The sequence below is a fragment of the Bryocella elongata genome, from assembly GCF_900108185.1.
GTDB classification, from domain to species: Bacteria; Acidobacteriota; Terriglobia; order Terriglobales; family Acidobacteriaceae; genus Granulicella; species Granulicella elongata.
In genome coordinates this window covers 1-115,343 of the sequence record NZ_FNVA01000003.1, presented here as the reverse complement: position 1 = coordinate 115,343, position 115,343 = coordinate 1, and the positions used below count along the sequence as shown (strand labels likewise).

General features: G+C 62.7%; 92 protein-coding genes and 2 tRNA genes (1 of these 94 running past the window's edge). 39 read left to right on the top strand and 55 right to left on the bottom strand.

Features of this window, described 5'->3' with window-relative positions; translation table 11 throughout:
* Positions 1-40 (bottom strand) — tRNA-Ser (locus tag C4S68_RS09790) (it extends 50 nt beyond the left edge of the window).
* A 257-nt stretch (positions 41-297) separates the two neighbouring features.
* Between C4S68_RS09790 and C4S68_RS09785 the strand changes: the two genes are divergently transcribed.
* The gene (locus tag C4S68_RS09785) at positions 298-1,518 is read left to right on the top strand and encodes a PQQ-dependent sugar dehydrogenase (protein ID WP_103932891.1); all 1,221 of its coding nucleotides are present in this window, start codon (positions 298-300) and stop codon (positions 1,516-1,518) included.
* 80 nt (positions 1,519-1,598) lie between these two features.
* On the opposite strand, the gene C4S68_RS09780 is transcribed toward C4S68_RS09785, so the two are convergent.
* The gene (locus tag C4S68_RS09780) at positions 1,599-7,775 is read right to left on the bottom strand and encodes an MG2 domain-containing protein (protein WP_103932890.1); all 6,177 of its coding nucleotides are present in this window, start codon (positions 7,773-7,775) and stop codon (positions 1,599-1,601) included.
* A 208-nt stretch (positions 7,776-7,983) separates the two neighbouring features.
* Between C4S68_RS09780 and C4S68_RS09775 the strand changes: the two genes are divergently transcribed.
* Positions 7,984-9,255, top strand: a complete 1,272-nt coding sequence (locus tag C4S68_RS09775) for an ABC transporter permease (RefSeq protein ID WP_103932889.1) — start codon at positions 7,984-7,986, stop codon at positions 9,253-9,255.
* A 164-nt stretch (positions 9,256-9,419) separates the two neighbouring features.
* The gene (locus C4S68_RS09770) at positions 9,420-10,697 is read left to right on the top strand and encodes an aminotransferase class V-fold PLP-dependent enzyme (protein WP_103932888.1); all 1,278 of its coding nucleotides are present in this window, start codon (positions 9,420-9,422) and stop codon (positions 10,695-10,697) included.
* 140 nt (positions 10,698-10,837) lie between these two features.
* Here C4S68_RS09770 and rplI read toward each other — a convergent pair whose 3' ends face one another.
* From rplI to C4S68_RS09700, 14 genes are all read right to left on the bottom strand, one after another.
* Positions 10,838-11,365, bottom strand: a complete 528-nt coding sequence (gene rplI / locus C4S68_RS09765) for a 50S ribosomal protein L9 (RefSeq protein WP_103932887.1) — start codon at positions 11,363-11,365, stop codon at positions 10,838-10,840.
* A gap of 78 nt (positions 11,366-11,443) precedes the next feature.
* On the bottom strand, positions 11,444-11,839 hold the full coding sequence (rpsR, locus tag C4S68_RS09760; RefSeq protein ID WP_103932886.1) for a 30S ribosomal protein S18: 396 nt from the start codon (positions 11,837-11,839) through the stop codon (positions 11,444-11,446).
* Between the two features lie 217 nt (positions 11,840-12,056).
* A complete protein-coding gene (gene rpsF / locus C4S68_RS09755) occupies positions 12,057-12,521 on the bottom strand; it encodes a 30S ribosomal protein S6 (RefSeq protein ID WP_103932885.1) in 465 nt (154 codons plus the stop codon).
* Between the two features lie 140 nt (positions 12,522-12,661).
* The gene (gene pth / locus C4S68_RS09750; protein WP_103932884.1) at positions 12,662-13,255 is read right to left on the bottom strand and encodes an aminoacyl-tRNA hydrolase; all 594 of its coding nucleotides are present in this window, start codon (positions 13,253-13,255) and stop codon (positions 12,662-12,664) included.
* Positions 13,256-13,370: 115 nt separating this feature from the next.
* Complete coding sequence (locus C4S68_RS09745; protein ID WP_103932883.1) at positions 13,371-14,045, bottom strand: 50S ribosomal protein L25; 675 nt, start codon at positions 14,043-14,045, stop codon at positions 13,371-13,373.
* 180 nt (positions 14,046-14,225) lie between these two features.
* Positions 14,226-15,323, bottom strand: coding sequence for a ribose-phosphate diphosphokinase (locus tag C4S68_RS09740; protein ID WP_103932882.1), 1,098 nt, complete (start codon positions 15,321-15,323; stop codon positions 14,226-14,228).
* A 336-nt stretch (positions 15,324-15,659) separates the two neighbouring features.
* Positions 15,660-15,733: transfer RNA gene (locus C4S68_RS09735), tRNA-Gln, on the bottom strand.
* 33 nt (positions 15,734-15,766) lie between these two features.
* The gene (locus C4S68_RS09730; protein WP_103932881.1) at positions 15,767-16,861 is read right to left on the bottom strand and encodes a 4-(cytidine 5'-diphospho)-2-C-methyl-D-erythritol kinase; all 1,095 of its coding nucleotides are present in this window, start codon (positions 16,859-16,861) and stop codon (positions 15,767-15,769) included.
* 32 nt (positions 16,862-16,893) lie between these two features.
* Positions 16,894-17,349, bottom strand: coding sequence for a VOC family protein (locus C4S68_RS09725; RefSeq protein ID WP_103932880.1), 456 nt, complete (start codon positions 17,347-17,349; stop codon positions 16,894-16,896).
* A 61-nt stretch (positions 17,350-17,410) separates the two neighbouring features.
* A complete protein-coding gene (locus C4S68_RS09720) occupies positions 17,411-19,333 on the bottom strand; it encodes an HAD-IIIC family phosphatase (protein ID WP_160115078.1) in 1,923 nt (640 codons plus the stop codon).
* A gap of 299 nt (positions 19,334-19,632) precedes the next feature.
* On the bottom strand, positions 19,633-21,300 hold the full coding sequence (locus C4S68_RS09715) for a S10 family peptidase (RefSeq protein ID WP_103932878.1): 1,668 nt from the start codon (positions 21,298-21,300) through the stop codon (positions 19,633-19,635).
* Between the two features lie 95 nt (positions 21,301-21,395).
* The gene (locus C4S68_RS09710) at positions 21,396-23,801 is read right to left on the bottom strand and encodes a prolyl oligopeptidase family serine peptidase (protein ID WP_235011490.1); all 2,406 of its coding nucleotides are present in this window, start codon (positions 23,799-23,801) and stop codon (positions 21,396-21,398) included.
* An 84-nt stretch (positions 23,802-23,885) separates the two neighbouring features.
* Positions 23,886-24,887: an energy transducer TonB gene (locus C4S68_RS09705; RefSeq protein WP_103932877.1), complete on the bottom strand. Its 1,002-nt coding sequence runs from the start codon at positions 24,885-24,887 to the stop codon at positions 23,886-23,888.
* A complete protein-coding gene (locus C4S68_RS09700) occupies positions 24,884-25,462 on the bottom strand; it encodes an RNA polymerase sigma factor (RefSeq protein ID WP_103932876.1) in 579 nt (192 codons plus the stop codon). The genes C4S68_RS09705 and C4S68_RS09700 overlap by 4 nt, the downstream gene beginning before the upstream one ends.
* A 282-nt stretch (positions 25,463-25,744) precedes the next feature.
* Here C4S68_RS09700 and glgA point away from each other — a divergent pair, with 282 nt between their 5' ends.
* Together glgA and C4S68_RS09690 are read left to right on the top strand one after the other, a co-directional pair.
* On the top strand, positions 25,745-27,283 hold the full coding sequence (gene glgA / locus C4S68_RS09695) for a glycogen synthase (protein ID WP_146072098.1): 1,539 nt from the start codon (positions 25,745-25,747) through the stop codon (positions 27,281-27,283).
* 136 nt (positions 27,284-27,419) lie between these two features.
* Positions 27,420-28,415 carry a transaldolase gene (locus C4S68_RS09690; protein ID WP_103932874.1) on the top strand — a complete coding sequence of 332 codons (996 nt, stop codon included), beginning with the start codon at positions 27,420-27,422 and terminating at the stop codon, positions 28,413-28,415.
* 84 nt (positions 28,416-28,499) lie between these two features.
* Here the strand turns inward: C4S68_RS09690 and C4S68_RS09685 are convergent, their stop codons facing one another.
* Positions 28,500-29,687, bottom strand: a complete 1,188-nt coding sequence (locus C4S68_RS09685; protein WP_103932873.1) for a hypothetical protein — start codon at positions 29,685-29,687, stop codon at positions 28,500-28,502.
* A gap of 202 nt (positions 29,688-29,889) precedes the next feature.
* On the opposite strand from C4S68_RS09685, the gene C4S68_RS09680 reads away from it, so the two are divergent.
* Positions 29,890-31,275, top strand: coding sequence for a hypothetical protein (locus tag C4S68_RS09680; protein WP_146072097.1), 1,386 nt, complete (start codon positions 29,890-29,892; stop codon positions 31,273-31,275).
* A 26-nt stretch (positions 31,276-31,301) separates the two neighbouring features.
* Positions 31,302-32,231 carry a glycosyltransferase gene (locus C4S68_RS09675; RefSeq protein WP_103932871.1) on the top strand — a complete coding sequence of 310 codons (930 nt, stop codon included), beginning with the start codon at positions 31,302-31,304 and terminating at the stop codon, positions 32,229-32,231.
* A 3-nt stretch (positions 32,232-32,234) separates the two neighbouring features.
* On the opposite strand, the gene C4S68_RS09670 is transcribed toward C4S68_RS09675, so the two are convergent.
* The 6 genes from C4S68_RS09670 to hslV form a co-directional block, all read right to left on the bottom strand.
* Positions 32,235-33,968 (bottom strand): hypothetical protein, encoded by a 1,734-nt coding sequence (locus C4S68_RS09670; protein ID WP_146072096.1) that lies wholly within the window; start codon positions 33,966-33,968, stop codon positions 32,235-32,237.
* Positions 33,969-34,011: 43 nt separating this feature from the next.
* Complete coding sequence (locus C4S68_RS09665; RefSeq protein WP_235011489.1) at positions 34,012-34,809, bottom strand: TetR/AcrR family transcriptional regulator; 798 nt, start codon at positions 34,807-34,809, stop codon at positions 34,012-34,014.
* Between the two features lie 183 nt (positions 34,810-34,992).
* Entirely contained in the window at positions 34,993-35,373 is a 381-nt protein-coding gene (locus tag C4S68_RS09660; protein ID WP_103932869.1) for a hypothetical protein, read from the bottom strand.
* 186 nt (positions 35,374-35,559) lie between these two features.
* A complete protein-coding gene (gene hslU / locus C4S68_RS09655) occupies positions 35,560-37,125 on the bottom strand; it encodes an ATP-dependent protease ATPase subunit HslU (RefSeq protein WP_103932868.1) in 1,566 nt (521 codons plus the stop codon).
* Positions 37,125-37,583 (bottom strand): hypothetical protein, encoded by a 459-nt coding sequence (locus C4S68_RS09650; protein ID WP_103932867.1) that lies wholly within the window; start codon positions 37,581-37,583, stop codon positions 37,125-37,127. The genes hslU and C4S68_RS09650 overlap by 1 nt, the downstream gene beginning before the upstream one ends.
* A gap of 195 nt (positions 37,584-37,778) precedes the next feature.
* On the bottom strand, positions 37,779-38,432 hold the full coding sequence (hslV, locus tag C4S68_RS09645) for an ATP-dependent protease subunit HslV (protein WP_103932866.1): 654 nt from the start codon (positions 38,430-38,432) through the stop codon (positions 37,779-37,781).
* Positions 38,433-38,544: 112 nt separating this feature from the next.
* On the opposite strand from hslV, the gene C4S68_RS09640 reads away from it, so the two are divergent.
* Together C4S68_RS09640 and C4S68_RS09635 are read left to right on the top strand one after the other, a co-directional pair.
* Positions 38,545-39,027, top strand: a complete 483-nt coding sequence (locus C4S68_RS09640; RefSeq protein ID WP_103932865.1) for a DUF3592 domain-containing protein — start codon at positions 38,545-38,547, stop codon at positions 39,025-39,027.
* A 930-nt stretch (positions 39,028-39,957) separates the two neighbouring features.
* Complete coding sequence (locus tag C4S68_RS09635; protein ID WP_103932864.1) at positions 39,958-47,037, top strand: choice-of-anchor D domain-containing protein; 7,080 nt, start codon at positions 39,958-39,960, stop codon at positions 47,035-47,037.
* A gap of 27 nt (positions 47,038-47,064) precedes the next feature.
* Here C4S68_RS09635 and C4S68_RS09630 read toward each other — a convergent pair whose 3' ends face one another.
* Positions 47,065-48,291 (bottom strand): BaiN/RdsA family NAD(P)/FAD-dependent oxidoreductase, encoded by a 1,227-nt coding sequence (locus C4S68_RS09630; protein WP_103932863.1) that lies wholly within the window; start codon positions 48,289-48,291, stop codon positions 47,065-47,067.
* 77 nt (positions 48,292-48,368) lie between these two features.
* Here C4S68_RS09630 and C4S68_RS09625 point away from each other — a divergent pair, with 77 nt between their 5' ends.
* Both C4S68_RS09625 and C4S68_RS09620 read left to right on the top strand, forming a co-directional pair.
* Positions 48,369-48,701 (top strand): CsbD family protein, encoded by a 333-nt coding sequence (locus C4S68_RS09625; protein ID WP_103932862.1) that lies wholly within the window; start codon positions 48,369-48,371, stop codon positions 48,699-48,701.
* Between the two features lie 62 nt (positions 48,702-48,763).
* Complete coding sequence (locus C4S68_RS09620; protein ID WP_103932861.1) at positions 48,764-50,053, top strand: class I SAM-dependent rRNA methyltransferase; 1,290 nt, start codon at positions 48,764-48,766, stop codon at positions 50,051-50,053.
* 6 nt (positions 50,054-50,059) lie between these two features.
* On the opposite strand, the gene C4S68_RS09615 is transcribed toward C4S68_RS09620, so the two are convergent.
* The 3 genes from C4S68_RS09615 to C4S68_RS09605 form a co-directional block, all read right to left on the bottom strand.
* Positions 50,060-51,172: an alpha/beta hydrolase family protein gene (locus C4S68_RS09615; RefSeq protein WP_146072095.1), complete on the bottom strand. Its 1,113-nt coding sequence runs from the start codon at positions 51,170-51,172 to the stop codon at positions 50,060-50,062.
* 137 nt (positions 51,173-51,309) lie between these two features.
* Positions 51,310-54,147 (bottom strand): M16 family metallopeptidase, encoded by a 2,838-nt coding sequence (locus tag C4S68_RS09610; protein ID WP_235011488.1) that lies wholly within the window; start codon positions 54,145-54,147, stop codon positions 51,310-51,312.
* A gap of 150 nt (positions 54,148-54,297) precedes the next feature.
* Entirely contained in the window at positions 54,298-54,966 is a 669-nt protein-coding gene (locus C4S68_RS09605) for a YceH family protein (RefSeq protein ID WP_103932858.1), read from the bottom strand.
* A gap of 65 nt (positions 54,967-55,031) precedes the next feature.
* Between C4S68_RS09605 and C4S68_RS23600 the strand changes: the two genes are divergently transcribed.
* From C4S68_RS23600 to C4S68_RS09565, 4 genes are all read left to right on the top strand, one after another.
* Positions 55,032-57,533: a tRNA uridine-5-carboxymethylaminomethyl modification enzyme MnmG/GidA gene (locus C4S68_RS23600; RefSeq protein WP_235011487.1), complete on the top strand. Its 2,502-nt coding sequence runs from the start codon at positions 55,032-55,034 to the stop codon at positions 57,531-57,533.
* 7 nt (positions 57,534-57,540) lie between these two features.
* A complete protein-coding gene (locus tag C4S68_RS09580; protein ID WP_103932857.1) occupies positions 57,541-57,918 on the top strand; it encodes a hypothetical protein in 378 nt (125 codons plus the stop codon).
* Positions 57,919-57,958: 40 nt separating this feature from the next.
* Positions 57,959-58,933, top strand: coding sequence for a VWA domain-containing protein (locus C4S68_RS09575; protein WP_103932856.1), 975 nt, complete (start codon positions 57,959-57,961; stop codon positions 58,931-58,933).
* A 248-nt stretch (positions 58,934-59,181) separates the two neighbouring features.
* The gene (locus C4S68_RS09565; protein WP_103932855.1) at positions 59,182-60,153 is read left to right on the top strand and encodes an SPFH domain-containing protein; all 972 of its coding nucleotides are present in this window, start codon (positions 59,182-59,184) and stop codon (positions 60,151-60,153) included.
* Positions 60,154-60,167: 14 nt separating this feature from the next.
* On the opposite strand, the gene C4S68_RS09560 is transcribed toward C4S68_RS09565, so the two are convergent.
* From C4S68_RS09560 to C4S68_RS09530, 7 genes are read right to left on the bottom strand one after another with little or no spacing between them, the layout of a single operon-like run.
* Positions 60,168-61,376 (bottom strand): glycosyltransferase, encoded by a 1,209-nt coding sequence (locus C4S68_RS09560; RefSeq protein WP_235011486.1) that lies wholly within the window; start codon positions 61,374-61,376, stop codon positions 60,168-60,170.
* On the bottom strand, positions 61,373-62,755 hold the full coding sequence (locus C4S68_RS09555; RefSeq protein WP_103932854.1) for a TIGR03013 family XrtA/PEP-CTERM system glycosyltransferase: 1,383 nt from the start codon (positions 62,753-62,755) through the stop codon (positions 61,373-61,375). Before C4S68_RS09555 ends, C4S68_RS09560 begins: the two co-directional genes overlap by 4 nt.
* A gap of 18 nt (positions 62,756-62,773) precedes the next feature.
* Positions 62,774-63,787: a CpsD/CapB family tyrosine-protein kinase gene (locus C4S68_RS09550; RefSeq protein ID WP_103932853.1), complete on the bottom strand. Its 1,014-nt coding sequence runs from the start codon at positions 63,785-63,787 to the stop codon at positions 62,774-62,776.
* Positions 63,784-64,716, bottom strand: a complete 933-nt coding sequence (locus tag C4S68_RS09545) for an ExeA family protein (protein WP_103932852.1) — start codon at positions 64,714-64,716, stop codon at positions 63,784-63,786. The genes C4S68_RS09550 and C4S68_RS09545 overlap by 4 nt, the downstream gene beginning before the upstream one ends.
* Positions 64,717-64,718: 2 nt before the next feature.
* Positions 64,719-66,266, bottom strand: coding sequence for a GumC family protein (locus C4S68_RS09540; RefSeq protein ID WP_103932851.1), 1,548 nt, complete (start codon positions 66,264-66,266; stop codon positions 64,719-64,721).
* 27 nt (positions 66,267-66,293) lie between these two features.
* Positions 66,294-67,577 (bottom strand): hypothetical protein, encoded by a 1,284-nt coding sequence (locus C4S68_RS09535; RefSeq protein WP_103932850.1) that lies wholly within the window; start codon positions 67,575-67,577, stop codon positions 66,294-66,296.
* Positions 67,574-68,173, bottom strand: coding sequence for a polysaccharide biosynthesis/export family protein (locus C4S68_RS09530; RefSeq protein ID WP_235011485.1), 600 nt, complete (start codon positions 68,171-68,173; stop codon positions 67,574-67,576). The genes C4S68_RS09535 and C4S68_RS09530 overlap by 4 nt, the downstream gene beginning before the upstream one ends.
* A gap of 263 nt (positions 68,174-68,436) precedes the next feature.
* Here C4S68_RS09530 and C4S68_RS09525 point away from each other — a divergent pair, with 263 nt between their 5' ends.
* From C4S68_RS09525 to C4S68_RS09515, 3 genes are all read left to right on the top strand, one after another.
* Entirely contained in the window at positions 68,437-69,435 is a 999-nt protein-coding gene (locus C4S68_RS09525) for an exosortase/archaeosortase family protein (RefSeq protein ID WP_235011484.1), read from the top strand.
* On the top strand, positions 69,432-70,103 hold the full coding sequence (locus C4S68_RS09520) for an exosortase C-terminal domain/associated protein EpsI (protein ID WP_103932848.1): 672 nt from the start codon (positions 69,432-69,434) through the stop codon (positions 70,101-70,103). The genes C4S68_RS09525 and C4S68_RS09520 overlap by 4 nt, the downstream gene beginning before the upstream one ends.
* 80 nt (positions 70,104-70,183) lie before the next feature.
* A complete protein-coding gene (locus C4S68_RS09515) occupies positions 70,184-72,475 on the top strand; it encodes a tetratricopeptide repeat protein (RefSeq protein ID WP_103932847.1) in 2,292 nt (763 codons plus the stop codon).
* A gap of 144 nt (positions 72,476-72,619) precedes the next feature.
* Here C4S68_RS09515 and C4S68_RS09510 read toward each other — a convergent pair whose 3' ends face one another.
* Positions 72,620-73,231 carry a PEP-CTERM sorting domain-containing protein gene (locus C4S68_RS09510; protein ID WP_103932846.1) on the bottom strand — a complete coding sequence of 204 codons (612 nt, stop codon included), beginning with the start codon at positions 73,229-73,231 and terminating at the stop codon, positions 72,620-72,622.
* 297 nt (positions 73,232-73,528) lie between these two features.
* On the opposite strand from C4S68_RS09510, the gene C4S68_RS09505 reads away from it, so the two are divergent.
* From C4S68_RS09505 to C4S68_RS09495, 3 genes are all read left to right on the top strand, one after another.
* Complete coding sequence (locus C4S68_RS09505; protein WP_103932845.1) at positions 73,529-74,473, top strand: SDR family oxidoreductase; 945 nt, start codon at positions 73,529-73,531, stop codon at positions 74,471-74,473.
* 111 nt (positions 74,474-74,584) lie between these two features.
* Positions 74,585-75,973 (top strand): nucleotide sugar dehydrogenase, encoded by a 1,389-nt coding sequence (locus C4S68_RS09500; RefSeq protein WP_103932844.1) that lies wholly within the window; start codon positions 74,585-74,587, stop codon positions 75,971-75,973.
* A 66-nt stretch (positions 75,974-76,039) separates the two neighbouring features.
* The gene (locus tag C4S68_RS09495) at positions 76,040-76,750 is read left to right on the top strand and encodes a hypothetical protein (RefSeq protein ID WP_103932843.1); all 711 of its coding nucleotides are present in this window, start codon (positions 76,040-76,042) and stop codon (positions 76,748-76,750) included.
* Positions 76,751-76,779: 29 nt separating this feature from the next.
* Here the strand turns inward: C4S68_RS09495 and C4S68_RS09490 are convergent, their stop codons facing one another.
* Positions 76,780-77,181 (bottom strand): DoxX family protein, encoded by a 402-nt coding sequence (locus C4S68_RS09490; RefSeq protein WP_103932842.1) that lies wholly within the window; start codon positions 77,179-77,181, stop codon positions 76,780-76,782.
* Between the two features lie 175 nt (positions 77,182-77,356).
* On the opposite strand from C4S68_RS09490, the gene C4S68_RS09485 reads away from it, so the two are divergent.
* Both C4S68_RS09485 and C4S68_RS09475 read left to right on the top strand, forming a co-directional pair.
* Positions 77,357-78,163 carry an SDR family NAD(P)-dependent oxidoreductase gene (locus C4S68_RS09485; protein WP_103932841.1) on the top strand — a complete coding sequence of 269 codons (807 nt, stop codon included), beginning with the start codon at positions 77,357-77,359 and terminating at the stop codon, positions 78,161-78,163.
* A 935-nt stretch (positions 78,164-79,098) separates the two neighbouring features.
* Positions 79,099-79,956 (top strand): hypothetical protein, encoded by an 858-nt coding sequence (locus C4S68_RS09475; RefSeq protein WP_103932839.1) that lies wholly within the window; start codon positions 79,099-79,101, stop codon positions 79,954-79,956.
* Between the two features lie 27 nt (positions 79,957-79,983).
* On the opposite strand, the gene C4S68_RS09470 is transcribed toward C4S68_RS09475, so the two are convergent.
* Together C4S68_RS09470 and C4S68_RS09465 are read right to left on the bottom strand one after the other, a co-directional pair.
* A complete protein-coding gene (locus C4S68_RS09470) occupies positions 79,984-81,606 on the bottom strand; it encodes a multicopper oxidase family protein (protein ID WP_235011483.1) in 1,623 nt (540 codons plus the stop codon).
* Between the two features lie 116 nt (positions 81,607-81,722).
* Complete coding sequence (locus C4S68_RS09465; RefSeq protein WP_103932838.1) at positions 81,723-83,462, bottom strand: phospholipase C; 1,740 nt, start codon at positions 83,460-83,462, stop codon at positions 81,723-81,725.
* Between the two features lie 210 nt (positions 83,463-83,672).
* On the opposite strand from C4S68_RS09465, the gene C4S68_RS09460 reads away from it, so the two are divergent.
* From C4S68_RS09460 to C4S68_RS09420, 9 genes are all read left to right on the top strand, one after another.
* Positions 83,673-84,329, top strand: coding sequence for a hypothetical protein (locus C4S68_RS09460; protein WP_103932837.1), 657 nt, complete (start codon positions 83,673-83,675; stop codon positions 84,327-84,329).
* Positions 84,316-84,711 (top strand): transcriptional regulator, encoded by a 396-nt coding sequence (locus C4S68_RS09455; RefSeq protein ID WP_103932836.1) that lies wholly within the window; start codon positions 84,316-84,318, stop codon positions 84,709-84,711. The genes C4S68_RS09460 and C4S68_RS09455 overlap by 14 nt, the downstream gene beginning before the upstream one ends.
* Before the next feature lie 84 nt (positions 84,712-84,795).
* Positions 84,796-85,533, top strand: coding sequence for an inner membrane CreD family protein (locus C4S68_RS09450; RefSeq protein ID WP_103932835.1), 738 nt, complete (start codon positions 84,796-84,798; stop codon positions 85,531-85,533).
* Positions 85,534-85,656: 123 nt separating this feature from the next.
* Entirely contained in the window at positions 85,657-86,211 is a 555-nt protein-coding gene (fabZ, locus tag C4S68_RS09445) for a 3-hydroxyacyl-ACP dehydratase FabZ (RefSeq protein WP_103932834.1), read from the top strand.
* A 4-nt stretch (positions 86,212-86,215) separates the two neighbouring features.
* Positions 86,216-87,007, top strand: a complete 792-nt coding sequence (gene lpxA / locus C4S68_RS09440; RefSeq protein ID WP_103932833.1) for an acyl-ACP--UDP-N-acetylglucosamine O-acyltransferase — start codon at positions 86,216-86,218, stop codon at positions 87,005-87,007.
* 15 nt (positions 87,008-87,022) lie between these two features.
* Positions 87,023-87,373 (top strand): type II toxin-antitoxin system RelE/ParE family toxin, encoded by a 351-nt coding sequence (locus tag C4S68_RS09435; protein WP_103932832.1) that lies wholly within the window; start codon positions 87,023-87,025, stop codon positions 87,371-87,373.
* Positions 87,370-87,645 carry a helix-turn-helix domain-containing protein gene (locus C4S68_RS09430; RefSeq protein WP_103932831.1) on the top strand — a complete coding sequence of 92 codons (276 nt, stop codon included), beginning with the start codon at positions 87,370-87,372 and terminating at the stop codon, positions 87,643-87,645. The genes C4S68_RS09435 and C4S68_RS09430 overlap by 4 nt, the downstream gene beginning before the upstream one ends.
* The gene (locus tag C4S68_RS09425; protein WP_103932830.1) at positions 87,642-88,526 is read left to right on the top strand and encodes an LpxI family protein; all 885 of its coding nucleotides are present in this window, start codon (positions 87,642-87,644) and stop codon (positions 88,524-88,526) included. The genes C4S68_RS09430 and C4S68_RS09425 overlap by 4 nt, the downstream gene beginning before the upstream one ends.
* 110 nt (positions 88,527-88,636) lie before the next feature.
* Positions 88,637-89,167 carry a peroxiredoxin gene (locus C4S68_RS09420; RefSeq protein WP_103932829.1) on the top strand — a complete coding sequence of 177 codons (531 nt, stop codon included), beginning with the start codon at positions 88,637-88,639 and terminating at the stop codon, positions 89,165-89,167.
* Between the two features lie 90 nt (positions 89,168-89,257).
* On the opposite strand, the gene C4S68_RS09415 is transcribed toward C4S68_RS09420, so the two are convergent.
* Positions 89,258-90,007 carry a hypothetical protein gene (locus tag C4S68_RS09415; protein WP_200821523.1) on the bottom strand — a complete coding sequence of 250 codons (750 nt, stop codon included), beginning with the start codon at positions 90,005-90,007 and terminating at the stop codon, positions 89,258-89,260.
* Positions 90,008-90,288: 281 nt separating this feature from the next.
* Positions 90,289-92,250, bottom strand: coding sequence for a lytic transglycosylase domain-containing protein (locus C4S68_RS09410; RefSeq protein WP_235011482.1), 1,962 nt, complete (start codon positions 92,248-92,250; stop codon positions 90,289-90,291).
* A gap of 227 nt (positions 92,251-92,477) precedes the next feature.
* Between C4S68_RS09410 and lepA the strand changes: the two genes are divergently transcribed.
* Entirely contained in the window at positions 92,478-94,280 is a 1,803-nt protein-coding gene (gene lepA, locus C4S68_RS09405) for a translation elongation factor 4 (RefSeq protein ID WP_103932828.1), read from the top strand.
* Positions 94,281-94,301: 21 nt separating this feature from the next.
* On the opposite strand, the gene C4S68_RS09400 is transcribed toward lepA, so the two are convergent.
* Both C4S68_RS09400 and C4S68_RS09395 read right to left on the bottom strand, forming a co-directional pair.
* Entirely contained in the window at positions 94,302-95,384 is a 1,083-nt protein-coding gene (locus tag C4S68_RS09400; RefSeq protein ID WP_146072094.1) for a hypothetical protein, read from the bottom strand.
* The gene (locus C4S68_RS09395; RefSeq protein ID WP_146072093.1) at positions 95,374-96,039 is read right to left on the bottom strand and encodes a hypothetical protein; all 666 of its coding nucleotides are present in this window, start codon (positions 96,037-96,039) and stop codon (positions 95,374-95,376) included. The genes C4S68_RS09400 and C4S68_RS09395 overlap by 11 nt, the downstream gene beginning before the upstream one ends.
* A 181-nt stretch (positions 96,040-96,220) precedes the next feature.
* Between C4S68_RS09395 and C4S68_RS09390 the strand changes: the two genes are divergently transcribed.
* Positions 96,221-96,712, top strand: coding sequence for an NUDIX domain-containing protein (locus C4S68_RS09390; RefSeq protein WP_103932825.1), 492 nt, complete (start codon positions 96,221-96,223; stop codon positions 96,710-96,712).
* 271 nt (positions 96,713-96,983) lie between these two features.
* On the opposite strand, the gene C4S68_RS09385 is transcribed toward C4S68_RS09390, so the two are convergent.
* From C4S68_RS09385 to C4S68_RS09375, 3 genes are all read right to left on the bottom strand, one after another.
* Positions 96,984-98,204 carry an acyltransferase family protein gene (locus C4S68_RS09385; protein WP_103932824.1) on the bottom strand — a complete coding sequence of 407 codons (1,221 nt, stop codon included), beginning with the start codon at positions 98,202-98,204 and terminating at the stop codon, positions 96,984-96,986.
* A gap of 207 nt (positions 98,205-98,411) precedes the next feature.
* Positions 98,412-99,209, bottom strand: a complete 798-nt coding sequence (locus C4S68_RS09380) for a hypothetical protein (RefSeq protein ID WP_103932823.1) — start codon at positions 99,207-99,209, stop codon at positions 98,412-98,414.
* Between the two features lie 149 nt (positions 99,210-99,358).
* The gene (locus C4S68_RS09375) at positions 99,359-99,544 is read right to left on the bottom strand and encodes a hypothetical protein (protein WP_103932822.1); all 186 of its coding nucleotides are present in this window, start codon (positions 99,542-99,544) and stop codon (positions 99,359-99,361) included.
* Positions 99,545-99,642: 98 nt separating this feature from the next.
* Here C4S68_RS09375 and C4S68_RS09370 point away from each other — a divergent pair, with 98 nt between their 5' ends.
* Positions 99,643-99,927: a hypothetical protein gene (locus C4S68_RS09370; RefSeq protein WP_200821522.1), complete on the top strand. Its 285-nt coding sequence runs from the start codon at positions 99,643-99,645 to the stop codon at positions 99,925-99,927.
* Positions 99,928-100,194: 267 nt separating this feature from the next.
* Here the strand turns inward: C4S68_RS09370 and C4S68_RS09365 are convergent, their stop codons facing one another.
* Complete coding sequence (locus tag C4S68_RS09365; protein WP_103932821.1) at positions 100,195-100,641, bottom strand: nuclear transport factor 2 family protein; 447 nt, start codon at positions 100,639-100,641, stop codon at positions 100,195-100,197.
* A 234-nt stretch (positions 100,642-100,875) separates the two neighbouring features.
* On the opposite strand from C4S68_RS09365, the gene C4S68_RS09360 reads away from it, so the two are divergent.
* The 3 genes from C4S68_RS09360 to C4S68_RS09350 all read left to right on the top strand — a co-directional run bounded on the left by C4S68_RS09360 (position 100,876) and on the right by C4S68_RS09350 (position 103,237).
* Positions 100,876-101,136, top strand: coding sequence for a hypothetical protein (locus C4S68_RS09360; RefSeq protein ID WP_103932820.1), 261 nt, complete (start codon positions 100,876-100,878; stop codon positions 101,134-101,136).
* 93 nt (positions 101,137-101,229) lie between these two features.
* Positions 101,230-101,706, top strand: a complete 477-nt coding sequence (locus tag C4S68_RS09355; RefSeq protein WP_160115077.1) for a helix-turn-helix domain-containing protein — start codon at positions 101,230-101,232, stop codon at positions 101,704-101,706.
* 238 nt (positions 101,707-101,944) lie between these two features.
* Positions 101,945-103,237, top strand: coding sequence for a serine/threonine-protein kinase (locus tag C4S68_RS09350; RefSeq protein WP_103932818.1), 1,293 nt, complete (start codon positions 101,945-101,947; stop codon positions 103,235-103,237).
* A 318-nt stretch (positions 103,238-103,555) separates the two neighbouring features.
* On the opposite strand, the gene C4S68_RS09345 is transcribed toward C4S68_RS09350, so the two are convergent.
* The 7 genes from C4S68_RS09345 to C4S68_RS09310 all read right to left on the bottom strand — a co-directional run bounded on the left by C4S68_RS09345 (position 103,556) and on the right by C4S68_RS09310 (position 112,700).
* Positions 103,556-104,983: an ArnT family glycosyltransferase gene (locus tag C4S68_RS09345; protein WP_146072092.1), complete on the bottom strand. Its 1,428-nt coding sequence runs from the start codon at positions 104,981-104,983 to the stop codon at positions 103,556-103,558.
* Between the two features lie 161 nt (positions 104,984-105,144).
* Positions 105,145-105,780 (bottom strand): hypothetical protein, encoded by a 636-nt coding sequence (locus C4S68_RS09340; RefSeq protein WP_103932816.1) that lies wholly within the window; start codon positions 105,778-105,780, stop codon positions 105,145-105,147.
* 585 nt (positions 105,781-106,365) lie between these two features.
* Positions 106,366-108,123 (bottom strand): ABC-three component system protein, encoded by a 1,758-nt coding sequence (locus C4S68_RS09330; protein WP_103932814.1) that lies wholly within the window; start codon positions 108,121-108,123, stop codon positions 106,366-106,368.
* Positions 108,120-108,365, bottom strand: a complete 246-nt coding sequence (locus C4S68_RS23950; RefSeq protein ID WP_103932813.1) for an ABC-three component system middle component 6 — start codon at positions 108,363-108,365, stop codon at positions 108,120-108,122. Before C4S68_RS23950 ends, C4S68_RS09330 begins: the two co-directional genes overlap by 4 nt.
* Positions 108,362-109,261 carry an ABC-three component system protein gene (locus tag C4S68_RS09320; protein ID WP_103932812.1) on the bottom strand — a complete coding sequence of 300 codons (900 nt, stop codon included), beginning with the start codon at positions 109,259-109,261 and terminating at the stop codon, positions 108,362-108,364. The genes C4S68_RS23950 and C4S68_RS09320 overlap by 4 nt, the downstream gene beginning before the upstream one ends.
* 48 nt (positions 109,262-109,309) lie before the next feature.
* On the bottom strand, positions 109,310-112,243 hold the full coding sequence (gene gyrA / locus C4S68_RS09315; protein ID WP_103932811.1) for a DNA gyrase subunit A: 2,934 nt from the start codon (positions 112,241-112,243) through the stop codon (positions 109,310-109,312).
* Positions 112,244-112,250: 7 nt separating this feature from the next.
* Complete coding sequence (locus C4S68_RS09310) at positions 112,251-112,700, bottom strand: very short patch repair endonuclease (protein ID WP_103932810.1); 450 nt, start codon at positions 112,698-112,700, stop codon at positions 112,251-112,253.
* A gap of 21 nt (positions 112,701-112,721) precedes the next feature.
* Between C4S68_RS09310 and C4S68_RS09305 the strand changes: the two genes are divergently transcribed.
* Positions 112,722-113,651, top strand: a complete 930-nt coding sequence (locus C4S68_RS09305) for a NaeI family type II restriction endonuclease (RefSeq protein ID WP_103932809.1) — start codon at positions 112,722-112,724, stop codon at positions 113,649-113,651.
* Between the two features lie 2 nt (positions 113,652-113,653).
* On the opposite strand, the gene C4S68_RS09300 is transcribed toward C4S68_RS09305, so the two are convergent.
* Positions 113,654-114,610, bottom strand: coding sequence for a DNA cytosine methyltransferase (locus C4S68_RS09300; RefSeq protein ID WP_103932808.1), 957 nt, complete (start codon positions 114,608-114,610; stop codon positions 113,654-113,656).
* Positions 114,611-114,785: 175 nt separating this feature from the next.
* Positions 114,786-114,989, bottom strand: a complete 204-nt coding sequence (locus C4S68_RS23170; RefSeq protein WP_160115075.1) for a hypothetical protein — start codon at positions 114,987-114,989, stop codon at positions 114,786-114,788.
* Positions 114,990-115,343 lie beyond the last annotated feature (354 nt).

Genomic DNA, 115,343 nt, shown 5'->3' with positions numbered 1-115,343 from the left:
TTTTCAAGACCGCCTGTTTCAACCACTCACACATCCCTCCGCGGGGTGCGCGCTGTTGCTTTGACCATTGTATGACGGCGCTGCCCGGGGCTGGCCTGGGCATGCAGCATGGAGGCATCGAACGACGAGCGCCCCATCGGGCGTCTATCATCAGGTGCCTGCCGTCAAATGCTATAAAGAGTTTGCTCTCCGGCCTGCTTCTGCGCGGATTCGCGGATACTCCGGACATCTCGGAGGCGCGGCGCAGGCGATGCGATCCACACCACACGGCAATCCAAACAAATTGAGGAATACCTGATGAAGCGGTTCATGATGGGTGGGCTCCTGGCACTGGCGGCAATGCAGGCCGGTGCGCAGATCAATGCTGGCGAACAGAAGCCAGAGGCCACGGTTCCGTTCACGATGACGCAGGTCACGACGCTCTCGTTTCCCTGGCGCATCGCCTTCCTGCCCGATGGCAGGATGCTGATTACGCAGAAGGTCGGCGGCCTGTTCCTCGTGACGCAGAAGGGCGACAAGATGCCCGTCGCGAATGCGCCTGCGGTGCTGTACCGCGGGCAGGGCGGCAACCTCGGCGTATTCCTTTCGCCGCACTATGCGAAGGACCACAGTGTCTACCTGACGTACTCCGAACCCGGCGACCCGGGTGGTTCGAGCCTCGCCCTGGCGAAGGCTGAGCTTAAACTCACGCCCGACGCGGCAAGCCTCGAAAACCTGAAGGTCATCTGGCGCGATGGTGAGCGCGGCAACGGTGGACAGTTCGGCGCGCAGGTGGCGTTCTCGCCTGATGGCAAGCTCCTGTACCTCACCGTGGGTGACCGCCAGCGCATGACTCCCGCGCAGGACCCCAACCAGCCGCTCGGCAAGATCCTTCGCCTGACGCTCGATGGCAAGCCCGCGCCCGGCAACCCGATGGCCGGCAAGATCGGCACGCCGACCGTACCCGTGATCGATCCGCCAGCGAACACCGAAGAGGCGAAGACCGCTCCCGTCGTCCGCACGTACACCTTCCCCGGCCCGAATCTCACTCCCTCTGAGACCTGGTCCAGCGGACATCGCACGCCCTACGGTCTTGCCTTCGCTCCGGACGGCCGGCTGTGGGAGGTCGAGCACGGCCCCAAGGGTGGCGACGAACTGAACCTCATCCAGCCGGGCAAGAACTACGGCTGGCCGCTGGTCTCCTACGCCACCAACTATGACGGCGTGCCGATCCCCAGCCCGGATACGCGGGCGGATCTCACCAAGCCGGTCATCTACTGGACGCCCATCATCGCTCCGGGCAACCTGATGTTCTACAAGGGCGCCATGTTCCCGCAGTGGAATGGCTCCGCGTTCATCAGCGGCCTCGCCAGCCAGGCGCTGTTCCGCATCACGTTCGACAAGAAGGGCAATGCGAAGCCCGCAGAACGCTGGGTCGTCGGTCACCGCATCCGCGACGTCGAGGTCGCACCCGACGGTGCGCTCTGGATGCTCGAAGACGCGAAGGTGGGCGCCGTGTATCGCGTGACTCCCAAGTAGCTCCCGCAGCTGGCTGCAGGAATGAGGGCCTCCCGTCCATCAGGACAGGAGGCCCTTCTTCATGTACTCGGGAAATTCTCCTACCATCCCTGCATGCGCGTGGGAGCCACATCCGCTCGTGCATCCGGGTTGTAGTAGTCGTACACGCTGGACGGACCCGTTAGCGCATCGATGCCGAAGCGCAGCCTGAAGGCAAACTTGAGGTTCACTCCGCCCGCGCGAGGGGAAACGTACAGCATCACGCGATCGGGCAGCACTTCGTAGTGGTTCAGCTGCGCTCCGCTCGCGGTCATTGCGGATTCCAGCGACGCGCGGTCGACGTCCGCACCTGGCGGCAGCCCGATCTCTGCCAGCAGCATCCCGTATCCCCGGAAGCCAATGCGCTCTATATGCGTCTTCACCACGACAGCCCTGCCCACCTGCGGATGCCTGCTGCTGTAGTCCACAACGAGGCGCAGGCGCTCGTGATTCGCAATGCCGCTTTGGCCTGCAATCGCTGACCAGGGGCGGTAGAAGTTCGCGACCACCTGCGCCGTTGCGGACCCTCCGCCAGAGGGCATTGCGAGCGCGATCCGATGTGTCCCGGCGCCCAGCTGCGTGCCCAGCGGTATGAAGATCGGCCCACTGTCGGAGTTGCTCGCGGGGAATGGAATCGACTTCGCTGGCTGATCGTCCACGGTCACTGCCAACGTGCCGTCTGTCGCCCCAGCTGCAGGTGTCACTGGCGCCTGCAAGGCAATCTCCGCCAGCACATCCAGCACGCGCGCGGTGGCCTGCGTGGAGTACCAGAGCGACTGCCTGTCCTGCTGGTGATCGAGGAACAGCAGACCGCGCGCAACGAGATCGTCGTTCGCCGTCGCACCCGACGCCACCAGCGCGCGCAGCACCTGCGCCGAGCTCTCCACGCGCCCCGCCCGTCCCCATCCGTAGAAAGGCGTGTTGGTCTCGAGGCTCCAGTACGCTCCGCCGTTCTCACTGAGCGCCATCTCCCGCAGCCGCTGGATCGCTGGTTCACTGCGTGCCGTGTCACCCAGCGCCAACGAGCCAAGCGCATAGTTTGCGAGCGTGTACGGCTCATCGAACTCGTTGACGAAGCCCTGCGTTGCGGTGAGCGCTTTGCGAATGAGCGGCTCGCCGCCCGGGGCGCCGCTGATCATGGCCGCAACGGAGGTCGTCAGCATCGCGTTGCCGCGCTTGTCCAGCGGCTGCTTCTGCCGGTAGGCGTCCAGCGTAAGCCACAGGCCGCTCTTCTCCTGCTGGCTCGCGAGCCATGTCACCGCGTTGCCGATCACCTTGGGATCGACCGCGATGAACTCGCTTGCCTGCTGCAGAAACTCCACGGCGTAGGCTGTCAGCGCAATGTCCGTCGGGGAGCCCTTCGTCCAGTATGCGAAGCCACCCGAGGGCAGCTGGTTCCCCAGAAGGTTCTGGTACGCCTGCTCGAGATACGTCTTCGTCTGCCGCTGCAGCCTCTCGTCAACCGAAGTCCTTGTATCGCTGTGCGGTAGCTTCGCGCTGTACTTCTGCAGCAGCAGGCTGGGCCACGCAATGGACATGATCTGCTCCGCGCAACCATCGGGATAAGCCACCATCGCTGCCATCGCATCGCGCAGATGCGCGCCAAGATTTGGATACACCTTCAGCACGGCATCGGTGCTCCCAGAGATGGTGTCAGGCGGCAACGTAACGTTGAGCGTCGTGGCTCCATTGACGATCGCCGCCGTCGACACGGCACTATCCAGGCCATCGGGATGCACCGTCACCGGCCGGGCGATGCGATCACCCGCATCCGCACCGCCGATCATCGTCGCAGTGAACTCCTGCAGCGCGTTGCTCACCGGGGCCACAGCCGTGAAGCGGAAGACCGGCGAGATCGAGCCCCGTGACGCCACATGGACCGTGCTGCTCGCCGCTCCATCGAGATGGAACCAAGCCGCGGGAGCGATAGTCCCCTCCACGGAGACGTCGTGATCGAGGTAGTTGCGAAGCGTCACCGGCAGCGCGATGCGATCTCCAGTCGTCAACACGGAAGGCGGATCGAACGCTGCGAAGAACGGCTGGAAGGTGGTGAACTCCGCTGTGCCAGAGCCCGTGTTTCCTTCGAGCGCAGAGGCCGCGGCAGCGATCTGCCAAGAAGTGATGTTGTCAGCCACGGGGAACTTCACGGTCGCCGTGCCATCGGCCGCGGTGAGGATCTCAGGCCGCCACAACAGCGTCTCCGGAAAGTATTCTCGCAGCCGTGGTGTCGCGGTCGGCGGCGCAGACTCCGCCGTTGCCCCGGGGATGAGGCGCATCAGCGACTTCACATCCCGCGTCGCGGGCAGACTCGCCAGCGCCTGGACAGTGACCCCCACCGATGCGCTGGAGGTCTCCAGCGTCGCTTGCGCAGCAGTCACCTCGATCATCTGGCTCTCGGTTCCAACCAGAAGCTTCGCATCGATCGTCACGATCTCCTTCATCTTGACGGCGACCTGGTCGTAAACAAGATCGTCGAAGCCGTTCATGTGGAATCGCACCTTGTAAAGGCCCACCGGAAGCGGCCCCAGGAGATACTGCCCCTCGCGGTCGGACTGCGCTTCCATCTCTGCTCTGGTCTTCAGTTCCGTGGCGGTAATGGTCGCGCCCGGAATGGCCGCACCAGAAGGATCGGTGATCAGCCCCGAAACTTCGCCCGAAGGACCCACGTGCACCGTTGCATGCTGCATACGCTGCGGCGCGCCCTGCTGGGCACTTTGTGTCGAACGCACCATCGATGCCGTGGCAGCGATGAAGTCATCGTTTGTGCCGCGCTGTCCATCCGCTCCCGCGCTGTGGAGTTCGACGATGTCGGAGACCGCCGTCACCGGAGTCATCGTCGTCCGCACCTCCGGCTCCGCTCCCGGAGCGGCTGCATGCATCTCGGTGCGGGCCTTGTCCGCATAGAAAATGTGGCTGCGGAAGGTGGCGTAGAGCGGATGCTTCCATGGGTCGCGCAGGTCCGCGGGCTTTACCTGAGAGCCCCTCAATGCCGCCTGCAGCGAGGCATTGTCGCGCGGGAAGGCGTGGCTCGCGGCATAGGTATTCAACGCACGATCCAGGGCCACCTTCAGGTCTGCGGTGTAGTCGGTGTAGGCCGTCCCAAGGACGAACGGCGGGCGTTCCCACGCGTACAGGGGCTTCGTCGCAGGATCTCCCAAGGTCCGCACTTCCACGGCGAAGCGCGTCTGTTCCACCGCAAAGCGATATTGAATCGGCCGCCCCCACGGGTCGAGCCAGCTCTCAAAAGCGACGCCCTCCGCCTGCATTGCCTCGGCCAGATCATGCTGCGTTCGCACATACTCGCCCGTGCGCTGGTGGTACGCGAAGACTGCGTGCTGCAGCTGCCGCAGTCGTGCCTCGAACCAGCGCCACGACGCGAGGTTCACCTCGAAGTCATCCGCAGTGCTGTGCTTCTTGTCCGGCCCATCGCTGATCAGCACAAGGTTCGTCTGGCCGCTGTTCTCCGGCCGCGCAATCAGCGTGTACGGACGGCCCCAGGGGTCGCGCAGCGCGTGCAGGTCGATGCCCTCTGCAGAGAGCACTGCGGCCACCTCCGGCTCCGTGCCGTTGAGCTCGGCATGGCTGCTGATGGCGTGGTTCAAAGCCAGGCGAGCAGGGCTCAACTGGCCATCGATCAGAATCCGGAAGACGCCGGCGAGGTCCTCGGGGGGAACGTCGCTGGCCGCATCGAAGACTATCCGCTCGTTGGAGAGCAGAATCTCTGCCGCGAGCTGCGCGCCCTCCGGCACCGGCTTGGCCGAGTCGAGTTGCTGCAGTGAGGACAGCGTGAAGCCGCCTGCCGCACCGCTGTAGTCCGCGTCCTGCCCAAAGAAGAACGACGTTGCCTCGCGTTCATTGCCTCCAAAGTCGTTGTCGGCCCGGTTGCGTTCCTCGACTGCGCGGTCGACCGCGACCAGTCCAACCACCGTCGGCGCACTCTGGTTGTCGTCGCCATCGGCATCCTGTGGCCCTCGCACGGTAAGCGCAGCCATAGCCTCTGAGCCCGGCTTGTAGGTCTCGGCGGACATCGCGACGCCCACATGCAGCTGGTTGTCACGCGGAAACAGCAGCGCCCGCGACACTTGGGAGCTGCGGGCGTCTTCGCCTCCATAGTTCTCGTCCGGCACAGCAACCTCCGTGCCCACGGCTACCGCGTTGATCAGCACGATGCCGCCGTACCGCGCATCGGAAGGCAAGGTCAGCGTGGCGTGGCCATGCGACAGCGTCACATCGCGCGCCTCCAGCAGCAGAGCCCCACGCTGCGTCTGCCGAATCACCTGCACCGTGAGCGCCAGCGAGGGCTGCGCGGACTCCAGCGTGATCGCGATCGGTTGCCCCGGGCGATAGATCGTCTGCGGCGTCATCACTCGGACTACCGCCCCAGGCGTCCGCAGGCTCTGCTCCACACTTCCGGTCATGCCCTGGCCGTTGCGGGCGCTGACGACCAGCCGCAGAGCTTCGTCTGCACTGAAGTCAGGGCCATCCAGTGAAGCTGGACGCAGCTTCAACAGCTCCTCATAGGTGGGCATCGTGAGCCTTGCCAGCCCGTGGGCATCGGTATGCAGATGTGCCAGGGGCAATGCTCTCGCAGCTTGCTTCGGCCAGGGTTCCTTGTCCGACGTGGCTGGTAGCAGCGCCGCCGTCACATCGCACTCGACAGGCGTGCCGTCGGCAGTTGTTACGCTCACATACTGCTGCTGCGGAAGCCCCGCAGTCTGCGGCGGCGTACCTACATAGACGTTCAACGCCTGGCTCGCAAGACGAAGATCGAACCGGCGTTGCTCGGTGCGGCCCGTCGAAGCATCCGTTACGTACGCCGCGAAGTGCACATCTCTGACGTCATTGCCTGGTACTTGACCTGGTTCGCGCGCCGCGAGCTTCTGGTCGCGGCCCAACGGGATGTGCGCCCGGAAGACTCCGTCCCGGCCCAGGTCGCCTGTGATCTCTCTTCCTGCCTTCACATCGAACTTCTGCTCCACGAAGTTCCACGTCCGGTCGTCCTCCCGCACCACTCGAACGTGGCCGCGCGACACCGGCTTGCCGAAGAGGTAGTTCGCCCGCACCTCAACCTCCGCATTGTTGCCGGGAAGGTAGAACGTCCTGTCCGGTTGCGGCGTGACAACGAAGGTGGGCAGATCGTAGCGGCTCACCCGGACAGTAGCCCTGGCCTCCATCGGGTTACTCGAGCTGCTGCCACCGGGGTCACCCGTCTCCCTCGCCATCAACGTGTACTCGCCCAGGCGCAACCTGGGCGGCACGGCCCAGTCCACCGTGGCGATGCCATACGCTGAGGTCACCGCCGTCGCGCGGTAGACAAGCGTCTCATCGGGATCACGCACGTCCACCTGTACGGTCTTTCCAGCGTCGGCATGGGCGTTGCGGTCCAGCAGAAGCATCCGCGTGTGCACCGCCTGCCCGGGCTGGTACAGAGGCTTGTCCGTTGTCAGGCTGAAGTGCGGGGCGGTCGCTACGTTCAGCGTCTGCGTGGTGCTCAGCCTGAAGTTCCCAAAGCTTCCCTCCACGTCCACATCCACGGAAGCGATATCGGGACCGGCCGGCACCGTCACCGGGACAGAAGCGAAGCCGTCGGCATCGGTCAGCGCCTGGCTCTTGCCGATGCCCTCATCCTTCCTGTCATCCTCCACATACGAGGCAGACAAGCTGACCTCCAGCGCAACCCCGGGCCTCGGCAGATGCGTCAGCGGATGAATCGCCCGCAGCCGCACGATGTACGTCGCCCCGGCCCGCACCACCTTGGGAGCTGCCGCGTGCAGCTCGAACAGCCCCGGTGCGATGCCTCCCACCGACACGATCCCGCTCGCGCGCCCAGCCTCTCGCACCTCGGATTCCGCAATGCTGTAGCGCACCCGGTAGAGCGACAGGTCGCCCCCGTCGATCGAATCGAGGTGATTCGGGGGCATCGCGGGCGGCATCGCCAGCTCGCAGACCGTGGCTTGCCCATGGAGTTCGCATGTGGACGAAGCCTGCGATCGCACGATCCCCAGCGTGTCGAGCAGCTCCGCTTTGATAGTTGCCGCGTGCCCGCCCAAGCCGCCGTGGACAGGCAGCCGAAGCGCGAGGCCGTTGGGAACTGCGGACAGCGACATCCCTCGCTCATCGACCGCAAGCGGACCGCCGTCCATTTGCGCCGCGACGCACGCGAGCGCGCCCAGGCCAAGGGCCACCGCGGACAGGCAGGCCGGAAGCTCGCGGAATGGACGACGAAGGCGCAAACCCATGGTTCCTCAAGGCAAAGCTCGGGGTAGAGGACAAACCGGGACCGCTCCCGCCCGGGAACGTGCGGGGGAGTACCGCCATATTCGCACGATCGGCAGGAACCGCGAATCCATCTGCAGCCGGCGGGCGTCTGAGCAGGGAGGGTAGCAGCCAGCGTCGCTTGGCTGCGATACTGAAACTCTGCCCGGCAGCAGCCGGGAATCCGGATCCATGGCCACCACCACCACCTCCGCCACCAGCTTCGACAACACCCTGCGCAGCGCGCGCACGACGGTCGCCTTTCGTGAGGTCCTCACGCAGGCGTACGAGACCTTCTGCGGGTCGAAGACGCGCTTCCTGCTGACGATGCTGGGCATGGTCATTGGCTCGGCGTCGATCGTGCTGGTCGTGACGGTGGGCCTTACCGGCCGCCAGTTTGCGCTCGACACCCTCAACGGTCTCGGCCCGAACAAGGTCGAGATGCAGTACTCCGGCGGCCAGGTCATGGGCCCCAACAACGTCTCCACGCCGGACTTCATGACCCGCGAGGACATGCAGGCCGTGGACGAGCAGGTTCCCGGTATTGTCGCCTCCTCGCCCATGCTGGAGTACGATGACCGCGTCTCGCTGGGCAGCGGCAAGACCCAGGAGATGGCGATCCTCGGGGTCAGTCCCGAGTACAAGATCGTCCGCAACCTCAAGACGAAGGCGGGACGCTTCTTCGATAGCCAGGACGCCAGCACCCACGCAAACGTGGCGGACATGGTCGCTCCCATGGCGATCGAGCTCTTTGGCAGCTATCAGGCGGCGCTCGGCAAGACGATTACCTGCCGAGGCATCCCCTTCGTCATCGTCGGCGTCTTCGCTGAAAGCACGGACACCTACGGGCAGTCCGAGATCAGTGAGCACACCATCCTCGTGCCCTACGAGGTGGCCCGTTACTTCACCGGCACGGACACTCTCAAGGAGATCTTCTTCTCCATGTCGTCGGCCAACGAGGTGGAACCAGCGGCCAAGCGCATCACGCAGATCATCCACTCCCGCCACTACACCACCAGCGTCTACCGCGCGCAGACCCTCACGGACATCCTGAAGACCGCCGGCAAGATCGCTGACATGCTCGCGCTGGTGCTGTTGCTTGCGTCGGTCATCACCCTGGTGGTGTCGGGCGTCGGCATCATGAACTCCATGCTCGCGAACGTGCAGTCGCGCATCAAGGAGATCGGCATCCGCAAGGCGCTTGGCGCGACCAGCCGCGAGATCCGCATCCAGTTCCTCACGGAGAGCATTCTGCTTTCACTCTCCGGCGGCCTCGTTGGCACCGTCATCGGGCTCGCGATTCCATGGAGCGTCCACTTCTTCACCGACTTCGCGATCCCCATCACCTGGTGGAGCGCTGTCGCCGCGCTCATGACCTCCGTGGTCGTCGGTGTGATCTTCGGCACGCTGCCCGCGAACCGCGCCGCCAAGCTCGATCCCGTGGCCACGCTGAAGTACGAGTAACGCCGGCTCTTTCTGCCGGCGCCGGCGGATCTTCGCAACCCCAGCCAGCGTCACATCCGAATTGCAACCGAAGCATCGTAGACTTTTCCTCAAGCCTCAAGGGAGATCGACGCCGCACCTGCGCGCCCACGCCGTGCGCTCAATCCCTGTCGCCAGGAGCCTGCATGAAGACCCGCCGCGATTTTCTGAAGGTAGCCGCCGCCTCGCTTGCCACAGGCTCCACGCTCGCGCAAAGCGTGCCCGCAGCCCTGCACAGCGCCGACTCCGAGGCGGCCTACTTCGCTTCGCTATACGATGTCGACCGGACTTACATCAACCTAGAGAACGGCTACTGGGGCCTGATGACAATCCCCACGCAGCAGGAGTACCTCTCGAAGATTGCTTTCGTGAATCGCTACAACAGCGTCTTCGCCCGCGGCACCATGCCCGGCATGCCCATCGCTCCCATGCTGGAGCAGGGACGCGTCGCGGTAGCAAAGCTCATCAACGCGGACCCGGCGGAGATTGCCCTCACGCGCTGCGGCACGGAGTCGCTGCAGGATCTCATCACCGGCTACACGCATCTCTCACCCGGCGATGCCGTCATCTTCCACGACCTCGACTACGACGCCATGCAGGACGCGATGACGTTCCTCAAGGAGCGCCGCGGCGTCGAGGTCGTCACCTTCGTCATGCCCGAGCCCGCAACCACGGACGCGATCCTCGCCGCCTATGAGGATGTGCTCAAGCGAACGCCGCACGCGAAGCTGATGCTGGTCACGCATCTATGCCATCGCACCGGCCTGGTGACGCCGGTAAAGGAGATCGTCGGGCTGGCGCGGCGGCATGGCGTGGATTGCATCGTGGACATCGCGCATTCGGTGGCGCAGATGCCCATCGACGTGCGCGAGATGGACCTCGACTTCGTCGGCTTCAGCCTGCACAAGTGGGCTGCTGCGCCGCAAGGCACCGGCGCCATGTTCATTCGCAAGTCGCGGCTCAGCAGCATCGAGCCCTGTAACGGCAACACCGAAGATTCATCGATGGACGTGCGCTCGCGGGTCTTCTCCGGAACGGTGAGCTTCGCCGCCATGCTGACGATCCCTAAAGCAATCGAAGTCCACGAGCAGATCACCGTGGAGCGCAAACGCGCGCGCCTGCAAGGGCTGCGCAACTACTGGGTCGAGCGCGTCCGCGACCTCCCCGGCATAGAGATACTGACGCCGGACGATCCCGCACGCTATGGAGCGACAACATCCTTCCGCACCCGGGGGATGAAATCCATCGAGCAGGCCAACCAGATGCAGCAGACGCTCTTTACGAAGTACCGCGTGCATACGGTTGCCCGAAAGGGCATTACCCGCGGCGCAGCCGTCCGCGTGACGCCCGGCCTCTACAGCACGCACCAGGATCTCGACGCGCTGGTCACCGCCCTGCAGCACGAGCACGCGATGTTCGCGTAAGTCTTGCTCCGAACATAGCAAAACGGCGTCGCAACCGCAGTTGCAACGCCGTCTCTTATCTCCAACAACTAACGCGCGCAGCGCGCTATCTTGCTTCGCAAGCTATCCTGCGAAGCAGGCTAACGCGCCAGCGCTGCAGTTTAGTCGAAGTCCGTATCGAACGGGCCGTCGTAGGTGCTCTTGAAGCCGGTATCCTCGGCTGCCGCCTCGGTCGTGACCTCCGGGGCATCGCTCTTGATGGTCACCTGCACGTGCGCCGACACCTCGCGGTGCAGCTTCACGGACACGTGGAACTCGCCGGTGGTCTTCAGCGGCTGCTCCAGGTGAATGCGGCGACGATCGATCGTGAAGCCCTGCTTCTCCAGCTCGTGCGCGATGTCGGACGAGGTGACCGAGCCGAACAGCTGGCCGCTCTCACCGGTCTTGCGCTCGAACGTCACGACAACGTCGTTGAGCTTGGTCGCGAGCTCCTCAGCTCCGCCCTTTTCGGACGCAGCCTTGCGGATCGCGGCACCCTTCATCTGCTCGATGACGGCCTTGTTTGCAACGGTCGCTTCGATCGCCAGCTTGTAGGGCAGCAGGTAGTTGCGCCCGTAGCCGTTGGCCACCTTCACGACGTCTCCGGCGTGGCCCAGCTTGTTTACATCCTCTTTCAGAATGACTTCCATGACTTGTCTCCAATACTGCGTGGCCGCTCACAGCGGCGCATGCGCCCGGGAACCGCGTCTGCGGCCCGGGCGACGGGGCTAGAACTTCGCGGCGTACGGCAGCAGGGCGATCGACCGAGCCTGCTTGATGGCCCGGGTCAGCTTGCGCTGGAACGGGGCCGAGGTGCCGGTGAGGCGGCGCGGAATGATCTTGCCGCGATCGCTCACAAACTGCTGCAGCAGGCGCACATCGCGGTAGCTGATCGTGTCGATCTTCTCCACCGTGAACTTGCAGACCTTCTTGCGGCGGAAGAACTTACGGCCGCCAGGGCCGCCAGGCCCACCGGGACGGGGAGGACGCGAACCACCGGGACGGGGGCCGCCGGGGCCGCTGGGACGCGGGGATCCACCCTCGGCACGCGGCGCTGCTGCCGCCGCCGGAGTCTCGCCAGCGGTTGCCGCCGGCGCTGCTGCTTGAGTCGTTTCGTCAGCCATGTTGCTGCTCCTTCTTTCGTGGCCAGCTCTCTCGGCTGGCCGGTTCTGCCGCTCACGCTCCGGACCCCCTGGGGCCCGTGGACATTGCACTGCTTCGGTCGATCTGGGCGTCTCAACTTGCTCGGCCCACCCGCGAAGCAGGATTGGAAGCGTCCTGCGGCGTTGGTCTTGATTGCCTCCTCACGTCAGGTCCTTTCGCTGAAGCGAAAGGAGAGCCTTACGCGGTGACGGTCTCTGCCGCAGCGGGGGCCGGAGCCTCAGCTACAGGAGCTGCAACCGGAGCGGCCACAGGCTCAGCAGCAACAGCAGCGGCCTCGGGGCTCACCTGCGGCAGTGCCGAACGCTTTACGTGCGCATCGCGGTGCTTCTTGATCTTGGCAACGCGCTTGTCTTCCTCGTCCGTACGCACGGTGATGAACTTGATCACCTGCTCGGAGACGCGGAGACGACGCTCGATCTCGGAGATCAGCGAGGCCGGAGCTTCGACGATCAGCAGGATGTAGATGCCGTCGTTGAACTTGCGAACGGTGTAAGCGAGACGGCGGCGGCCCATCTTCTCGACGGCCTTGACCGTGCCGCCACCGGTGGTGACGTAACCGGAGAAGGTCTCGATCAGCTTTTCGGTCTCGGCCTCATCGGTGTCCGGCCGAACAATAAACATGATTTCGTAGCTGCGATTCATTGTTGTTCTTTCCGCGGGGTTTTGCCCCGCACCGTTTTGAGCGAACTCACGACGGCTTGGCGTTTTTCTTTGAGTGAGCAGAGTTCAGTGAGGAGTGAGTAGACGTCGTTGCAACCTTGCTGCGGTCTACTCTCTGCTCTCTAATCACTACTCACTTTCTTATTGAACTCACTCATCGCCGCGGTGATCCCTTTGATCATCACGGCCTCGACGGCGCGTACCGCATCGTCGAGCACTACATCCAGCGTGGCCAGCTCTCGCTTCGTCATCGGCGAAAGCAGGTAGTCCTTGCCGCCGGCCTTTACCTCGCGTCCGGTCTCGAGCGGCGGTTTCCCGACCCCGATACGGATGCGCTTCCATTCTTCCGTTCCAAGCACCCCGATGACCGACTTGGCCCCGTTGTGCCCTCCCGCTGAACCTCGCTCGCGTACGCGAATCGAACCCAGCGGAATTGCGAGCTCGTCGTAGAGGACGATCAGGTCCTCGACTTGAAGCTCTAACTCCTTCAACAGCGCGGCGATCGAAAGCCCGCTCAGGTTCATGAAGGTCTCAGGCTTCGCCAGCAGGACGTCTTCCCCTGCCAGCCGTCCCTTGCCCGTCAAGGCCCTGCCTCGCCGATTGCTGACCGTAGCGCCCGCCACCAGAGCGAGCCGGTCGATGGCTAGAAACCCGGCGTTGTGCGGAGTGAACTCGTACTCCGCTCCAGGATTGCCAAGCCCTACGATCAGCTTCATGCTGCCGCTCCGGAAAGGAGCGAGTGAGTAGAGGTCAGTGACGAGTGAGTAGACATTTCGATGCTCATGCTTGCCTTCACTACTCGTTGCTCACTGCTCTCTACTCACTTCGGAACTACTTCTTCTTGTCTGCGGCGGGCTTCTCAGCGTCCTGCTTGCCCTTCTTCGCCACAACCGGCTCAGCCGGAGCAGCCACACCCGCTTCTGCCTCGGCCTCAGCCTTGGAGATCGTGATGTGCGCAACCATCGTGTTTTCGCCGCCGATGAACTTGTAGCTGGCGGTGTGGGGAAGCTCGGAGATGTGGATCGCCTGGCCAACCTCGAGTCCGGTCACGTCGATGTCGATGTGGCTCGGGATGTCGTTCGGGAGGCAGTCGATCTCGACTTCGTGCAGAACCTGGCTCAGGATGCCACCGCCGGTCTTCACGCCAGCCGGGGTACCGACCAGCTGTACGGGAACGCTGACGCGCATCATCTTGTCCATCGCGATGCGCTTGATGTCGATGTGCAGCAGGTGACCCTTGATAGGCTCGTTCTGCCAGTCGACGATCATGCCCTTCGCCGCAGGTGCGCCTTCGATGGAGAGATCGAACAGCGTGTTGTGGCCGGAATCGGAGTGCAGGATCTTGGTGATGACCTTGGGGTCCACCGTGACCGCTACCGAGGGAAGTCCTGCGCCGTAAACGACGGCCGGGATCAGGCCCGACACGCGCACCCGACGTGCATGGTTCTTATTGAAGGTACCGGTGCGCGGGGTTGCAACCACTGCGCTAACTGTCTTGTCTGCCATTGTGCTTTCCTTTCGGGCGCAAAGAGCAGGGATGAGGGAACAGGGATTAGGGATTAGCCAAATCCGCTCGTGCCTCGCTGCTCCTTCACTCCCTTTGCGGCTCACGCCGCTGTGATTGGAACCGATGTCAGGAGGGATGCTCTTGCTAATCCCTAATCCCTGACCCCTAATCCCTTGCCTCTAGTTGAAGAGCGTCGATACCGACGTCTCCAGGTGGATGTTTTCAATGGCGCGGCCCAGCAGGCCGGCGATCGAAAGCACCTTGATCTTTTCAAGCTTCTGCCCGGCGTCGCTCAGAGGGATGGTGTTGGTTACCACCAGCTGCTCGAGGCGGGAGTTCGTAATGCGCTCCACGGCCGGGCCACTCAGCACGGCGTGCGAGGCGCAGGCCAGTACGCGGTCCGCGCCCTGGTCCAGCAATGCCTCGGCGGTCTTCACCAGCGTACCTGCCGTATCGACGATGTCGTCGAGGATGAGGCAGGTCCTGCCCTTTACATCACCGATCACGTTCATCACCTCGGTGACGTTGATGTCTGTCCTGCGCTTGTCGACGATGGCCAGCGGCACTTCCAGCTTCTTGGCGAAGAAGCGCGCACGCTCTACGCCGCCGGCGTCCGGGCTGACCACGGTCAGGTTCGGCAGGTTCATGTCGCGGAAGTAGCTCACCAGCACCGGGCTGGCGAACAGATGATCCACGGGAATATTGAAGAAGCCCTGAATCTGGGCTGCATGCAGGTCGACGAAGAGCGCTCGCTGCGCTCCGGCACTGACCATCAGGTCAGCAACCAGCTTCGACGTGATTGCCACACGGGGCTTGTCTTTGCGGTCCTGGCGGGCATAGCCGTAGTACGGAACCACGGCGGTGATGCGTCCGGCCGAAGCGCGTCGCAGCGCGTCGATCATGATCAGAAGCTCCATCAGGTTCTGATCGACCGGATGGCAGGTGGGCTGGATGACGAAGACATCCACACCGCGCACGTTTTCAAGGAGCTGGAAGTGGGTCTCGCCGTCGGAGAAGCGCACCAGGCGCGTCTCGCCGACGGGTACACCGAGAAACTTCCCGACCTCCTCCGCCAACGGCCTGTTTGCCGATCCGGAGAAGATCTTGAAGCGCTTGTCGTCGACTACCTTCGACACGCGCTTTTTGTCTGCCGCTTTGCCTGCCTGAGCAGGGGCGGCTGCATCCGCAGCCGGCTTCGCCGGGTCAATCCCCGCGCCGTCACTGGTTGCGCTCGTAGAACTCTGGGTTGGAACCGCAGTCGTGTCTTTTTGGCTCACGTTCGAGAAACCCTCCAGGTTGGTTGACCTGTTGTTTACTCAGCTGCTTTGTCTTGCTCTCATGCCGTGTACGCCGTTTTGTGCGCGTACGGCCCTCTTGCTAGAACGCTGGTTCCTTCTTTGGCCTTCGTGCGTGTGTTGCCCGCTACTCCGAAGGCTCAGAAACTCTTCTTTCTTACTTCCTCCGCCATGTCGAGAATTGCTCCCCGCCCGGCGGCATACTGCAAAAAACTTCCCGGCGCATCACGTTGCTTCCGCGCCAAAAATCAAAAGTCCCGAAAACTACATTTCGCGCGGTCCCATGATTGTTGAATGGGCCTGGCGAACGGCTAAGGTTGGTTGGGCGACCAGGATTCGAACCTGGACTGAGTGCGTCAAAGGCACTTGACCTACCGTTAGTCGATCGCCCAGTCTTCCCGGCCTGAACTACAGTGCCGACGAAGCTACTCTGCGAACATCGTGTCGAAGTACGTCTGGCGATCCAGCATCTCCGTAAGGAGCGCCCTGGTGCCCGAATGTTCGACCCGCTGTTGAGCTTCTCGCGCCGCTGCTTGACTGAAGTACAGACCAAACAACGCCGACCCCGAGCCGGAAAGCGCTGCGTACAGCGCCTGGCTCGAGCTGCTTCCCAATAACTCACGCTTGGTTGAACGCAGGAAGGGATGCTGTGAGAAGACGACCTCTTCGAAGTCGTTCTCGATCCCGGTGCGGACAAGCGCGAGAAGTGGGTTCTCGGCCAGACCACCCTCGAACTGCTCGCCCGAAGGCGAAATCCCGAAACCGTGTTCCGGAGAAACTGTTGGGGTGGTACCGGAGGAGTGCGGCGCAGTTCCGTTCGCATTGCCCGCAATTCCATTGCAGGCCCAAACGGCGGCTGACGCGCAGCTCAACTTCGTTATTCTAGCGTTTTCCACACTGGAGGTCAATGAGGGCGCGACCGAGCCCGCACTCGGGTACCGCGCATCCAGGTCGGCGAACGCCTGCTTGGTCGAAACGCCAACCCCCGGCGTGGCGACAACGCACGGCGCAACCCCAAGATCCGGAAGGGGATACACCTCTTCGCCGCGCCCGATCCCAAGTACCGTGCCGCCCAGCAAGAATAGCGGCACATCCGACCCAATCTCCGCCGCCAGCCGCAAACGCTCCGCTCCCGGCAGCGCCACGCCGAGCTCCCGCTCCAACCCCATCAGCGCCGCGACCGCATTCGCCGACCCCGCGCCAAGCCCGCCCTGCACCGGCAGACGCTTGTCGATATCGAGGTGAACCTCGGCGGTCACGCCCATCCGGGTCAGCGCCGCAGACACCATCCGCCAGGCGGTGTTCTTCTCGGCATCGCCGTTTTCGGTGCGAGGCACGCCCCGGTGATTCGCCGTCAGCGTGATCCTCATCTCAGCAGCCTGTCGCGCCGAGACCGTCACGAAGTCGTGCAGCCCGATCGTCTGGTAGATGGTCGAGAGGGCATGAAAGCCGTCCGGCCGCGGTGGACCCACCGCCAGGCCGAGATTGATCTTCGCAAACGATCGAACACGTGTTGCCATGCAGATGCCATTCTAGCGGCGCATGAAGGGGCTCAAGGCTCAACTTCGGTCAGCGGGGTGCAGAGGTCGTCAGGAGCCCGCCGCTCCACCAGCTCCACAGGGGACCGGTCGCGCCCCATCAGCCAGCAGATCCGCCGCCCGTCGAATGCGACCGCATGCTTCGGTTCGGAGATGAGAATCATCTGCGAGGCCTGCAAGTGGGCGATCGTCTCCTCCAGCGGCCCAGAGGTGTAGCAGAGATGATTGAGCCCACCGCCCTTGGCCACGGCATTCGTGAGCACGCTTGCGGGACCGTCGGGCGCGACAAACTCCAGGTACGCCGGATTGCCCGGAATGCGCAGGAACTGCACCCGCGCGGTCTGCAAAGGATCGTGGATCACCGGCGAGGCTATTTCATACCCGAAGCGCTCGATATAGAGCGCCGCGATCGGCTCGATCTCCTTCACCGCATAGCCGACGTGGTGCAGGACCAGGTTGGGCGCAACCATCAAGGCGATCTCCTGGAGCAGGGATGACGTGCGGGAATGACCTGCGGGAACGAAACGAGCGCTAGGCCGGTACGGCCGGTTGTGCCTCGATCGATGCCGTCGAAATCACCCGCATCGGCACATCGTGGGGTGTGAATCGCGCGATCTCGAGCTCCCAGTGCGACTCATCGCTCGCCGGTTCTCCCGTCGCGGCAGTCTGCAATCGCGAAAAGCCCAGCCGCTCGTAGAGCTCGCTGACCATCGCGTTCTTCGCCGTCGGCTTGTACAGGCCGTACACCCGTTCGACGCCCATGCCGCGCAGCTGTTCGACGAGCAGATTCAAGCAGGCCTCTTCCACCCGTCGCCCCAACACGCGGCAGCTCATCAGCCACAGCTGGATCTGCGCCTCGGGTCCCTCGGTGCAGGCGAGCAGTACGGCAATCATGCCGTTGTCACCGAAACGGTCAGCGAGCCGCACCTGGAGGGTGACCATGTGCGGATTGCGCACCGCCGCCGCGACCTCGCACTCGGTCATGCGCTTCGTCGTCAGGTTGAACTGGTTCGTCTTGTTGATCAGCTGCGTCGCACGTGCAAGGCACATGCCATCGATGGGCCCGGCGGTCAGGGTCATATCCAGCGAGTCAAGATAACTATCAAGATCCGTCGCTCCCGAACCCGTCGAGGCGTAGCCACGTTTCAGCCGCTCGCGCTCCGCGTTGGCCTGGTACATCGCAGCCCGCTCACGATCTTCCTCGGTAACACGCAGCCCTTCGAAGTACCCCGCCGCCGCCAGCGTTCCCACGTACTCTGCCGGGTCCTCGCCAATCTCAGGCACCATCACCATGGGCAGCTCGCGGCGGATCAGCGCACGCTCCACCGGGTTGTCGTCGAGAAACACCAGCGCATCGAGTCCAAGGTTCAGCCGCGCTGCGATCTCGCGCAGATTGGCCGCCTTGTCCTCCCAGTTGGCAACAAAGCATGCGATGTCACCCGAGCGCAGCACCATCTCCAGATGCTCCTCGAACGGTTCACGCGCGTTGGCCTCGTCGTTCTTGCTGCACACCGCGAGCACCACGCCGCGCATGGCAAGCTTCTTCACATACCGCTGCAGCTCCACATGCGCTTCGCCCGCGGCGCTGCCTTGTCCCAGCAGGATGCCTTCGAGCCCGTCATCACCGATCACACCGCCCCACAGTGTGTTGTCAAGATCGAGCACGAGGCACTTCGCCGAACGGCCGCGCTCCGCTGCCACAAGCCGCGCCACGTGATCGCCATAGAGCTCCGCAGCGCGAGGGTGCACCTCGTACTTTGCTCGATGCCACAGGGCCGCATCATGCCACTCGCGAAGGCCGTCCACCGCGCACAGACGGTCGATGGCGAGCAGGTCCACACCCTCAGATGCAGCCACCTCGCGGAGCTTCTGATTGACAGCTTCCAGCCGTGTGGCAGGCGAGCACGCCAGCCGCTCCTCGTTGTCTCCCAGCACGGCGGGGAGAACCGGAAGCAACGTCTGCTGAATGACCTGGCAACCGAAGCTTGCTCGCGCCCGCAGCCAGCAGTCTTGCATCAGCTCGATCGCCGCTTCGGGCGAAGCTCCATCGCACGCGACCATGTGCCGAGCGTCGAGCGCCAGCAGCACCACGTCGGGCCGAAAGCGTGCGAGGCCGGAATCTGCGCTCAACAGCTCCTGCCGGTACATGCCGTAGGGCGCTTCGTAGATTTCGATGGCCAGACCGCGCCGAAGTCCTGCAACGCGAATCGCCGCAGGCAGATGGTTGGTGGTCGAAGACCCGAGGATCGCCAGTCGCACTGGCTCCAGCGCCGCCGCCTGGCCCGCCGCAAGCACCTTCGTCAGCGCTCGGTCGAGCTTGCCCAGCTGCGGGAACTCCATCTGCGAAAGTGCCAGAGAGCGCAGCAACCCAATCGCTTCATCCTGGGCAGCGAACCTCGCGTGGCGAAGCTGCTCATCCCAATCGTCTCGCACTGGCAGCCAGGGCAGAGGCATCGTTGCGGGTTGCTCCTTTCCCATTCCGTTCGTGGTCCCAAATCCGTCATCGGTACCGGTGCGTCGGAGGTCAGCAGCTCAAACCCTCTGTCCGGAGATATCTCACTCCAAACTGGCCTCGATTCTACGGCGCGAAGCGTCATCTCGCGGCGTATCGAAAGACAGGCATGGCCACGCCCCCGGAGCCGGACGGCCGAGCTGCAAACCTGTTCCGTCGCCGGAACGCAGCAAGGCCGGGCAATATGCCCGGCCTTGGTGGTGACGCGAATTGTGCTGCCCTGGGTTACGACAGGTTGGGTCTACTTGGCGATCTTGTTGTCTGTGATGAACTTGGCGGTTGTGTCGTGCAGGCCCTTCAGCGCCTCTTCGTTCACATAGACCATGTGGCCGGTGGGGAAGAACTTGTAAGAGATGTTCTTCTGCAGCTCCACGGGCATGGGCAGGTGCTTCATTTCATAGGTCGCGCCAAAGTACAGCGTGCCCATGTCGAAGTAGCCGCCCATCAGCAGTACGTGCATCTTGGGCACGGACTTCATCACGTATGCCAGGTCGCCCACCACGTTCAGTGTCTTGTCACGTCCGCCGCCACCAAAGCCGCGGCCCGGAACGCGATGTCCCATGTCCCAGTTGAAGCCCTGCTCACGAGCGCTCGGCTTGTAGGTCATCTGCTCGCCGAAGTGCAGCGTCTCGTGGGCATAGGTATTCATTGCCGCGAGATACGACGAATCGATCGACTCCGTGAATGGATCGTAGCCCGTACCCTGCGAGAGCGGGTCCATCGCCGGGCCCTGGTAGCGCGAGTCCAGGCGGCCGGTAGTGATGTTGTCCGAGTCCTGCACATACTTGGCGAACTCGCTGCCGGTCATGCGCAGGTTGGCCTTCAGCCACGTCGCGGCAGGAACGCCCGTGTAGCTCTCCAGCTTGGCGGCAACGGCAGCCTTCTTCGCCGGGTCGAGGTCCGCGCCCTGCAGCAGCGCGGAAGCATACTCGCCGAGCGAGAACTTCTCCACCTCGTGCAGGAACGTCTCCAGGTCTGCCGGAGCGTTCGCCACCTTGTGGTGGTACCACGCGGTCGCGGCAAAGCTGGGCATCGCGAGGAAGAACCCGTTCTCCATGCCGGGGCTCGAGTCCGAGCCATCAGCCGAATTGTCGAAGCCGAGGATCTGGCTCAGGAAGACAACGCCGTTCAGATCGACGCCGTGGTCATGCAGCACGGCAGAGAGAACGGCGTCGCGCGTGGTGCCGTAGCTCTCGCCGAAGAGGAAGCGCGGCGACTGCCAGCGGTTGAACTTGGTCATGAAGCGGCGGATGAAGCGGTCGAACGCAGCTGCGTCCTGATCCACGCCATAGAACGCCTTGAACGCATCGCGTCCCTGCACCCGGCTGTAGCCCGTGCCCGGAGCGTCGATGAAGACGAGGTCGGCGACGTCCAGCAGGCAGTACGGGTTGGAGTTGATCTTGTACGGTCCACCGGCCGGGTGATCCAGATCGGGCACCGCAATGTGAACCGGGCCCAGCGAGCCCATGCGCAGGTACATCGTCGCCGAACCGGGGCCACCGTTGTAGATGAAGACGATCGGACGTGTGCCCACATCCTCGCCCTTGGCGAAGTACGCGGTATAGAACATCTTCGCGGTCGCGGGCTGGTCCTCGGCGCGCGCAGGAAGATCGACCGCAGCCTCGGGCAGCGGCTTGCCGTCAAAGCCCAGCGTCGCATCCTGCGGATCGGTCGCGCCTACGGTCAGCAGGCCGGCAACGGCCTTGTATGCGATCTCCTTGCCGCCCACCTTCACCGAACCTTCCGTGGTGGAGTCGGCAGGCAGCGTTGCGGCGCGGCGCGGACCTTCGGGGGCCGTCGTCGTGGTGGTCGTCGTGCGCTCAGGCCGCGCGGGCATCTCCTGCGCAGCCAGCAGGGAAGGCAACATCACAGACAGGCCAAGGCCTGCCACGGCAACTTTGAAGCGCATGTATCGTTCTCCGGAAAAAGCGGGGTTATGGAGATAGTACGGCGGAAGCGCCCCTGAGGACGCAGAAACCCCCGATTCCGATAAATCCGGGTGCTCTACTCCATCAGCTTCTTCGCGAGATACGTGTACGTGATCGCCCATGTGCGCGCTTCCTCTTTCAGGTCCGCTCCCGCCGCGTGTCCGCCCTCAATCTCCTCGTAGTAGTAGAAGGGCAGATGGAAGCCCTCCATCTCCGCGGCGAACTTGCGCGCATGCTCCGGGCCAACGCGATCGTCCTTCGTCGTCGTGAAGATCAGCGGTTCGGGATACTTTCCGTCGGCCTTCAGATTCTGATACGGAGAGATCGAGGCGAGAAACGCCCGCTGCTCCGGCACCTTCACCGAACCGTATTCGCCCACCCAGCTCGCACCGGCTTCAATGTGCTCGAAGTTCAGCATATCCAGCAGCGGCACCTGGATCACGACGGCCTTCCACATCGCCGGATGCTGCTCAAACTCCACGCCCATCAGCAGGCCGCCGTTGGAGCCGCCGAGGATGCCAAGCTTCGCCGGGCCCGTCACCTTCGTCGTCATCAGGTCACCAGCGACGGCATAGAAGTCGTCGTAGATCCGCTGGCGGTGCACGTTGAGCCCCGCCTCATGCCACGCCGGACCAAACTCCCCGCCGCCGCGAATGTTGGCGCGTACATAGACTCCGCCGCGTTCCAGCCACAGCTTGCCGATGTTCCCCGAGTAGCTCGGCGTCTCGGACACCTCGAAGCCGCCGTAGGCATCCAGCAACGTCGGGTTCGTGCCGTCCAGCTTCATGTCCTTGCGGTGCACGATGAAGTAAGGCACCTGCGTGCCGTCCTTCGAGGTCGCGTACCGCTGTTCGACGGCATCCTTCGAAGCATCGAAGAGCGTTGGGCCGGACTTCGCCAGCATCATCGTGCCCTTCGCCGCATCGCCAAGCTGCAACGTCGGAGGCGTGAGGAATCCCGTGATCTCGAGATAGAACGCATCGTCCGTGTTGCTCGTGTCCACCAGGTCGACGGTCACGTTCTCGGGCACGTCGAGCGGTTGCTTCGTCCAGCCTGTTGCGGTCGGCCTGTAGATGGAAGCGCGTCCCTGCACGTGGTCCAGCGTGGTCAGCACCGCGTAGCCGCGTGTCGTGGCGACATCGCCGAGGAACTCATCCTTCGTTGGCGCGAACACTACGGCAGGCTTCAGGTGCTCCGGGTCGCGCAGCACGTCCGCGATCTTCATCTCGACCAGCGAACCTTTGCTGAAGCTCGCCCCACCCGCGCTCCAGTCTTCTCGCACCGTCACCAGCAGCCGTCCATCGAGCAATCCGGAGAGCTCCGCCTTCTTCGGGATGGCCAGCCGCTTGAGGCCGCCAGCCGTCACCACCCAGGTCTCGACCTCGAAGAAGGATGGCCTGCGTTCCACCACGACCAACGTGTGCCCCCGGGCATCGTGCATGGTGCGCGGCGAAACATCCATATCGCTCGCCTGGCCGCGGTAGATCTCCTTCGCGCTGTCCAGCGGCGTGCCGCGCTTCCACTCCTTCACGACGAACGGATAGCCCGATGTGGTCATCGTGCCCGCGCCCCAGTCACGCGAGAGCAGCAGCGTGTCCTTGTCCTTCCACGCGACGCTCTGCTTGCTGCGCGGGAGCGTGAAACCGTCCGCAACCCAGCTCCCGGTCTTCAGGTTGAACTCGCGCAGCGAGGCCGCATCTTCGCCCCCTGCGGAGAGTTCCACCATGCAGTATTCGTTGCCGGGATACAGGCACTGCATCCCATGCCACACCCACTTCACGCCTTCTTTCACTCCCAGCGCGTCCACGTCGATGATCGTCTGCCAGTGGGGCTCGGCGGTCGCGTAGTCCGACCGCGTCGTCCTGCGCAGCAGACCATGCGGATGCGCCGCATCACGCCAGAAGTTGAAGACCCAGTCCCCCACCATCATCGGCAGAGGAAGGCGATGCGGATCCTCGGCGATCTTCAGCGCGTCGTCAAACATAGGCTGGTAGTGCGGATCGGCCTCGAGTGCCTTCAAGGTGCGCGCATTCTGCGACTTCACCCAATCCATGGATCTCGCGCCGTTCACGTCCTCCAGCCACTTGTAAGGGTCGGCAGGGTCGACCGGCTCGATGTTCAGGTCGGCAATCTCCGGATGGGCATAGCTCGCCATCTCGAACTCGGCGGTCTGCGCGGCCACCTGGCCCTTCGTGTTGTAGGCCTTCACCACGAAGCACCCGCCAGGCTGCACCTCGGCGAAGTGATACATGCCCTGCGCATCGGTCGTGGCCTTCAGCACCACGTTCACGGGGCCCTTCATCCATTGGCAGCTGTTCACCAGCTCCACGCGGGCATCGGCGACGGGCTTCGCCGCAGCGCCTGCGACCACCCGTCCATCCACGAAGTCCAGCGCGTCGGACTGCGCGTACATCCCAAGGGATGAGAGGGAAAAGGCAAGCAGGGCAAAGCAGCGTGCCGAACGGGGAATCATCAAAACCATGGAAAGGGCCTCCAGAGGCAGCTCAGCGGCGGATGGCCGAAGTCTACCGCAGGAGGCCCTGCTTGCTGTCGTCGAAGCGCGCGCCTAGAAGATCTGGAAGCCCACATCCACGTACATGTCTACCTCCACCGGCTTGCCGTTCTGCGTCGCCGGCTTGAATTTGTACTGCTTCACGGCCTCTGCCGCCTTCTCATCGAGCCCCATGCCGACACCGCGCACCACCCGCACATGCGTTGGATTCCCGTGCTGATCCACCACCAGGTACACCTGGACGTTCCCCGAGAACTTGGCCTTGCGCGCCTCTTCGCTGAACTCGGGCTCCACGGACGAAATCACCACCGGCGCCTTCACCGAACCGCCGATATGCATCACCCCGCCACCGGTATTCCCCCCGGCTCCCGGCCCAATGCCAGCGCCATGGCCTGACCCGATGCCCGTCCCCGCGCCATTGCCCAGCGAGACGCCATGCAGTGACGAATCCGGCAGGCCAAGATTCGGCAGCGAGTTGTCGGCCATCTTCAGGTCCTTCTGCAATACGACCGTCGGCTCGATCGTGATCTTCGCGGCTTCCGTCGGCGGAGCCTTCGGAGGCATCAACTGCAACTGCGCGAGCTTCGGCAGATGTCCCTGCGCGACGGGAGCGAGATTGTGCTGCCCACCCCCACCGCCGGTGCGCTCGGCCCGCGGCAGCACCGCAGGCGGCGGAGGCAGCGTCAGCGAGATCGCCTCGGAGGTCTTCTTCGGCCTCAACACCTGCACCGCGCCTCTGCCCACAACGGTCAGCACCAGCAGCAGAGCGAACCCATGCACCGCAAAAGCCGTCCACATCGACGCCCGGCTTCGCTTCGTCGCGACGCTCTCCGCAAACCCGAACATCGGAGCTCCCACAAGCCCGGGTGCCGGGTGCCCCATCCATGCCGCGGCCTCATCGCGGCATGGGTGGGTTTCCTCCGCGGCCAGCCGCATCTTCGCCAGCAGCCGCTGCTCCAGCCCCGCCGGTTGTTTCTGCGCCGCGCTGCGTTCGGCGAGCACACCCTGCAGCATCGCCTCAAAGCCGTTGTCCAACACCTCGTTGCTCTCGATCATCGTCCGCCTCCTCTGCTGGCCGTGACCTCCCGGCCAGCGACGCAGCGTTCCGTGAATTTGTCCTTCAACTGCCCCCGCGCCCGCATCAGCCGCGTTCGCACCGTGCCTTCCGGCACACCCATCACCTCGCCGATCTCCCGCGAGCTCAGCTCTTCGATCGCGGAGAGCACCAGCGTCTGCCGCAGCTCCTCCGGCAACTCGTCGATCAGCTCACTGAGCAGCGCCCGCTCATCGTTCTGCGCCGCCGCGTGCTCGGGAGTCGGCCTTGCATCCGCCAGCCGCACCGCATCCGCGTCGTCGCTCAGTCCGACCACGCGCGCACTCTGGCGATCCAGCGCCGTGCGCCACACCGTCCGTGCGAGAAACGCCCGCTCGTTCTCCATCGCCTGCCAGCGGTCGCTGCGAACCAGCTTCACCAGCGCGTCCTGCACCGCATCCTCGGCGTCCTGCGGATGACGCAGAACGCCATAGGCCACGCGATACAGCAGCCGCGCGTGCTCCGCCGCAATCCGCGCTAATGCGCTGTCGCGGTCTTCTCGATTGCTTTGCTGCCCTGGGTCCGGAGGTTTGATCATGCGTGCCCTACACATCCAAAGACCGGAGCCAGGGCAAAACCGTTCACGGTTGCGGAGATTTTTCTTCGGGCTCCAAAGGCTGCCTACAGCACAGGCAGCTTCGGCTCACAGAAAACTTCCTCGGCATAACGCGATTCAACACGCCCGCCCAGATGCACGCAAACCAGCTGCACGCAAACCAGCCACGGTTGCAGACCCACAAAGCCCGCAGCCGCGAGTATTCTCATCCATGGATTCAGTAGGAGCCGCCGTCCGAGCGGCCCACACAAGGAGACCCTGCCCGTGCGTGTTGGCCTGATGACCCGTGAGTATCCCCCCTATGTCTATGGAGGCGCCGGCGTTCACGTCGAGTACCTCTCCCGCGAGATGGCACGGCAGATCGAGGTCGAGGTTCACGCCTGGGGTGAAGTACCGAAGGAGCAGGGCGACCCACGCGGCGACCACTGCGAGGAGCCGCCCGCAGGGCTCACCGAAGGGGGCTCATCTGGCCTGGATGTCCACTTCGAGCAGCCGTGGGAGGCGATCAGCAATGGCACCACGCAGAAGTTCAAGGGCGCGCTCGAGGCCCTGTCGCTTAATCTCCTGCAGCAGCTCAACCTCGAGAAGCTCGACGTCATCCATACCCACACCTGGTATGTCTCGATGGCCGGCTTCCTCGCGAAGAAGCTCTACAACATCCCCTTCGTCCTCACCACGCACTCGCTGGAGCCGCTGCGCGCGTGGAAGGCGGAGCAGCTGGGCTCGGGCTATGCGTTGAGCTCGTGGATGGAGCGGACGGCAATCCTTGATGCGGACGCGGTCATCGCCGTCTCGCAGGGCACCAAGGCCGACATCCAGAAGGCCTACCCCGACGTCGATCCCGCGAAGATCCACGTCATCTACAACGGCATCGACCTGCAGCAGTACCAGTACACCCCCCACCAGGACGCGCTGATCAAGTACGGCGTCGACCCGCACAAGCCTTACGTCCTCTTCGTCGGCCGCATCACGCGCCAGAAGGGCGTCACACACCTTGTTGATGCCATCAAGTACCTTCCGCCCGGCACCCAGGTCGTCCTCTGCGCCGGTGCCCCGGACACCCCGGAGATCGCGGCCGAGATGCGTGCCAAGGTCGAGGAGGCCCGCGCGGCCACGATCGGCAGCCAGCCAGCCATGGTGGCGGTCGAGAGCGACGGTATCAGCAACCCCTCCGGCTTCGCCACCGCGACCGGCGATCCCACCGGCACCGGCCACAACATCGTCTGGATCGAGCAGATGGTCACCAAGGCCGAGGCCATCCAGCTCTACTCGCACTGCGCCGTCTTCTGCTGCCCTTCGGTCTACGAGCCCTTCGGCATCATCAACCTCGAAGCCATGGCCTGCCGCGCTCCAGTAGTCGCCTCGGCGACTGGCGGCATCCTGGAAGTCGTCGTGGATCCCTCGTTTAGCGGTCCGACTTTCAATGCATCCGGCTCCAACTCCCCGGTCACGACACCCCGTCGCCGCCACACGGAGTTCGAGTTCATCCTCACCACCGACGTCCCAGCAGCCCGCCAGACTGCCCCCGAGCCCAAGGCGGGACCGGACTCTCCCTCACACGCGGAGCAGACCGGCTACCTGGTCCCGTTTGAGGCCGATCCGGTGACGACCTTTCCCTCCGACCCGGAAGCCTTCTCGAAGGCCCTGGCCGCGAAGCTCAACGATCTGCTCGCCAATCCGGACGAGGCCCGCGCCATGGGTGAGGCCGGCCGCCGCCGCGTGGAGGCCCAGTTCAGCTGGACCGCCATCGCCCTGCAGACCATCGATCTCTACGAAAAACTCATTGCTGCCCGCAAGGGCTGATGTTGCTGCCGGGCGCATCCCCACAATGTGCTGTCCGGCGGCCCCACTTCCTCGTCACGCAACCGTAACGGCCCCGGCATTTATAATGGAGGGGACGCGCCGTTTGCGCCTACATTGACGCCGCAGGGAGCTTTCCATGGCCAATCTTCTCGATCAGCTCAAGAGCATGACCACCGTGGTCGCCGACTCCGGCGACATCAACTCCATCAAGAAGTACAAGCCGACCGACGCGACCACCAACCCCTCGCTCATCGCCAAGGCCGCCACCATGCCCGAGTACCAGTCGATCATCGACGACGTGCTCTCGCAGGCGAAGTCCTCCCTGGGTGAGTCGGCGGACGATAAGGCAATCGCCGCCGCGGCGTTCAAGTCGCTCGCTGTCGCCTTCGGCCGCAAGATCCTCGAGATCGTCCCGGGCCGCGTTTCGACCGAAGTCGATGCCCGCCTGAGCTATGACACCGAAGGCACCCTGGCTGCCGCACGCGACATCATCAGCCAGTACCACGCTGCTGGGATCACCAACGACCGCGTGCTGATCAAGATCGCTTCCACCTGGGAAGGCATCAAGGCCGCCGAGATCCTCGAGACCGAAGGCATCCACTGCAACCTGACGCTGCTCTTCGGCCTGCACCAGGCCATCGCCTGCGCTGAAGCCAAGGTCACCCTCATCTCGCCCTTCGTCGGCCGCATCCTCGACTGGTACAAGAAGAACGAGCCCGGCGACTACGAGGGCGCGAACGATCCGGGCGTCAAGAGCGTCACCGAGGTCTTCACCTACTACAAGAAGTTCGGCTACAAGACCCAGGTCATGGGCGCCAGCTTCCGCAACACGGGTGAGATCGTCGAACTCGCCGGCAGCGACCTGCTGACCATCTCTCCGGACCTCCTCGAGAAGCTGCAGAACACCGAAGGCACCCTCGAGCGCGCTCTCGATCCTGAGAAGGCTAAGGCCTCCGATGTCGAGAAGATCTCCATCGACAAGGCGACCTTCGACAAGATGCACGAGGAAAACCGGATGGCCCACGACAAGCTGAAGGAAGGCATCGAAGGCTTCTCCAAGGCTCTCGAAGACCTCGAAGCTCTGCTCGCCAAGCGCGTCGCCGAGCTCAAGGCTGAGCCGGTCAACGCCTAAGCGGCCGGGCAATCGAGTCGGGACGAATCGCAAATACCGAGGGCCGGACGCCATGTCCGGCCCTCGGTGCGTTCAGCGCAGAACTCAGGCGTCGCGGCGTGCCATGACGACGTAGTGAACCAGGCCGCCAAGGGGAATTCGCGGCTGATAGAGCGCAAGATTCCACGCCAGCGCATAGACGGCAAGTGCGGCTCCTCCCACCATCAGGCGGCTCCTTGATAGCGGTCGCGCCCCCGTATCGTGCTCGGCATTCCTCCGCCGGGATGCCGCAAAGCCGCACAGCAGCATCAGGCAGAAGGCATGGATCGATACCCATCGCGTCCAGTCGGTCCCAAACAGGAAGAGCCCGATCGAGCCCAGCGTAGCGAGTAGCGCACACCCGCCAATCACGAATGCCTCGCGGCGCTGACCAAGCCGGCGCATGGTCTCCAGCTGCCAGACAAACGGGAACGCCGAGAGAAGAAACAGCGTAGGCATCACGCGCCAGTAGTGCTCTGCGTTCGAGACGCGAAGCACGTGCTCCCGCGCAAAATCTGACGTCTGCGCGAGGTAGTCGATGGCGCCTCCGCAGATCGTCTCAGCGTGTGGAGGATGCGTGTTCTTCACCGCGACGCAGATAGCCTGCGCGGCGGATGCTCCTCCCGGATGATGGGAGACCGAGAGAAAGCAAAGCGCAGCCACAATCAGAGGCAGCAGCGAGATGAGCAGTGTTCTGCGGAGATCGCGCGTCACCAGGAAAAGGGCGGCGACAACATAAGGCAGGTAGACAAAGATGGCCTCATGGGACAGCACCATCGCCGCCACGATCAACAGGAGGCTGAGGATCAACCATGATGTTCGCATCCGTCCAGCGAAGATCAGAACGAACGTAAGCGTTGCATAGAGCAGAATCTCTTTTCGTAGCGCGAAGCCCGGATCCATGAGAGGAAACTGCAACGTGGCAGGCGAGAAGATGATGAGCAGGAGCCCAAACGTCCAGTCGACTTCGCGAAAGATCCGCCATACTCCGACGAGCGTGACGCCATACACACCAAGCTGCACAAGCAGCACGGATGCCACGACCGGAATGTGCATCCGCGCAAGGGCGAGAAACCCCGAACCAATCAATCCTCGACGCACAAAGCCGCTCGAGTAATTGATCAACCAGTCGGCGAGACTCCAGTCTCCGCGATTGTGCAGGTTATAGATGCTGAGTGGAATCAGAACGGTTGCACAGCAAAGGAGCAAAGCCTTCAGCGCGAAATCGCAGCGTCTCTGTAGGCGATATTCCATATCTCTGCTTCACGCGACCCCTGCAAACAGACCTATACTAGCAGCCATGGATGCACCGAATGCCAGCGCGCAACGCGCTTTATGGCTGCGTCGAACCCAGGGCATCGCGGTCTCTCTTTCGTTGCTGATGCTGTTGGCATTCGTATACACAGCCGTGCGGCGACTGCGGTATCCCTTTGAACTTGACCGCATGGAATCAGCCATGATGACCTCCGTGTGGCGGCTCGCCCATGGACAACCTTTGTACGGGAAGCCATCGCTCGAATGGGCCCCGTTCCTGTATGCGCCTCTGTTCTTCTATGCTTCACTCGCGATGTCCAAGATCACCGGGCTGGGATATGTCGCTCTTCGCTCGGTGTCATTGTTGTCAGCGCTGGGAACCGCAGCGGTACTGTATCTGCACATTCGCCGCGAGACTGCGAACACCGTAGCGGCCATCTCTGCCGTGGGCATCTATGCTTCGCTCTACAGCGTCGCATTGGGGTGGTACGACATTGGGCGAGTGGATTCGTTGTCCGTCTTTCTCTTTGTGCTTGCCGTGTACTGTATGCGCTTCGCACCTCCGCCGATTGCAGCCATAGTCTGGGTGCTGGCGTTCCAGACGAAGCAGGGATTTCTGCCCATAGGGCTGTTGGCCTTTGTCGTCGAGTGGAGACGGCCGCGCCGCATGGTGCTCAATATGGCGATCTATGCTGCGCTTGCGTGGCTCAGCATCGTCTGGCTGCAGCGCACTTCGGGCGGCTGGTACAGCTACTATGTCTTCGGTACCGTGAAACAGCTCGGAATCTCAAGGCACTACGCGGTGCTGTATCTGCCCTACGATCTGCTCCAGCCTCTGCCCATCGCCCTGCTTCTGTGCGCGATGGCGCTCATGGTCCGACCCATCCGCTGGTCTTCCCAGCGTGGTTTTTTCTATGTCTGGTTCACGCTGCTGATTACGGGAAGCATCTGGTTCGCGCGCGCGCATGAGGGCTCTTACGTCAACACAATCCTTCCCGCCTACGTGTGGCTCGTGCTGGTCGCCGGTATCGCGATTGCCCGGTTGGCGCCTCTCGACGCGCAGTCGCCGCTTCCGGGCCTGCTCTGGCTGATGGTCATCGCGCAGATATCCATGCACCTCTACCGGCCGATCGAATTCGATCCTTCGCCATCGATGCTCGCCACGCGCGAGCACTTCCTGGACATCGTCCGTGGTGTTCCTGGCGATATCTGGCTCACCAGCCACAGCTACGATGCCATCCTCGCGGGCAAGCCCTTGCACGCGGAGATGGACGCTCTCGACGCCGTGCTGGAGAAGGACCCACAGGTAGCGGCGGAGGTACGAGAAGCCATTGCCGGCAAACACTTCACAGCGATCCTCCTCGATCACGAGCCCGAAACGTACTCCCCTGCCTGGTTGTTCAATGGGCCACCGTTCACCTCGGGGTATCGCCAGGAGGCAATCGCTCCCATGAACTTCGTCAACACCGTAGGGGATCAACCTTCGCTGGCATTCCTGCCCTGCGATATCCCGGCGACAGCCGCGCAGAGCCTCCTCATGCCGCAGACCTTCGCGCGACAGGGCCAATGTCCTTCAGGAGCACAGTGATAGCCTTGACCCAAGAAGCTCACACCATGGCGAACACTCCCCGCATTGCAGTTCTTGTGCCGTGCCGCAACGAAGCTATATCGATCTCGCGGGTCGTCGATGACTTTCGTGCCGCGCTGCCGTCCGCTGTGATCTACGTCTACAACAACAACTCCACCGACAACACGGAGGAGATTGCCCGAGAACATGGCGCCATCGTGCGCCGCGAGACTCTTCCCGGCAAGGGCAACGTCGTCCGACGCATGTTCTCGGACGTAGAAGCCGACATCTATGTCCTCGTCGATGGAGACGGCACCTACGACGCAAGGTATGCGCCGCAGATGATCGAGTTGCTTCTGCGCGAGCATCTCGACATGGTGAACGGCGCTCGCATCACCGACATTGAGGCCGCATACCGGCCTGGGCATCGGCTTGGAAACTCCGTTCTCACCGGCCTGGTCGCGAAGATCTTCGGAAGCCGCATCCGCGACCTCCTCAGCGGCTACCGCATCTTCTCGCGCCGCTTCGTCAAGAGCTTTCCTGCTGCATCGCACGGCTTCGAGATCGAGACCGAGCTCACCGTGCACGCGCTGCAGCTGCGCATGCCGCTGGGCGAGGTCGATACTCCCTATCGCGACCGCGAAGAGGGCAGCACCTCCAAGCTCAACACCTACGCCGACGGCGCACGCATCCTTCGCACCATCATCCTGCTCGTCAAGGATGAGCGCCCACTGCTCTTCTTCTCGCTGGCTGCGGTGTTCTTCTTCTGCCTCAGCATTGGCCTGGCGCTGCCCATCGCGCTGGAGTTCCACCGCACGCACCTGGTGCCACGCTTCCCTACGGCCATCCTCGCGATGGGGATCATGCTGCTCGCGTCGCTGTCGCTCTTCTGTGGCCTGATCCTGGACTCGGTCGCTCGCGGCCGCGCCGAGGTGCGCCGCATGCGCTACCTCGACGTTCCCTTCTTCGAGCCGTAGAACTTACTGATTCAGCGGATAGACGAAGAAGACCGTTCCCGGTACATGCTCCCACCCAGCTGGTGTGTCCGTGGTCGTTGCCGACTCGGCAACAATCGCCTTGGCGCCATTCCGCCGCACCGTAGCCAGCACCTGCTCCTTGTTCGTGAGGGAGTTCCAGAACGTCATCGGATCGCCATCATCCGGCACCTCAATCTCGGTGTCGATGGCCGTATCCGCAAGCCGCGCCCAGTATTGGTCGACGTAGCAGGCCTGATCGCCGAAGCAGGCCACATAGCTCCCGGGGCTCGTTCCCAGTGCTCGCAACGCGGCAGCTGCCGGATAGATCTGTTTGCTGTACGCTCCACCCGGCTGCGCGGTCACGTTGTCGATCCGGCGCGTCTGCGCGATATCGCGCAGGCTTTGTCCCAGCAGCACGAAGGCCAGTGCGATGCACGCGACCTCGACACCAGCTGGCAACGCTGCGCTTCTTCCGGTCCGCAGCATCGCCGTCAGCGGGAAGAGCACAAACATGAATGCGAACTGCACGTAACGATCCTGCAGGTCGATGGGCATGTAGATGGCGACCAGCAGCGCTCCCCATCCGATCAGCACCAGGTACGGCAGAGCTTCGCGCCAACTCGCGGGCAATCTGGCTCCGAGCAGGAAGAACAAAAGCAGCACGACGAGCGGCTCAGGCCGCTCCAGCAGGAACCTGGTCAGCAGCTCGGTGGTCCGGATCAGCCGGTGCACATGCCCCATCAGGTAGATCTTCGGCTTCAGCCCCTGCGTCCAGTACGAAGGATCAAACCACAGGGGATATGTGCCCACCTGGTGGTCGCGATAGCTGTAGATCGCCGGTGAATTTAGCAGGAGCTCTTCGTGATGCGCCCAGTTCGCGCTGGCGTGGCCCAGGTCGCCCGTCCGCCACTCGTGCCAGCGCGCGGTGCCATCGACAAAGAAGGCATAGTTCATGCGTGCGCTCTCGCCGGTCGTCAGATACCCGCGCTGCTTCGATATGCCATAGACGTAAGGTCCTGCCAGCGCCGCATAGACGAGGCCCGCGAGAATGACACCGGCAAGCATCCGCCGTTCGCGCAAGACGGCATACAAGCCAAGGGCTCCGAGCAACAACACCGACGGAATCATCGCATACGACTTGGTCAGGTACGCCAGCCCCAGCGACAATCCAAGCAGCGGAAAGAGCCACACCCTGCGCTCGACCTGGATGCGCAGCAACGTTCCCGCAGCGACGAAAAACAGCGTCATCATCAGCGCGTCACTACGCACCTTGCCCAGCGAAAGCTCGCGCAGGAACGACACCAGCAGCGTCGCAAAGCTGAAGAAGTACAACGCCGTGGCCGAGAAGGCATGGGTGGCGTCAGGATCCTTCTTTGCACGCAGCTGCAACAGCCCGGAGATCAGGTACGCGCAGGCCGCGAACGAACAGCAGTAGATGAAGAAGTTGCAGTAGTAGAACACCTGCAGCTCGTGCACCCGCGTGGGATGTGCGAGCTGCAGCCCTGCTGCAAGGACGACCGAATACAGCGGATTCCAATAGCCGTTGATGGCCATCGCCCAGTCGTGCCGCAGCATCGCGGAGGCAATATCCATGAACGCCAGCGCGTCGCCATCAAGCTGATAGATGTCGTACTTCGCCAGACCAATCCCATTGAAGAAGAGGATCGCGCTGTACGCAATCAGGAGTCGCCGGGCCCACGTCCCAGTCCCGGCCAAGGCGTTTGTCACACGCTGCATAGGGCCAGCATAGCGCAGCAGGCTCACAACGATGCGGCGAGCGCTACGCTTCGTCGTAGACCACGCGAAGCAACTCCGCCGCCATCCGATGCATCGGCCGCAGCAGCGGAAGCTGCGCAATCTTCAACGTCAACAGCAGCATCTTCAGTGTCTGGTCGAACAGGGCCTTCGTGCGGCGGGCATTCGTGGAGCGGTCATATACCCAGAAAAGAATGAGCCCCATCTGGTACATCCACAGCAGCCGCGGAAGGTATGGTGCGATGTCCTTCGGCAGCTTCACGCCCGAGTCTGCAACAGCCCGCTCGAAGAAGCCCAGGTCCTCCTCGCGGATGGCGCTCGTTTCGCTGCTGAAAGGGCTCAGCGGATGCTCCGGGTCCGCATGCGCAGAGAGCGCTCCGAGCAACCGTTTGTTGGGCGCGAAGTACTCAAGCTTCTCGCCGATGATGGTCCGCAGCCGCTGCTCCAGCGTCTTTGCCTGCGCCAGCTTCACTTCGAGGTCAGCCACCATCTGCCGCTGCGACTGCTCATAGAACGCCATCACCAGCGCGTCCTTGGAGTCGAAGTAGTAGTACGCCGCACCGGTGGCTACGCCCGCCTCGGCCGCGATCTCCCGCATCGTGGCCCGCTCAAAGCCGTGCTCACGGAAGACCGCCAGCGCCGCGGCAAGGATGCGAGCGCGCGTCTCCTCGCTCTTCGTCCCCGCCTCGGCGCCCGCCGCCCTGCGCGCCTGTCTCGCAGGCTTCTCGATCGTCGATGTCTTCTTAGCTGCGCAGATGGTACGGATCTCCCAGAACCTGCGACGGACGATGCACGGCGCGACGCAGAGGTTTCGATGTAGCACTCTTGTGCTGCTTGCTTCGGGTACAGAGCCACAGGCTGGCCACCGTGGCCAGGCTCAGGATGAGGATACTCGTTGCGGGGGTAAGCATCACAAATCTCCGGTTGTGCATGGTTGTTCTCAGCCTTCTGGAAAGTTGCTCGTGCCACCAGCCAATCTCTACAACGGAGCTGACGGCACGAACTCCTACGCCGTCGCCGGAAGCTCCGTCTCGCGATTCGCCCGGTTCCGCGTGCCAAACCGCATCAACGTCAGAATGACGATGTTGGTGACGTGCATGATGCCCAGCACCGTGACCACGACCCCAAGCTTCCAGCTCTCCACCTCCAGCACGGCCCGCAGGTTCGCCATCGAGTACTCCGTCTTGAGCGCCAAGAGGATGAAGCCGATGTTCACGAGGTAGAACCCAACGACCAGAAGGTGATTCACCGCGTCCGCCAGAATCTCGTTGCCGCGAAAGGCATCCACAAGAAAGACCCGTCCGTTGCGGTGCAGCGTGCGCGCTACCCAGGCCGTCATGGCCAGTGAAATGGCGACATACAGCGCGTAGATCAAACCGATATTCATCTTCCCTCTCCTTGGTGCTGCATCAGCTCCGATTCGTTTCTGAACGTGTTCAGAAATAGAAATACGCCCATACCGACAGCGACGCAACTTAAAAGTGAACACGTTCAAAATCGACGCGGCCCCATTCGGGCCGCGCGGTTGTCACATTGTTCTGCTGTTCTGCTGTTCTGCTGTTCTGCTGTTCTGCTAAAGAATGTACCGGCTCAAGTCCTCGTTCTTCACGATGCTCTCCACCTGCGCGGCAACGTACTTGTGGTCGATCGTCAGCACGCGCTGCGTGGTGTCTTCACCGTTGTCGCGATGCACGACGCGGTCCACCAGAGCCGGAACGCCATCAATATTGGCGTTCGTACCGCTCTGCGCGGCGCGGATCATGTCCGGCGCGGAGAAGCTGATCTCGTCCAGCACCTTCTCGAGGATGGTATGCAGGCGCCGCGCGCCGATGTTTTCGGTCTGCTCGTTGACCGTGAAGGCGAACCGGGCCATCTCTTCAAGCGCCTCCGCGGTAAACTCCAGCGTCAGTCCTTCGGTCTCGAGCAACGCCCGAGCTTGCTTCACCAGCGAGGCGCGCGGCTCGGTGAGAATGCGCAGGAAGTCGTCGACGGTCAGCGGCTTCAGCTCCACGCGAATGGGGAACCGGCCTTGCAGTTCGGGGATCAGGTCGCTGGGCTTGGAGACGTGGAACGCTCCCGCCGCGATGAACAGGATGTGATCTGTCGTCACGAAGCCATACTTCGTGTTCACGGTCGTGCCTTCGACGATCGGCAGGATATCCCGCTGCACGCCTTCGCGGCTGATGTCGGGACCATGCCCGCCCTCGCGCCCTGCGATCTTGTCGATCTCATCGAGGAACACGATGCCCGTGTCCTCCACACGCTCTATGGCGACGCGCGTGATCTGGTCCATGTCCAGCAGGCGTCCCTCTTCTTCCTGCACCAGGTAGTCGAAGGCCTCACCGAGCTTCATGGGGCGGCGGCGGGTCCGCTGCCCGAACATGTTCGAGAGCATCTCCTTCATGCCATTCGATTCCATCTCGTCAGACGGCTGGTTGGAAAAGATCTCGACCTGCGGCTGGTTGCGATCGCGGGTCTCCAGCTCAATCATGCGGTCGTCGAGCCGTCCTTCGCGGAACTGCTGCCGCAGGCGTTCCCGTTCGCGGCTGCGGTCCGACTCAGGAGCCGCAGGGGCTTCTACAGCATGGATTCCGCTCGGCTCAGCCGCGGCGAGCGCGGGGGCGGCAATCTCCGTCACCCCTGCGGGGTGGTCGGCGCGCGCCGGCGCAGGGCGTTCGCTCTGGGCCAGCACCAGGTCGATGATGCGGTCTTCGGCGGCAAGCTCGGCGCGGTCTTCGATCTCGTCCAGCTTCTCTTCGCGCACCATGTCGATGGCAGTCTCGACCAGGTCGCGCACGATGGACTCCACGTCACGCCCGACATAGCCCACCTCGGTAAACTTCGACGCCTCGACCTTCAGGAAGGGTGAGTTGGTCAGCTTCGCCAGCCGCCGCGCGATCTCGGTCTTGCCCACGCCGGTCGACCCGATCATGAGGATGTTCTTCGGCATCACCTCGTCGGCAATGTCTGGTGAAAGCTTCTGGCGGCGGGTGCGATTGCGCAGCGCCACGGCGACGGCACGCTTGGCCGCAGCCTGCCCGACCACGTACTTATCGAGCTCCGCGACGATCTCGCGGGGCGTCATATCTTCAAGCGAGACGGCTTGATCTTCTGCGGTTGCGGGTAGGTAAATGGCCATTATTCCGTATCACCGTATTTTTCCAACATAGCTGCGTCCGCAAGATCCTGCAGCCTGCCGACAGCCTTCTTATTTCGAATCAGGTGTTCGCGGGAAATAACCGACGCTTGCACTCCTCCATCGAGGAAGCAGATAGTTCGGTCTCGCCAAGCTTCTTCCGTTGATACGCCCTCAATGGCCTGCAGCACATCGATCCGATTCGGAGGAACACCGAACTGAATTACCTGGCCGGGACGTCCGAAAAAATCCGACGGTTGATACCCGGCGATCGGTGCTCCGTATTCTGCCAGCGCCTTGAAAATGCGTTGTGCGTTCTCAGGGGTACTTCGAATCCGAATATCCAGGTCCTTCGTCAAGCGAGGTTCGCCGTAGGCACCCACAGCGTGGCCGCCGATGACAACGTATTCAACCCCGTGTGCGTTGAATGCGGCGAGTAACTCTTCTTGGTCCTTGAGCATCCGTATCGATCCCATGCTGGCGTGAGAACGCTTCCGCCATCTCCGCGATCGCCCGCATCTTGGCCCCGAAAGGCTGGGCTTTCCAGTACCGGATCGTCTCCCGGTCTTGCTCCTCAAACGACTCAAAGATGCGAATCGTTCGGCTCGGATCAGCAGCAACCCACTCCTGCATGGAAGCCCTCCACTATCAGTATTCTACTCGGCCCTCAGCTCTTCAAACGTCACATTGTCATTGGAGTAGATACAGATCTCCGCCGCGATTTTCATGCTCTTCTCCACCACCTCGCGGGCGGTGAGATCGGTGTTCTCCAGCAGCGACGTCGCGGCGGCCAGCGCATAGTTTCCGCCCGAGCCGATCGTCGCGATATAGCCGACGGTCTCACCCGCGGCGTTGCGCACCGGGTCCGGTTCAATCACATCGCCATCGCCGGAGAGCACATACATCTGCTTCCCGTCGGCGACGATCAGCAGCGCTTCGAGCTGGCGAAGCTGCTTGTCCGTACGCCACTCGCGGGCCAGCTCCACTGCCGACCGGCTCAGGTTGCCGCCGAACTGCTCCAGCTTGGATTCGAACCGCGTGAACAGCGCGAAGGCATCGGCGGTGGATCCCGCAAAGCCAGCGAGGATGCGCTCGTTGTAAAGCCGCCGCAGCTTCTTCGCGGCGCGTTTCATCACGGTGGCGCCCAGGGTCACCTGGCCATCGGCGGCGATGACGGTATCAGCCCCGCGGCGTACGCACAGCACGGTGGTCGAGCGCACGCGGCGTCCGTCCGCCAGATCCAGTGGGTGGCCGGCGCGGGCATCGTGGCCGGGCCGCGAGTTTGTTCGGGCGTTCTGCGATCGCTTCATAGTCCTCTTCGGCACAGCCTCAAAGTATATCCCTCCATCTCGCGCGTCTCGCCGCACGAGCCTTCCGGCTGCGATATGCTGGCCTCAATAGACCCCTCGGGAACGCCTTGAAGTGAAGCCCTCCGTCCACAAGCTGATGCAGACGCTGCAGCGCATCGACCTGCGGGTGGTCGGAGCCATCGTCGGCGGCCTTCTGCTGATCGGCTTCGGCATCTGGCTGTTCTTCCGCCTGCGCCGCCCCACCCCGGATGAAGTCGAACGCCGCCGCCGGATGCATCTCTCCGAAAAGGGCCGCATCACCGACGGCTTTATCCTCGATGCCCGCACCCTGGCGGGCGAAGAGAGCATCTCCGACGAGCCCGAGGTGTTGGTCTACAGCTATCGCCTCGCAGGCGTCGTCTACAACTGCGCGCAGGATGTCTCCGCGCTCGCCGACCGTGTGCGAGGCTTCCGTCTCGACCAGCCGGTCCAGGTTCGCTACGACCCCCGCAATCCGGGCAATAGCGTCCTCGTCAGCGAGGTCTGGAGCGGCCTCAGAACGCCCGGAATTATTCGAAGTGCAGCGGAACCGCAGAGCAGCAGAACGTCAAGCTAACAGAACAGCGGAAACCTGGGCTCCATCTGTTCCGCTGCCTCGAACGTCTCTTCGCAATCCGCTGGATCTGGAACTCGTTGTAGCGGTCGCCCCGCGAGGGCGTCGCCGATCAGTTCCACGTTGTCGCTGATCCTCACGCAGGCCGTAGAGGTCGCTCCTCCCCATCCAACCGAGCCCCATGCGATATACCGGATTACGGCTCGTGGCGGCCGCAGGATCGAATTCGCTGACTAAGTCGGAGACAAAGGATCGACGGAGCGGGCGGCGTGCACGCCGATACGTCTGGGCCCGGGCGTGCACGTCCGCTCCTTCAAGATCGGATGCCTGCAAACTTCTGCGGGCTGGCCCGTAACTCCCCACGAGATCGCAAGATAAAGCGTTGCCAGACGAGATAGGTTGCCTGCTGATAGCACATTTGCGCGGAGACTCGCCGAAGCCTGCTACACTCAGCGCCAAACCGAAGCTCATTTCTCTGTACCGTTTCGGCATAACCGTCTTCGCTGCCTGGCCTTCTCTGCCTTGCGCGGAGTGCGTCGTTTGCCGAAGTAGCAGAAGATAAGCTGTACCTCGGGCCTCAACGCCGCTGTATCCGGGACTGTCTGCTTGCCGCTGAGTCGTATCGCGAGCCTGCCCAACAGCACGACGTGCCATCACACGCCGCTGCAAAGGCGGATATGCGCCCGGTTCTTCCGCCCATGCTTGAGTTCGCTCCTGGTTGCGGCGAGCCTCTGCGTCATAGCACCGCTGTCGAGCCACCCACAGGTCCCGTCCGAAGGCCGCCAGACCGAAAGCAGTCAACCTTCCGCCAATCGCCGGGCTCGAGCCAGGACCTTCGCCTCTGCGCGTGGAGTCGCCCGGCCAGCGGGGGCCCGCGACCCGCTTCTCAGCCCGTCGCAAGCTCTGGCCGTGGCACGCCGACAGTCGTTCGCGATGGCAACCGCCCGCAGCGCCCGGCCAGACAGCTCCATCCTCACCGCTCCGTGGCAGCCACTCGGTCCCGGCTCCCTCGCGTCCCTCAGCTACGGCAATGTCACGGGGCGAGTCACCGCCCTAGCGCTCGACCTCAACGATGCCACCGGCAACACCGTCTATCTCGGGACGACCGGCGGCGGCGTCTGGAAGTCGGCCAACGCTGCCAGCGCCCTCGGCTCCGTCACCTTTGCGCCGCTCACCGATGACCTTCCCGCCTTTAGCGCGAACTCCGGCAGCGCCGTCATCCCCTCGCTCTCGATCGGTGCGCTGGCTGTGCAGCCCCACACCAACCCCGTACTCCTCGCGGGCACTGGCGATCCCAACGATGCCATCGATTCCCTCTACGGCGAAGGTCTGCTGCGCTCCACCGACGGCGGCCTCACGTGGGCCGTCATCCAGGGTTCGCACGACGGCGTGAACGGCAACCACAGCTTCATCGGCCTCGCAACGGCAGGCATCGCGTTCTCGACCGCCTCACCCTCGCTGGTCGTAGCGGCATTTTCCACCTCCGCCGACGGCATCCTCACCGGCGAATCCAGCACCTCCACGGCGGGCCTGTACTACTCCAGCGACGCCGGCCTGACCTGGCAGATGGCCAGCCTCTATGACGGAGCCCAGGTCGTCCAGCAGCCCACGCCCTACTTCGGCAGCCAGCCCGGAAACCCCGTGACCTCGATGGTGTGGGACGCGCAGCGGGCTCTCTTTGTCGCGGCCGTTCGCTATCACGGCTACTACAGCTCCCCCGACGGCATGACCTGGACGCGCCTCGCTTCGCAGCCCGGCGCAGGCCTCGCGCTAGCGAACTGCCCGTCGATCACCACCTCTACCGCCTGCCCGATCTTCCGAGGAGCACTAGCGGTACAGCCCGCCACAGGCGATCTCTACGCCCTCACCGTCGACGCCAGCTCGAACGATCAGGGCCTCTGGCAGGATCTCTGCCGCCTCAACGCCGGCGCGTGCTCGACGCCCCAACCGGCTTTCGCCACGCGGATCGACAATGGCTCGCTGGAGGCCGGCTCCGGTAACACCACCATCGCGCAGGGTACCTACAATCTCGCGCTCTCCGCTGCACCCGCGTCCTCGGGCGAAACGGCCCTCTACGCCGGCACGATCGACCTCTACCGCTGCACCCTCGCGCTCAACGGAACCTCCTGCACCTGGCGCAACACCACCAACGCCGTCAATGGCTGCGCCGCTCCCGCGCAGGTAGCGCCCGCGCAACATGCACTGGCGACCCTCAGCCAATCCTCAGGAAATCCACTGCTCTTCCTCGGAAACGACAGTGGCCTCTGGCGCTCACTGGACGGCGTGGCCGAGACGGGCGCAGCCTGCTCTGCCTCGGACGCAAGCCACTTCGACAACCTCAACGCTGCCATCGGGGCAGGAGGTTCGCTTGCCGAGATCGTGGGTCTCGCGCAGCATCCTTCGGACGCCGATACGCTGCTCGCCGGGCTCGGACAGAACGGCTCCGGAGCCACGAGCACGGTTTCTTCGCTTGCCGCGTGGCCGCAGCTGTCGGCCGGGGAAGGCGGATTTCCTCTCCTCGATCCCAATACGCCCTCGAACTGGCTGCTCAGCATCGGCGCAGGGGTCAACGTTGCTCTCTGCCAGCTGGGGCCAGCCTGCGCCCCGGCAAACTTTGTCCCTCCGGCAACGGTCGGCGAAGCCCAGGTGAGCTACGACGCCGCCCAGCTCGATGCGCCCGCCCTGCTCGATCCCGGCATGACGACCAGCCTCGTCACCGCGACCTGCCGCGTGTGGCGCGGGCCCGCAGGCTCAGGATCAAGCTGGTCCACCAGCAACGCTCTCTCTCCTGCGTTCGATGGCGGCGCCACACCTTGCACTCCGTCCAGCGCACTTGTGAGATCCATCGCGCTCGGCGGACCCGTCTCCAGCTCGTCCAGCGCACAATGGGCCGGTTCCCAGGTCATCTATGCCGGCATCAGCGGCTCGCTCGACGGTGGCGCCGCCATTGGCGGCCATGTCTTCGTCACCACCACCGCCAACGCCGCAACCAGCACTTCCGCGTGGACCGACGTCACGGGCTCACCGGTCACCAACGACTCCGCAGGCTTCAACCCCGCAGGCTTCGACGTCTCAGCCCTCGCCGTCGATCCCCACGATGCGACCGGAGCCATCATCTACGCAACCATCATGGGCTTCGGCGAGCCCCACCTCTATCGCTCCACCGACTTCGGCGCCCACTGGACCAACATCTCCGCAAACCTTCCCAACGCTCCTGCCAACGCCGTCGCCGTCGATCCCAACGACGCAAACACCGTCTACGTGGCGCTCGATACCGGCGTCTATGTCACCTCCTCCGTCACCACCTGCCCGACCACCAACTGCTGGAGCCCGCTCGGTACCGGCCTGCCCAACTCGCCCGTGACCTCGCTCGCCGCCGGGGCCAGCCTGCCCACCGGCGACGGCCGCGTCGGCCTGCTGCGCGCCGGTACCTACGGCCGCGGCATCTGGAGCACGCCGCTGCTCACCGCCGCCCCGCCTGTCGCGGCAGCGATCACGGTCTCTCCTGCGAGCCTCACCTTCCCCGCCACGGGAGTCGGCAACACCTCCGCCGCGCAGACCCTCACCGTCACCTCCAGTGGCAACACCACACTCGTGATCGGCACCCTCAGCGTGACCGGGAACTTCGCCATCCCCGCCAGCGCGCCAGACACCTGCAGCGGTCACAGCCTTGCCGCGGGGACCAGTTGTACGGTGGGCGTCGTCTTCGTTCCCGTCGTGCTGGGCAGCGCTTCGGGGACGCTCTCGATCCCCTCCAGCGCCGGGAGCGGCACCGTCGTCGTCCCGTTGAGCGCCACAGGCGTCCATCCCGCCACAGACGCGCTCACGCCAACATCGCTCACCTTTGCCTCACAGCCGGTGAACACCACCAGCGCCGCACAGACGGTCACGCTCACAAACGCCGGTGACCTCGCCCTGGCGATCTCCAGCATCACCTCGTCAAGCGCAGACTTCGGTGAGACCGACACCTGTGGCACGTTGCTGGCCGCGCAAAGCTCCTGCAGCATCAACGTTGCGTTTACCCCTTCAGCGAGTGGCACGCGCACCGCGACGTTGACCCTCACCGATGCGATCCGATCGCAGACCGTAAGCCTCAGCGGAACCGGCTTCAATCCCGCGACCGATACGCTCTCGCCTGTCTCGCTCACCTTCGCCTCGCAGGCTGTGAACACCAGCAGCGCGGCTCAGCTCGCGACGATTACTAACTCCGGCGACGTCGCTTTGTCCCTCAGCAGCATCAGCTCCACCAGCACCGAGTTCCCCCAGACGAACGCCTGCGGCAGCTCCATCGCTCCTCACACAGCCTGCAGTGTGAGTGTCGTCTTCGCGCCCACGGTGACCGGCACACGCACGGGTTCGCTCATCATCGTGGACGCCATCCAGACCGAGACCGTGGCCCTGAGCGGCAGCAGTGCTGCTCCACCCACGGACACCCTCGCGCCGGCATCACTTACCTTCCCCTCACAACTCGTGAACACCACCAGCACAGCCCAGACCGTGATGTTGACGAACTCCGGCGATCTGGCGCTTGCCATTGCGAGCATCGCAGCTTCGCCGTCTCCCTACACGCTCGTCAATCACTGTGGCGCCTCGCTTGCAGCACACAGCTCCTGCGCGCTCAGCGTCACATTCACCCCAGCCGTGCGCGGCAGCATCAGCGGCTCGCTCACCGTAACTGACGCGCTCCATACCCAGTCCGTTGCGCTGTCGGGCACAGGTTCGCTTCCTGCCACGGATACGCTCTCCGCGACCAGCCTCGCATTTGTCTCGCAGACCATCGGCACCACCAGCTCGCCGCGCAACATCACATTGACGAACTCCGGCGATCTGCCCCTCCCGATCACCAGCATCACGTCGTCGAGCCTCGACTTCCCGCAGACCAACAACTGCGGCAGTTCACTGCCGGCGCTCACCTCCTGCAGCATCACGGTCAGCTTCTCTCCGACCACCACGGGCGCGCGCACCGGCAGCATCGCGCTGGTCGATGCCAACGGCACGCAAAGCGTCGCGCTCACGGGACAGGGAACCGCGCCGGCAGGTGTCTCCGTCGCACCCGCAAGCCTGGGGTTCGGTGCGGTACTCACGGGTACCACCGCCACGGCGCAGGTCATCACGCTTACCAACAACGGCGGCACAATCGTGAACGTCTCGTCTGCCACCGCCAGCGCCGGCTTCAATGTCGCCTCGTCGACCTGCGGTGCGACGCTGTCCGTAGGCTCGGCCTGCACCTTCAGCATCACCTTCACGCCTCCCGCAGGCGGCGCCTTCAATGGCACGTTCACCCTCGTCGACGATGCTCCCTCGTCTCCGCAGATCGTGGCCCTTTCGGGTACCGGGGCGACACCAGCCGCGCTCACACTCTCCGCCACGGCGCTGTCCTTCCCCTCCACGGTGGTGGGAAGCACCAGCGCCACCGAGAACCTGATCCTCAGCAATCCCGGCGGCCTGCCGCTCACGCTCGCGGGAATCAACGTGAGCGCAGGCTTCACGCTCGCCTCCAGCAACTGTGGAAGTACGCTGGCTGCGGGGAGCTCCTGCACAGTCAGCGTGGCGTTCACACCCTTGGTGGGCGGAGCACTCACAGGCACGCTGACGGTCGGCAATAGCGCCACGCCAGCGATCCAGACCGTCACCCTCAGCGGCACAGGCCTCGCCGCTGCAACGGACACGCTCTCTCCGTTGTCCCTCACCTTCGCCGCGCAGTCCACCGGCATCAGCAGCGTGGCGCAGCTCGCCACGCTCACAAACTCCGGCGACGTGGCCTTGTCCCTCACCGGCGTCTCGAGCTCGAACCCAAACTTCGCGGTAGCGGACGGCTGCGGACCTTCGCTGGCGGCACACAGCTCCTGCAGCTATCGCATCAGCTTCAGCTCCTCGACCACAGGAACATCTACGGGCGTACTCACCGTGGCGGATACCCTACGCACGCAGGTGGTCGCCCTCACCGGCTCCACCTACCTGCCCGCAACCGACAACCTCTCCGCGACCGCGATCACCTTCGCCATCGAGCCCGTGGGCACTACCAGCAGCCCGCAGAACCTCGTGCTCACCAACACAGGCGACGTCGCGCTGAGCATCCAGAGCATCACCACCTCCAGCGCAGAGTTCGGTGCCACCGGGAACTGCGGCGCATCGCTGGCGGCGCATAGCTCCTGCACGCTCAACGTCACGTTCACGCCATCGGGCTCAGGCACGCGCACGGGCAGCCTGGTCATCACGGATGCGCTGCGCACGCAGACCGTCAGCCTTGGCGGTACGGGCGAGCAGGCTGCGACGGACACGCTCAGCGCGACCGCACTCACCTTCCCCTCGCAGCAGGTGAGCACCACAAGTCCCGCGCAAACGGTCACGCTGAGCAACACCGGCGACGTCAACCTCAGCATCAGCAGCATTACGTCCGCGAGCCCAGACTTCGCCGCTGTCAGCAGCTGCGGAGCTTCGGTCGCAGCTCACAGCAGTTGCACTCTCAGCATCACGTTCACGCCCTCAGCGACTGGAAATCGCAGCGGCCTGATCACGCTGGTGGACAGCGCTCACACGGAGACGATCTCTCTCACCGGAGTCGCCGTCGCTCCAGCGAATCTCGTCTTCACGCCTTCGTCGCTCAGCTTCCCCGCGACCCTGGTCAACCAGACATCGGCGACGCTCATCGTCACGCTCTCCAACACCGGCGGCAACGCCGCGACCTTGCAGGCGCCGGTCATCACCGGTGACTTCGCGATCACCAGCAATACCTGCGGCAGTTCCCTGCAACCCAGCTCGGGATGCTCCCTCGCGATCACTTTCACCCCTGTCGCCACAGGCACACGCTCCGGCATGCTGACCGTCGCGACCAGCGCTGGATCGCAGACCGCCGTGCTGAACGGTACCGGCAATGCACCTGCCACGGATACGCTGACGCCGTTGGCCCTCACCTTCTCCCTGCAGCAGATCGGCACCACCAGCGCCGGCCAGCAAGTGACCCTGACCAACGCCGGGGACGTCCCGCTCACGCTGATCGCAACGTCTACCTCGACCACGGAGTTCGGTGCAGTGAACGCATGCGGTCCTTCGCTGGCAGCGCACTCCACCTGTGCCGTCGTCGTCACATTCACACCCACGGCTACAGGAGCCCGCAGCGGCATCCTCACGATCAGCGACTCGTATCGCACGCAGACGGTGGTACTGACTGGTACCGGTGCTGCGCCGCCAGGTGTCTCGCTGAGTCCCGCGTCGCTGACCTTCGCTCCCACCGGCGTCGGCGCAGCCTCTGCCACGCAGGCCGTTGTGCTGACCAATAACGGCGGCCTGCCCTTGAACATCGCTAACACCAGCATCAGCCCCGGCTTCGCCCTCGCTTCCAACAGCTGCAACGCAGTGCTCATAGTCGGCGCCAACTGCGTGCTGCAGATCAACTCAACTCCCGCCGCGCCCGGTTCTTACTCCGGCTCGCTGACGCTCACCACCAACGGTGTTCCCGCAACGCAAACCGTCGCGCTGGCGGGCGCAGGCGTAGACTTCACCCTCGTAGCTACAGGAGCCACATCGCAGACGGTCAACACCGGAGGCACGGCGTCGTACGCGCTGCAGCTCGCCTCGACCGCGTCTCTCAGCGGCCCCGTTGCCCTTAGTTGCACTGGAGCACCCACGAACTCGCACTGCCTCGCCTCTCCAGCGACCGGGGCACTGGGCGGAACCCAAGTCATCAGCGTCACGGTCACCACGGGCGTCGCTGCACTGGAACGCGGCCCGGCACCTCCGTGGATGCAACGCAGAACAGAGATCGCATTCGCCTTGAGCATGCCGCTGCTCTGGCTCGGCCGACGCAGGCGAAGGCTTGTCTCCCTCGCTTGCATGATGCTTGTCTCGATAGGTCTCGCCTCGCTCAGCGGCTGCGGTGCGGGGCGCGCACTGCCTCCGGGAGCAACGACGACGCTTCCATATCCCACGCCCGCAGGCACCTATACCCTCACTATCACCGGCTCCGCGTCAGGCATCTCGCACACAGTGTTGCTCACGCTCATCGTGCAGTAGGACGTGCTTGAGTTCGATCTCGACCATTTACGCTGACTGCCCCGCAGACACGCCGCTAGCCCATGCCCACTGGAAGTTATAGCCACCCAGCCACCCCGTTACGTCGACGACCTCGCCGATGAAGTACAGCCCTTCAGCGCGGCGGCTCTCCATGGTGCGTGCATCGAGCTCCCGTGTATCCACGCCACCCAACGTCACCTCGGCTTTGGCGAATCCCTCTGTTCCGGCGGGGACAAAGGCCCACGCATGCAGAGCAGCTTCAAGCCTCGCAAGCCCGGCGTTGGTCCAGTCCTGGGGATCCATGTTTCGAACCCACCGCTCTGCGAACCGCGCCGGCAACACCTCTCGCAGAGCAAAGAACAGCGCGGCAAGGTCCCGTCGCGATTCCTTCGCATACAGCGGCGCGAACACATCCTGTCCCGGAGCAAGGTCGAACCGTACCGCTTCTCCTTCGCGCCAGTAGCTCGAAGCTTGCAGCACAACTGGCCCGCTCAGTCCGCGGTGCGTAATCAGCAGCTGCTCGCGAAATGCGGGGATCCGCTCGTTGCGGTCCTTCTTTGCAGCCTTTCGCTCGACCTGCGCCACGCTCTCCGCAGACAACCCGCTGAGGTCGCACCAACGCTCCCGATCGTCCGCGCTCAACACCAGCGGCACTAGCGCGGGACGCGGCGCGATGATGCTGTGCCCAAACTGCCGCGCAACGTCGTACCCAAAGCCTGTCGCACCCATCTTGGGGATCGAGAGACCACCGCTGGCGATGATCAGTGACTCGCAGGCGAAGTCGCCCACGCTGGTGGTCAGATGGAAGCGTGCATCAACCTGCCCCGCATCACCTGCCGGGGTAGAACGAACCTCCGTAACGGTAGCGCCGCATTGGATCTGTACCCCGGCCTCGCCGCACTCCGCCTCCAGCATGGTCACAATCTGTCGCGCCGAGCCGTCGCAGAATAGCTGCCCCAGCGTCTTCTCGTGGAAGGCGATGCCATGCTTCTGTACCAGCGCGATAAAGTCCTGCGGCAGGTAGCGTGCCATCGCGGACTTCGCAAAGTGCGGATTCGCGCTGAGATAGTTCTCCGCCCGCGCGCCTGTGTTGGTGAAGTTGCAGCGCCCGCCGCCCGAGATCAGGATCTTGCGACCGATCTGCTCCCCGTGCTCCAGCACCAGGACCCGGCGGCCACGCCGGCCTGCCTCCAGCGCGGCCATCAGTCCGGCCGCTCCACCACCAATCACCACCACGTCTGTACGCGTCTGCATCGATCTTCATTGTATGGACGCGCGAAGCGAGGGCAGCATCATCGCGCGAACGCGCATCTCATCTCGCAGAGGGCTCGATGATGATGAAGACATTTCCATGGGTAGCAGCGGCAGCAGGCGTAGCGTTAGCGGCATACTTCCTCAAGAACATGCCTGTCCCACAACATGCAACGGGTTCGAACGATGTCGAAGACGCAGCGCGCAAGACCTCGGTCTGGGGCTCGAAGCAGCGCGTCACGGGCAAGGGCAGGGGCCTGATCGGTAGCCTCAAGCAGGGTGTCGGTCGCGCCACGGGTAACCAGGAGCTCCAGGACCAGGGCGCCATCGATCACATCGGCGGCGCCGTGCAGGACGCTGCGGGAGAGCTGGCGCAGGCCGCAGGGCAGACCCTGCACGACTTCAACCGCTAGCTTTCATCGCAAATAACCCGGTAAAGCTGCGATTCGCGCGGCGGGCTCTACACTGAGCTTGTATGTCTGAGCTCCCTGTTCTTCGCACCAGCCGCCGCGCCTCCGCCCGCCTTCGCAGCGGATACCTCTGGATCTATCGCAATGACCTCGAAGGTCCGGAGCCCGATGCAGCTCCTGGCTCGCTCGTCACGGTCCTGGACGCGAGCCTGCGGCCCCTGGGCACCGCGCTTTACTCCAGTGCGTCGTTGATTGCTGGCCGCCTCGTATCGACCACCGCAGACCTCACCCGCGAGCAGTACATCGCCGATGTGCGCACCCGGATCTCTGCGGCCGTCGACCGCCGTCGCATCGTCGCTCCACTCGGCGACTCCACCACGGCGCAGCGGCTCATCTTCAGCGAGGCAGACGCCCTGCCCGGCATCATCGTCGATCGATACGGCTCCATGGTCGTTCTGCAACTGCTCACGCAGGGCACCGCGCAGGACGATGTCCGCGAGGCGGTCGTCGACACGCTCAAAGCCAGGCTCTCGCCCAATCTCGAGCCTCTGACCATCTGGGAGCGGCCCGACCCGCGTATCCGTGAGCTCGAGCAGCTCGCCGCGCCCGCCACGGAGGCGCTCTTTACCAATCAGCCCACACCGGAAGCGACCACCGTCTTCTCCCTCAATGACGTGCGCTTCGGCTACGACGTTGGCGCAGGACAGAAGACCGGCGCCTTCCTGGATCAGCGGCTCAACTATGCCGCCGCAGCGGCGCATGTCAGGGTTTCGGGGCTCCACAAGCGCGCCCTCGATATCTGCACTTACCACGGAGGCTTTGCGCTGCACCTCGCGCAGGTCTGCGACAAGGTCACCGGTGTCGACCAGTCCCATTCGGCCCTGGAAGCTGCAGAGCAGAACCTCAAGCTCAACCAGGAGACGCTGGCCGCAACCAGGGTCGATTGGATCGAAGCCGATGCCTTCGACCTGATGCGGGCGCTCGACGATGCGCACCGCAATCCCGACGCGAAGACGAAGCTGCCGCTCGATGCGCGCGAGTCCTTCGATGCGATCGTGCTTGATCCGCCCGCCTTCGCGAAGACCAGGCGTGCGGCCGAAGGCGCGCTCCGAGGCTACAAGGAGCTTAACCTTCGCGCTCTGCGCCTGCTCGCTCCCGGCGGCACGCTCATCACCTGCTCCTGCTCGCACCACGTCTCGCTGGCGGAGTTCACCGAGGTTGTCGCCGCCGCAGCCGCTGATGCGGGCCGTCGCGTGCAACTGCTGGAGGTTCGCGCCGCTGCGCCCGACCATCCCGAAGTGCTTACCCTGCCGGAGACGCAGTACCTGAAGTGCCTCATCCTGCGCGTGGAATAGACCGCCTTACCTTACATCCAGCTCGCGTTTGAAGAACGCCACGGCCATCTCCGCGACCTTCATGTGGACGGCATCGCGGTCGACGCCCGGCTCGTCCGCACAGTACACACCCAGCTTCTCCCTGCCCAGCGTCGTGCAGGTATCGAGGAACGTGTAGTGCGCGACGCCGCCCGGCAGCACCGTCTCGTGCAGGCCCCGCACCTTCGAGCGCAGGTAGTCTCCGTTGTACCGTGCCGGAGCGATGGGATCCGCATTACCCACGACAACATCGATGGGCATGCGGATGTCCTTCAGGCTCTCCGGCGTCAGTACCTCTTCAATGGCTGGAGAGATCGCAAACACAGCGTGGATGCGGTCATCCGCGAAGCTCTCTCCGCTTCGCGCCAGCGAGACCCTGCTGGTCTTGCGCGCCGTCTCCAGCATCACGGGAGGCGGCCCAAAGGCCTTCATCTCCGGCACATGGCACCACGCGAGATCGGTGTGCTCCTTGCACTCGTCATAGAGCACGCTCACATCCGTGCGCGCTCCTGCGAGCTCCATCACGGTGTAGCCGCCGATCGAAAATCCCGCCGCCCCGATCCGGTCGCGATCGATGCGTGGGCCAATCTCTTCATCGGCCAGCATGCCGGTGATCACATCGCTAAGGTCGGTCGCGCGTTCCCACCACAGCACGAAGCCCTGCGCGGTGTAAGGCTCGTTGCCGTTGTTGCCGGGATGATCCACCGCGGCCACGATGAAGCCCGCACGGGCCAGCACTGTGCCCAGCCACGCCATCTGGTCCGCGGAGCCGCCCGTGCCGTGCGAAAGCACCAGCAGCGGCAGCTTGCGCAGGCCAGGAATCATCGGAGCATTCGGTGCGGCGCTCCCCTTGCTCAGCAGCGGAGCTCCGGGCGGCCCGATCCACTGTGGCGTCTCCGCCACGCTCTCCGGCGCGGGATACCACACCGTCACGTTGAGTTGAGGCTTGCCGCCACGCCAGTCCCGCAGCTCCTTTGGATGAAACACGCGCGTGGTCACGCCCGCATGTGCTGGAGAAAACGGAGCGGGCCTGGTGTACCTCCCGGCAGAAGCCGCAAGAGGCGCAAGGCAAAGCAGCGCGGTGAGAATCGCTCGTCGCATGTCGATCAGCTTAGACGATGGCGCCGGTCCGCATCGCGACACCGGAACAAAAGATCACGCGCACCAACAGCAAAGGCCGCCCAATTCCAGGCGGCCCTTACTATTCTGCTGTTCTGCTACTCAGCGGTTCTGCTGCCTTACTCGACCTTCTTCCCATTGATGTCCCGCACCTCGATCGGTCCCAGCTTGGCGTCCTTGAGCCCGGGCTCGATCTTGCTGCGGTCACCTGCGGCGACGATGGTGAGCTGGTCCGGATGGACGTACTCCCGCGCCACCCGGGCCACATCCGCTGCGGTCACAGCGCGGTAGCGGGCCGGCAGCGTCGCATAGTAGTCCAGCGGCCGGCTATAGAGGAAGATGCTCGAGAGCGAGCCAGCGATCGACGCCGTGGTATCGAACACCCCGGGCAGCGATTGCACATTCGAGTTCTTGGCCTCGGTCAGCTCCGCTTCGGTGGGAGGATTGTCCGGGAAGCGCTTCAGCTCATACATCAGCTGCACGGCCGAGTCGCCCGTAACGTTGGTCCGCACCAGGCCGCCAGCAAGGAACGGCCCCGCGCCGCGATACATGCGGAAGCCTGAGCTCGCACCATAGGTGTAGCCATGCTCTTCGCGCAGGTTCATGTTGATGCGGCTGGCGAACGCTCCACCCAGCGTGTAGTTCATCACCTGGATCGTTGGCAGATCGGGCGAGGTGGCAGGAACGCCCACCCCGAATGCAAACAGCGCAGTCTGCGGTGCACCCGGCTTGTCGATGATGACGATGTGCGTCGCGGAAGGCGTCGGCGGAACCGGGAGCGGAGCGATCGCCGCAGCCGTGCCGGTCCACTTGCCGAAGTACTGCTCCGCCAGCGTGCGCGCTTCCTTCAGTGAGATATCGCCGACCAGCACCAGCGCCGCGTCACCGGGCGCGTAGCGGCTCTTGTAGAAGCTCACCGCGTCGTCGCGCGTGATGCTCTCCATGCTGGCCGTCGTGCCGCCGAAGGGAACGCCATACGGCGTGCGGCCATAGATCAGCATCGGGCCGACGCGCTGCGCCATGCCGGCGACCGAATCCGTCTCCTGCTGAATGCCAACCAGACGCCGCTTGCGCAGGCGATCGAAGTCCTCCTGGTGGAACGCAGGATGCTCGACCACATCGGAGAGCAGGTCCATGCCTTCGCTGGTGTGGTTGGTGAGCACAGTCATGTCGGCTCCGCCCATGTCCATGGTGGCGCTCAGGCCCACGCGTGTGCCGATGCGCTCCGCGGCGCCGGAGAGCTGCTCCACGCTGCGCGTCTCGGTGGCCTCGCCCATCACCTGCGTGGTGAGCATCGAGAGGCCTTCCTTGCCGGCCGGGTTGTTCTCGCCGCCCGCCCGGACCACCACATTGGCAGTCAGGATGGGCAGCGAGTGCTGCTCATACACCAGCACCTTCATGCCATTGGCCAGCGCGAAGCTCTGCGGCACAGGCAGGTGCACGGTGGGCGCAGGGCCGGGCTTGGGCACAGCCTTGCGCCAGTTCTCCGTATCCTCAAAGGCCTGCGTGTACGGGTTGGTGATCTTCACGTCCGCGTCGGTGTTGTCAGGCGAGCGCGGCACGTCGTCCAGCACCTTCTTGCCCGGCACGCAGTAGATCACCACGGCTGAATCTTTGGTGAGGTACTTGTTCGCCGCGGCCTTCGCGGCCTCCGGAGTCACAGCTGCGGCGGCTGCAACATCCTTCGGCAGATAGCCGGGATCGCCGGTGTACTGGTTGTACATATCCAGCGTGTCGGCCACACCGCCAAAGCCGCCCAGGCGCTGCAGGCCCGTGATCTTGCGCGTCAGGCTGGTCGCCTTCGCAGCCTCGACCTCTCCGGGCGTGGGACCTTCGTCCTGCAGCTTCTTCAGCTCAGCCCAGAAGGTCGCTTCCAGGTCCTCGAGTTTCACACCGGGCTTCGCTGTGATGTCGCAGCTCGCGATACCGGTAAGCTTCAGCTGCTGCGACTCGCAGTTCACGCTCTGCGCAACCTGGGTCTTCAGCACCAGCGCTTCATCCAGGCGGCTGGTCTTCGACATGCCGAGCGCATACATCGCGCTGTCGGTGGCATACGCATCCGGCGTGAACGCCGCGGGCGTCAGCCAGCCGATGCTCAGACGCGGCAACTTCACCGTGTCCGTGATGGTGGAGCGCTTCTGCGTGCTGATCGCGGGCGTCTGCACGTTCACCGGCTCGACGGCCGGGCCTTGCGGGATGGATCCAAAGTACTGTTCGAGCAACGCCTTCAGCTGCTTCGGATCGAAGTCGCCCGCGATGGCGATCGACGCGTTGTTGGGCGTATAGAACTGCTGGTGGAAGTCGCGAATGTCGGCGATGCGTGCAGCTTCGATGTCCGCATGGCTGCCGATGACCGAACCGTAGTAGGGATGGCCTTTGGGGAAGAGCAGGTGGTACATCTCTTCGTCGGCCACATCGTACGGGCGGCCCTCGCCCTGGCGACGCTCGTTGCGCACCACGTCGCGCTGGTTGGCGAGCTTCACGCGATCGAGGCCTTCCATCAGGAAGCCCATGCGATCGGACTCGAGCCACAACGCCAGCTCGAGCTGATTGGCGGGCATCGTCTCGAAGTAGTTGGTGCGGTCGAAGTCCGTGGTGCCGTTCACGTCGGTGGCGCCCGCGCCCTGCACGAACTTGATGTGCGCCTTCTCGCCGACGTGCTCGGAGCCTTCGAACATCATGTGCTCGAACAGGTGCGCGAACCCTGTGCGTCCCGGCTTCTCGTTCAGCGGACCCACGTGATACCAGAGGTCGACCGAGACCAGCGGCAGCCGGTGATCCTCATGCGTGATGACCTTGAGACCGTTGGGCAGCGTGTAGGTCTCGTACTTGATCTCCGGCAGCTTGAGCTTCGCCTCGGCGGGAGCGGCAGCGAAGGCCGGCAGCATGGCGGGCGTTGTTGCGCAGACCGCCGCAGCCATCGCCGCAGACAGAACTGTCCTCGTAAGTTGCTTCATCAAAGATGACTCCTCGGGGCCGAGTAGAACCGCCCCTGGGTGGGTTCGAGTGGACTCTGGAAATGAATCATAGACGGTCGAGCAGGAGTTTCGTGGCGTGAGGTACGTACCGGACTGCCCCGCCGTTCCAGGATTTCCCGGGAGAAAAGTTCAGCCTTCGCTGATACCCAGCTGCGCCTCCAGCGCTGCCAGGCGGCCCTCCAGCTCCGCCACCTGGCTTTCCAGCTGAGTCACCCGATCCTGGATCGCCGTGCCGAACGCCGGAGCTGCATGCGTGGCAAATGCGGGTGCCGCAGCAGGAAGCGACGCAGTTGCCGCCTCCACGGGCCCGCTCAGCAGGTGCGCCCAACGTGCCTCGCGGGCTCCGGGCTGGCGCGGCAGCAGCGCCACCAGCGGCTCCTCGCGGGCAGCCAGCCGCTCCAGCGTGGTCTGTACGGCCGCATTGTCGTCGAAGCTGTACTGCCGCTCCGCTCGCGCACGAAGCTCCGCTGGCGTCTGCGGTCCCCGCAGCAGCAGCAGGCAGACCACCGCCACTTCATCGCGCCGCAGCGGAGCTCCGCCCAACCCTTCGCGCATGCGGTGCTCGAACTTGGTCACCCGGGTATCTTCCAGCGTCCGCACCAGCCCCAGCTGATCCAGCTCGAATAACGCTCCCCGCACGTCGGCCTCGCTGAGGCTCATCACCGGCTCGCGGCTCGACTTCTGATTACACCCGTTCAACGTCGCATTCGCGCTCAGCGGGTAATACTCCGGGGTGGTGATCTCCTTCTCCATCAACACACCCACAACTCGGGCCTCGACTGCGCTCAGCTTGATCATGCGTCCATGCTAGCGGAGCGGCGGAAGGAGGCCGTGAAACGGGCGCAGCGACTACACTGGAAGGGATGGCTTTTTCCGAACAGTTCGATGTGCTCGTCGTCGGTGCCGGACACGCCGGTTGCGAGGCCGCAGCTGCGGCCGCCCGCATGGGCCTGCGCACCGCGCTGTTCACGCTGAACCTCGACCTGATCGCCCAGATGTCCTGCAACCCCGCTATCGGCGGCGTGGCTAAGGGCCACCTCGTGCGCGAGGTCGATGCCCTCGGCGGCATCATGGGCGAGGTCGCTGACGCCTGCGGCATCCAGTTCCGCCTCCTCAACACCTCGCGCGGCCCCGCCGTCTGGTCGCCCCGCGCCCAGTGCGACAAGGCCCTCTACCGCACGAAGATGCGCGAGAAGCTCGAGAGCATCCCCAACCTCTTCATCAAGCAGGCCGAGGTCATCGATCTGGTGATCGACGACGAGGGTTCAGGGATCAGGCTTCAGGGATCAGAAAATCATCCAGGCAGCGCCGAAGGCTACGCCACCCCGCAAGACCTAATCCCTAATCCCTGTCCCCTAATCCCTCGTGTCCAAGGCGTGCTGCTCCGTGACGGCAGAAAAATATCCGCGGCCGCAGTCATCGTCACCACCGGCACCTTCCTCAACGGCCTCATCCACTGCGGCGAGCAGCAGTACACCGCCGGCCGCTCCGGCGAGCCCGCCTCGGTCCTCCTCGGTGAAAGCCTCAAGAAGCTCGGCCTGCGCGAGACGCGCCTCAAGACCGGCACGCCCCCCCGTCTCGACGGCCGCACAATCGACTGGTCGAAGTTCGAAGAGCAGCCCGGCGACGCGGACCCAACACCATTCAGCTTCCGAAGCCTCTCCGCTCTAACGAGTGAGGGATTAGGGATTAGGGAACAGGGATTAGAAGGCAACCCTGCAATCGAGGCCGAGATCCATCACGAGGCTCAGGGACTAATCCCTAATCCCTATTCCCTAATCCCTCAGGCGGCGACCACGAAGTGGACGCCGCCCCTGCGCCAGATCTCCTGCCACATCGCGCACACCACGCCCGAGACCCTGCGCCTCATCCGCGAGAACGTGCACCGTTCGCCCATGTACACCGGCCAGATCGAAGGCATCGGCCCACGCTACTGCCCGTCCATCGAAGACAAGATCGTGCGCTTCCCGGACAAGGCCTCGCACCAGTTCTTCCTCGAGCCCGAAGGCCTCAACACGCACGAGGTCTACATCAACGGCATGAGCACCTCGCTCCCCATGGAGGTGCAGTCCGCCATGGTGCGCTCGATCCCCGGCCTGGAGAACGCCGAGATGCTCCGCCCCGGCTACGCCATCGAGTACGACGCCATCGACCCCACCGAGCTCGATCGCACCCTGCGCGTGAAGAAGTTCACTGGCCTCTACCTCGCCGGCCAGATCAACGGAACCAGTGGCTACGAAGAAGCAGCCTGCCAGGGCCTCATGGCCGGGATCAACGCGGCGCTCTTCGCGCTTCGCGCGAAGAGCGAGGGATCAGGGATTAGGGAACAGGGATTAGAACAGCGGGTTCAAGACGAAGGGCACACTGCGGTGGCCACCACGGAATCCCTAATCCCTAATCCCTACCCCCTAATCCCTGCCTCTTTCACCCTCAATCGCACCGAGGCCTACACCGGCATCCTCATCGACGACCTCATCAGTAAGGGCACCGACGAGCCCTACCGCATGTTCACCTCGCGCGCGGAGTTTCGCCTGCACCTCCGCATCGACAACGCCGACCAGCGCCTCACCCCCTACGGCCGCGACCTCGGCCTCATCGACGATGCCGCCTGGGCCGCCTACGAGGCCAAGCAGCAGCGCTTCGAAGCGCTGAAGAAGCTCCTCGAGACCACCCGTCTCACCGAGGCTGACGTGCAGGCGTTGTCCAGCTCGACGACGGAAACAATGCCCGTCGCGGAAACAAAGCCCGTCATTCTGAGCGAAGCAGAATCGCTCGGCGATTCTGCGCAGTCGAAGAACCCCGACGCTCCCGATCTCACCGCAACAGCCCAAACCCTTTCAGCCTTAAACGCCCAGCCCCAGGCCAACCCCTTCGCACGCGGCGAACTCTTCTCCCAGGTCCTCAAGCGCCCCGCGGTCACCATCGAGCAGCTTTTGCCCGTTCTGCTTGGCCGCCTGGATGCCGCTCCCGAGCTAACCGTCTGGTCGCAAGCGCTGCGTGCTGCCAACACGCACGCTGAACCCTGGCCCTTGGCCCCTGGCCCCTCGCTCCACCTGCCCGCCTGGGTCCGCAACGAGCTCAAGAGCGTCGAGACCACCATCAAGTTCGCCGGCTACCTCGCCCAGCAGCAGCGCAGCATCGCCCGCCTGCTCGCCGACGAGGCCCGCGCCATCCCCGCCGACTTCGACTACACCGTCGTCAGTGGCCTCTCGCGCGAGATGCAGGAGAAGCTCACCCGCGTGCGTCCGATGACGCTGGGCCAGGCCAGCCGCCTCCCCGGTGTCACGCCCGCGGCAGTGTCTCTGATTCAGTGCTTCCTCGAGATACGCGCGAAGGGCATTCCCAAGCACCGCCGCACCGCGTAAGGATTCCATGGAGACCACGACGCTCTACAGGCCCGTCGGACAGCGCGAGCTTGAGCTCATCGCTGAGTCCGGCTACACCGCATTCCCGCCGCGCCTCGCCGGTCAACCTATCTTCTATCCGGTTCTTACGGAGGAGTACGCAAGACACATCGCCGAGCGCTGGAACACCGACGATGAATTCTCTGGCTACGTTGGCCATGTTCTGCGCTTTGAGGTCGGAAATGACTTTCTGGCGCGCTACGAGGTGCAGAAGGTCGGTGATCGCACGGCGCTGGAGTACTGGATTCCAGCCGGAGAACTGCCGGAGTTCAACCGCCAGATCGTCGGGCGAATCGAACTTGTCGCAAGCTATCGCCGCGAGGGATCGCTGCCGAACGGTTCATAACCGGAACGCGGTATAGTGCTAGTCCGGAGCGGCCTTCCCGATGCGTACCCTTGCCGTAGCAGCGCTCTTTCTCCTGACACCAGCTCTTGCCGTGTCCCAGCAGCCTGAGCCGCTACCAGCGCCGTCTGACCAGACGCCCACCATCACCGTCACATCACGCATCGTCGCGCTGGACGCGCTCGTGCGCGACAAGTCGGGCAATCTCATCGTCGACCTCGCGCAGCCCGACTTCAACCTAAAGGTCGATGGCCACACCCAGCCGGTACGGTACTTCAATCGCGATCAGGACCTCCCGCTCACCGTCGGTCTGCTCTTCGATACCTCCGCGAGCCAGCATCAGTACTTCGACGACGAAGCCCTCGCCGGCTCCATCTTCCTGCGCGACACCCTGACCCGCTCGAACGACCGTGCCTTCCTTGTGGCCTTCGACACCTCGGCCTTCCTGCTGCAGCCCTTCACGCACTCACTGCCATCCCTGAACAACGGCATGCGGCTCCTGGGCTATCGCACCAACCAGCTATCTTCGGGAGCGAATGCGACGCACCTCTACGACGCCATCGTCCACGTCTGCGGCCAGGTGCTGGAGCAGGACCCCACCGGCGCCAACACCGGCCGCCGCGCCATCCTGATCCTCACCGACGGCGAAGACGTGGGATCGCGCGCCAACGTCGACGACGCGATCCGCGCGGCGCAGGAGGCCAACACCGCCGTCTACTCCATCCTCTACACCCGCGAGACGGCCGACTATCCGCACGTGCCGGGCCAGCGCGATGGCATCGGCGTCATGCGGCGCATCTCCGCCGAGACTGGCGGCCGTGAGTTCCTGGTCCAGCGCGGCGTCTCCATCAGCGCTGTCTTCGGAGCCATCGCACAGGAGCTTCGCTCCGAGTACCGCCTCGCCTTCACGCCGCCAGAGTCAAAGCCCGGCAAGTATCACCGCATCGAGCTCAAGGGCAACGATCCAAGACTCGTCGTGCAGGCAAGAACGGGATACTGGGAGAGGACAGCGAAATAGCGAAATAGCGAATAGCGAACAGCGGAACAGCGGAACAGCGGAACAGCAGAACAGCGGAACAGCGGAACAGCAGAACAGCAGAACAGCAGAACAGAAGAACAGAAGAACAGAAGACACCTTAATCGCGGGCGCAGAGCGGCCGCGAGTCGTGCATCTGTCTCCTTTTCAGCACAACTCGCCACATATTCATCGGATGACCGGCTTTTCTCTGTTCCGCAGTTCTGCTGTTCCGCTATTCTGCTGCTCTTATGCCCGAACTCGCTCCGGTCGCCATCTTCTTCTTCGTCATTCTCGCGCTGTTCATTCTGGTGCTCTTCGCGAAGACCTTCTACACGGTGCGCACGGCAACCGCCGGCATCGTGGAGCGTTTCGGGAAGTTCGATCGCATCACCCGGCCCGGCGCGCACTTCCTCGTGCCTTTCGCGGAGCGGGTCTACTTCGTCGATCTGATGGTGAAGCAGGCCCAGTTCCAGGTCGAAACCAAGACCCGCGACAACGTCTTCGTGCAGATCCCCGTGAGCGTGCAGTATCAGGTCCTCGACGATCGCATCGCCGATGCGTTCTACAAGCTCAGCTCGCCGCAGAAGCAGATCGAAAGCTTCGTCTTCAACTCCATCCTCGGGCACGTGCCCAAGTTGTCCCTGGATGAGACCTTCGAGCAGCAGTCGGGCATCAGCGTCAACGTCAAGACCGAGCTCGACGTCACCATGCGCGACTTCGGCTTCAACATCCTCACCGCACTCGTCACGGACATCATCCCGGATGCGAAGGTGAAGGCCGCCATGAACGACATCAACTCCGCGCAACGCCAGCAGGTGGCAGCGCAGGCACGTGGCGAAGCCGAGAAGATCCTCAAGGTAAAGCAGGCCGAAGCGGAAGCCGAGTCCAAGGCGCTGCAGGGCAAGGGCATCGCAGCCGAACGCCAGGCCATCATCGACGGCCTCACCGAGTCCGTCGAGCACTTCCGCCAAGGGGTGCCCGGAGCCAGTGCCGAAGACGTCATGGCCCTCGTGCTGCTCACGCAGTACTTCGACACCCTGCGCGACATCGGTACCCGTGGCGGCACCAACACCCTCTTCCTGCCCAACAATCCCGGAGCTGCGGCAGACTTTCAGACCCAGATTCTCGCAGGCCTCCGCAGCACCAAGCCGAACGGAATGCCGGACGTCCCGCTGAGCAATCCGTTGCCGCCCAGCCCGACGGGCTATCCGACGAAGTAGCAACGGGTAGCACTTCAGGCGAGCCGGGTGTTCTCCATCGGAGTCGCTGTGGGGGCCCACAGCGACTTCCACAGCGGCCTCGGTGTGAAGAGGAACCTGTAGAACCCGACGACCGCCGCGGCGTTCAGCATCAGCATCGCGCCCGCGGGCGTCGCCAGTCGGCCCACCACTGGCAGCTTCCAGCGCAGTCCCACCAGCGCCATCATCCAGAACGCAACCTGCATCCCTGCGAAGGCGAGCATCGCAGGATGTCCTGCGCGGCCCAGCAGCAGCGCGGTCGCCAGCAGCACGACGAAGCAGTAAGGCACCACCAGGCGCAGCAGCTTGTGCGAGACCAGCTGGAACAGCACCCGGTTCTGCGGCGACAACACCCAAGGACACTGCGTCACCAGCTGAAAGTTTCCGGCCAGCGTCCGCACCTTGCGGGAGAACTCACCCTTGGCCTTGGCAGGCCATTCGTCCGTCACCACAGCATGGCGATCCAGCACGCTGCGGTAGCCCTGGCGGATCACAGACAGGGGCTGGAACATGTCGTCCAGAATGCAGCCCTCCGGCAGGAGTGACACAACCGATCGACGCACAGCATAAAACCCACCGTATACGCCGACAGGCGAATCGAAGTGGGCCTCTGCCTTCCGGATGGACTGCTCATAGTGCCAGTAAAGACCGCTCACAGCCTTGGCCGTTCCATCGTGGTCGCGAACCTTGAGCCGCAGGTCACCGGCCACACAGCCTACACGGCGATCCGCAAAGTTCTCAATCAGCTGATTCACACTGCCTTCCCGGATCCGTGGACGAAGGTCCACGAAGAGCAGGATCTCCCCACTGGCCGCGAGGATGCCGTGGTTCAGCGCGGAGGACTTGCCCACCTGATCTTCCAGCAGGATCAGCTTCAGCCGCTCATCGCCGCGACTCGCCTCCATGCCGCGCAGCAGGGCATTGGTCGCGTCGGTCGAGCCGTCCGAGATCACCAGGATCTCGCCAATGATCTCCTTCTCAAGCTCAAGCAGATGATCCAGCTGCGATTCGATCCTGCGTTCGCCATTGTGGACCGCCATGATTACGCTGACCGGCCGCATATCCCAGGCCCACCATCTGTACTGTTTCCTGCGCCGCTTGCGCAGCCGGGCGAGCCCCTGGATCGCCAGCGGATAACCAGCATACGTGTAGACGATGACCGCAAGCGAAAGCCAGAAGGCCTGCGCCAGAAACGCAACGCTCACTGCGAGCCTCGACGGCGCACAATCGTCTTGATGGTCTCGAACATGATGAAGAGATCGAGTCCCAGCGTCATGTGCTTCAAGTAATAGAGATCATATTCGAGCTTTACGCGGGCCTGTTCCAGCGTGGCGCCATAACCATAGCGGATCTGGGCCCAGCCCGTCAGCCCTGGCCGGATCAGGTGGCGCAGCTCATAAAACGGCAGGTTCTCGGCGAGCATCGGGGTGAACTCCGGCCGCTCCGGCCGCGGCCCCACAAACCCCATATCGCCCTTGATCACGTTCCACAGCTGTGGCACTTCGTCCAGCCGGGTCTTACGCAGGAACATGCCGACGCGGGTCACGCGCGGGTCGTTCTTCACCGCCCACTTCGCTCCCGCAGCTTCGGCGTCCGTCCGCATGGTGCGGAACTTTACCACCTGGAAGTGAGCTCCGCGCAGACCCACCCGGGTCTGCCTGAAGAACAGCGGCCCCGAGGAAGATAGCTTGACCGCCAGCGCCACCAGCGGGAAGAACGGTGCGAACACCAGCAGGCCTGTCGCCGCCGCCACCACCGAGATGAACTGGCGCGCCACCTGCATGGAGCGCCGCAGCCGGAACCCTTCGCTGTAGAGGAACGTCGATGGGCGAAGCCCATCCAGCGGCAACCGTCCGGTCAGCCGCTCCACGATGGCAAGCGCATCCTCGACCACGACGCCACGGAACCGGAAGTTCAGAAGCTCCTGGATCGGCAGTTCGCCGCGCTCGTTCTCCAGCGCGATGATAATGCGGCTCAGAGCTACATTCTTTTCGAGGCGCTTCAGCTCAGTTGTCCATGCCGACCGGCGAATCGTCTCGTCTTCCGTGGTCGACTCCGCCCAGTCCACCACATCCATGCCGAGGTCCCGGCGGCTGCGGATCGTCTCCACGATCGCTGCCGCCTGCGGGCCGCCGCCCAGCACATACACCTGCTCGCGGAACATCGGGTGGCTCAGCATCCATTCGTACACCCGGCGCCATAGGATCAGCACCGGCGTGAGTACCGCGATCCCGAGCACATACACACGGCCCTGACCGAAGATCTGCGCCTCCGGAAAGGCCAGCAGCAGCAGCCACACCGCAAAGCAATCGAACCCCAGCACCAGCAGCAGGCGGAAGTAGATCTCCTCCCGTCCGCTGATCAGCTGGGGCTCATAGAGATCGAAGTAGTACGAAAACATCAGGCTCATCGCCGTGACGCCCAATAACTTCAGGCCGCCGTACTCATAGTTCAGGACCAGCCAGGTATCCTGCCCCAGCACCACCCACGCGGACAGCGCAAAGCAGCCGCCCACGATGAACGCCTCGCAGAGCAGCAGGAATACGGTCCGAACAGGGAAGTACACATTGAGGAAGCGGATCATCGGAGGAGCGTGCCTTGCTTACTCCTTGATGGTGTCGTAGTTGTCGTAGGTCGCGTAGCCGTAGTAACCGGTCGCCGCCGGGAGATCTTCCACTGCATTCAGCACCACACCGAGCACCTTGGACGCCTTCAGCTCATTCAGTGCGCGCTGTGCGGTCTCGAGCTTGGTGACACCACCGCGAACCACCAGCAGCACGGCATCGCAGGCACGCGAGAGGTTCACACCGTCAGCCACCAGGTTTACCGGGGAGGTGTCCACCACGATCCAATCGAAGTAGGGCGAGACCCTGTGAATCATCTCGTCAAAGCGCTTGTTGGAGGAAAGGTCCGCTGCGTTTTCGCCCTCGGCGCCGCCCGCGATGAACGTCAGTGAGCTCAGCCCCTGCAGCTTGCGGTCGCTCTCATCGACCAGCGCGCGCTGCATCACCTGCTCCAGCGAAGCGTGGCCGGAGAGATAGGTGGTAAGCCCAACCTGGTTCGAGCAGCCCAGGAGAATGTGCAGCGAACTGCGCCGCATGTCTCCGTCGATCAGCAGGACCCGGGCCGACTTGTGGCGAGCGAACGACAGCGCCAGGTTAGCGGCGACGAAGCTCTTGCCTTCCTGCGGCAGCCCACTCGAAACCAGGATCGTCTTCAGCGCATCGGCGTCGCGAAACTCAAGCATGTGCGAGCGCAGCGTGCGGAACTGTTCCAGGCCGCGGCCACGCTCCTGCAGCGAAGGCAGATGGCTCCACTGCGGCTGCCACACGGTAGGGAGGATGGCGTCCGGGGCAAACACCGGGCCCTCGGCCTGATTGGTGCTGTCTGCCGTCAGGACCTGCGCAGGAACGGCCGGCACTGGTTCTGCATAAACCTGCCGCGGAGCAGCAAAAACGGGCTGTTCGGCGAACGGCGCCGGCTGTGCCAGGGGGATCGGGTTGGCCACTGCCACGGGTTCAGCGTCAACCGCCGAGACGAGCCGCTCGCTGCGCGATTTTTCGATCTCGGCCCGCTCTTGCTCGGCCCGGATCAGGGCTTCATAAATCTTGCTCATCCGTCCTGCCTTCCTGAATCATTGCCGGCCATCTGCAAGCCTTGCGCGTAGGTCGCCTGCGAATCTCCCGCCGGTGCCGCGCCGGGAAAACCCGGCTGCATCGATGAGACGACGAACGGTTGCGGCTCCAGATCGAGGTCCTGCGCCACGGCGAGGATGATTCGATTCGGAATCTGGTGCGACTGCTCCACGTACGCAAAGATCAGCGCATGCTCACAAAGAAGGTTGATCACCCTCGGGATGCCGCGGCTCGCCCGGTGGATCGACGCGATCGCATCCGGCGCGAACAGAATCTCGGTGCTCCCGGCGATGGCGAGACGCTGCTGAATGTAAGCGCCCGTCTGTTCCAGGCTGAGCGGCTGCGTCCGGCACCACAGCGAGATGCGCTGCCGCAGCTGCCGTAGCTCCGGCAAGCGAAGCTTCTGCTCCAGCTCCGGCTGGCCAGAGAGAATGATCTGCACCAGCTTCTCGCTCGAGGTCTCGAGGTTCGTCAGCAACCGAATCTCTTCCAGCAGCTCCAGCGAGAGTCCCTGTGCTTCGTCCACGACAATGACGCAGGTCTCCTGGTGGCGATACCGCTCCACCAGCCAGCGGTTCAGCTGGATCAGCATGCCGCTCTTGGTGCGGTTCACCGGAGTCAGCCCAAAGTCCGACAGCACAAACTCGAGGAAATCGAGCGTCTCAAGCTGCGGATTGAAGACGAAGGACGTGAACACCCTCGTCTGGTCGAACGCCCCAAGAGCCCGCCGAAGCAGGGTCGTCTTGCCGGTGCCCACCTCGCCCGTCAGCACGATGAACCCCTTGCGTGCCGAAATGCCATACTCCAGCCCTGCCAGCGCCTCGCGGGTGTGGGGCATCATGTACAGAAACCGGGGATCCGGGCTGGTCGTGAACGGGTTGGAGTGAAGATTGAAAAAGCTCTTGTACATGGTTAGCTGCCTGACTCCGGCGCCGATTGAGGCTCAGGCGGGTGCCGACGGAAGAGACGCTTGAACCACGCCACCTGCTCCTGCGGACGGGTCTTGGCATAGTCGCGCGAGAATGGAACAACGGCCAGCGTGGGAAGGTGCGTAAAGGCCCAGACATCCAGCTCGGTGCGTAGCGACGTGTCGCGATACTCCTTCAGCGCCGCCATGCCAATGCCGACAAGAAGACCCAGACCAATGCCACCGACGAGGAACTCCCACAGCACGGGGAAGCTCGGGGCATCGGGAAGGTTCGGCTCATCCAGAACCCGGAACTGCTCGCCCTGCTGGCGGAGCTCCAATTCGGTCGCCATGCTGGACTGCTTCATCTTGCCCAGCAGATCGTCGTAGAACTTCTGCGCCGTCTCGTAGTCGCGCGTCAGATCCTTCCACTGCGCCTGCAGCTCAGGGCTGGCGGAGATCCGGCCCTGGTAGGTGCCAAGCTGTCCCTGGATCTGCGCAATGTGGGCCCTGCGCGATTGAATCTCGAGGTCGATGGCCTTCAGCGTCGCACGAATCTGGTTGGCCGCTGCCTGCTGTTGGGGAGTGAGACTGGCCGCCGCCGCGGCGGCCGTAACAGCCGGGCGAGGGGCCGCAAGCTGCTTTTGAACTTCGGAGATCTTGCGCCGTGTCGCCACCACATCCGGATAATCCGCGGTGTAGTGCGTCATCAGGTCGGCCTCTTCGACCTTCAGGTCCTGGAGCTCCTTCTGAAGCGCTACGGTCACGTTGTCCGGAGCGGCCGGTACAGTCGAGTCCGGGCTGCCCGAGGGGACGATCTGCTGCAACAGTGACTGCTCGTAGGAGCGTTGCTCTTCGGCGTGCGTCACGGCATCGTTCGCCGCCTGCAGCTGCGTGCCTAGGCTCGTCAGCATCGAAGCGTTCTGCTGCTGGTCGGTCGGCAGAGCACCGAAGTGCTCGCGCTCGAACGCCGCCACCTTCGTGTCCTGATCATCGAGGTTCTGCTTGGCCTGCGCCAGCTGCGACTTCAGGAAGTCCGTGGTGTTTTCTGCGGCAGCCTGACGGGTGTGCAGGTTCTCGCCCGTAAACAAGGACGTGATCTCGCCGCATACAAGCTGCGCGGTGCGCGCGTCGCTGGCGGTAAAGTCGATCGTGAATCCCGGCAGGCTGGCCCGCGAGACCTCTGGGGCAATCGCCTTGATCGTAATGTTCTTGCGAGCCTCATCGATGCGATCGTCCATCGTCATGTGGCGGGTCGAGTACAGGTTGTACCGTTCCACGATGGGTTGCACATGGCTGCGGCTCAGGATCTGCTCGCGCATCGAGGCGAGCCGGCTCGTCAGGTCCGCAGTCACCACGGGCTTCACATACTCGTCCGGAACCGACTGCTGTTCGATGATGACCAGCGTCTGTGACTTGAACTTCGGAGGCATGAGCTTGGCGACCGCCAGAGCAACGATCGGCATCACCACCACCGGCGTCAGCAACGCGAGCCGGCGGCGGCGAAGGATCGCCATGTAGTCCGTAAAGGTAAGTGTGCGGTGACCTAACATTTCTTCTCCTGCGCCTTCACTCCGCGATCAATGTCCGTGCAGCGAGATCGGCAACGGCGCGAAGGTGACCCCGAAACCTACCAGGTGCTGAATCCCTTGCAGCGGCGCCGGCCCTCCGGTGAGGCCGGTCACGCTTTGATCTTCCAGAGTGTACGAAAAATATGCGGACCAAAGCCTGCTGAGCGTACGGTTTACCTGCGCTCCGAGATAAAACCCATTGGAGTTGTAAGCGTACGTTCCAACCCCGGGAAGTGACGTCGTCCGCAGGTACGACATGTTGGCCGAAGCGTGCATCACGGGAGAGATGCTGCGGCTGAACCCGAAGCCGAGGCGGGCCGTCTCTGCCGACGATCCATAGCTCGCCGTATTGAGAATCTCGCGGTCGAACGAAAGGTTCATGCTCGAAAACTGCAGCTCATGGTCGACGGATGCCTGCACCGAATACGAAAGAGAGGAGCTCGACAGGCCCGCCGCCGCGGAGGTAAAAAACTGCGGCCCTGCTCCGGCCGAAGCCGTCCATGTCGGTGAAAACGAGTGCGTGACGTTCATCCGCGCGGATTGTGTGTTTACAGTGAAACCCGTCGAAGGCTGGCTCGTGTGAATGTAGGAGTAATTGCCGCCAATCTGATCGCGTCCACTCAGGTGATGGGTGACCCCGCCGGAGGCATTCAGCGAGCTCGAATCAATGCCGCTCGCGGCTGTCCCTCCACCTGGAAAGTGAAGCAGCGTGTAGCCCACACCCATGTTGAGGGACGTAGCCCCGCTCAACATCCGCTGCGCACTGCCTTGTGCCGACTCATTCAGGCGGGTCTGGTTCGGAGTCAACAGCCCAGCAGCGTCGCCACCTGCTGTGCCATTGCCCAGATCGCCTGCCCCCGCAGTCCCGGATACCCCGCCCAACGGGAGGTCCGGCGTGATCCGCAGCGTATCTTCCGCTATGAACGTCCACTTCTCATAGACCAGCTGCTGCGACATATCCAGGCTCTGGTAATACGACGAGTTGCCCTGGCCCCCGGAAAAGAAGGTGACCCCGCCGCCATACAGCAGGCTGAACGGATGGTACGAGCTGCCCGTAAGAATTCCGACCGTCGCGCCCATCTGGGTCGCGTACGCTGTGCCCGAATAGCCGGCATAGTTCACATACGCGGTCTCTCCGCCGTTGACCGCGTAGGTCAGCTGCCCGGCAAGGGGCAGCGAGAACCCCGTGCTCGGGGCGTCGTAGGTGACGGCTGGCGGAGCCTGGCCAAACGCGGACTGGACTGGCGGGCACACCGCGATGAGCAGTGCCGCCACGGAGACTGCCTTGATCATGGGACCACGATGGTGTCGCCAGGTTCCAGCGCCACGCCTTGCTGATTCCCGTCACGAACGGCGGTCTTGTAGTTGAACGGAATCTTCTTCTGGGCGCCCTGGGGTCCGCGCAGGATATAGATCTTCTTTCCGTTGGCGTAGGGAGTGAGGCCGCCCGCGGTCGAGATCGCCTGTAGCACGGTCATCCCGGGAGTAATCATGATCGGGCCAATGTGTCCCACCTGGCCGATCAGAAACACTCGCTTGCTGTTCACCTGCGAGACCGTCACCGTCACCGTGGGATCGTTCACGTACTTCTTCAACCCGGCCGTGATCAGATCCGCCAGCTGCATCGGTGTCTTGCCGGCGGCAGGCACATCGCCGAGCAGCGGCATCGAGATCTGGCCATCGGGGCGGACGGTCAGCGGGCCCGTCAGCGCCGTCTCCTTCCACACCGTGATCTGCAGCTGGTCGTCAGCTCCAATCACATAGGTAGCGGAGTCTTGTGGCGAAGAGCCGACCTGTGCCGCTGTGGCCTGCGGCGTCACGGGTGCAGTTGTCGTGGGGCGAGGAGTGATCGCCGGGTGTGCCATCCCTTGCTGGGCGAAGGAAGGCATCGTCAGAGCCAGGAGGGCGCAAGCAAGGGTGCAGGCAGATTTCATAGTACTTCCAGTGCTCATGTCTTTTTTGTCGCTGCACGGTTGCAGTGACTGTCGCACGCGCACGCAGGCATCGCCTAGCCTATCGCAAAACCGATGGCGACGAGTGTCCCATACAGACCAGCAATCGCAGCCATGGAGCCGCTATCCTGAGACAATCGACTTTGTGCGGAATGCGCAGACTCATCATAATGCACACAGGAGCCATTACTAGTGGCAAAATGAAGCAGCCACTCCTTAAGGTCTGCCCGCCTCTGCCGAACCCCGCAAGGTATGCTGCTGTCGATGTCTCTATGCTGAACGCTCCCTCAACGGTCTCGCAATCCCCTTCGGGCTCCATGAAGCTGGCTTTTCCGGGAGGTGAATCGGCGGACTCCCCGAACCTCGGAAGACAGCCCCTGCTGCCGATCCTCGTCCTCGCTGCGCCAATCCTCTTTCTCTACTGGCGCATCAGCTTCAAGCTGGTCAGCGACTGGTACAACTTTGGCGACGACTCGCACGGCTTTCTGATCCCGTTCTTTGTCCTGTTCCTTCTTGCGACTGAGCGCCAGCGCTACCTGCGCGTCCCCACGAGCAGCGACTGGTCCGGCATTCCCCTCGTGGTCCTGGCGCTGCTGACCTTGATGGTGGGCGTCTTCGGCGCCGATCTGTTTCTGCAGCGGCTCTCCTTTGTTCTTCTGGTGGCTGGCCTCGTCTGGAGTCTGCTCGGACGACGCATGCTGGTGGCGTTGCGCTTTCCCATTGGCGTCATGCTGCTGGGCATTCCTCTGCCCACCCTCGTGCTGAACCACATCACGTTCCCATTGCAGCTGCTGGCATCACGCGTTGCCAGCGGCATGCTGCCGCTTGCCGGTGTTCCCGTACTTCGCGAAGGCAACGTCATCAACCTTCCCGCCATGCAGCTTGAGGTCGCCGAAGCCTGCAGTGGGATCCGCTCCCTCATGAGTCTGCTGACCGTCGCCATCATCTTTGGATACTTCGTGGAACGTACGAACATGCGTCGTGTGCTCCTCGCGCTGGCCAGTATCCCCATTGCGGTTGCGGCAAACTCCATCCGCATCTTCGGCACAGGCCTCTGCGTTCAGTACTGGGATCCCGATAAGGCCATGGGCTTCTTCCACGAGTTCTCCGGCTGGCTCATCTTCCTCGTCTCCCTCTCCTTGCTGTACGCGGTCCATCTCGTCATGGGCCGTTTTGACCGTGCGGGGAAGGCAGCATGAACAACGGCGGAATGTTCCGGACTCCCATCTACTGGAGCGTGATGGGGCTGATGCTCGCCGTGCTGGGCCTGCTCGTCGCACGAGGCAATCAGGATCGCGTTCCACCCAGCACCGCTCTGGACCAGTTCCCGGTCATGCTCGCTGGCTTGAACTCCACCGAGGTCCCGCTCGCCCAGGAGGCGCTCGATGTCCTCGGCAAGGGCTACTTCCTGAACCGGCTCTACAACGCCCCGTCTGCCACGACACCACAGCGCGACACAATCGGTCTCTTCATCGCCTACTTCCCTACCCAGCGCTCCGGTCAGTCCATCCACTCGCCGCAGAATTGCCTTCCCGGCGCGGGTTGGACCTTCCTGAGTTCCGATACCACCACCATCCCCGGCCCCAACGGAACCTCGCATCAGGTCGGCGACTATCTCATCTCGGATGGTTCGCATCAGGCAGAAGTCTTGTACTGGTATAAGGCGGAGAAACGTTGGATCGCGAATGACTGGGCCGCGAAGTACTATATGTTGCTGGACTCCATGCGCTTTGGTCGAACCGACGCCGCGCTGGTGCGAATCACCACCATGATTCACCCCGGAGAAGATCGAGCTCAAGCCCGTCAGCGTGTTGTCGCATTTGCTGATGCCCTCTCGCCACTGCTTCCGTCCTACGTGCCGGACTAACCCTAACCCGGTTCCAGCGCGCAATGATCCCTCGCGACCTCCCTCCATAGGGAAGCGCCTCTCTCGGAGAATCCTTTCCCATGTCTGCTCATCGCAATCTTCGCGCCTCCACGCTGTGCCTTCTCGGAGTCTCCCTTGGTCTCACCTCGCTTGCGGGTTGCAATCGCGACCCGAACGTTCGCAAGCAGAAGTACCTCGAGAGCGGAAAACGTTATGAGGACTCCGGCAAGTACCGCGAGGCGGCGATCCAGTTCTCCAATGCGCTCAAGGTCGATAAGAACTTCGCCCCGGCGCACTTCGAACTCGCCAAGGTCTACGCCAAGCTGGGGTCGATGCAGGCCTCGTTCTCGGAATTCTCGAAGACCGTGCTCCTCGATCCTGGCAACATGCCGGCACGTATCGAGCTCGGCCGCATCGAGATGGCGGGTGGCCTCGCCGATCGCGCCCGCGAGCAGGCCGACGCCGTGATCGCTGCACATCCCGACAATGCAGATGCTTATTCCCTCCTCGCCGGCCTCGCGGCACGCAAGGGAGACTTCGCCACCGCGAAGCAGCAGATGCAGAAGGCCATCGAACTGAATCCAAAGAACGCCGACTTTCACACCTCGATGGCGATGTTCGAGAACGCCTCCGGCGAGAACATGGACTCGACCGAGCCCGAGCTGCGCAAGGCGCTGCAGCTGGATCCCAGGAGCGTGCCTGCCCACATGGCCCTCGCACAGCTGCTGAACCGCCGTGGAGACAAGGCAGGCGCGGAGCAGGAGTATCTGGCCGCAACCAAGGCCGACCCCAAGAACGTGCCGGCCCACGGCCTGGCTGCTGCGTTCTATCTGTCGCAGCAGCAGCAGCCCAAGGCCGAGGCGGTCCTCAAGGAACTCGTCCTCAATTCGGTCGACAGCCAGACCGCGGACGACATGCTCCTCGACTTCTACATCCGTACCAACCAGTTGCCCAGCGCGGAGAGCTTCTTCTCGGACTTCGTCTCGCACAACCCGAAGAACTTCACCGCCAACTACAGCTATGCCCGCGTACTGATCATGCGTCACGAGGAAGCCAAGGCGAACGATGTGCTGGCTACCTTGACCAAGCTCAATCCGCACGCTCCCGAGACAGCTCTGCTTAAGTCCTCCATGCTCCTGGATGACGGCAAGACCAAGGATGCGCTCGATGTGATGAAGGCCGCCGTCCATGACGCACCCGATAACCTCCAGCTGCACATGGCCATGGGGCGTATGGCCCTCGGCTCGGGTGATCTCGAGACGGCCATGCAGAACTTTCAGGAAGCCCAGCGCATCAACCCCAACAATATCGAAGCGCTTTCCGGGCAGGCTGATGTTGCAGACCGAAAGCACGACCTGCCGCTTCTCAGCCAGCTGGCTGGCAAGGCCCTTCAGCTGAATCCCAAGTACGAGCCCGCGCTCGTGTGGCGCGCCACCTCCGAGGCCAACAACAAGGAGTTTGCGCAGGCTGAACAGGACCTGACCCAGGCGGAGCAGATGGCTCCGCGCGACCCGCGTCCGCATCTCGAGATCGCGCAGATGCGCATGGTCGGTGGCAAGATGCCCGAGGCCGCAGCTGAGCTCGAGAAGGCTCTCGCGCTGGATCCGAACTCCGAAACCGCCCTGCATATGCTCGCGTTCATCCAGGTCTCCCAGAAGCAGCCGCAGAAGGCTATCGATCGCGTTCAGCAGCAGATCACAGCTTCTCCCAACAACGAAAACTTCTATCGCGAGCTCGCGACGCTGAAGCTCTACGTCAGGGACTTCAATGGCGCGCGAGAGTCTGCCCAAAAGGCCCTTACGCTCAATCCGCAGGACGAGCGTGCGGCGCAGACCCTGTCGCAGTCCTACGTCGCTGCGGGGCAGGCCGAATCCGCCATCGCTCTCTGGAAGCAGTGGTCCGTCAAGCATCCAACCGATTCGGTCGCCACCTCACTCCTCGGCGAGCTCTACGAGAACAAGGGAGACACCGACAACGCTCAGGCCTCCTACGAAAAGTCGCTGCAGATCGATCCGCACCAGGCCTGGGCCGCCAACAATCTTGCGTACCTGCTGGTGGAGCACAACGGGAACCTCGACAGGGCGCTCGCGCTGGCGCAGCAGGCACGAGCCGGCCGCGCGCAGGACCCCAATACCGCCGACACCCTCGCCTGGGTCTACTACCACAAGGGCCTCTACGCTTCGGCGCGGTCCCTGCTGGAAGATTCCCTCAAGACCTCCCCGGATAACGCCACCATCCAGTACCACCTCGGCCTCACCTTCGAGAAGATGGGGAACAAACCGGATGCTGCCCTTCACCTGAAGAAGGCGATCGAGCTGGGCAAGAATACCTCGGTAGGCCAGCGCGCGGCGCAGGAACTCGCAACCCTCTAGCCGTCGACTCTGGCGATCGAGATAGCCCAATAGACAGCAACAAAAGGGGGGAGCCGGTTTGGCTCCCCCTTTCGCTATGCTTCGAATTGGAGCTTGTCTTGGAGCGCGTCGCATCTTGATCCGGGGCGTACCGCCTCAAAGCTCTCAGGCCACGGCTCGCCGCTTCAGCAGCCCCGCTCCCATCGCCAGCGCGGTGGCAACCAAGGCCAGGCTTTCGGGCTCCGGTGCTGTCCCCGAAGTCGGCGGAATCGTATCGTCCCCACCCCGGCCGTCATCCAGCACCACAAGGCTGGGCGTGGAGGTGTAGCTCCCCGTAAAGTCCCCGATACCCCCCGAGGGATACGAGAAATCCACTAGGCCGAATCCAGTCGCAGAGCTTGTCAGGTCCGTGAAGGTGCCCGCGATCTGAACCACGCTTCCAGGAGAGTAGCTGGTCGCATTGAAGACGTAGTCGTCCCCGTCGTAGACGAAGCTGAACAGCTCCGGGCTCTCCGCGTCGTAGATCATGTAGAGGCTGATGACGTCCGCGAAATCCAGTGCCGTGCCGCTCGTGATACCGGCGAAGCTTCCCGACGCCCCCGCAGGAGAGCCGACAACCTCATCGCCGCTTCCAAATGTCAGGACCCCCGCATCCTGCGTCACGGTGGAGGCGTCCACGTACCCGCTGATGTTGAACCCCCCGGTAAGGGTGTCAGCCAGGGCAGGAGTAGCTGCAGCCAGCGCAGCCGCAAAAACAGCAAGTCGAAACGAAGTCATCACGTCGAACCCCGGGCAGCCCGGGGGAATGGTTTCTGCCCCGGCACACTGCCAGCCGCTGAGCGGCGGTGGATCGCAGAGGCGGCGAAAGCAGCCGTCCCTGTGGTGCAAAAGCGACTACGGTGGACATAGATTAGCGTCGCGTCGCACGTATGCGATGAGACTTCCTTGCGTTGCGCCGAATATCAACGGCCCAGGCATTACTCCCGGAAGGCGAAGGAAATCATCCTGACGCGATATCCTTTGAGAGCGCTGGGCGACGCAGAGAGTTGCCTGCCGTACCCCATAAGAAATCGAATGACTCGCGCCCTCATCACCGGAATTGCTGGATTTATTGGTTCCCACCTGGCTTCTGCGCTCGTCGAGCGCGGGGATGCCGCCCGCGGCCTCGACAACTTCTCGACCGGAAATCGCTCCAACCTCACCGGCCTTGCAGGCAAGGTCGACCTCATCGAGGCCGACCTGAATGATCGTTCCGCCCTCGCCCGCGCCTGCCAGGGCGTCGACGTCATCTTCCACGAAGCTGCGCTGCCCAGCGTGCCCCGTTCCATCGCGGACCCCGCCGCCAGCCACACCGCCAACCTCGACGGCACCTTTGCGTTGCTGGAGGCCGCCCGGGCCGCAGGCGTGAGGCGCATCGTCTACGCCGCGTCCTCCTCGGCCTACGGCAACCAGCCCGGCTTCCCGCGCGTGGAGACGATGCGCCCCGAGCCCATCTCGCCCTACGCCGTGCAGAAGCTGGCCTGCGAGTACTACCTGCAATCCTTCTGGCGCGTCTATGGGCTTGAGACCGTCTGCCTGCGCTACTTCAATGTCTTCGGGCCGCGCCAGGACCCCAGCTCGCAGTACTCCGGCGTCATCGCCCGCTTCGCCGCCGAGATGCTCGGCGGACGCACCCCGACCATCTTCGGCGACGGTGGCCATTCCCGCGACTTCACCTACGTCGAAAACGTCGTCGCTGCCAACCTGCTCGCGGCCTCAGCCACCGCGGAAAATTGCGCAGGGCAGGTCTTCAACGTCGCCTGCGGCCAGTCGTATACGCTCAATCAGCTGTACGCTGCGCTGGCGCAGGAGCTCAACTTCCCCCACCCGCCGCAGTACGCTCCGGAGCGCGCCGGCGACGTCCGCGAGTCGCTCGCAGACATCACCTCCGCCCGCGTGGCGCTCGGCTACCAGCCGAACATCGGCTTTGCAGAGGGAATCGCCCGCACCGCAGCCTGGTATCGCGAGTCTGCCCGGTAGGCGATCGAAAGACGGTCACAGAGCGAAAGAGTCCTCGCCGTAACGCGGCCAGCAGCCGAGTCGCGCATCAGATACTTTGTACCGACTGAGAGCGAGGTCCACAACCTGCCGATGCCCCTCACCGCATCCTCCATCACCGCCGCCGCCACCCTGGGCGAGCTCCGCGAGCGCATCCACGGCCGGACCGCGCGCGTGGGCGTCGTCGGCCTCGGCTACGTCGGCCTGCCGCTCTCGCTCCTCTTTGCGGAAGACGGCTTCCTCGTCACCGGCTTCGACATCGACAAGGCCAAGGTCGACACCCTCAACGCTGGCGGCAGCTACATCCACCGCATCGAGCCCGAGCACATTCGCGCGGCACAAGCCTCAGGCTTCCACGCCTCGTCGACCTTCGCCGAAGCGGCATCCCTCGACGCGATCCTGCTCTGCGTTCCCACCCCGTTGCACGCCGACCACACGCCCGACATGAGCTACGTGGTCGTCACCATCGAGGCGCTTGCTCCGCACCTTCGCCCGGGCCAGCTCGTCGTCCTCGAAAGCACCACCTGGCCCGGCACCACGGAAGAGATCATCGTCGCCGCCATCGAGCGCGCCGGACACAAGGTCCTCCGCTCCGGTGCACCCGCAGACCACACCTCCACGCCCGCATCGCAGCCCCTCGACGGCATCCTCGTTGCGTTCTCGCCCGAGCGCGAAGACCCCGGCAACGCCACCATCCCGCGCCGCAGCATCCCCAAGGTCGTCGGCGGCGTCGACGCGACAGCTACCGCCGCCGCCTGCGCTCTCTACGGCGAGGTCTTCGCCAGCACCGTTCCCATGTCCTCACCCGCCGCGGCAGAGATGACCAAGCTGCTCGAGAACATCTACCGCGCCGTCAACATCGCGCTGGTGAACGAACTCAAGCTCCTGTGCGCGCGCCTCCACATCGACCTCTGGGAGGTCATCGCCGCCGCGGAGACCAAGCCCTTCGGCTTCCAGGCCTTCTATCCCGGCCCCGGGGTCGGTGGCCACTGCATCCCCGTCGATCCCTTCTACCTCAACTGGAAGGGCGAGCAGGTCGGCTTCTCCGCACGCTTCATCGAGCTCGCTGGCGAGATCAACGAGTCGATGCCCGCATACGTCGTCGATAGCACGCGCGAGGCCCTGGCTGCACGCGGCGTCCAGATCAAGGGCGCGAAGGTGCTCGTCCTCGGCGTGGCCTACAAGCGTGACGTCGATGACCTCCGCGAGTCGCCCTCGCTACGCATCCTCGAGCTGCTCCGCGAGGCTGGCGCAGAGATCGCCTACAACGATCCCTTCTTCCCCACAGTCGGCACTGGCCGCCACTACGAGCTGGAGATGACCTCGACCCCACTCGAAGACCTCGCGAGCTTCGACTGCGTGCTCCTCGCCACCGACCACTCCGCCTACGACGTCCGTGAGCTGGTCACGAGATCGAAGCTCTTCGTTGACACACGCAACGCCACGCGCGGTATCGCGGCAGGCAACATTGTTCGTTGCTGATGTCCGCTGCTGAGGCACCTCGCGTTGGCGAGGCCGCAATCCCCGCGTGCCATACTTGTCCCATCCATGCCTTACACCGGACAGCTTGAGTACTCCGACCATCGCAAGATGCGTACCCGCAACACCACCATCTACCGTGCGCTGCACTGGCCCATCTGGATCTGGGTCTTCTTCCTCGCTCCGGGTCCGCTGACCTTCTCGCTCTTCGCCCATGGTTTCTCGAAGGCCAATGCCACATGGCTGGCGCTGGTACTCATCGGTACCGGAATCGCAGCCTACCGCGGTGCTCTGCCCGGAGCTGAGCCCGCGCCTTACATCCTGCGCTTCGACGAGGACAAGCCCAACCCGCTCTATCGCCGCGTCTGCTACACCTTCGCGTGGAGCGCCGTCATCACCTTCGCGAGCCTCAACTTCGCAGGCCTCGCCGTCGCAGCCATCACCGGCCATTGGTACCTGAAGCAGATCTACAACTACGCCTATGCTCCGCTGAGCCTGACGATCCTTGCACTAGGAGCGCTCGGCCGGCTGCCACGCGTCAAGAAGTCCACCAAGGGCGAAGGCACCGAGCGCCGCTACTTCTACGGCAGCGTCTGGTCCGTCACCCTCGCGCAGACAGTGCTGATGATCTTCTGGAAGACCCTGCCCAACACCCGCGAGGCCTCCGCCATCAAGCTCGCGATCTACACCATTGCGCTCGCGCTCCTCGGCCTCGCCGCAGCCAACGGCCGCCTGCCCCGCACCCGCCCCATCGTCCCCGGCGAGCTCATGGTCGACTAAGCTTTACGCTTCGCGAGCTTTACGATTCACTAAATCGACAGCGACGCGCGCGCCTGGAACATGCCGCGGAACATATCGCGATAGCCGAAGATCACCGCCAGCTCCAGCACGCCGGTCACGATCCCCGGTGCAATCATCTGCCCGCCCGTCAAAAACAGGTGGAAGCACAGGATGTTGAACGTCTCGGCACACAGCAGCACGATCCCCAGCGGCAGGAAGAACCCGCTGAGCACCAGCGCGCCACCGAGGATCTGCACGCCGGACAGGACCTTCATCCAGCCCGTGGTCATCATGATGCCCGACCATGTCATCGCATCCGGGGGCATCGCAGGAGCGCCCTTCATCGGGATGAAGGGATGCAGACCGTTGAGGCCGAAGACAACAAACATGAGCCCGAGCAGGACGCGGCAGATGAGAATGACGATCTTCATAGAAATCTCCTACAGAGTAGAGGCGCACCGAGTGGCCCGAAGGAGTCACCATATTAGCGCGGACGCTGCATCGTCGGTTCGGTCTTTGTCGTAACGTTTCAACGCGGGATCTACGCCGTCGCCGGCATCGCTAGAATGAACCTGCGGCAGCCAGCCACCAACGGACGCGCTCTACATGCAGCTTTCCCTCGCCAACAAGGTCGTGCTCATCACCGGAGGCTCACGCGGCATCGGCGCCGCCACCGTCCGTGTCTTCCGCTCCGCCGGTGCGCGAGTGATCTTCAGCTATCGCGCGGCTTCCGCGCAGGCCGATGCTCTCGTCGCCGAGTGCGGCGGCCCCGACGTCTGCAGCGCCATCCAGCAGGAGCTCGCCAGCGCAGAGGACGGTCAAGCGCTCGTCGCCGCTGCGGTATCTGCTTTTGGGAGGTTGGACGCCGTCATCCTCAACCACGGCGTCTGGCCCCCGCACGACCAGCCCATCGACACCATGCCCTCCTCGCAGTGGCGCTCCACGCTCGGTATCAACCTCGAAAGCGTCTTCGGCATCACTCAGGCCGCCGCCGCCCAGATGTTGAAGCAGCCTGTGGCCGCCGATGACTCCGTTAGCTGGAAGACCAGCCCCACCCGCGGCCACATCCTCTTCGTCGCCTCCACCGCCGCCCAGCGCGGCGAGGCCTTCCACGCCGACTACGCCGCCAGCAAAGGCGCGCTCCTCTCCCTCACCAAGAGCCTCTCCTCCGAGCTCGCGCCCAAAGGCATCCTCGTCAACTGCGTCGCCCCAGGCTGGGTCCGCACGGAAATGTCCGCCAGCACCCTCGCCGACCCCATCCTGTCGAAGCCCGCACTCTCGCTCATCCCGCTAGGCCGCCCCGCCGAGCCCGAAGAGATCGCCGGCCCCTTGCTCTTCCTCTGCACCCCCTGGGCCGGCTTCGTCTCTGGAGAGATCTTCAACGTCAACGGCGGCGCCGTGCTGGTGGGATAACTCGTATCTTGCGAGAAGCTCGTCTACGGGACCAACACTCCCTCGATGGGGCGGTGTGATCGAAGTGTCGAAAGTCCGACTGTGTGGGGATTCAAGCACCGCCCCGGAGCCAAGCTAATAAGATTAGCAAGGCGAGGACAACGAGCAGAGTGAGACCGATCCAACGCCAAGGCGTTTCATCCGATCCGCGCATGCCGATGATTCTACTTTGGCATGGCCCATGATTCCGCCCGACCCCGGAACGTCCACTGCCGAACAGCCGACTTTCGAGGAGCTACTTCGCCTTCCGACTAAGACGGAGAGCGGTGGCGTCGGACCAGAGGGCCACCAGTAAGCTGACAATGAGAAATACAACCAGGTCTAGGCTCGGCTTCGCAATGAGAGGATCGGCAGCATCGCGCACCAGCGCAACCAATAGATACAACATCATCGCAGTGAGGCTCAGGCAACCGACCCAGATCGCGGAGATGCTGGCCGTGTTCCATCTGCCTCTTAGGCCCAGAGATGCACCTAATGCGAGTGCCAAAGGGCCGAGCCATATCCACCAGTACGACAAGAGAACCACTCCAAGCTCGCGCCAAGGCCCGAGATACCCGCTTAGTTCTGTTAGTAGCCCAAACAGGACGAGGGCGCCTCCCCAACCCACGGCTATCGACAAGAGCGATTTGTAAGCAGACCGCGCGCTGGTGCTGAATAGAGGCTGCATCGCATCAGTATCTCAAGGCGTGCCCCAATCAGTAGAGGTTCTAAGATACGAGGTTTCCGGAACGTTCGGTAATGCGGCCTCGTTCAAGTCGGCCCGCCGGAGCCATGCATCGCTCCGCGCTCACTCTTCCCCCCGTCCCGCGACCGTCGCATCCCCTGCATGCGCCCAGCCCCAGGCACCGTCTAATCTAGACAGGGAGCCCCATGCTCCCGCGGTGCCCTACCCACGTATGAAGCTCCTCACTCTCCCTCGCCGTCTCGCGCATGCCGTGTTCCTCCTGCCGCTGCTGGCCGTGCCCGTGCGCCTGCACGCGCAGGCCTCCACGATCCCCAGCGCTGCCACCGGCGCCGAGGAACTCAACGGCGGCAAGGGGAAGAAGCTGCTCGACCAGATGATCGCTGCCCTCGGCGGCGATGCGTGGCTCAACAAGACCACCTGGACCCTCGAGGGCCAGTCGGCCTCCTTCTACCAGGGCAGGCCGCATGAGGGCGTCACGCATTTCATTACCTATGAGCGCGCGAAGCCCTATGGTGAGCGCGTCGTCATCATCACCAAGATCGGCGTCTTCTTCCCCACCGACCATCGCGACGTCGCCGAGGTCTGGACCCCCGACAACGGCTACGAGATCACCTACAAGGGCAAGAAGGAGCTGCTCAAGCTCGACGTCGCTGACTTCCAGCGCCGCCGCGCTCACTCGCTCGATACCGTAGTGCATGACTGGCTCAAGCAGCCCGGCGTCCTCGTCACCGACGAAGGCCAGACCACGCTCGACCGCCATCTCGTCGAGAAGGTAAGCGTCCTCACCACCGCCAACGACGCCGTCGAGATCCTCCTCGACACCGGCTCCCACCTGCCCCTCGCCCGCACCTTCCAGTATCGCGACGACCGCTTCCACGACTGGGACACCGACATCGAGGTCTACGACGACTACCAGCCCTTCCAGGGCATCATGACGCCGATGAACATCACCCGCTCCCACAACGGCGAGATGGTCTCCCAGCGCTTCTTCACCAAAGTCCGCTACAACGAAGTACTCTCCGACGACGTCTTCAACCCCGACCGCCCGCTGGAGAAGAAGGTCAAGTAGCCGCTCTTCTTCGCAAGAGCAACAGCCCTACGCCAGCACCTCGAACGGCCGCATCATGTCGTTCGCCTCATGCTCCAGCACGTGGCAGTGGTAGAGATACTTGCCCGCATACCCATCGAACCTCACGATGATCCGCGTGATCATCCCCGGCGGGCACTGCACGACATCCTTCCATCCCCGCTCGATCGGCTCCGGTGGAATCGCTGTCGCGAGATACTTGCGCTGCTTGTAGTTCAGGTAGAAGAACGGCTCGAACGCCCGGCGATCCAGCACCTGGAAGCGCACCAGGTGCAGGTGCATCGGGTGCGTGTCTTCAGTCAGGTTCACGAACTCCCAGATCTCCGTGCTGCCGAGCTTCGGCGTCTCCGTCACCGGCTCATGCCAGCGCTTGCGATTGAGCAGCATCATCATCGGGTTCTGCCGCGTATCGCGCACCTCGTCCAGCGTGATCGTCCGCGTCACGATGGCCGAGCTCTCCGGGATCGCCTCGATCTTCCTCAGCGCAGTCGGCATGGCACTCGCCGCCGCCTTCGCGGATGCGGCTCCCACGCGAAACTGCATCAGGTCGGTCAACCCCGTCCGCAGCTGCACCTGCTGCCCCGCGCTCTGCGAGAAGTCCACCAGCACATCCAGCCGCTCCGCCGGAGCCATCAACACCATCGGCACTGCCTCAGGCTGGCTCAGCAACCCCTGGTCGCTGCCAATCACCTGCAGCGGCTGCTTGTTGGAGAGCGCGAGCGCAAAGAACTGGCTGTTCGCCGCATTCAGAATTCGCAACCGATACAGCCTAGGTTCCACCTCGACATACGGCTTGATCTTCCCGTTGATCAGGATCGAGTCCGCATAGAACTCCGGCACCCACGGATGCTCCGGATCGCCCGACGTCGGGTAGTACAGCTGGCCCTCCTTCGTCAGCAACCTGTCGGAAAGTATCAGCGGCAGCTCATACGCTCCACCCGGAAGATGCAGGCTGTCTTCTGCGTCATCGCGCAGCAGCACCATCCCCGCAAGTCCCGCATAGGAGTTCAAGCGGTTCAGCCCCATCGCGTGATCGTGAAACCACAGCGTCGCCGCGTCTTGCGCCAAGGGATACGTGCACGTCTTCGACTTGCCCGGCACAAACCAGTCCGTCGGATAGCCATCCTCGGACGAAGGTGACTTGCCTCCATGCAGATGCACCGCCGTCCGCACCTCCGGCAGCTCGCGCCCGCAGCCATGCAGGCTGTAGTCGATGGGCAGAAAGTGCTTTGTCGGAAGCTGGTTCAGCCACTCCACCTTCATCGGCCGATGGCTTCGTGCCTCAAGGATGGGAGTCGACGCATTCGGCGAGTGGTCCGCTGCATCCGTGTAGGCCCACACCCTCGTCTCTGGCACATCGCGGTGGAACTTCGCCCGCACCTCGCGCATGGCGATGCGGACCGTCTCATGTCCCGCGTGGATTTTCTTCGGCAACGGCAGTGGATCGACGAACGGCGTCAGCGTCGCGGCACGCAACAACGGCGGCACCAAGGCCGCGGGATGCTGCGCAGCCTGTCCATCGCTCGCCGGCGCCATCGCCTGCATCGTGTGTTGACCAAAGGCTTTGCCGGAACCGCTCACCAGCGTGAACGCCATGGCCTGTTGCAGGAACAAACGTCGATCGAAGGGCAAAGCGAATCTCCAGCCTGGTACTTGAACGAGAAAGCGAACGGCACGCGCTCGTTGGGAGCGCGTGCCGCCTGATACTAGATTCGGTATGGGCTCCTGGTCTGAAGCCCTGCCGCGTCTTACTTGCAGGCTGCCGTTGACGGGCTGCAGACAGCTCCCGTGCTCGGGCTCAGGAACAGCGGTGTCGGGCTCGGCGGTGCAGCTACATTGCTGAAGTTGAACATATTCATCAGCGTGCCTGCCGAAGCGTCATACGAACCGCCACCGATGCGCGCGCTGCCCAGGAACACATCCTCGATAAACCGCGAGATCGAAGACTGGTCCGTCACCGTGTTGTCGATGTAGTTGGTCTTCGCCCAGGGCGAGATCACCAGCAGCGGCAGGCGAGGACCATAACCGCAGCGGCCCTGCACCGGAGCCGTCGAGGTCACACCCGCCAGCGTCGGAGCCACGTTGCAGAACGCCGCATCCGCCGTCGTCTGCGATCCGTTCAGGATGCTGTTCAGGTGGTCATACCAGCCGTCCGAGTCATCGTACGCAATGATGATCGCGGTGTTCGCCCAGAAGGACGAAGCTTCGATCGCGTTGATCTCGTTCACCACGAAGGTCTGCTCATCGAGAGGATCCGAGTAGCCCGCGTGACCGTCCTGGTAGCCCGGAGCCTTCAGGAAGCTCACCGCCGGCAGGTTGCCCGCCGCCAGGGCCGCATTGAAGTCCAGGATGTCGTACTGGTGGTTGGCCTGGGTCGCACCTGTGCCGGTATCCGCGGCAGTTCCGATCGCAGCAGTCGAAGCCGGACGGTTGTGAGCCGGGTTCGCCGTGCTCGCGTAGTACTGGAACGGCTGGTGATGGGGAATGTAGTCAGCCTTCAGCGGGTTGCCGGGGATGTTGACGGCGCCCGTCGCGCGGCTGCCGGCCGCTTCACCCGGAAGGCATCCCGTACCCGACGCGATCACCGCGCCGTTGTTGGCGTTGGTCAACGTCAGGTTGAAGCCGCCCTCGAAGAAGCCCCAGGTCACGCCGGCCGCATTCATCAGGTCGCCGATGTTCTTGCCCGTCATCTGCACCGTCGCGCTCGAGGACGAGCACACGTCGTATGCGGGGTCTTCATCGCCGATCAGCGTCAGTCCGCCCTGTCCGTCCGCAATCGTCCCCGAAGCAGCGCCCGACAGGATCACCTTCGCGCCGTTCGTCTGGCCCGAGATCAGGTTGATCGCACCCTGCGTCGAAGCTCCGAAGGTCGTGCCGAAGGAGTGGTCGTTCATCGAGAAGTGCTGCGCGTAGTTCCACATCGCAGTCACGGTGTTGCCGTCGTAGTAGCCCATCGTGAGGGCGTTGGTGCCGGCCGTCCCGGGAGCAGCCGTCTCGTTCACCAGCGCAGCCGTATCGGGAACACCCACCGACAGCGGGAACAGATCCATCTTGCCGCCGTCAAACGCCACCTGCTCGGGACCATAGTTGTGGTCCTGGTCGCCGGTCGCAGCCTGATTCGGACCCAGGCGGAAGGGGTTCGAAGGAACCGAGTTCGACGCCGTCACCAGGTTGGCCGCGTTCAGGTTCGGGTTGGCGGTCAGCAGCGTCGGGCTCGTCACGTAGTTGCTGATGTTCGTCGGTGTGCCCGAAGCTGCCGTGAAGGTCGTTCCACCCGTATTCGCGGCGTTCGGATAGGTGCCAAAGTAGTGATCAAACGAGATGTTCTCGCCGAAGATCACGACCACATGTTTGATGGCGGCCTGGGCCGTCGTCGGGACGACAGCTGGCGTCGTGGGCGGTACGTAAGCAGACGGCAGAGGTGTCGCCCCGCAGCCTGCCAGTAAGAGGACGACCGCGAACGAAAGAGGGGCGTAAAGCTGGCGCATGAAATGGCCTCAAGGGGGATTGGTACCGACCCCATTCTTCCCGTTGCCCGTCCCACCAACGTGTCACGACGGTCAATTGCATGTGAATCGTGCGTGAACCGGCCATGGTCGAAGCTCACCTCGGCGAGCGAATCACGTCAGTAGAAAAATTCTGTTTACACTTTGCGACACAAAGCGTACGCTGGCTTTGCGTTGCAAAGCATTCAGCCCATGACCGATCTCCACCAGGCACTCACCGACATCCGCAGCATCCGGCGGCAGGTCGCCCAGACCACCGAGTTCCGTGGCTACGGTCCGGCTACTCTCTCGGCGACGGCCCTGCTCGCATTGCTGGCGGCGGCAGCGCAGTCGCACTGGCTTCCGACCCCGGCGGCGCATCCTGTCGAGTACGTCGCGCTCTGGCTCTCAACGGCGGTCCTTTGTGCCGCGCTCATCGCCACGCAGATGCTCACCCGTGCGAATCATCTCCACGGCCCCATGGCCGACGAGATGATCCGCCTCGCGGTGCTGCAGTTTCTCCCCGCAGCCGCAGCCGGCGCAATCCTGCCGGTGGTGTTGCTTCATGCGCTGCTTCACGCTTCGCCCATCGGTTTCTGGATGCTCCCCGGCTTATGGCAGGTCATCTTCAGCCTGGGCGTCTTCGCTTCGGTCCGCTGCATGCCCCGGTCGATGGTGCTGGTCGGCCTCTGGTTCCTGCTCACAGGCTTTAGCTGCTTGTGGCTCGGAGATAACCGGGCATTGTCACCTGCCTGGATGGGCTTGCCCTATGGCCTCGGCATGGCTCTGGTCGCTGTCCTTCATCGCTCGGCATCGCACCGCACGCTCGCGCTTGAGGACGGAGAGGAAGATCTCGATGACGAAGCCTAAGGCCCCCACTCCCACGACCGCTCCTTTCGCCTACGAGGGCCTGGATCGCGTCATTCACGAGCGCGCCCGCCTCAGCATCCTCACGTCGCTCATCACGCATCGCAATGGGCTCAGCTTCGTCGAGCTCAAAGAGCTCTGCGCGCTCACGGACGGCAACCTCGCCCGGCACCTCCAGGTTCTGGAGGAGAACGGCATGGTCCGCCCGTCCAAGGACACCGAAGCCGGTCGCGGCCTCACCACGCTGCGCATCACCCCTGCCGGCCGCAAGCGTTACCTCGACTACCTGACCATCCTCGAGCAAGTCGTGCGCGACGCCGCCGCCGCCGACGACGAGGCAGACGAACCCGCGCTCCGCCGCAAGCTTACTCCCATCAACACCTAGCCGCAGGTCTGTTTTCGGTCCAAGGGATCTGCACGCTCCTCAACTTTGCATTACAAAGTCAGCGCTCGAAAAGGAGAAACCCGCATGAGTTCCTTCGCCTCCCCTCAACCGCTCCCCTTCGGCCTTCGCTCTTCCTCTCTGGGAGCCAAGTTCTTCATCATCACGATGCTCGCCCTGGTCATGAGCCTCTCCGGCTTCTTCGTCGAGAGCCTCACCACCGAGCGCGCCAATAATCACGGCCTGCTCGCCGCCTCGTCAGAGAGCTCCACGGCGCAAGACGCCAACCAGCCCAAGACCGTCTTCGGCATCCGCCTTGCCGACTCCTACCGGTCCACGCGCCGCTCGCTGCACTACATCACGCTCTTTCTGGGCTTCGTCTTCCTCACCTACTTCCTCTTCGAGGTCCTCAGTGGCCGTCGCGCGCATCCAGCGCAGTACGCCATGGTCGGCATCGCGCAGATCATCTTCTACCTCTTGCTGCTCTCACTGGCCGAGCACATCGGCTTCGACCTCAGCTTCCTCATCGCTGGCGCTGCCACCGTCTCGCTCTTCGCGCTCAACACCGAGTGGGTCTTCCAGAGCCGCAAGCTGGCCTACCGCGCCCTCGCAGTCTTCTCAGCCCTCTACGGCTTCATCTATGTGCTCCTCCGGGTAGAGGCCTACGCCCTCCTCGTCGGAGCCATCGCCAGCTTCTGCGCCATCGCCGCAGCCATGTACATCACGCGCAATGTGGATTGGTACGGTGCTGGTGCTCCTGCTCCGGCCGTTGCCGGAGGAGCCATTCCGCCCTCGCCCCAGGTCCGCGACTCATGGCTGGAGTAGGCCGCAAGTAGCACGGAAACCCCTCGCGGCTGCGGATATCGCCCCCAGGGGAAACCGCTGCGAGCGGGCAGGGGAGCAGAGCCCTATCCCCTGCCCGCGCCTCTTGATATCCTGACCGCTGCTATGAGTGATACCGAAACCACCGCAGTGGCCGAAGCACCCGCGACCGAAACCACCCCTGTCGTCACCCCGAAGCAGACCCTCGACATCACCGAGATCATGGCGATCATCCCGCATCGCTACCCCTTCCTGCTCATCGATCGCGTCATCGAAGTCGAGCCCAGGGTGCGCATCGTCGCTATCAAGAACGTCTCGATGAACGAGCCTCAGTTCCAGGGCCACTTCCCGGACTTCCCCATCATGCCCGGCGTCATGACCATCGAGGCCATGGCCCAGGCCGGCGCCGCGCTCATGCTCACCGAGTACTCCCAGGAAGATCGCGCCGACAAGCTCATCTTCTTTACCGGCATCGAAAACGCCCGCTTCCGCCGCCCAGTCACGCCGGGCGACCAGGTCCGCATCGAGGTGAAGGTTATCCAGTGGCGCTCCCGCGCCGTCAAGATGGAAGGCTCCGCCACCGTCGACGGCAAGGTCGTCTGTGACGCGACCTTCTCCGCCCAGCTCGTCCCCCGCAGGCGCGAAGCCGCGCCCGCCACAAAGTCCCCGACTGCGGAGTAAGCCCGTGCCCGCCAACATCCATCCCACCGCCATCGTCGCCGAAGGCGCCATCGTCCCCGATTCGACAAAGATCGGCCCCTTCTGCACCGTGGGCCCGCACGTGGTGCTTGGCGAGGACTGCGATCTCATCTCGCACGTCGTCCTCGACGGCCACACCACCATCGGCCGTGGCAACCGCTTCTTTCCCTTCGCCAGCGTCGGCATCGAACCCCAGGACCTCAAGTACAAGCAGGAGCCCACCCGCTGCGTCCTCGGCGATGACAACGTCATCCGTGAGTCCGTCACCATCTCCCGCGGCACGGTAGGCGGCGGCGGCATCACGCGCATCGGCTCCGGCTGCCTCATCATGGCCTACGTCCACATCGGCCATGACTGCCAGATCGGCAATGGCTGCATCCTCGCCAACGCCACCACCCTCGCCGGCCACGTCACCGTGGAGGACTACGTCACCACCCCCGCCCTCGGCCCCGTGCACCAGTACTGCACCATCGGCAAGTACGCCTATATCGGCGGCGGCACCACCATCACGCAGGACGTGCTGCCCTACTCGCTCACCTCGGTCGAGCGCAACAACCACGCCTACGGCCTCAATAAGGTCGGCCTGCAGCGCAAGGGCTTCACCGACGAGCAGCTGCGCAAGCTCACCACCGCCATGCGCCTGCTCATCGGCGGCAAGCTCAACACCACCCAGGCCCTCGAAGCCATGAACGACATGCTCGACTCCGGCGCCGGCGACGAACACATCCAGTACCTCATCGACTTCGTCAAGAAGAGCGAACGCGGTGTCATCAAGTAGCGATTTTATATCGATATGGATATACTCAAGCCGTTGCGCTGGCTGGGCGACTCCCCCAAGGCTGTTCAGCGGTTTCCCCCGGCGGCCAGGCGAATGGCTGGCTTTGAGCTTCAAGGTGTGCAGCACGGTTTGCACCCCTCCGACTTCAAGCCCATGCCGTCCATTGGAGCAGGGGTAGAGGAGCTTCGCGTATGGGTCGAATCGGGAACGTATCGCATCATCTACCTGGCGCGGCTGGAAGAAGCCGTCTACGTCCTGCACGCATTCCCAAAGAAGTCGCAGCAGACGAGCCCGCGCGACCTCGAGTTGGCACGAAGCCGATACGAGCAACTCGTTCAGCAAAGAAAAAGGAAGAACCCCTCGTGATCGAGGAATTCAATTCCGTATGGGACGCCTTGGGCTTCTCAACTGAAGAGGGTGCGAATCTCGAAGCCCGCGCCTCGCTCATGCGAGAGCTGCGTGAGATCATTCGAAGCCGCTCCTGGACGCAAGCAGTTGCGGCAAAGCAATGCCGGGTCTCCCAGCCGCGCCTCAACGACCTCATGCGTGGACGCATCGACAAGTTCTCCATCGACGCCCTCGTCAACATGGCAGCTTCGCTCGGCCTCCGAGTCTCCTTCGAACTGACGGCAGCATGACGGATTCCGCCAACACCCTCGGCCTCATCGCCGGCAACGGCCGCTTTCCCTTCCTGCTGCTTGACGCCGCACGCGCCCACGGTCTCCGCGTTGTCGTCGCGGCCATCAAGGAGGAGACCGAGCCCGAGATGAATGATCGCGCCCGCCTCGACCCTGACTTCATCCGCGTGCATTGGCTCTCGCTCGGCGAGCTCTCCAAACTCATCGAGACCTTCCAGCGCGAGGGCGTCACCCGCGCCGTGATGGCCGGCCAGGTCAAACACAAGCAGATCTTTTCTGCGATCCGCCCCGACTGGCGTCTCGCCAAGCTGCTGATGAGCCTCCGCACGCGCAACACGGACATGTTGCTCGGCGCCGTCGCCAGGGTCCTCGGCGACGAAGGCATCCACCTCGAATCCTCCACCGCCTACCTTGAGCCGATGCTCGCTCCCGCAGGCCCGATTACCAGTCGCAAACCAACCGACCAGGAGCTCGCCGACATCGCCTATGGTGTCGATGTCGCCCGCGGCATCGCCGGCTTCGACCTCGGCCAGACCGTTGTCATCGCTGCCGCAGCCTGCGTGGCCGTCGAGGCCATGGAGGGCACCGACGCCACCATCCTGCGTGCCGGAGACATCATGCGTACGCTTCACGAAGACGGCGACGCCAGCACCCTCGCCCGCTCGCTCACCGTTGTCAAGGTCGCCAAGCCGAAGCAGGATCTCCGCTTCGACGTCCCGGTCGTCGGACTACCCACCATCGAGACCATGCGCACCGCAGGAGCGACCTGCCTCGCCATCGAGGCCGGCCGGACGCTTACCTTTGACCGCGCCGCGATGATCGCCGCCGCTGACGCTGCAGGGATCGCGATCTTCGGACATTCCGGCGCCACGACGCTTTGATCAAGCACCAGTCGTCTTCTGTCACTCGACACAGGTAATATGTCAGCACGCGGGTCAACCGGCGGAGTTCATGCCTCGACCGGCTACAGGCACCTCAAGGAGATGCACCCATGCTTCTGAAGAAGATTGCGGCCGCAGGTATGATGGCCGGACTCGCCCTCGGTCCCGCGCTTGCAACGGCTGAGCCCCTCACCGTCGGCTCCAAAGCGCCGGACTTCACCCTTCCCTCGCAGGACAACAAGCCGGTCTCGCTGCATGAGTACAAGGGCAAGTGGGTCGTCCTTTACTTCTACCCCAAGGATCAGACCTCCGGCTGCTCGCTTGAAGCGCACAACTTTCAGCGCGATCAGGACAAGTACAAGGCTCTGAACGCTGTGGTTCTCGGCGTCTCGCTCGATACCGTCGAGAGCCACGCGACCTGGTGCACCAAGGACGGCTTCAACTTCAAGATGCTCGCCGACCCGGACCACAAGGTGGTCGATGAGTACGGCGTGCCCATGATGTCCCACGGCGATATGCACTTCGCCAAGCGCCAGACCTTCCTCATCTCGCCCAAGGGCAAAGTCGTCAAGTTCTGGGAAGTCACTGACATCCAGAACCACAGCGACGACGTGATGGCGGCGATCAAGGCCGGAAGCTAGGCTCAAAGCAAACTCAGGCAGACGCAAAAGCGCCCGGACCGAAGTCCGGGCGCTTTTGCTTGCCTGTTTGCTACTGAGCGAAGGAGAAAACTACGCCTTCACAGCCTTCTTGACGGCCTTCTTTGCAGCCTTCTTGACGGCCTTCTTCACAGCCTTCTTAACGGCCTTCTTCGCGGGAGCTGCCTTCTTCACAGCCTTCTTTACGGCCTTCTTTGCAGCCTTCTTCGTTGCCAAGGTGATACCTCTCATAGTTGATTTTTTGGTGCTAGTGCTCTTGTTGCCGACTGCCTTCTTACCGCGCAGAGCACTGACCTTCTTCGCGGCAGAACCTGAAACCTTCTTCGTCGCCTTCTTGGCGGCTGCCTTCTTAACGACTGCTGTCTTCAATGTTTTCTTTACCACTTTCTTCGCGGCCTTCTTGGCCGGCGCTTTCTTGGCCGCCGTCTTCACGGCAACCGCCTTCGCCGCTTTTTTCGCGGGCGACTTTACGGCAGCCTTCGTCGCTGCCTTCTTCACTGATTTCTTGGCGGGCGCCTTCTTCGCAACGGCTTTGGTGGCAACGGCCTTCTTGGCTGCCTTCTTCTTCGCGGCCTTCACCGGTGCGGGAGCAGGCGTCGCCTCGAAGGACATCGACTCCGCTGGCTCGTAGGGCTCACCGGATGATGGAGGCGCCGCTACGATCACGACCTCTTCCACATGCGTGTCCGGCTGAGTGCTGAACTCTTCGACTTCGTCCTCTTCGATCTCGTCGATCTCATCGGGAGAGTCCAGGTCATCCATATCGTCCTGAGCTCCATCAGCGGAAGCGTACAGCTTAATGGTTTCGTCGTCCTGCAGCATACCCATTCACCTCATGCCTTAAGGAGTTTGGCTTATCGCCTCAATCCCTACCGCGTTCCTGCTTTTGATACGTTGCGCGATTGCTACGCTACACACGCTTCGCACGAATTGTACGGTTAGAATTACGCCGCAGTGAGCCAAATAGCAAGCACCTTTTTTGGTGCAGCCTTACTTTTTTGCCTCAACACGATGACCACTTGCATTCCTCATGCGTGACGTCCTTCGTGACAGCCTGTGATCGTGACTCAAGACATCGGCAATGCAGCTGCAATCGATCACCGCTACTTCTTCTTCGTTGTCTTCTTCGCGCCAGCCTTGGTGCTCGGTGCGCTCTTCCGGTTGGATGCAGAACTCTTCGTTGCCGCACTGTGTGCTGGCGAATGTGCGCTGCTTCTGCTGCTCGCCTTCACGCTCGTCCTGGCTCCACGCTTGGTTCGCGAGGCGCGCACGCTGGGGGCAAGCCGCACCGGTTCCGCAACAAAGATCGTCCGTCCGGCAGCCACGGTGTTCGTGCTCATGTGATTCCATGAGCGCAGCTGCTCCACCGTCACGCCAAAGTGGTCGGCGATCGTCACCAGCGTATCTCCACGGCGTGCCTTGTAGTGCTGCTCGCCGTTGGAGCCGCTCGAGTGGATCGGAATCACCAGCTCATCACCGGTCGCCATCGGGTTCGCCGCAGTGATTTCGTTCACGCTCGAAATCTCTGTCGCCCGCGCGTGGAAGTTCGTGGCGATGTCGTCGAGCGTCTCGCCCGCCTTCACCACGTGGAACCGCCAGCTCGCGCGATTGTCCTCGGGAATATCCTTCAGCCGCTCCAGGAAGACCTGCTTGCTGCCCGGCGGCAGCCGCAGATCGTAAGGAATATCTCGGGGCGTCTGCATCCGCAGCAGCGCGGGGTTCAGCGCGACGATCTCGCTCACACTCGCGCTGGTCAGGTCTGCCACCAGCCGCAGGTCAATCGCGTAGCTCGTCGAAACCGTGTCAAAAAGCACCGGAGCCATCGGCGTGATGTTGGCAAGCCCATACTGCTGCGGGTTCTTCGCCATGATGGCCGCCGCGATGATGCCCGGCACATACGCTCGCGTCTCCGCGGGCATGGCGTTGTGCCGCAACAGCTCCCAGAAGTCCGCATACCCCGTGCGGCTCACGGCGCGCTGCACATTGCCAGGACCCCAGTCATACGCGGCCATCGCCAGGTACCAGTCGCCGAACTGCGCGTACAGGCCCTTCATGTACTTCGCGTAAGCCACGGTCGACTTCTCCGGGTCGAACCGCTCGTCGAAGTATCCGTTGCGCTCCAGGTTGTACGCTCCGGCAAACGGCATGAACTGCCACATGCCACCAGCGCCCGACCGCGCGTTCAGCGCCTGCGGCTGGAAGCCCGACTCCGCCACCGCCTGGTAGATCAGATCCTGCGGCACGCCGTTCTCGCGGAGGATCCGCTGGATCATCTCCTTGTACTTGCCTGCGCGTTCCAGCGATGCCACCAGGTGCGCATGTCCCGCCTGCGAGTTGGAGAAGTAGCTGATGAACCCCGCAACGTAGTTGTTCACCACCAGCGGAAGATCCGACTGCGTCGTCTTCAGCTCGGCGTTCACCTTGCCCAGCAGTGCAGGGTCCGGAGGCCCGAACGTGACCTCGCCCAGCGCTACATCCAGTGGCGCCGGTTCCACCTTCGGTGAGAAGCCGTTGCCTTCCTTCAGCGCCACCATCTCCAGCGAGTTGATCCGCGACACCAGCGATTCAAACTCATCCGCCAGCTGCTGATCGCCCTTCAGATCCATGCCGCTCGAAAGCATCAGGTCCACGGCGGAGTCGAAGTCCATCCGCGCGGCGTCCAGGTGGTTGGCGTTGTAGTTCGACACGCCCGAGTTATAGGTCGTCTCTACCCGATTGATCAGGTCCTGCGCCTTGCGCGAGGTCTGCTGCGTGGCAGGCGCATTCGGCAGCGATGCAGGCTGTTGGGGTTGCTGCGACGCCGTCTGCTGCGCACTCGGTCCCGAAGCCTTGCTCGTCTGCGGCTTGGCCGCCTGCAATGCAGGCGTGGGCTGGGAGGGATACACCGTGCTGCGAGAGGTGGAAGGAGCCGTCGCCGCAATTGGCATGCTGCCAGCCGCCGCAGGTGGAGGCAATGAATCGTCAGGGCAGCCAGCCAGCAGCACCAGCAGCGGCAAGCCGCTCAGCGCCATCAGCGATCGCATCCATAGAGGGCTCTGCCGCAGGTTCACCATCGACCTGTTCATTGTACGGGCTGGAACCCTCGTTGGACTCGCTGCGCGTCTCCGCTTCGCCATCATTGCCAGGGAATCGTCGTCCGCCAAGATGACCTCACAAGATGACCTCATGAAAGAGCCGAGTGCCCCTGATCGCCGGACGGCCCGCGAACTCCCAGCCTCCGCTCTGTTAGCCTAGAGATTCGAGGCATTTCGCGCGTCCACGCGCTCATTCCGCCTCCTCTCGAAGCAAAAGCATGGATCCCAGCCACATCAGAAACTTCGCGATCATCGCGCACATCGACCACGGAAAATCCACCCTCTCCGACCGCCTGCTGGAGATCACGGGAAGCCTCACCTCCCGCGAGATGCAGGCCCAGGTCCTCGACGCGATGGACCTCGAGCGCGAGCGCGGCATCACCATCAAGGCCCACACCGTCCGCATGATGTACAAAGCAGACGACGGCCAGACCTACCAGCTCAATCTCATCGACACCCCCGGCCACGTCGACTTCTCCTACGAGGTCTCGCGCTCCCTCGCCTCCTGCGAAGGCGCGCTGCTGGTCGTCGATGCCTCCCAGGGCGTCGAAGCGCAGACCCTGGCGAACGCGTACCTCGCCATCTCCAACGGCCTCGAGATCATCCCGGTCATCAACAAGATCGATCTCCCCTCCGCCGACATTCCCCGCACCAAGGAGATGATCGAGAAGTCCGTCGGCCTGCCCGCCGATGACGCCGTCTGCGTCTCCGCCAAGACCGGCCTCAACGTCGCCGACATCCTCGAAGCCGTCGTGCACCTCGTGCCGCCGCCCAAGGGCGATCCGGAAGCTCCGCTGCAGGCGCTCATCTTCGACAGCTGGTTCGACCCCTACAAGGGCGTCATCATCCTGGCCCGCATCATCAACGGCCGCCTCCGCAAAGGCGACAAGATCAAGGTCATGTCGAACGGCCGCCAGTTCGATGTCGATTCCATCGGCGTCATGACGCCCAAGCCGGTCGTGCTCGAAGAGCTCTCCGCCGGCGAAGTCGGCTTCTTCGTGGCCACCATCAAGAACGTCGCCGACACCAAGGTGGGCGACACCATCACCCACGTCGATAGACCATGCGCAGAGGCGCTCCCTGGCTTCGAAGACATCAAGTCCATGGTCTTCGCCGGCCTCTACACCGTCGACTCGCACGCCCACGGCATGCTCCGCGATGCGCTCGAGAAGCTGCGCCTCAACGATGCCAGCTTCAACTTCGAGCCGGAGTCTTCTGTTGCGCTGGGTTTCGGCTTCCGCTGCGGCTTCCTCGGCCTGCTCCATCTCGAGATCATCCAGGAGCGCCTGGAGCGCGAGTACGACCTCGACCTCATCATCACCGCACCCGGCGTGCAGTACAACATCACCATGACCGACGGCTCCAAGCTCGTCGTCGATAACCCCTCGCGCTGGCCCGACCCCTCCGAGATCGAGCAGATCGACGAGCCCGTCATCCAGGCCAAGATCCTCACCAACGAGGAGTACGTCGGCAACATCCTCAAGCTCGTCGAAGACAAGCGCGGCCGCCAGCAGAACATCGAGTACGTCTCCGAGACGCGCGTGATGCTCACCTACGAGCTGCCGCTCAATGAGATCGTCCTCGACTTCTACGACCGCCTCAAGAGCGTGTCGCGCGGCTACGCTTCGCTCGACTACCACCTCGCCGGCACCTGGATCTCGCCCATGGTGAAGATGGACATCCTCATCGGCGGCGATCCCGTCGACGCGCTCTCCATCATCGTCCACCGCGACTCCGCCTACGACCGCGGCAAGGTGCTCGTCGAAAAGATGCGCGAGCTCATCCCGCGCCAGATGTTCGAGGTCGCCATCCAGGCCGCCATCGGCTCCAAGATCATCGCCCGCTCCACCGTCACCGCGATCCGCAAGAACGTCATCGCCAAGTGCTACGGAGGCGACATCAGCCGCAAACGCAAGCTCCTCGACAAGCAGAAGGAAGGTAAGAAGAGGATGAAGCGCATCGGCAAGGTAGACATCCCCCAGGAAGCCTTCCTCGCCGTCCTCAAAGTCGGAGAAGAGTAGGTCGACGGCCGAAGGCGCTGTTCACCATTGCAATATGGGCCAACTAGGTGCTCCTGTTTCGACCGGCAAACTCCGCTCTGATGCTTCTTTGGGCCGACTGCACTCTGCCGTTCCGGACAGCCCAATCGGCTCTTGCACTTTGCGGGACGCCAGGATCAAACGCGAATCGCGCACGATGACCATCTTGGCGTCAAGGATTTTGCGACGCCTGACATTGTGCACCAACTGCCCCCCAGCCATTCGCGCCATCATCCCTGCTGGTACGGTGAGAAGGGAGGAGTGTGTAACCACGTGCGCTGCCCAACCCGCGGCGTTAGCGAATGTGGCCAAAGCCGAGCGTTCAAAAAATCTGGCGATCTCCTCTTCGCGCGTCAATTCACCCCGCCGATATCTGCTAAAGCTTTCCCACGCCGCGAAGGCTATCGCCACGACCGGTATATGGAACCCAACATGCGCCACGTCGGCATGGTGAATTCCTTCTGCTACACGCTGGTTCATCTCTAACAGGTGAGCTTTCCCATCAACTAGGTGATGCAGGAGTTCCGGGTGTGCCGACATCCGTTCGTACAACTCATGAGGAACTACCACATCGACGTGGGGGTGTGCGGCGATTGCATCACGGACGTAGGCGATGCTGTCGGTGGCTTTCAGCTGCAGGAGCTCCTGGATGTGACCGTGACTGTCCCGGACCACAATGTCCCACGCCGGCTGCGTTGCGCTATGCGCCAGCTCGGCGACGCAGCCGTGGGGCAGGTGACCTGCGTTGAGCCACTGCACATAGTCGATCTCGAAGAGCTTTCCTTTGACGCCGTTCACGAAACCCTGCAGCGCTGCCGGATTCGCCGCTAAGTGGTGCACCTCCTCCACGAACGAAGCGTGCATCTGCGGATACTGCGCGTGATATGCCTCGATGACCGCGTGGGGGATCTGCGCCTCGCTGATCTTCCCTGCAACGATGTCAGCAAGTGCTATGCCACCGACCACAGCGGTGTCTACAAAGTCGTCCGCGTTGCAGCCGCGCGTCATCAATTCCAAGGGCTTGCGCAGCGGCCCCGGTGTGGCTTCCATTACCTTTTTCCAGCGAGCGACGAGATCAGGCTTCAACCGTCGACCTCCAGCAGAACACGCCAACAGCAGCCGTGATCAGCACGGGCACCGCCAGCAGAGCCGCCAGGGCTATAGGCCGGAGGGTGACCGTACGCGCCGCGACGAACATTATCCAGAGAGCCGCAACGCAAATGAGCTGGAAAATGATGAGCCTTCGCTCGGAAGAGCGCTGTCGACTGCGCGCCATCGCCTGATCCGCCTCGATGTTCAGCCGTACCTCGGACAGCCCTTCTTTGTTCTCGCGAAGACAATCGGCTAGCTTTGCTTCCATAGCGCGCTGGTGGGCTTCGAACCTGGTGTTCGCTTCGGTTAGCCGTTGCGAGGCCATCTCCGCCTCAGCCGCTGCCTGTTCAAAGGCACGGCTGGCGGCAACCATTTTGTCAGTAGCTTGATTCTGCCTGTCAATCGAAGCGTTGAAGGCGCGTTCGGCTCGGTAAGCCAGTGCCTCGGAGTCCAAGGCTAGCTTGCTGCATGCGCTCGCCTGTTGCACTGCCTTACGCACGTCGGCAAGCAGTGCGTCATTGCCGTCTAATAGCTCGAAGAGCTTAGTGGAAAATACGTCATTCCACGTGTCCTGCTCGTCGAGCCGTGCCAGGGTCTTCTCGACCAGTTCCGGGTCACTGGGAGCGAACGCGTTGCTAATCGACTTCATAATCCCCATGCACCGGATGGTATCAGCGAGTCGATCCACGAACGGTCCGTCATAGATGGGACGTCCCATCCGAGGAACCCACATTCACTCTCAGACGCGGATGCGTGAAGTATCCACGAACCCGAAAGCTGAAGTGGACAGATCTGCTGCCAATCGTTCCCCCGCATCACAATAATCAGAGATGTCCTCGAAACGTTCCAAACAATCCGCCGGCCTTCTCCTCTTCCGCCGCGTAGCACACGGCCTCGAAGTCTTCCTCGTGCATCCCGGCGGGCCCTATTGGCAGAAGAAGAACGAAGGCTCGTGGACAATTCCCAAAGGCGAGTTCGACGGCGACGAAGCGCCGCTCGATGCCGCCCGCCGCGAGTTCCTCGAAGAGACCGGCTTCGCCTCTCACGCTCCATTCCTCGACCTCGGCTCCATCCGCCAGAAGAGCGGCAAGGTCGTCGCCGCGTGGGCCTTCGCCGGCGACTGCGATCCCGCGCAGCTCATCAGCAACACCTGCGAGATCGAGTGGCCGCCGCGTTCCGGACAGCAGCTCACCATCCCCGAGATCGACCGCGGCGCATGGTTCACCCTCACCGAGGCAACGCTCTACCTACGCGCCGAGCAGCATCCGCACCTCGCTCGTCTCGAAGAGCACCTGCGCCTCGGCGTCGCATCGCGTGGCTGACCCGCCCACGCACGGCACCGTCTCCTGTCAAGCCCTCCGCGCTCGCTCGATTCGCAAATACCCGCGCCACCATTGGCGAAATGCGCCTTCCGCTCCTGGCATAGTTCGCCCGCTCCGTTCTTTACAATAAGAAGAGTGGACAAAACCACAACGGTGTCACACATCGCACAGCGCCCGTCGCTGCGAGGGATACCCCCACCCAAGCCGTCCGTTTTGAATATTTTGGCGACACCCCCGGGGATTGGGGGGAGGGGGGTACCCCAACGCCGAATTACGATTCAGCCCTCGCTGGCATCGCTCCGCGAAGCCTGCGATTCAGCGGCTCGGAGAAGAACTTAGCTAGCGCCCATCCCAGCGGAGCGCACAACAGGACGACACACACCACATAGATAGCAATCGCCGCATGTGGAGCGGGGTTCAGCTTCATGCCATGCGGCGTCGGATAGTAATGCGCAAAGATCGCAACCCCCGCCATCACCAGGAACTCGTGCGAGAGATACAGCTCATAGCTGTGCCGCCCAAACCACCGAATCGCCGCTGTCCATGGCGACGAGTGTGCCTCCGGATTCTGCAGCCGGCGCAGTGTTACGGCCACCATCACCATGGCCGTTGCAAGCGCGAGCAACGTGTCGTCGGTGCCGCTCGCGCCCAGCAGGTGCATCACGCGCCACCGGGGCCACACGAGGATCAGCGCGATGATTGCAGCACCAACGCACTGCAGACCATTCAGCCAGGACGTACCTAGGATGAGCTTCCTCCGCCGGAACCAGTTCATCAACACCGCCGCGATGCATCCCATGGCGATGTCGCTCATGCCTGCGAGATACGAGTTCTCCGCCGCAAGATCGTTCGCCGGCCACACCACTCGCGCCCATGGGCCTATGGCCACCAGCACCATCGCAAGCAACAGCCACACGCGGATGCCGCCGCTCCATCGCCGCATCAGCACCACCGCGACCAGCGGGAAGAAGAGATAGAACATCTCCTCAATCGAAAGCGACCACAGCACCGTCCACACCGCAGGCAGCCAGCCGTTGCGTGAGGTCTCCAGCCAGTTGAGATGGAACGTGAGCGCCGCAAACAACGCGCGAGGCAGCGTGGCTATCTTCGGGTTGATGACGAAGCCCGGCACCTTCGCCAGGTGCATCACGCTGAGCACCACGAGCAGCAGCAACAACAACGGCATGATGCGCGCAAAACGGATGCGGTAGAAGACCAGAGGCTTGATCCCGCCGAGCGAACCAAACCGTCGCAACGAAGTGAGCGTGATCAGGAAGCCCGAGACGGCGAAGAAGATCGTGACGCCGTTCCCTCCGTTGTGGAGCGCAAGGTGCGACAACATCGGGTTCCAATTTCGTCCGAGGTTCACATCCACACCGCGGAAACGAATCCACGTATGCAGCAGAATGACTGCAAGGATCGAGATCCCGCGCAGTACGTCGATGCCATCGAGGCGGCTCAGAGCAGGCTGTGTAGCGTTTGTGCCAGTCACTTCAAGATGGTACAGAACCGGGTGGCAAGCGACCGCCGCTCCTCGTATCCCGGAACATTCACGTTAAACACGACGCGCGTACGAACCGGCGGGAAGCCGACCCGTACGCGCAAGACACGTCGTGGGAGGGGCACGTATTTGCCGGTCGCGATCTATCGCAGAGATACCTCACCCCTGCGTCCGCGGCCTACGCGCCGAGCTTGTTACTTACCGGCGGAAGCCACGGAATCCGCCACCGTAGAAGCCGCCGTAGCCAAAGCCAATGCCAACACCGAAGCCTGGATACCCCCAGCCACCCCAGTAGGGTTCGCCCCAGTACGGGCCATAACCATAGCCGTAGGGGTAGCCATAGGCATAACCCGGGTAGTAACCGTAGCCGTCGCCGTATGCAGGTTCACCATTGGCTGGGGCGGCACCGGGCAGAAGGTCACCGCGCAAATCCATGGGACCGAACTCCATCGCGCGCTGCTCGCCGCCGAAGGTCAGCGCATGATCCTCCTTCACCTTCACCGGCTTGGCTGACGCGCTCGCATAAGCTTCCGCTTCGCCCTTCAGCGTGCGCACCGTGTTGGTGTCCGCGTTGAAGGTGTAAAGGCCGTCCTTCAGGATCGCTGTCTGGCCGCCGGGAAGGTCGACCAGGATCTGGGGACGGTGGTCGGGGTGGTGCACGTTCAGGTTGGCGACGCCGTGATCGATGCGGATCTCCACCTTGTCGGGAGTGGCACTCAGGGTTTCGGAGTGCGTGGCGCCGGTGCTGCGGAGCCATACGCCGGGAGCGATGGAGGCGTTATTCAGGCGGGGATACTGCATGCGGCGCTGCGGTGGGGGAGCTCCCTCACTCGGGGCGTAATCGCCGGGAGCTGCCTGCATCTGTTGCGGCGCAGGAGCGTAGCTGCGCTCAATCGGTGCGGGGTTCTGGTCCTGCGGGGCAGTGGTGTCCTGCGAGAATGCAACGCCCGCTGAGAGCGTCGCCAGTGCTGCAAGGGTAGTGATAAGCCGGCTCATTCCGCGAAATCCTCTGTGTATATAGATGCGCGTCGAGGCAGAATGTCGCGGTGCATCCACGAGAGTGGGGCAAGGCAAAAGATAGCGGGGTTGCCTCGGACGCTTGTAAACATTGAGCGGAATGCTTGCGTCTCATGCGCGTGGGGCGGCTAGTCGCGGGGGCGGCGGCGGATGCTGGCACCGAGGGTGCCGGAGAGGCCCAGCGCGGCGGCGATGACGCCGATGACGGCCACGATCGCCACGGCAGCACGGGAGAACAGCAGCAGCAGCGCGGTGGCAAAGCCACGCAGGATCGCCACGACCAACGTGACAACGATGTGGATGATGGTCGCCAAGCAGGCTCCAGCTTAGTCTCAGTAGCAGAGTTGGATGCATGCTGTGGGAAGGTGCGGTTCCACGGGTGAGTCGGGCATAGTGGAAGCAGGAGTCGGGCTTGAAGCTGACGTCGTACCAGGGAAAAGTTTCGCGAGTGGGAGCAGATAAGGCTCGGACCACGGTGCCGGGGTACGTGAACCCTCGGGGCCAACGGGTCTTGGAGCGCACTGGAGCGCGGTCGACAACCTTCCCGGGCCAAGTGATCTATCGGCTCAAGTGCAAGGACTGCGCTCTGGAGTACGGAGCGAACGGCTGCGATATCCACGCGCGGACGTGTCCGGGCTGCCAGAGCGGCTCGAAGGGCGAGCCGCTGGTGGAGAAGCCTGCGGGGCTGTTCTCCTAACGCCTGCCGGGGTACCCTCCCCTCCCCCTGTTTGGGGCAAAGTCTTCGAAACAAGGAATTTAGAGGCGGACTTCTTTTCAGGGATTCGGGGTCAGGGTCCAGGGTTCAGAAGGCGCGGATGTTTTGCAGACAAGACGGGCCGCCTGGTGGCGGCCCATTTCTCTTCCTGTATCCATTATAGGGAGTTGGGCCAGGAACTACGCCAACCGGAGACACTCTCCGGTTGTGGGCTGGGGAATCGGAGGGTCTCTCCGGTTGTGGCTTGGCTTATTGGGGAGGAACGGCGTACTCGGTGTGGAGGTGCATCTTCCACTGGCCTTGCTGGAGGACCCAGACGGTGGAGATGTTCGTGTCGCCTGACATGGTCTTGCCCTGGCAGCTGGGTGACTCGATGGCGCGGTAGGTGAGGGTGGCGATGGTGGGTGTGAGGAAGACGACCTTCGGCTCGCGGATTTTGACTGGGGCGAGGGTGCACTGCTTGAAGAAGACAGAGACGAAGTGAAGGACCTGCGGCCCGTCCCATGTCTCCTGCTCTACGTTGCGGAAGTCCGGGGTGAACTGTTTGGCGAGCCCGGCGGTGTTGGCGGAGGTGTAGTTGGTCCAGAAGAGGCGCTCGGCGGCGAGGACGGCGTCGGCTGTTGCGGTGGAGGGGTTGGATTGCGCGAGACAGGCCGGGGCGAAGCTCAGAAGGGCGAGGAGGATGAGGCGGCGCATGGTGGGATTGTAGCGGGGTGGTGGTTACGCGAAGAAGCTGAGCCGGAAGTTGGTAGACTTGGCGGCATTCCAGGCGCGTTGAGGAGTGTCCGCTTTGGGTCGATCGCGAACGAAGGTGATTCCTTTTCCGAAGAAGGGTGTTGCGCAGACGCCGGGCTCTGCAGCTAAATTGATATAAACGCAAGTCCTGCGGAGCGGCCTGCAGCGCTGAGCGAGGATGCGTTGCGCGTTTGCGTGCAAAGGATCGTCCTTTACGGAACTATCCGGGAGTCGTGGCACTCGAAGAACGACCGCAGCTACCGCAACGTCAGCATGGATGACATCCAGCACATGCTGCGGAGCGAGTGGAAGCTCAAGGGTAAGCCGCAGTGGAGCGACGACCACGGCAACTGGACCTACAAGCTCGACGGCAAAGACCTGGACGATGACGAGTTGACGTTGATCATCGCGGTGCGCGACGAACAGGTCGAGATCCTGGTCACTACGAAGTGGTGATTACGAAGTATTGAGGCGGGAGTGATGGGCGTGGCGGAGAATCCAGGAACGGGAAAGGCAAGAGCGCGAAAGATCGAGAAGAAGACGTCGACGATGCGGAAGCCGTACCACTTCGTGGGATCAGGTCTGCCGAACGTGTACCTGGTGGGGGTGGAGTACGAGGTGGATCGCGAGACGCTGGAGCAGCGGGCGGCGATCCCTCGGCTGCCTGACCTGCTGACGTGGATTGCGGTGACGCTGCTCTCGAAGGATGCTCCGCTTACGGGAGACGAGCTGCGGTTCCTGCGGAAGCGGGTGGGCAAGTCGTCGAAGGACTTTGCTCAACTGCTGGGACTGACGAGCGAGCAGTACTCGCGCATGGAGAACGGTGTGGTGACGATTACGCACTCGAACGATAAGCTGGCGCGGCTGCTGGTCGTCACGCTGAGCGTGGCCGAGGCACTGAAGAAGCCGGAGCTGATGGAGCGGGTCGCGAATCAGACCTGGACATCCCATGTTGGGCCAGATCAGCGGATTATTGCCCGCGTGGATGGCGTGCGGGGATGGACTGTGGAGACGAAGGCAGCGTGAGGGGGTTTCGTGCGTCCTGCTTCCCACCCGCTAGCAGAGTGCGCGTACAGGTCGGGAACCCGCACCCCTGCTGTTTTATAGTCGGCTATGGGTGGGCCACCCGACAGTGCGCACCCCCGGGGTCATCTTGATTGCTCGTCATGAGGCGGATTTCTATTGCTGCCCATGAGCCCGTCGCTTACTACGCGGGAGGCCTTAAGCTATCTTCAGATCAAACTCTGGCACAGAGAGGGACGCCATGAATTTCATGAAGAATGCACATATTGGTTCGGGTGGATTTGGAGAGGTCTGGTCCGCAACCCGCGTGACGGACGGCGCAGAGGTAGCGGTCAAATACCTCGTCGACCGCGACCAAGTCAGCGAAGACCGCTTCCGGCGAGAGGTCCGTTGCCTTGAGACGCTTTCCCATCCCAATGTGGTCAAAGTCCTTGGTAAAGAACTTGGAGATGGGGTGGGGGAACTCTACTATGTCATGCCTCTATACTCTGCATCGCTCTTCCATCGGATGCCCTCTGTCACGGGGGACTTTGCCAGGATCAAGAACATATTCACTTCCATCTGTGATGGTATGTCCTATGCCCACGCGGAGGGAGTTATCCATAGAGATCTAAAGCCTGAGAATGTGCTTCTTAACTCGGATACAGACATCGCGGTAACCGACTTTGGTCTGGGCCGGATTTTGACATCCGCTTCGACCAGGCTTACGAACACTGGTCAGGGATTTGGGACGCTCCTTTACTGTGCTCCGGAGCAGCTTGCCGATGCCAAGCGAGCGGACGCTAGATCAGACATCTACAGTTTGGGGCGGATTCTCTACGATCTTTTTTATGGGATCGATCTCGGACCCATAGATCTTGATGCAGTCCCATACCCAATTGCGGCTGTTATCAAAAAAGCTTCGCACCGCGATCCGGCAAACAGATATCAAACGGTTTCGGAGTTGCTTTTGGACTTCTCTGCCACGATGGGTCTTTTACTTGGTGATTTAGAACCGGATTCGATTGAAGACCTACTCGAAAAATTGAAGAGCCCGTTGGAGTTCAGTTCTAATCTTGACAAGTTGGCGATGGCATTAAAGAAGCAGGCGGACAACGGCGATGTCGTCCATAGCGCATTGATGACAATCCCAGACGGAGTTTTTAGCGCACTGGAAAAAAGCCAACCCGATCTCGCTCGGCATCTTGTCGGAACATTTTTCAATTATGTGACCTCGCAAAGTTGGGGGTTCAGTTATACGGACACAATCGCCAGTGTTTGTGGGCGTTTGTTCTATGAGAGCGGTGACCCTATCGTTCGTGCGCGATTGACTGAGGCTGTTCTTGTGGTGGGAGTCAGCCATAACCGATGGGCCGTAATGGAGAAGTTCGGCTCAATGGTGCATTCGATCAAGAGCGAAGAAGATGCTCAACAACACTGGGTTGTTTTGCGCCACCATCTAGATGAATTGCGTGCGGTGTCAGGTTATATAAACCGCAGTCGGCTGATTCCAGCTCTAGCAAACCTCTTTCCGTCCGAAGTGCCGGAGCAGTGATCGGATGACGGTTTCAGGACGGAGGGCGCGGGCTTAAGCCCGCGCCCTTTCTATTTTTGTGGGGCATTGTGCGGCCCGGTTGAAACCGGGCCCTTCCGGTCGCGGCGGGAGTGCGCGAGACGCAGATTCCCTTCAGGAATGACAAACAAGAGGGGCAAGAGCAAGTGCATCCGTTCCCGAAGGGCTTGGGGGCTGTGGCTGGTTGAGGGAGATGCAGGTCCTTCGACTTCGCGCGGTGCGCTCCGCTCAGGATGACGGTTTGTGGGTTGAGCGAAGCAGATCCCCTGCGGGGATGACAACAAGAAAAGGATCGATTTGCTAGCGGCCTGCTTCGTTGGGTTCCCTGCGGTAGATGCGGTATTCGAGGGGTTTTTCGGGGCGGGACCAATAACGTTGCAGGGTGTCGGAGGGTTGCTGGCGGACGAGGCTGTACGAGGCGAGTGTTGCCTGCAGCCATGGCCAGTCGCGAAATTTATCGAAGCTGGGGGGCTGGTTGAAGCAGGATGATTCGGTCAGGATGATCCACCGGGGCTTTGTTGCCAGCATCGCCTGCTGGAATTTTCTGCGCTGATCCAGGGAGATCGGGTCGACGTTGCTCTCGAAGTAACAATCGTAGAAGAAGCCGGTGGCTGGGAGGAGCTTTGCTTTGTATAAGCTCTCGATGCATGGGCCGATTGTGTCCAGACACTGGATGCTGCCTGAGTCGTGATCGATGCCGAGGGCCTTGATGTCGGCGAGGAGTGGGGCGTCCGGGTCCTGGCGGGAGTAGGTGGAGAGCTTATAGGTCTGCAGAAGGATCATGCCGACGCAGAGGGTGATTGCGGCCGGTGGAAAGATGGCCGCAGCCCCGGACGAGGGCACTTTTCGAAATAGACGCCGGAGGCAAAGGGCAATCAGGAAGATAAGAAAAGGGTAGCGCTGGTAGGAAAAGCCCTTTCTCTGGGTGATGTAGGAAAGAAGTCCAACGAGGGCTCCGGCGAGCAGGAGAAGATCGACCTTATCCAGAGAGCGTTGGCAGGCAAAGATCGCAGTTGCCGCTGTCAGCAGCAAGAGAGGCTGGAGGGGAGAGATCGAATGGAGCAGGAGATAGCCGATTGTTCGGCGGCCTAGCGACAGGTGGTAGGCATCCAAGCCGTGGAGCATCGTCCAGTAGGCGGTGAGCGCTTGGTTGGCAAGGAGAAAACCAAGGCACACCAAAGGAAGGCACAGGCTGCCGCCGACAGCCACAAGTAACAATGGAAGACCGTTGCGAGAGGTCCGCAGCTGCACCCAGAGCCATGCGACCAGTAACAAGACGAAGATGCCAAGCGGTGGCTTGAGGCATGTGGCCCAACCGACACAGATGCCCGCAAGCAGCAGGCTTATAGAACGCGATCTTGCCTGGCTTGCCGACGTGGCATAGAGGGCGAAGCAAGCGGACGAAATCAGGAGGACGGCAGCGGTGAGATCTCTCTGTCCGCCGGCCATAACGCCGTCCTGACCGTGGATGGTGAGAAAGAGCGTGCCCGCCAGGAACCCGGCCTGCCGCCGGTCCACTCCCATGAGGTATACGTAGCCAAGCCCAGCCAGCACGAGCAAGGCGAAATCAAAGAGCCGCCAGCCGAGCGCCCCGCCGCCGAACACAAGCATGGCGAGATCTTCGGTGAGGTACGCACCGGGGGTATTGATCTCGATGATGTCGCGATAGGGGCCCCAGCCGTGGTGGGTAAGGAAGACGACGTAGTGGACGAGGCCCGAGTCGCCCATGAGTGGCCAATGCCAGGTGAGGACGAGGAACGTCAACACGATGAGGCTGCAATATGCGGCGAGCCAGGGTTTGAGGAGTCGGAGGAAGGCGCGTCTAACGATCTCTTGAGACACGTGGTCATTCTACTGGGGAAGAGGTGCGGCTCGTGGTGATGGGGCCCCTACCCCCGGGTGTCCTCAAAATCTTCATCCGAGGGGAGATCGGAGATGGAATCCAGTTCGCGGAGGAGCGCTGCGGCGGAGCCGAGGGGTTCGGGTTTTTCCTCGGGATCCTCGGGATTTTCGGGGGCCTCGGGATCTTCGGGGGCCTCGGGATCCTCGTCGGGGGCGAGATCGTGGCCGTCGGCGGAGGGGACGGTGTGGGTGACGGTGTGGGGGTCGCGTACGAGGGTTTTGGCGTTGGCGCTGGCTACCTGGAGGGCATAGAGCACCATGCCGGCGCGTTTGGTATCGATGAGTCCCTGGCCGAGTGCGGAGACGACCATGGAGACGGCGATCTGGATGGATTCGCGGTCTTCGAGGGGCGGGAAGTCGAGGGTGACGGGACGCTGGAAGTTGCCAAAGTACTCCTGGACGAGCGGATTGCGCTGCAGGCCGCCAAGGTCGGGATTGAGGGGATGGATGATGGTCTCGACGTCGAAGTCTGTGGTCGACTCGCCGGCGAGGGGCGACTGGCGGCGGTTGGGGTAGCGGCGACGCTCGCGGTCGTGGAAGTAGCAGAGGGGCTCGCGATGGAGCGCGGGCGAGTTGCAGCGCGTGCCGTTGGCACGGATGTGTCTACAGAAGTTGGTCGACATGTTGGATTTTCCAGCGATTCAGGATTGGGGAGCAGCGCGGGTCCAGGGCTCTGATTGGCCAAGGACGCCGTTTTCGGGCTCCACTTTCTATTGTAGGGAGGCGGGTGGGGTGATTGTGCCACCGTGCTGACGCCGGTTTTGGCTGTGTTGGCGCGGGTTTTGAGGGCGTGTCGCCGGATGTGGGGGTTGACAGGAGTTTGGGAGCGGTGAGGGCTCACACGGTGGGGATGTTGGGGTTCGTCGGGGATTCGCTGTTGCCATCCGGGGATGGCGGGGAGACCTGTCTGACGGGCGCGGCGGTGTCGGCGGAGGTGTCGTTGGTCCAGAAGAGGCGCTCGGCGGCGAGGACGTCGTCGGCTGTTCCGGCGGAGGGGTTAGATTGCGCGAGACAGGCCGGGGCGAAGCTCAGAAGGGCGAGGAGGATCAGGCGGCGGATGTGGGGTGTAGCTTTTGGGAGGGCGTGGACGGCATTCAGTCATTGCGCTTCGCGTCCCTCCGGCCTTCGGCAGAGCGGGACCAGCTCATGCCTCGTCGAGATCGCGTCATGGATGCAGGGCCGATTACTTGGCCACTAGCAAGGGGTAGCTAGGCGAAGCGAATTCCAAAAAGGCCACCGGTCAGTGTTGCATCGGTCAGTTTCGTTGGAACATGAAACGGCGTGACGTCGAAGCCTCTCGGATATTCGATTTCTTTATCCGAGTTAAACGTAACGATGTATTGAACGTTGTAGGCGGCAGCAAATCTTTGCCCTAAGGCCAAGGCTGCACCAACTTGTCTTGAATCGACCGGGTCAAAGAGGTGGCTATCATGGACAAGAAAGCCTGGCCCCAAACCCTTTGAGGCTGCAAGTTGACACAGCATCATGTCGAAGGTGTAGATCTGCATGTGTCCGATCCCAGGGCTCCGTTCGCCTTGGACCTCGACATTGAAGGTTGGCCCGTTCGTTGTTTCGGATGGCGTGAAAAGGGCTGGCTTCTCATACAGCTCGCTCGATATCTCCTGAAATGTCACGATGACCTTATTAAGTTGGTCTGCCTGCTCGGAATAGTCCTGCTGTAGCCGGAGCAGCAGTTGTTGCCGTCTGATCTTGGCCTTTGCCAAGCCTTCTTCTATCTGCTCGGCGGCGGCGAATCTTCTCTGTAAGAGATCCAATTCGGCGACCTTCTTGCCATATTCGGCTTGGAGTTTTAGGAACTGCTCCAGCGCGCCGTGGGAGCTTAGAAGTCCGAAACATGCTTGGCGCTCGGCGTCCAAGCTGGCTTTGCGTCGTTCCCGAGACGCGATCCGTTGTCTTGCCGCTTGAATCTCTGAATTTAGGTATGATTTTCGATTTAATACCACTGATTCGTGAAAGAGCTTCACGTCGTTGAAGGCACGTAGCGCGACACCAGGCAATACAAGACCGGCCTCTTTATAAACCTTTTCCAGCTCCGAGATCTGGGGGGTATGCTCATCTTCGATTGCCGTCTCCAGGTCAAGGATTAGCTCGTCGTCGAGTGTGTTGTCTGCTGATAATCTCGACAGCTCGTTGGTTAGTTCCCCTGCCCGTTGTTCGTATTCTCTGAAATCAGGCAATACCTGGAAGCCGCTGATGCGGCTTTGAAATTTTGCCAACTCCTTTGACTTAGAAGCGATTTCAGCCCGAAGCTCTGCCTTTTTCCCGACGACCTCTGCAAGGTCTCCTTCCCCGACAGCTGCCTTTAGCTTCTTAATCGAATCTTCGGAGTCCCGCACCTTTTGCCAATCTTGCGGTATTGTCCAGTCGAGACCTAACAAAAAAGAGACCGCGACTTGCCATTGGACCGGCTTTGATTGCAAGAAATATAGGTAGGGTTTTGAGAACCCGCCGGGCTCCCTTCTCACGAAATAGGGGAAAAGGGATCGAAAAGTTGGTGCGTAAGCTGATTGACCCCTCTTGGCTGAGGCGTCAAGTCCGAACATGAAATGCCCAAGGACTCTGTCCCATGACTTCACGTTGAGAATCCATTCCTGCTTCTCTTCTGACAGCTCGGGCTTTACGGGCCAATCCCCGAACGAGGATGCGTTGACGATCACGTCACCAGGCTCTGATCCGGATCGCTCCGCTCGGACCACCTGCCCCCCTAGGTCGAACTCCAGGCCGAATCGATGGCCGGCCAGCTCGGGCATTTTAAAGATCGAATCCTTGTCGCACTCCCCGGCGCAAACGAAGTGGATGATTTCGAGGGTCGACGATTTTCCAGCCCCGTTCCGAGTCTGCTTAGACTTGGCCTTCGACTCTTTGTCTGCTAAAAGGACGTTGAGGCCCGGGCCGAACTCGAGCTGCTTGAATGATGGCAACGAACTGTAGATTCGGTAGATCACATTCCAACCCGTTTCAGACGGCCGTCGTTTAGCTCTACGAGCTTCATCGAGAACAAGAGAGCTACAGCCAGCACGAACCAATCAAACGACAGTGGGCTCGCATTTGTGCGCGAGCTGCGCATCTCTTTGATATCCGACCAAACTTTTGAGACCGTCGCTGGTTCCGAGAGCAGTGAAAGGACGTCCCCGCCGACCGCGAGAAGCGCTCTATCCTCCGGTAAGCGCTTTGTGGGCAGAATCATGACGGCTCCGATTCTTTGACGGGCTCAAAAATCTCGCACTCTTCGAAGAGGAAGGCGAGCAATGCCAAGACGGCCGTTTCCTTCGCAGAACCATCTTGGCTTCCGCCGCCAGCATAGTGCCAAAGGTGAGTTAAGAGATCATCACCTGACTCCCCAGAATCCCTCAGTTCCAGGTATTTCGCATGAAAGGTCGCTGCGACGCGGTCGCCAAGCTCTGGATCGTGCCACTTGTCGAAAAGCTTCTTCACTAAATGAGCTTTGCGGCTTCCCATCGTCAAGAGCGACTGAGTGTAGTCCGACAGCTGGTTGGCTTCGAGCTTGCCAGGTGCTACTTCTGCAACCGGTAATCCAACGGGCGCCTCTTGCTGGGCCAGCGCGTTCACGACGACGATCACGTCTTTTATGTCGAGACGTTTGAAGGTCAAATCAGTTGGCGTGTGGCCCAAAATGGCAGCTTGGTCTTCAGATTGCAGCGAGAAAAACTCGTTGCGCAGCTCGACATCGCACCAAGACTCGACCGAGACGCCGTTTGAGCCGTTGAGGCTCTGAAGGTGCTTTACCGTCTGCGGGGGAAGGCCGCTCTTGTGTTGATTGTGGACGAATACCCATTCGCCCATGAGGGTTGACCAATGAGCAACGGCTCCTGTGAAATCCTCGTCGATCTTATCCTTTGCAACCGTAGCCTTGAACGTCTCCGGTGCGTAAACCTGGTATACACGCCGCTTTGACGCATGATATCCGTCGCACTTGTGGTCGCCTTGATTTCCGTATGGCTTGACCTTCCGGAAGTCGCCGGGATACCGGCGCTCCATGATGGCGCTGAATAGCGATTGAAACTCGGTTCCCGTCCTGGAACGGAATTCGTCGTTGAACTTAAGCTCGTACCAAGCGCGCATGCTGCTCCGGGTGCTCTCGTTGGATACGTAAGTCTATCCCGTTCTAGGCTATTGCAGCAGGGTTCCGCCGTCGCCGTTGGTTTTGGGGTCTTCGGGGGGGATTACGGTTGCTGAGGCTACCTTGTCGTCGGCTTCCAGGTTCAAGAGGCGGACGCCGGAGGTGCTGCGGCCGGCGGCTCTTACGGACTTGGTGTCGATGCGGATGATTTTGCCGAACTGGCTGATGACCATCATCTCGGTGGTGTCGTCGACGAGGTTGATGCTGGTGACCTTGCCGATCTTTGGGGTGGTCTTCATGTTGATGACGCCCTTGCCGCCGCGGGTCTGGAGGCGGTAGGCGTCGACGTCGGTGCGCTTGCCGTAGCCGTTGTCGGAGACGGAGAGGATGAGGCAGGGGGTGAGGCCTAGCTTCTCGTCGAGCTTGGCGAGCTTAGCGCTGATCTCGGGAGCGGCGGTGGGGACCTCGGCGGTGTCGTCACCGGGGGCGAGGGCCATGGGCTGGGCTGCGGCGGAGTCGATGGCTTCGTCGATGGCCTTGGCAACGACGTCGGCGAGTCCGGCTTCGCGGGCGCGTTCGAGGCGCTGCTTGTTGCGGGCCTCGGAGGACGGGGTGACTGCTGCGCCGATGACGTAGTCGTTCTTCTTGAGGGCGATGCCGCGGACGCCGGTGGCGGGGCGGCCCATGCTGCGCACGTCAGCCTCGTGGAAGCGGATGGCTAGGCCTTCGTGGGTGGCGAGGAAGATGACCTGCTCGCCGTCGGTGATGCGGGCGGTGATGAGCTCGTCGTCCTTGTCGATGCCGATGGCGATGATGCCGCGGGCCATGACGTTGGAGAAGTCCTTGAGCGCGGTCTTCTTGACGGTGCCGTTGCGGGTGGCGAAGAAGACGAACTTGCCATCCTCTTCCAGGTTGCGGACGGGGAGGATGGTGACGACCTTTTCGCCGGGCTGGAGGTCGACGAGGGAGGCCATGGCCTTGCCCTTGCCAGCGGCGCCGACGTCGGGGATCTCGTAGACCTTGAGCCAGTAGACGCGGCCGGAGTTGGTGAAGCAGAGCAGGTAGGCGTGGGTGGAGTCGATGATGAGCTGCGAGACGAAGTCTTCCTCGCGGGTCTTCATGCCCATGCGACCGGTGCCGCCGCGCTTCTGCTGCCGGTAGACGGTGATGGGTGTGCGCTTGAGGTAGCCGGTGTTGGAGACGGTGACGGCGACCTGCTCGTCGGCGATGAGGTCTTCGAGGGTGAGCTCGGTGGTCTCGTCGAGGATGATGGTGCGGCGGGGGTCGCCGTACTTGTCGCGGACTTCCTCGAGCTCCTTGATGATGACGCGGCGGAGCTTCTTGTCCGAGGCAAGAATCGATTCGTACTCGGCGATGTCGTCGCGGACCTTACGCAGCTCGTTCATGATCTCGTCAATGGAGAGCTGGGTGAGGCGGTACAGCTGGAGTTCGAGGATGGCGTCGATCTGGCGGTAGCTGAGGATGAGGGTGCCGGCGGAGTTGTTGGCCAGCTGGGCGGAGACGCTGCCGCCGTTGAGGTCGATGCCGTACTTGGCGGGGTCGAGGGTGACACCCTGGATCTCGGTGCCGCGGAGGTTGATGCGGCGGTTGGAGAAGTAGCCGAAGAGATTCTCGCGGGCGTCGGCGCGCGAGGAGCTCTGGCGAATAATCTTGATGACGTTGTCGAGGTGGTCGAGGGCGATCTGGTAGCCGAGGCGGATGTGCTCGAACTCGCGGGCCTTGTTGAGGAGGAAGGCGGTGCGGCGGCGGACGACGTCGATGCGGTGATCGAGGAAGGCCCAGATGGCGTGGTCGAGCGGGAACTCCTTGGGCTGGCCGCCGTGGACGGCCAGGAAGATCATGGAGAAGGATTCCTGCATGGAGGTGTGCTTGTAGAGCTGGTTGAGGACGATCTCGCTCTGGGCGCCGCGCTTGAGCTCGATGACGATGCGCATGCCGTCGCGGTCGGACTCATCGCGGACGTCGGAGATGTCGTCGACGATCTTCTCGTTGACGAGCTCGGCGATGCGCTTGATGAGGGTCGACTTGTTGACCTGGTAGGGGATCTCAGAGACGATGATGGCCTGTCGGCCGCCGGTGATCTGCTCGAGGCCGCACTTGGCGCGCATCATGAAGCGGCCGCGGCCGGTCTGGTAGGCGCGGGGGATGCCGGACTTGCCGTAGATGAAGCCGCCGGTGGGGAAGTCGGGACCCTGGACGTGCTCGAGCACGATGTCGAGGTTGGAACGCGTGTCGGACTTCTCTTTCGAGAGGAGGGCAATGGACGCGTTGAGGACCTCGGTGAGATTGTGCGGCGGGATGTTGGTGGCCATGCCGACGGCGATGCCGGTGCCGCCGTTGACGATGAGGTTGGGGAAGCGGCAGGGCAGTACGGTGGGCTCGGTGGTCGAGTCGTCGTAGTTGGGGACGAAGTCGACGGTATCGGAGTCGATATCGGCGAGCATCTCGGCGGTGATGCGCATCATGCGGGCTTCGGTGTAACGCATGGCGGCGGGTGGATCACCGTCGACGGAGCCGAAGTTACCCTGGCCATCGACGAGGGGATAGCGCAGGCTGAAGGGCTGGGCGAGGCGCACGAGTGCGTCGTAGATGGCGGTGTCGCCGTGGGGGTGGTAGTTACCCATGGCCTGCGAGACCGGCTTGGCCGACTTCATGTACTTCTTGTTGTGCTGGAGGCCGAGCTCCTGCATGGAGTACAGGATGCGGCGGTGCACGGGCTTGAGGCCGTCACGGACGTCGGGCAGCGCGCGGCCGACGATGACGGACATCGAGTAGTCGAGATACGAACGGCGCATCTCCTCCTCGATGTTGATGGGGGTCATGATCAGAGCTCCGGGGCCTGTGGGCGCACCGGGGCCTCCCGCACCACCGCCGGGCGGCGGATTGTTGGAGTTTGCGTCCTGGGAGGGGGTGAGATCGTCGGGATTCGACCCTAGGGGGAGCTGGTTCTGATCGTCTGCCATTCAACGTTTATTTTAGCAATTTCTTCGCCTTTGCCGACGGTTGGTTTGGTCCAGGTTTGCCCAAGAATCGCTTGATTTTGGCAGCAGTCTTCGGGGACATGACTTCGCACTCCCAAATCACCATCACGCGCCACCCCAACTGGCGAAGCTCATCCTTCCGCGTGGTGTCACGGGCCACGTTGCCGGCCAGTTTTGGCGCCCAATACTCGGGCCTAGAGGACGGGATTCGCCCCTCGTTGCACTTGGTGTGCTGGTGCCAAAAGCATCCGTGAACGAAGATCACGGCTCGGCGACCGGGAAAGACTAAATCGGGTCTCCCCGGGAGTGCTTTGGAATGAAGTCTGAACCTGTAACCCATACCAAAAATGAGCCGGCGAACAGAGATCTCGGGCGAGGTGTTTAGGCTCTTGATTCGCCGCATGTTCTCGGAGCGACGAGCTTGGCTAAGCTTATCCATTGGATCCTCCGGAGGCATTAGATGTCCGATGAGTCAACAGCCGCAAACACCCCTTGGCGTGGATACGTGCCGAAGTCCTTGCCGGAGGGGTTCAACTTTCCTGCCACTCATCAGGACTATGAATTGATGTGCTTCCTTCACGAGGAGATCCTTCGGCTCGGGGGCGGGTGGAAGCAGTTTTGTGCAGAGGTTCCTACACTCATTCGCCGCGCGATCGATGAGGTAATCGACACCGGCAGGTCTGGACGATTTCTCATTGACGAGTTAGAGAAGACAGAAAAAACCTACATAGGTACGAAAGTCGAAATCCTACTCAGAAATTACCTCGGTGCCCCTTGGGGTAAACTTTTGGACCTCAACTTACGAGGAGTTGAAGTGGATATCAAGAACACGGTCACGGGAACTTGGTATGTCCCGCCGGAGGCGTTCGGTCGTCCCTGCATCGTAGTCTCAGCCGACGAGGTTAGGTCAACGTTCAGTATCGGTATCATCGTGGCCCGGCCAGAAATTCTGAACAAAGGAAATCAGGATAAGAAACGTTCTATCTCGGCTCGCGGGATAAGAGAGAATGCGCATTGGCTCCTAAGGGATTACCCCTATCCACCTAACTTTTGGCAACAGGTTCCCGTTCCGATTAGAGAAGCGATCCTCTCGTCTGGGAAGGGGACCAAGAGAGTTGCCGCCCTCTTTCGCAAGTTTATGCGGCAACCCATCCCCAAGAAGGTAGCGGTGGGCTTGGCGCAGCAAGAAGATCCGATGAGAAGAATCAGAAAGGGAGGAGGAGCAAGGGACGAATTTGTAGGGGAGGGAATCGTCCTCCTCTCGGGCCAATATGATCGGGCCCTCATTCATGAACTAGGGCTCCCCGTATGCGCGAGGGATGAGTTCATATCCATCAAGGCCGCTACAAGCGCGGAAGAAGAGATACTGAAGCGGGGCAAAAAAATCTGAAGCTAGCCGACCATTCTGAGAGAAGCTCGCGCTTCAAGACACTTTCTCACCTGAGCTGCGACTGACTTGGCAACGGGGGGCGGGAAGGCGTTTCCAACCTGCCGATATGCTGCAGTTTTCCCACCGACAAACTGCCAGTCGTCCGGAAATCCCTGAATCCTCGCTGCCATCCGAACCGTGAGGCGAGGAATTCCTTGGAAGTCGCGATCTGGAGCGGCATCTGCGAGAGTCTTGCCGTTGACACCTAGAGCTTCCCAGGCCCTACGGGCCCGGGTGGGGCCAAGGTCTGGTCCGCCGTGTTTTTTGCTTCCGCCTACCAGCGTCGGAGCAATTTCATTTGCGATGCTCTTCCACGCCTCGGCGCCAGCCCAACCGCGCTCTTTCATGAGATCCACCAACAGCTCACCTACGGTTGGCGGCGGCACCTCCGATGGAGTCGGCCAGCGAAAGTTGCTCTCAAGGCCGCGGCGAATCGCAACAAAGTTAACTCGGGGTCTTAGTTGAGACACCCCGTAGTCAGAGGCATTCAGCAGATGCCAATCGGTCCAGTATCCGGGTAACTCATTGGCAATGTATGTCCGGTAATCTGCGAAAACGGCATCCAGAATGCCGCGAACGTTCTCAATCACGATGGCTCGAGGTTGAAGCCGCCTAATCAAATCGAGGGCAGCGGGAAAGAGGTTGCGCTCATCAGCGCTACCAAGCTGCTTGCCGGCCTTCGAGAATGGGGGACAAGGGAGCCCCGCCGCAATTACGTCCACACCTGCAAACTCCGAGCCGTCGAAGTTGTTCAGGTCTTCGTGCCTAACGTCCCAGTGCGGTCTGTTGAATCGAAGTGTGCGGCATGCGTGACCGTCGAGTTCAACCAGTGCCGCGTGCTCGAATCCAGCCTGCTCAAACCCTAGGGCCTGACCGCCCGCGCCTGCGCACAATTCCAGAACTCTTAGACGTTTCGCCATACCTTCGTTATAACGAAAAGCTCTTTGGAAATGATCGAAGAAAACACGAAGGAGGCAAGATGTTCCCAAGAGCGAACGCCGCGGAAATGTCCCGGCGAAAAATCTGCACCTTCAGACGCGGGAGCGCGGACTCGCCCCGGGGGAGCTTGTACTCCCAGGCAAAGGCGTCGCGCTTTCAGACGTCGGCGAAGCCGGAGCCTCCGCCGACCTTGGTGACGTGCTTTTCAAAGGTGTAATTGCCCCCAACCATGTCGTCTTCTGTGGGATGAGAGACGCCGAGGGCTTCGCAGAGGTCGCGAAAGTGTTGCTGGTAGGCGGACTTCTCGGTGAGCTGGGTCTGCTGCCACTTGATGGCGAACGTTGTGAGGTCGAGTGGCATGGTCTCCGTATTGTGCCAAATGCGTGGCGGCTTCGTTCGGGGTGGCGGGAGGAGCCTGGTGGCTACTCGGATTCTACGCAGGGGCAATCGCGGCGCGGGTCCGAGAGCCCGGACCCCCTGAGGGGTGTTTTCATTGGGGAGGAAGCCTGATCGAGATCAAGTCTTCTTCACAGCCATTGTGAGGATGCTCTGAGTTTCGCGCGTTCCCTCAGCGGCTAAATGTGAGTTTGCATCAGGTTATTGTCTTTTCAGGGAGATGTTCTGATGCGATCTCATCCTTTGGCTCGGACGACGTTTGCGATTCGGAAGCAGCTGGCGAAGGCGGTTGTGGCTGGGCGGTTGAGCTTGAGCGAG

Bases quoted from the DNA above. Each gene is read 5' to 3' on its own strand.
- C4S68_RS09785 (WP_103932891.1), top strand. From the start codon at position 298: ATGAAGCGGTTCATGATGGGTGGGCTCCTGGCACTGGCGGCAATGCAG.
- C4S68_RS09780 (WP_103932890.1), bottom strand. From the start codon at position 7,775: ATGGGTTTGCGCCTTCGTCGTCCATTCCGCGAGCTTCCGGCCTGCCTG.
- C4S68_RS09775 (WP_103932889.1), top strand. From the start codon at position 7,984: ATGGCCACCACCACCACCTCCGCCACCAGCTTCGACAACACCCTGCGC.
- C4S68_RS09770 (WP_103932888.1), top strand. From the start codon at position 9,420: ATGAAGACCCGCCGCGATTTTCTGAAGGTAGCCGCCGCCTCGCTTGCC.
- rplI (WP_103932887.1), bottom strand. From the start codon at position 11,365: ATGGAAGTCATTCTGAAAGAGGATGTAAACAAGCTGGGCCACGCCGGA.
- rpsR (WP_103932886.1), bottom strand. From the start codon at position 11,839: ATGGCTGACGAAACGACTCAAGCAGCAGCGCCGGCGGCAACCGCTGGC.
- rpsF (WP_103932885.1), bottom strand. From the start codon at position 12,521: ATGAATCGCAGCTACGAAATCATGTTTATTGTTCGGCCGGACACCGAT.
- pth (WP_103932884.1), bottom strand. From the start codon at position 13,255: ATGAAGCTGATCGTAGGGCTTGGCAATCCTGGAGCGGAGTACGAGTTC.
- C4S68_RS09745 (WP_103932883.1), bottom strand. From the start codon at position 14,045: ATGGCAGACAAGACAGTTAGCGCAGTGGTTGCAACCCCGCGCACCGGT.
- C4S68_RS09730 (WP_103932881.1), bottom strand. From the start codon at position 16,861: ATGGCAACACGTGTTCGATCGTTTGCGAAGATCAATCTCGGCCTGGCG.
- C4S68_RS09725 (WP_103932880.1), bottom strand. From the start codon at position 17,349: ATGGTTGCGCCCAACCTGGTCCTGCACCACGTCGGCTATGCGGTGAAG.
- C4S68_RS09720 (WP_160115078.1), bottom strand. From the start codon at position 19,333: ATGCCTCTGCCCTGGCTGCCAGTGCGAGACGATTGGGATGAGCAGCTT.
- C4S68_RS09715 (WP_103932878.1), bottom strand. From the start codon at position 21,300: ATGCGCTTCAAAGTTGCCGTGGCAGGCCTTGGCCTGTCTGTGATGTTG.
- C4S68_RS09710 (WP_235011490.1), bottom strand. From the start codon at position 23,801: ATGGTTTTGATGATTCCCCGTTCGGCACGCTGCTTTGCCCTGCTTGCC.
- C4S68_RS09705 (WP_103932877.1), bottom strand. From the start codon at position 24,887: ATGATCGAGAGCAACGAGGTGTTGGACAACGGCTTTGAGGCGATGCTG.
- C4S68_RS09700 (WP_103932876.1), bottom strand. From the start codon at position 25,462: ATGATCAAACCTCCGGACCCAGGGCAGCAAAGCAATCGAGAAGACCGC.
- C4S68_RS09690 (WP_103932874.1), top strand. From the start codon at position 27,420: ATGGCCAATCTTCTCGATCAGCTCAAGAGCATGACCACCGTGGTCGCC.
- C4S68_RS09685 (WP_103932873.1), bottom strand. From the start codon at position 29,687: ATGGAATATCGCCTACAGAGACGCTGCGATTTCGCGCTGAAGGCTTTG.
- C4S68_RS09680 (WP_146072097.1), top strand. From the start codon at position 29,890: ATGATGACCTCCGTGTGGCGGCTCGCCCATGGACAACCTTTGTACGGG.
- C4S68_RS09675 (WP_103932871.1), top strand. From the start codon at position 31,302: ATGGCGAACACTCCCCGCATTGCAGTTCTTGTGCCGTGCCGCAACGAA.
- C4S68_RS09670 (WP_146072096.1), bottom strand. From the start codon at position 33,968: ATGCAGCGTGTGACAAACGCCTTGGCCGGGACTGGGACGTGGGCCCGG.
- C4S68_RS09660 (WP_103932869.1), bottom strand. From the start codon at position 35,373: ATGAATATCGGTTTGATCTACGCGCTGTATGTCGCCATTTCACTGGCC.
- hslU (WP_103932868.1), bottom strand. From the start codon at position 37,125: ATGGCCATTTACCTACCCGCAACCGCAGAAGATCAAGCCGTCTCGCTT.
- C4S68_RS09650 (WP_103932867.1), bottom strand. From the start codon at position 37,583: ATGCTCAAGGACCAAGAAGAGTTACTCGCCGCATTCAACGCACACGGG.
- hslV (WP_103932866.1), bottom strand. From the start codon at position 38,432: ATGAAGCGATCGCAGAACGCCCGAACAAACTCGCGGCCCGGCCACGAT.
- C4S68_RS09635 (WP_103932864.1), top strand. From the start codon at position 39,958: ATGGCAACCGCCCGCAGCGCCCGGCCAGACAGCTCCATCCTCACCGCT.
- C4S68_RS09630 (WP_103932863.1), bottom strand. From the start codon at position 48,291: ATGCAGACGCGTACAGACGTGGTGGTGATTGGTGGTGGAGCGGCCGGA.
- C4S68_RS09625 (WP_103932862.1), top strand. From the start codon at position 48,369: ATGATGATGAAGACATTTCCATGGGTAGCAGCGGCAGCAGGCGTAGCG.
- C4S68_RS09620 (WP_103932861.1), top strand. From the start codon at position 48,764: ATGTCTGAGCTCCCTGTTCTTCGCACCAGCCGCCGCGCCTCCGCCCGC.
- C4S68_RS09615 (WP_146072095.1), bottom strand. From the start codon at position 51,172: ATGCGACGAGCGATTCTCACCGCGCTGCTTTGCCTTGCGCCTCTTGCG.
- C4S68_RS09610 (WP_235011488.1), bottom strand. From the start codon at position 54,147: ATGAAGCAACTTACGAGGACAGTTCTGTCTGCGGCGATGGCTGCGGCG.
- C4S68_RS09605 (WP_103932858.1), bottom strand. From the start codon at position 54,966: ATGATCAAGCTGAGCGCAGTCGAGGCCCGAGTTGTGGGTGTGTTGATG.
- C4S68_RS23600 (WP_235011487.1), top strand. From the start codon at position 55,032: ATGGCTTTTTCCGAACAGTTCGATGTGCTCGTCGTCGGTGCCGGACAC.
- C4S68_RS09580 (WP_103932857.1), top strand. From the start codon at position 57,541: ATGGAGACCACGACGCTCTACAGGCCCGTCGGACAGCGCGAGCTTGAG.
- C4S68_RS09575 (WP_103932856.1), top strand. From the start codon at position 57,959: ATGCGTACCCTTGCCGTAGCAGCGCTCTTTCTCCTGACACCAGCTCTT.
- C4S68_RS09565 (WP_103932855.1), top strand. From the start codon at position 59,182: ATGCCCGAACTCGCTCCGGTCGCCATCTTCTTCTTCGTCATTCTCGCG.
- C4S68_RS09555 (WP_103932854.1), bottom strand. From the start codon at position 62,755: ATGATCCGCTTCCTCAATGTGTACTTCCCTGTTCGGACCGTATTCCTG.
- C4S68_RS09550 (WP_103932853.1), bottom strand. From the start codon at position 63,787: ATGAGCAAGATTTATGAAGCCCTGATCCGGGCCGAGCAAGAGCGGGCC.
- C4S68_RS09545 (WP_103932852.1), bottom strand. From the start codon at position 64,716: ATGTACAAGAGCTTTTTCAATCTTCACTCCAACCCGTTCACGACCAGC.
- C4S68_RS09540 (WP_103932851.1), bottom strand. From the start codon at position 66,266: ATGTTAGGTCACCGCACACTTACCTTTACGGACTACATGGCGATCCTT.
- C4S68_RS09535 (WP_103932850.1), bottom strand. From the start codon at position 67,577: ATGATCAAGGCAGTCTCCGTGGCGGCACTGCTCATCGCGGTGTGCCCG.
- C4S68_RS09530 (WP_235011485.1), bottom strand. From the start codon at position 68,173: ATGCCTTCCTTCGCCCAGCAAGGGATGGCACACCCGGCGATCACTCCT.
- C4S68_RS09525 (WP_235011484.1), top strand. From the start codon at position 68,437: ATGAAGCAGCCACTCCTTAAGGTCTGCCCGCCTCTGCCGAACCCCGCA.
- C4S68_RS09520 (WP_103932848.1), top strand. From the start codon at position 69,432: ATGAACAACGGCGGAATGTTCCGGACTCCCATCTACTGGAGCGTGATG.
- C4S68_RS09515 (WP_103932847.1), top strand. From the start codon at position 70,184: ATGTCTGCTCATCGCAATCTTCGCGCCTCCACGCTGTGCCTTCTCGGA.
- C4S68_RS09510 (WP_103932846.1), bottom strand. From the start codon at position 73,231: ATGACTTCGTTTCGACTTGCTGTTTTTGCGGCTGCGCTGGCTGCAGCT.
- C4S68_RS09505 (WP_103932845.1), top strand. From the start codon at position 73,529: ATGACTCGCGCCCTCATCACCGGAATTGCTGGATTTATTGGTTCCCAC.
- C4S68_RS09500 (WP_103932844.1), top strand. From the start codon at position 74,585: ATGCCCCTCACCGCATCCTCCATCACCGCCGCCGCCACCCTGGGCGAG.
- C4S68_RS09495 (WP_103932843.1), top strand. From the start codon at position 76,040: ATGCCTTACACCGGACAGCTTGAGTACTCCGACCATCGCAAGATGCGT.
- C4S68_RS09490 (WP_103932842.1), bottom strand. From the start codon at position 77,181: ATGAAGATCGTCATTCTCATCTGCCGCGTCCTGCTCGGGCTCATGTTT.
- C4S68_RS09485 (WP_103932841.1), top strand. From the start codon at position 77,357: ATGCAGCTTTCCCTCGCCAACAAGGTCGTGCTCATCACCGGAGGCTCA.
- C4S68_RS09475 (WP_103932839.1), top strand. From the start codon at position 79,099: ATGAAGCTCCTCACTCTCCCTCGCCGTCTCGCGCATGCCGTGTTCCTC.
- C4S68_RS09465 (WP_103932838.1), bottom strand. From the start codon at position 83,462: ATGCGCCAGCTTTACGCCCCTCTTTCGTTCGCGGTCGTCCTCTTACTG.
- C4S68_RS09460 (WP_103932837.1), top strand. From the start codon at position 83,673: ATGACCGATCTCCACCAGGCACTCACCGACATCCGCAGCATCCGGCGG.
- C4S68_RS09455 (WP_103932836.1), top strand. From the start codon at position 84,316: ATGACGAAGCCTAAGGCCCCCACTCCCACGACCGCTCCTTTCGCCTAC.
- C4S68_RS09450 (WP_103932835.1), top strand. From the start codon at position 84,796: ATGAGTTCCTTCGCCTCCCCTCAACCGCTCCCCTTCGGCCTTCGCTCT.
- fabZ (WP_103932834.1), top strand. From the start codon at position 85,657: ATGAGTGATACCGAAACCACCGCAGTGGCCGAAGCACCCGCGACCGAA.
- C4S68_RS09435 (WP_103932832.1), top strand. From the start codon at position 87,023: ATGGATATACTCAAGCCGTTGCGCTGGCTGGGCGACTCCCCCAAGGCT.
- C4S68_RS09425 (WP_103932830.1), top strand. From the start codon at position 87,642: ATGACGGATTCCGCCAACACCCTCGGCCTCATCGCCGGCAACGGCCGC.
- C4S68_RS09420 (WP_103932829.1), top strand. From the start codon at position 88,637: ATGCTTCTGAAGAAGATTGCGGCCGCAGGTATGATGGCCGGACTCGCC.
- C4S68_RS09415 (WP_200821523.1), bottom strand. From the start codon at position 90,007: ATGCTGCAGGACGACGAAACCATTAAGCTGTACGCTTCCGCTGATGGA.
- C4S68_RS09410 (WP_235011482.1), bottom strand. From the start codon at position 92,250: ATGAACAGGTCGATGGTGAACCTGCGGCAGAGCCCTCTATGGATGCGA.
- lepA (WP_103932828.1), top strand. From the start codon at position 92,478: ATGGATCCCAGCCACATCAGAAACTTCGCGATCATCGCGCACATCGAC.
- C4S68_RS09395 (WP_146072093.1), bottom strand. From the start codon at position 96,039: ATGAAGTCGATTAGCAACGCGTTCGCTCCCAGTGACCCGGAACTGGTC.
- C4S68_RS09390 (WP_103932825.1), top strand. From the start codon at position 96,221: ATGTCCTCGAAACGTTCCAAACAATCCGCCGGCCTTCTCCTCTTCCGC.
- C4S68_RS09380 (WP_103932823.1), bottom strand. From the start codon at position 99,209: ATGAGCCGGCTTATCACTACCCTTGCAGCACTGGCGACGCTCTCAGCG.
- C4S68_RS09365 (WP_103932821.1), bottom strand. From the start codon at position 100,641: ATGCGCCGCCTCATCCTCCTCGCCCTTCTGAGCTTCGCCCCGGCCTGT.
- C4S68_RS09355 (WP_160115077.1), top strand. From the start codon at position 101,230: ATGCGGAAGCCGTACCACTTCGTGGGATCAGGTCTGCCGAACGTGTAC.
- C4S68_RS09350 (WP_103932818.1), top strand. From the start codon at position 101,945: ATGAATTTCATGAAGAATGCACATATTGGTTCGGGTGGATTTGGAGAG.
- C4S68_RS09345 (WP_146072092.1), bottom strand. From the start codon at position 104,983: ATGGGCGACTCGGGCCTCGTCCACTACGTCGTCTTCCTTACCCACCAC.
- C4S68_RS09340 (WP_103932816.1), bottom strand. From the start codon at position 105,780: ATGTCGACCAACTTCTGTAGACACATCCGTGCCAACGGCACGCGCTGC.
- C4S68_RS23950 (WP_103932813.1), bottom strand. From the start codon at position 108,365: ATGATTCTGCCCACAAAGCGCTTACCGGAGGATAGAGCGCTTCTCGCG.
- C4S68_RS09320 (WP_103932812.1), bottom strand. From the start codon at position 109,261: ATGCGCGCTTGGTACGAGCTTAAGTTCAACGACGAATTCCGTTCCAGG.
- gyrA (WP_103932811.1), bottom strand. From the start codon at position 112,243: ATGGCAGACGATCAGAACCAGCTCCCCCTAGGGTCGAATCCCGACGAT.
- C4S68_RS09310 (WP_103932810.1), bottom strand. From the start codon at position 112,700: ATGGATAAGCTTAGCCAAGCTCGTCGCTCCGAGAACATGCGGCGAATC.
- C4S68_RS09305 (WP_103932809.1), top strand. From the start codon at position 112,722: ATGTCCGATGAGTCAACAGCCGCAAACACCCCTTGGCGTGGATACGTG.
- C4S68_RS09300 (WP_103932808.1), bottom strand. From the start codon at position 114,610: ATGGCGAAACGTCTAAGAGTTCTGGAATTGTGCGCAGGCGCGGGCGGT.
- C4S68_RS23170 (WP_160115075.1), bottom strand. From the start codon at position 114,989: ATGCCACTCGACCTCACAACGTTCGCCATCAAGTGGCAGCAGACCCAG.